This window comes from Jeotgalibacillus alimentarius (assembly GCF_000829445.1).
GTDB lineage: Bacteria > Bacillota > Bacilli > Bacillales > Jeotgalibacillaceae > Jeotgalibacillus > Jeotgalibacillus alimentarius.
In genome coordinates this window covers 228197-340286 of sequence record NZ_JXRQ01000015.1, presented here as the reverse complement: position 1 = coordinate 340286, position 112090 = coordinate 228197, and the positions used below count along the sequence as shown (strand labels likewise).

Annotated in this window: 136 protein-coding genes, 2 pseudogenes and 2 other annotated features (2 of these 140 cut by a window edge); of the genes and pseudogenes, 80 read left to right on the top strand and 58 right to left on the bottom strand. The window is 42.2% G+C overall.

Annotation, left to right across the window (positions count from 1 at the left end):
- The 4 genes and pseudogenes from KP77_RS05670 to KP77_RS05655 form a co-directional block, all read right to left on the bottom strand.
- A pseudogene (locus KP77_RS05670) lies at positions 1–472 on the bottom strand (GNAT family N-acetyltransferase) (it extends 40 nt beyond the left edge of the window).
- Between the two features lie 69 nt (positions 473–541).
- Positions 542–1315, bottom strand: a complete 774-nt coding sequence (locus KP77_RS05665) for a class I SAM-dependent methyltransferase (protein ID WP_041121710.1) — start codon at positions 1313–1315, stop codon at positions 542–544.
- A 16-nt stretch (positions 1316–1331) separates the two neighbouring features.
- Positions 1332–1865, bottom strand: a complete 534-nt coding sequence (locus KP77_RS05660; protein ID WP_041121709.1) for a GNAT family N-acetyltransferase — start codon at positions 1863–1865, stop codon at positions 1332–1334.
- 5 nt (positions 1866–1870) lie between these two features.
- Positions 1871–2317, bottom strand: coding sequence for an NUDIX hydrolase (locus KP77_RS05655; RefSeq protein ID WP_041121708.1), 447 nt, complete (start codon positions 2315–2317; stop codon positions 1871–1873).
- A gap of 168 nt (positions 2318–2485) precedes the next feature.
- On the opposite strand from KP77_RS05655, the gene KP77_RS05650 reads away from it, so the two are divergent.
- Together KP77_RS05650 and KP77_RS17810 are read left to right on the top strand one after the other, a co-directional pair.
- The gene (locus KP77_RS05650; RefSeq protein ID WP_152614676.1) at positions 2486–2854 is read left to right on the top strand and encodes a hypothetical protein; all 369 of its coding nucleotides are present in this window, start codon (positions 2486–2488) and stop codon (positions 2852–2854) included.
- Between the two features lie 24 nt (positions 2855–2878).
- A complete protein-coding gene (locus KP77_RS17810) occupies positions 2879–3397 on the top strand; it encodes a DinB family protein (RefSeq protein WP_041121706.1) in 519 nt (172 codons plus the stop codon).
- Positions 3398–3709: 312 nt separating this feature from the next.
- Here KP77_RS17810 and KP77_RS17525 read toward each other — a convergent pair whose 3' ends face one another.
- From KP77_RS17525 to KP77_RS05605, 7 genes and pseudogenes are all read right to left on the bottom strand, one after another.
- Positions 3710–4150 (bottom strand): hypothetical protein, encoded by a 441-nt coding sequence (locus tag KP77_RS17525; RefSeq protein ID WP_052473987.1) that lies wholly within the window; start codon positions 4148–4150, stop codon positions 3710–3712.
- Between the two features lie 30 nt (positions 4151–4180).
- A complete protein-coding gene (locus KP77_RS05630; RefSeq protein WP_041121704.1) occupies positions 4181–4555 on the bottom strand; it encodes a VOC family protein in 375 nt (124 codons plus the stop codon).
- Positions 4556–5002: 447 nt separating this feature from the next.
- Entirely contained in the window at positions 5003–5440 is a 438-nt protein-coding gene (locus KP77_RS05625) for a helix-turn-helix domain-containing protein (RefSeq protein ID WP_041121703.1), read from the bottom strand.
- Between the two features lie 14 nt (positions 5441–5454).
- Positions 5455–5721: a DUF6932 family protein gene (locus tag KP77_RS18625; RefSeq protein WP_052473986.1), complete on the bottom strand. Its 267-nt coding sequence runs from the start codon at positions 5719–5721 to the stop codon at positions 5455–5457.
- Positions 5722–5903: 182 nt separating this feature from the next.
- A pseudogene (locus tag KP77_RS05615) lies at positions 5904–6095 on the bottom strand (glutamine amidotransferase); the annotation flags it as partial.
- A gap of 192 nt (positions 6096–6287) precedes the next feature.
- Positions 6288–6572: a hypothetical protein gene (locus KP77_RS05610; protein WP_041121701.1), complete on the bottom strand. Its 285-nt coding sequence runs from the start codon at positions 6570–6572 to the stop codon at positions 6288–6290.
- A gap of 36 nt (positions 6573–6608) precedes the next feature.
- Positions 6609–6980, bottom strand: a complete 372-nt coding sequence (locus tag KP77_RS05605) for a hypothetical protein (RefSeq protein WP_041121700.1) — start codon at positions 6978–6980, stop codon at positions 6609–6611.
- A 337-nt stretch (positions 6981–7317) separates the two neighbouring features.
- Here KP77_RS05605 and KP77_RS05600 point away from each other — a divergent pair, with 337 nt between their 5' ends.
- Both KP77_RS05600 and KP77_RS05595 read left to right on the top strand, forming a co-directional pair.
- The gene (locus tag KP77_RS05600; RefSeq protein WP_041121699.1) at positions 7318–7656 is read left to right on the top strand and encodes a PadR family transcriptional regulator; all 339 of its coding nucleotides are present in this window, start codon (positions 7318–7320) and stop codon (positions 7654–7656) included.
- A gap of 1 nt (position 7657) precedes the next feature.
- Complete coding sequence (locus tag KP77_RS05595) at positions 7658–8182, top strand: DUF2812 domain-containing protein (protein ID WP_041121698.1); 525 nt, start codon at positions 7658–7660, stop codon at positions 8180–8182.
- A 121-nt stretch (positions 8183–8303) separates the two neighbouring features.
- Here the strand turns inward: KP77_RS05595 and KP77_RS05590 are convergent, their stop codons facing one another.
- Positions 8304–8564, bottom strand: a complete 261-nt coding sequence (locus KP77_RS05590) for a hypothetical protein (RefSeq protein ID WP_041121697.1) — start codon at positions 8562–8564, stop codon at positions 8304–8306.
- Positions 8565–8930: 366 nt separating this feature from the next.
- Between KP77_RS05590 and KP77_RS05585 the strand changes: the two genes are divergently transcribed.
- Positions 8931–10439 (top strand): BCCT family transporter, encoded by a 1509-nt coding sequence (locus tag KP77_RS05585; protein WP_041121696.1) that lies wholly within the window; start codon positions 8931–8933, stop codon positions 10437–10439.
- 388 nt (positions 10440–10827) lie between these two features.
- Here KP77_RS05585 and KP77_RS05580 read toward each other — a convergent pair whose 3' ends face one another.
- Positions 10828–11415: a hypothetical protein gene (locus KP77_RS05580; RefSeq protein ID WP_041121695.1), complete on the bottom strand. Its 588-nt coding sequence runs from the start codon at positions 11413–11415 to the stop codon at positions 10828–10830.
- Positions 11416–11690: 275 nt separating this feature from the next.
- On the opposite strand from KP77_RS05580, the gene KP77_RS05575 reads away from it, so the two are divergent.
- Entirely contained in the window at positions 11691–12245 is a 555-nt protein-coding gene (locus KP77_RS05575) for a hypothetical protein (RefSeq protein ID WP_041121694.1), read from the top strand.
- Positions 12246–12286: 41 nt separating this feature from the next.
- Here KP77_RS05575 and KP77_RS05570 read toward each other — a convergent pair whose 3' ends face one another.
- Positions 12287–13516 (bottom strand): DUF418 domain-containing protein, encoded by a 1230-nt coding sequence (locus KP77_RS05570; protein ID WP_041121693.1) that lies wholly within the window; start codon positions 13514–13516, stop codon positions 12287–12289.
- 98 nt (positions 13517–13614) lie between these two features.
- Positions 13615–14406 carry a phosphotransferase gene (locus KP77_RS05565; RefSeq protein ID WP_041121692.1) on the bottom strand — a complete coding sequence of 264 codons (792 nt, stop codon included), beginning with the start codon at positions 14404–14406 and terminating at the stop codon, positions 13615–13617.
- A gap of 160 nt (positions 14407–14566) precedes the next feature.
- On the opposite strand from KP77_RS05565, the gene nagZ reads away from it, so the two are divergent.
- Positions 14567–15850 (top strand): beta-N-acetylhexosaminidase, encoded by a 1284-nt coding sequence (gene nagZ / locus KP77_RS05560; protein ID WP_200889050.1) that lies wholly within the window; start codon positions 14567–14569, stop codon positions 15848–15850.
- Between the two features lie 396 nt (positions 15851–16246).
- On the opposite strand, the gene KP77_RS05555 is transcribed toward nagZ, so the two are convergent.
- Positions 16247–17104 carry a DegV family protein gene (locus tag KP77_RS05555; protein WP_041121691.1) on the bottom strand — a complete coding sequence of 286 codons (858 nt, stop codon included), beginning with the start codon at positions 17102–17104 and terminating at the stop codon, positions 16247–16249.
- A gap of 60 nt (positions 17105–17164) precedes the next feature.
- Positions 17165–17347: a hypothetical protein gene (locus KP77_RS05550; RefSeq protein ID WP_041121690.1), complete on the bottom strand. Its 183-nt coding sequence runs from the start codon at positions 17345–17347 to the stop codon at positions 17165–17167.
- Between the two features lie 224 nt (positions 17348–17571).
- Here KP77_RS05550 and KP77_RS05545 point away from each other — a divergent pair, with 224 nt between their 5' ends.
- A complete protein-coding gene (locus KP77_RS05545; RefSeq protein ID WP_041121895.1) occupies positions 17572–18534 on the top strand; it encodes a TRM11 family SAM-dependent methyltransferase in 963 nt (320 codons plus the stop codon).
- 88 nt (positions 18535–18622) lie between these two features.
- Here KP77_RS05545 and KP77_RS05540 read toward each other — a convergent pair whose 3' ends face one another.
- Both KP77_RS05540 and KP77_RS05535 read right to left on the bottom strand, forming a co-directional pair.
- A complete protein-coding gene (locus KP77_RS05540; RefSeq protein WP_041121689.1) occupies positions 18623–19678 on the bottom strand; it encodes a PQQ-dependent sugar dehydrogenase in 1056 nt (351 codons plus the stop codon).
- Between the two features lie 165 nt (positions 19679–19843).
- Complete coding sequence (locus KP77_RS05535; protein WP_041121688.1) at positions 19844–20902, bottom strand: bifunctional transcriptional activator/DNA repair enzyme AdaA; 1059 nt, start codon at positions 20900–20902, stop codon at positions 19844–19846.
- 239 nt (positions 20903–21141) lie between these two features.
- On the opposite strand from KP77_RS05535, the gene KP77_RS05530 reads away from it, so the two are divergent.
- The gene (locus KP77_RS05530) at positions 21142–21915 is read left to right on the top strand and encodes an alpha/beta hydrolase (protein WP_041121687.1); all 774 of its coding nucleotides are present in this window, start codon (positions 21142–21144) and stop codon (positions 21913–21915) included.
- 121 nt (positions 21916–22036) lie between these two features.
- Here KP77_RS05530 and KP77_RS18365 read toward each other — a convergent pair whose 3' ends face one another.
- Positions 22037–22177 carry a DUF6143 family protein gene (locus KP77_RS18365; protein ID WP_235420673.1) on the bottom strand — a complete coding sequence of 47 codons (141 nt, stop codon included), beginning with the start codon at positions 22175–22177 and terminating at the stop codon, positions 22037–22039.
- A 164-nt stretch (positions 22178–22341) separates the two neighbouring features.
- On the opposite strand from KP77_RS18365, the gene KP77_RS05525 reads away from it, so the two are divergent.
- The 5 genes from KP77_RS05525 to KP77_RS05505 all read left to right on the top strand — a co-directional run bounded on the left by KP77_RS05525 (position 22342) and on the right by KP77_RS05505 (position 26087).
- On the top strand, positions 22342–23106 hold the full coding sequence (locus tag KP77_RS05525; protein ID WP_041121686.1) for an SDR family NAD(P)-dependent oxidoreductase: 765 nt from the start codon (positions 22342–22344) through the stop codon (positions 23104–23106).
- A gap of 138 nt (positions 23107–23244) precedes the next feature.
- The gene (locus KP77_RS05520) at positions 23245–23592 is read left to right on the top strand and encodes a hypothetical protein (RefSeq protein ID WP_152614674.1); all 348 of its coding nucleotides are present in this window, start codon (positions 23245–23247) and stop codon (positions 23590–23592) included.
- A gap of 312 nt (positions 23593–23904) precedes the next feature.
- On the top strand, positions 23905–24339 hold the full coding sequence (locus KP77_RS05515; protein ID WP_041121684.1) for an Rrf2 family transcriptional regulator: 435 nt from the start codon (positions 23905–23907) through the stop codon (positions 24337–24339).
- A gap of 86 nt (positions 24340–24425) precedes the next feature.
- Positions 24426–25289 carry an SDR family oxidoreductase gene (locus tag KP77_RS05510; RefSeq protein ID WP_039807404.1) on the top strand — a complete coding sequence of 288 codons (864 nt, stop codon included), beginning with the start codon at positions 24426–24428 and terminating at the stop codon, positions 25287–25289.
- A gap of 81 nt (positions 25290–25370) precedes the next feature.
- Positions 25371–26087: an SDR family oxidoreductase gene (locus KP77_RS05505; protein ID WP_041121683.1), complete on the top strand. Its 717-nt coding sequence runs from the start codon at positions 25371–25373 to the stop codon at positions 26085–26087.
- Positions 26088–26254: 167 nt separating this feature from the next.
- On the opposite strand, the gene KP77_RS05500 is transcribed toward KP77_RS05505, so the two are convergent.
- Positions 26255–27016 carry an alpha/beta fold hydrolase gene (locus tag KP77_RS05500; protein WP_041121682.1) on the bottom strand — a complete coding sequence of 254 codons (762 nt, stop codon included), beginning with the start codon at positions 27014–27016 and terminating at the stop codon, positions 26255–26257.
- A 507-nt stretch (positions 27017–27523) separates the two neighbouring features.
- Here KP77_RS05500 and KP77_RS18100 point away from each other — a divergent pair.
- Positions 27524–27694, top strand: a complete 171-nt coding sequence (locus KP77_RS18100) for a hypothetical protein (RefSeq protein WP_160289506.1) — start codon at positions 27524–27526, stop codon at positions 27692–27694.
- Positions 27695–27999: 305 nt separating this feature from the next.
- On the opposite strand, the gene bioB is transcribed toward KP77_RS18100, so the two are convergent.
- Both bioB and KP77_RS05490 read right to left on the bottom strand, forming a co-directional pair.
- Positions 28000–29028, bottom strand: a complete 1029-nt coding sequence (bioB, locus tag KP77_RS05495; RefSeq protein WP_041121681.1) for a biotin synthase BioB — start codon at positions 29026–29028, stop codon at positions 28000–28002.
- Positions 29029–29040: 12 nt separating this feature from the next.
- A complete protein-coding gene (locus KP77_RS05490) occupies positions 29041–30210 on the bottom strand; it encodes an ISL3 family transposase (RefSeq protein ID WP_160289505.1) in 1170 nt (389 codons plus the stop codon).
- A 265-nt stretch (positions 30211–30475) separates the two neighbouring features.
- On the opposite strand from KP77_RS05490, the gene KP77_RS05485 reads away from it, so the two are divergent.
- The 6 genes from KP77_RS05485 to KP77_RS05460 all read left to right on the top strand — a co-directional run bounded on the left by KP77_RS05485 (position 30476) and on the right by KP77_RS05460 (position 36298).
- Positions 30476–32518 carry a S9 family peptidase gene (locus tag KP77_RS05485; RefSeq protein WP_041121680.1) on the top strand — a complete coding sequence of 681 codons (2043 nt, stop codon included), beginning with the start codon at positions 30476–30478 and terminating at the stop codon, positions 32516–32518.
- Between the two features lie 342 nt (positions 32519–32860).
- The gene (locus KP77_RS05480) at positions 32861–33673 is read left to right on the top strand and encodes a DUF1835 domain-containing protein (protein WP_041121679.1); all 813 of its coding nucleotides are present in this window, start codon (positions 32861–32863) and stop codon (positions 33671–33673) included.
- A gap of 269 nt (positions 33674–33942) precedes the next feature.
- Entirely contained in the window at positions 33943–34431 is a 489-nt protein-coding gene (locus KP77_RS05475; protein ID WP_041121678.1) for an RNA polymerase sigma factor, read from the top strand.
- Complete coding sequence (locus KP77_RS17800) at positions 34428–35009, top strand: zf-HC2 domain-containing protein (protein ID WP_084218602.1); 582 nt, start codon at positions 34428–34430, stop codon at positions 35007–35009. Before KP77_RS05475 ends, KP77_RS17800 begins: the two co-directional genes overlap by 4 nt.
- 44 nt (positions 35010–35053) lie before the next feature.
- The gene (locus tag KP77_RS05465; RefSeq protein WP_041121677.1) at positions 35054–35662 is read left to right on the top strand and encodes a DedA family protein; all 609 of its coding nucleotides are present in this window, start codon (positions 35054–35056) and stop codon (positions 35660–35662) included.
- A gap of 18 nt (positions 35663–35680) precedes the next feature.
- The gene (locus KP77_RS05460; RefSeq protein ID WP_041121676.1) at positions 35681–36298 is read left to right on the top strand and encodes a hypothetical protein; all 618 of its coding nucleotides are present in this window, start codon (positions 35681–35683) and stop codon (positions 36296–36298) included.
- Between the two features lie 41 nt (positions 36299–36339).
- Here KP77_RS05460 and KP77_RS05455 read toward each other — a convergent pair whose 3' ends face one another.
- Positions 36340–36729, bottom strand: coding sequence for a DUF2178 domain-containing protein (locus KP77_RS05455; protein WP_152614672.1), 390 nt, complete (start codon positions 36727–36729; stop codon positions 36340–36342).
- An 18-nt stretch (positions 36730–36747) separates the two neighbouring features.
- Complete coding sequence (locus KP77_RS05450; RefSeq protein WP_041121675.1) at positions 36748–36954, bottom strand: helix-turn-helix transcriptional regulator; 207 nt, start codon at positions 36952–36954, stop codon at positions 36748–36750.
- Between the two features lie 284 nt (positions 36955–37238).
- Here KP77_RS05450 and KP77_RS05445 point away from each other — a divergent pair, with 284 nt between their 5' ends.
- The 12 genes from KP77_RS05445 to KP77_RS05395 all read left to right on the top strand — a co-directional run bounded on the left by KP77_RS05445 (position 37239) and on the right by KP77_RS05395 (position 45697).
- Entirely contained in the window at positions 37239–38162 is a 924-nt protein-coding gene (locus tag KP77_RS05445) for a LytTR family transcriptional regulator DNA-binding domain-containing protein (RefSeq protein ID WP_041121674.1), read from the top strand.
- A gap of 144 nt (positions 38163–38306) precedes the next feature.
- Entirely contained in the window at positions 38307–39158 is an 852-nt protein-coding gene (locus KP77_RS05440; protein ID WP_041121673.1) for an ABC transporter ATP-binding protein, read from the top strand.
- A complete protein-coding gene (locus tag KP77_RS05435) occupies positions 39155–39862 on the top strand; it encodes an ABC transporter permease subunit (RefSeq protein ID WP_041121672.1) in 708 nt (235 codons plus the stop codon). The genes KP77_RS05440 and KP77_RS05435 overlap by 4 nt, the downstream gene beginning before the upstream one ends.
- 261 nt (positions 39863–40123) lie before the next feature.
- Positions 40124–41128 carry an ROK family protein gene (locus tag KP77_RS05430; protein ID WP_235420672.1) on the top strand — a complete coding sequence of 335 codons (1005 nt, stop codon included), beginning with the start codon at positions 40124–40126 and terminating at the stop codon, positions 41126–41128.
- Position 41129: 1 nt separating this feature from the next.
- Positions 41130–42329, top strand: coding sequence for an MFS transporter (locus KP77_RS05425; protein ID WP_041121670.1), 1200 nt, complete (start codon positions 41130–41132; stop codon positions 42327–42329).
- Between the two features lie 81 nt (positions 42330–42410).
- Positions 42411–42884 carry a glutathione peroxidase gene (locus KP77_RS05420; protein WP_041121669.1) on the top strand — a complete coding sequence of 158 codons (474 nt, stop codon included), beginning with the start codon at positions 42411–42413 and terminating at the stop codon, positions 42882–42884.
- A gap of 10 nt (positions 42885–42894) precedes the next feature.
- A complete protein-coding gene (locus KP77_RS05415) occupies positions 42895–43341 on the top strand; it encodes a MarR family winged helix-turn-helix transcriptional regulator (protein ID WP_041121668.1) in 447 nt (148 codons plus the stop codon).
- Between the two features lie 65 nt (positions 43342–43406).
- A complete protein-coding gene (locus tag KP77_RS17795) occupies positions 43407–43559 on the top strand; it encodes a DUF3934 domain-containing protein (RefSeq protein ID WP_084218600.1) in 153 nt (50 codons plus the stop codon).
- 290 nt (positions 43560–43849) lie between these two features.
- Entirely contained in the window at positions 43850–44455 is a 606-nt protein-coding gene (locus tag KP77_RS05410) for a histidine phosphatase family protein (RefSeq protein ID WP_041121667.1), read from the top strand.
- Between the two features lie 11 nt (positions 44456–44466).
- Entirely contained in the window at positions 44467–44916 is a 450-nt protein-coding gene (locus KP77_RS05405; RefSeq protein ID WP_041121666.1) for a DUF4181 domain-containing protein, read from the top strand.
- A 12-nt stretch (positions 44917–44928) separates the two neighbouring features.
- Positions 44929–45390 carry a DUF4181 domain-containing protein gene (locus tag KP77_RS05400; RefSeq protein WP_041121665.1) on the top strand — a complete coding sequence of 154 codons (462 nt, stop codon included), beginning with the start codon at positions 44929–44931 and terminating at the stop codon, positions 45388–45390.
- 22 nt (positions 45391–45412) lie between these two features.
- Positions 45413–45697: a hypothetical protein gene (locus KP77_RS05395; protein WP_041121664.1), complete on the top strand. Its 285-nt coding sequence runs from the start codon at positions 45413–45415 to the stop codon at positions 45695–45697.
- Between the two features lie 2 nt (positions 45698–45699).
- On the opposite strand, the gene KP77_RS05390 is transcribed toward KP77_RS05395, so the two are convergent.
- Together KP77_RS05390 and KP77_RS05385 are read right to left on the bottom strand one after the other, a co-directional pair.
- Positions 45700–46104, bottom strand: coding sequence for a hypothetical protein (locus tag KP77_RS05390; protein WP_041121663.1), 405 nt, complete (start codon positions 46102–46104; stop codon positions 45700–45702).
- Positions 46101–46799 (bottom strand): aspartate/glutamate racemase family protein, encoded by a 699-nt coding sequence (locus KP77_RS05385; RefSeq protein ID WP_041121662.1) that lies wholly within the window; start codon positions 46797–46799, stop codon positions 46101–46103. The genes KP77_RS05390 and KP77_RS05385 overlap by 4 nt, the downstream gene beginning before the upstream one ends.
- 231 nt (positions 46800–47030) lie before the next feature.
- On the opposite strand from KP77_RS05385, the gene KP77_RS18620 reads away from it, so the two are divergent.
- Both KP77_RS18620 and KP77_RS18570 read left to right on the top strand, forming a co-directional pair.
- Positions 47031–47318, top strand: coding sequence for a DJ-1/PfpI family protein (locus tag KP77_RS18620; protein WP_084218599.1), 288 nt, complete (start codon positions 47031–47033; stop codon positions 47316–47318).
- A 220-nt stretch (positions 47319–47538) separates the two neighbouring features.
- Positions 47539–48453 carry a methyl-accepting chemotaxis protein gene (locus tag KP77_RS18570; protein ID WP_041121661.1) on the top strand — a complete coding sequence of 305 codons (915 nt, stop codon included), beginning with the start codon at positions 47539–47541 and terminating at the stop codon, positions 48451–48453.
- A 124-nt stretch (positions 48454–48577) separates the two neighbouring features.
- Here the strand turns inward: KP77_RS18570 and KP77_RS05370 are convergent, their stop codons facing one another.
- Positions 48578–49132, bottom strand: coding sequence for a DUF4256 domain-containing protein (locus KP77_RS05370; RefSeq protein WP_041121660.1), 555 nt, complete (start codon positions 49130–49132; stop codon positions 48578–48580).
- A 156-nt stretch (positions 49133–49288) separates the two neighbouring features.
- Between KP77_RS05370 and KP77_RS05365 the strand changes: the two genes are divergently transcribed.
- From KP77_RS05365 to KP77_RS05355, 3 genes are all read left to right on the top strand, one after another.
- Positions 49289–49537, top strand: coding sequence for a hypothetical protein (locus tag KP77_RS05365; protein ID WP_041121659.1), 249 nt, complete (start codon positions 49289–49291; stop codon positions 49535–49537).
- Positions 49538–49636: 99 nt separating this feature from the next.
- Positions 49637–49875 (top strand) — a binding site (T-box leader).
- Positions 49876–49923: 48 nt separating this feature from the next.
- Entirely contained in the window at positions 49924–52998 is a 3075-nt protein-coding gene (ileS, locus tag KP77_RS05360; RefSeq protein ID WP_041121658.1) for an isoleucine--tRNA ligase, read from the top strand.
- Between the two features lie 170 nt (positions 52999–53168).
- Complete coding sequence (locus KP77_RS05355; protein ID WP_041121657.1) at positions 53169–53654, top strand: GNAT family N-acetyltransferase; 486 nt, start codon at positions 53169–53171, stop codon at positions 53652–53654.
- A 163-nt stretch (positions 53655–53817) separates the two neighbouring features.
- Here KP77_RS05355 and KP77_RS18095 read toward each other — a convergent pair whose 3' ends face one another.
- From KP77_RS18095 to KP77_RS05340, 4 genes are all read right to left on the bottom strand, one after another.
- Positions 53818–53988 (bottom strand): hypothetical protein, encoded by a 171-nt coding sequence (locus KP77_RS18095; RefSeq protein ID WP_160289504.1) that lies wholly within the window; start codon positions 53986–53988, stop codon positions 53818–53820.
- The gene (locus tag KP77_RS05350) at positions 53966–56755 is read right to left on the bottom strand and encodes an EAL domain-containing protein (protein WP_041121656.1); all 2790 of its coding nucleotides are present in this window, start codon (positions 56753–56755) and stop codon (positions 53966–53968) included. Before KP77_RS05350 ends, KP77_RS18095 begins: the two co-directional genes overlap by 23 nt.
- Positions 56756–56854: 99 nt before the next feature.
- Positions 56855–58120, bottom strand: a complete 1266-nt coding sequence (locus tag KP77_RS05345) for an MFS transporter (protein WP_084218597.1) — start codon at positions 58118–58120, stop codon at positions 56855–56857.
- A 57-nt stretch (positions 58121–58177) separates the two neighbouring features.
- Positions 58178–58416, bottom strand: a binding site (T-box leader).
- 204 nt (positions 58417–58620) lie between these two features.
- On the bottom strand, positions 58621–59997 hold the full coding sequence (locus tag KP77_RS05340; RefSeq protein WP_052473981.1) for a vWA domain-containing protein: 1377 nt from the start codon (positions 59995–59997) through the stop codon (positions 58621–58623).
- Positions 59998–60766: 769 nt separating this feature from the next.
- Here KP77_RS05340 and KP77_RS18090 point away from each other — a divergent pair.
- Positions 60767–61027: a hypothetical protein gene (locus tag KP77_RS18090; protein ID WP_160289503.1), complete on the top strand. Its 261-nt coding sequence runs from the start codon at positions 60767–60769 to the stop codon at positions 61025–61027.
- 64 nt (positions 61028–61091) lie between these two features.
- Here KP77_RS18090 and KP77_RS05330 read toward each other — a convergent pair whose 3' ends face one another.
- On the bottom strand, positions 61092–62309 hold the full coding sequence (locus tag KP77_RS05330; protein WP_041121654.1) for an MFS transporter: 1218 nt from the start codon (positions 62307–62309) through the stop codon (positions 61092–61094).
- 547 nt (positions 62310–62856) lie between these two features.
- Here KP77_RS05330 and KP77_RS05325 point away from each other — a divergent pair.
- From KP77_RS05325 to KP77_RS05310, 3 genes are all read left to right on the top strand, one after another.
- Positions 62857–64359 (top strand): S41 family peptidase, encoded by a 1503-nt coding sequence (locus tag KP77_RS05325; RefSeq protein ID WP_041121653.1) that lies wholly within the window; start codon positions 62857–62859, stop codon positions 64357–64359.
- A gap of 40 nt (positions 64360–64399) precedes the next feature.
- Entirely contained in the window at positions 64400–64627 is a 228-nt protein-coding gene (locus KP77_RS05320; RefSeq protein ID WP_041121652.1) for a hypothetical protein, read from the top strand.
- 350 nt (positions 64628–64977) lie between these two features.
- The gene (locus KP77_RS05310) at positions 64978–65511 is read left to right on the top strand and encodes an MFS transporter (protein ID WP_052473980.1); all 534 of its coding nucleotides are present in this window, start codon (positions 64978–64980) and stop codon (positions 65509–65511) included.
- A gap of 32 nt (positions 65512–65543) precedes the next feature.
- Here the strand turns inward: KP77_RS05310 and KP77_RS05305 are convergent, their stop codons facing one another.
- Entirely contained in the window at positions 65544–66743 is a 1200-nt protein-coding gene (locus tag KP77_RS05305; RefSeq protein ID WP_041121651.1) for an EAL and HDOD domain-containing protein, read from the bottom strand.
- A 209-nt stretch (positions 66744–66952) separates the two neighbouring features.
- Between KP77_RS05305 and KP77_RS05300 the strand changes: the two genes are divergently transcribed.
- From KP77_RS05300 to KP77_RS05290, 3 genes are read left to right on the top strand one after another with little or no spacing between them, the layout of a single operon-like run.
- Positions 66953–67450, top strand: coding sequence for an RNA polymerase sigma factor (locus KP77_RS05300; protein WP_041121650.1), 498 nt, complete (start codon positions 66953–66955; stop codon positions 67448–67450).
- Positions 67443–68516: an anti-sigma factor gene (locus KP77_RS05295; protein WP_052473979.1), complete on the top strand. Its 1074-nt coding sequence runs from the start codon at positions 67443–67445 to the stop codon at positions 68514–68516. Before KP77_RS05300 ends, KP77_RS05295 begins: the two co-directional genes overlap by 8 nt.
- Positions 68504–68800 (top strand): hypothetical protein, encoded by a 297-nt coding sequence (locus KP77_RS05290; RefSeq protein WP_041121649.1) that lies wholly within the window; start codon positions 68504–68506, stop codon positions 68798–68800. The genes KP77_RS05295 and KP77_RS05290 overlap by 13 nt, the downstream gene beginning before the upstream one ends.
- 64 nt (positions 68801–68864) lie before the next feature.
- Here the strand turns inward: KP77_RS05290 and KP77_RS05285 are convergent, their stop codons facing one another.
- Positions 68865–69674, bottom strand: a complete 810-nt coding sequence (locus tag KP77_RS05285) for a protein phosphatase 2C domain-containing protein (RefSeq protein WP_041121648.1) — start codon at positions 69672–69674, stop codon at positions 68865–68867.
- Positions 69667–70080, bottom strand: a complete 414-nt coding sequence (locus tag KP77_RS05280) for an HIT family protein (protein ID WP_052473978.1) — start codon at positions 70078–70080, stop codon at positions 69667–69669. Before KP77_RS05280 ends, KP77_RS05285 begins: the two co-directional genes overlap by 8 nt.
- Positions 70081–70324: 244 nt before the next feature.
- Between KP77_RS05280 and KP77_RS05275 the strand changes: the two genes are divergently transcribed.
- Complete coding sequence (locus tag KP77_RS05275) at positions 70325–70696, top strand: iron chaperone (protein WP_041121646.1); 372 nt, start codon at positions 70325–70327, stop codon at positions 70694–70696.
- Positions 70697–70799: 103 nt separating this feature from the next.
- A complete protein-coding gene (locus KP77_RS05270; protein WP_052473977.1) occupies positions 70800–71453 on the top strand; it encodes an SDR family NAD(P)-dependent oxidoreductase in 654 nt (217 codons plus the stop codon).
- 37 nt (positions 71454–71490) lie between these two features.
- Here KP77_RS05270 and KP77_RS05265 read toward each other — a convergent pair whose 3' ends face one another.
- Complete coding sequence (locus KP77_RS05265; protein WP_041121645.1) at positions 71491–72390, bottom strand: helix-turn-helix transcriptional regulator; 900 nt, start codon at positions 72388–72390, stop codon at positions 71491–71493.
- Positions 72391–72467: 77 nt separating this feature from the next.
- Here KP77_RS05265 and KP77_RS05260 point away from each other — a divergent pair, with 77 nt between their 5' ends.
- Positions 72468–72992, top strand: a complete 525-nt coding sequence (locus KP77_RS05260) for a dihydrofolate reductase family protein (RefSeq protein ID WP_084218593.1) — start codon at positions 72468–72470, stop codon at positions 72990–72992.
- A 40-nt stretch (positions 72993–73032) separates the two neighbouring features.
- Here the strand turns inward: KP77_RS05260 and KP77_RS05255 are convergent, their stop codons facing one another.
- The 8 genes from KP77_RS05255 to KP77_RS05220 form a co-directional block, all read right to left on the bottom strand.
- Positions 73033–73437, bottom strand: a complete 405-nt coding sequence (locus tag KP77_RS05255; protein ID WP_041121643.1) for a GNAT family N-acetyltransferase — start codon at positions 73435–73437, stop codon at positions 73033–73035.
- Positions 73438–73619: 182 nt separating this feature from the next.
- Positions 73620–75110: a tripartite tricarboxylate transporter permease gene (locus KP77_RS05250; RefSeq protein ID WP_041121642.1), complete on the bottom strand. Its 1491-nt coding sequence runs from the start codon at positions 75108–75110 to the stop codon at positions 73620–73622.
- 15 nt (positions 75111–75125) lie between these two features.
- Entirely contained in the window at positions 75126–75584 is a 459-nt protein-coding gene (locus KP77_RS05245) for a tripartite tricarboxylate transporter TctB family protein (RefSeq protein WP_041121641.1), read from the bottom strand.
- A gap of 69 nt (positions 75585–75653) precedes the next feature.
- The gene (locus KP77_RS05240) at positions 75654–76661 is read right to left on the bottom strand and encodes a tripartite tricarboxylate transporter substrate binding protein (protein ID WP_041121640.1); all 1008 of its coding nucleotides are present in this window, start codon (positions 76659–76661) and stop codon (positions 75654–75656) included.
- A 171-nt stretch (positions 76662–76832) separates the two neighbouring features.
- Positions 76833–77507 (bottom strand): response regulator, encoded by a 675-nt coding sequence (locus KP77_RS05235; protein WP_041121639.1) that lies wholly within the window; start codon positions 77505–77507, stop codon positions 76833–76835.
- A gap of 12 nt (positions 77508–77519) precedes the next feature.
- Entirely contained in the window at positions 77520–79130 is a 1611-nt protein-coding gene (locus KP77_RS05230; RefSeq protein WP_041121638.1) for an ATP-binding protein, read from the bottom strand.
- A 101-nt stretch (positions 79131–79231) separates the two neighbouring features.
- Positions 79232–80323: a serine hydrolase gene (locus KP77_RS05225; RefSeq protein WP_084218592.1), complete on the bottom strand. Its 1092-nt coding sequence runs from the start codon at positions 80321–80323 to the stop codon at positions 79232–79234.
- Positions 80324–80346: 23 nt separating this feature from the next.
- Complete coding sequence (locus tag KP77_RS05220) at positions 80347–81294, bottom strand: enolase-like domain-containing protein (RefSeq protein ID WP_041121636.1); 948 nt, start codon at positions 81292–81294, stop codon at positions 80347–80349.
- Positions 81295–81443: 149 nt separating this feature from the next.
- Here KP77_RS05220 and KP77_RS05215 point away from each other — a divergent pair, with 149 nt between their 5' ends.
- From KP77_RS05215 to KP77_RS05170, 10 genes are all read left to right on the top strand, one after another.
- Positions 81444–82100, top strand: coding sequence for a uridine kinase family protein (locus tag KP77_RS05215; protein ID WP_041121886.1), 657 nt, complete (start codon positions 81444–81446; stop codon positions 82098–82100).
- A gap of 170 nt (positions 82101–82270) precedes the next feature.
- On the top strand, positions 82271–82990 hold the full coding sequence (locus KP77_RS05210; RefSeq protein ID WP_041121635.1) for a hypothetical protein: 720 nt from the start codon (positions 82271–82273) through the stop codon (positions 82988–82990).
- A 9-nt stretch (positions 82991–82999) separates the two neighbouring features.
- Entirely contained in the window at positions 83000–83365 is a 366-nt protein-coding gene (locus tag KP77_RS05205) for a YybH family protein (RefSeq protein WP_041121634.1), read from the top strand.
- Between the two features lie 43 nt (positions 83366–83408).
- Positions 83409–84155 (top strand): AAA family ATPase, encoded by a 747-nt coding sequence (locus tag KP77_RS05200; RefSeq protein ID WP_041121633.1) that lies wholly within the window; start codon positions 83409–83411, stop codon positions 84153–84155.
- Positions 84152–84556: a hypothetical protein gene (locus tag KP77_RS05195; protein WP_041121632.1), complete on the top strand. Its 405-nt coding sequence runs from the start codon at positions 84152–84154 to the stop codon at positions 84554–84556. The genes KP77_RS05200 and KP77_RS05195 overlap by 4 nt, the downstream gene beginning before the upstream one ends.
- Positions 84557–84566: 10 nt before the next feature.
- Positions 84567–85079, top strand: a complete 513-nt coding sequence (locus tag KP77_RS05190; protein WP_041121631.1) for a GNAT family N-acetyltransferase — start codon at positions 84567–84569, stop codon at positions 85077–85079.
- A gap of 311 nt (positions 85080–85390) precedes the next feature.
- Positions 85391–85642, top strand: coding sequence for a hypothetical protein (locus KP77_RS05185; RefSeq protein WP_041121885.1), 252 nt, complete (start codon positions 85391–85393; stop codon positions 85640–85642).
- Positions 85643–85865: 223 nt separating this feature from the next.
- Positions 85866–86393: an RNA polymerase sigma factor gene (locus KP77_RS05180; RefSeq protein WP_041121630.1), complete on the top strand. Its 528-nt coding sequence runs from the start codon at positions 85866–85868 to the stop codon at positions 86391–86393.
- Positions 86386–87105 (top strand): hypothetical protein, encoded by a 720-nt coding sequence (locus KP77_RS05175; RefSeq protein ID WP_041121629.1) that lies wholly within the window; start codon positions 86386–86388, stop codon positions 87103–87105. The genes KP77_RS05180 and KP77_RS05175 overlap by 8 nt, the downstream gene beginning before the upstream one ends.
- A gap of 982 nt (positions 87106–88087) precedes the next feature.
- Entirely contained in the window at positions 88088–88699 is a 612-nt protein-coding gene (locus KP77_RS05170) for a YdhK family protein (protein ID WP_041121628.1), read from the top strand.
- Positions 88700–88745: 46 nt separating this feature from the next.
- On the opposite strand, the gene KP77_RS05165 is transcribed toward KP77_RS05170, so the two are convergent.
- Together KP77_RS05165 and KP77_RS05160 are read right to left on the bottom strand one after the other, a co-directional pair.
- Complete coding sequence (locus KP77_RS05165; RefSeq protein ID WP_041121627.1) at positions 88746–89420, bottom strand: response regulator transcription factor; 675 nt, start codon at positions 89418–89420, stop codon at positions 88746–88748.
- Positions 89417–90730, bottom strand: coding sequence for a sensor histidine kinase (locus KP77_RS05160; RefSeq protein WP_041121626.1), 1314 nt, complete (start codon positions 90728–90730; stop codon positions 89417–89419). The genes KP77_RS05165 and KP77_RS05160 overlap by 4 nt, the downstream gene beginning before the upstream one ends.
- 152 nt (positions 90731–90882) lie before the next feature.
- Here KP77_RS05160 and KP77_RS05155 point away from each other — a divergent pair, with 152 nt between their 5' ends.
- From KP77_RS05155 to KP77_RS05145, 3 genes are all read left to right on the top strand, one after another.
- Positions 90883–91209 (top strand): four-helix bundle copper-binding protein, encoded by a 327-nt coding sequence (locus KP77_RS05155; RefSeq protein WP_041121625.1) that lies wholly within the window; start codon positions 90883–90885, stop codon positions 91207–91209.
- Positions 91210–91337: 128 nt separating this feature from the next.
- On the top strand, positions 91338–91592 hold the full coding sequence (locus KP77_RS05150; RefSeq protein ID WP_041121624.1) for a type II toxin-antitoxin system prevent-host-death family antitoxin: 255 nt from the start codon (positions 91338–91340) through the stop codon (positions 91590–91592).
- Entirely contained in the window at positions 91589–91903 is a 315-nt protein-coding gene (locus KP77_RS05145) for a type II toxin-antitoxin system RelE/ParE family toxin (RefSeq protein WP_041121623.1), read from the top strand. Before KP77_RS05150 ends, KP77_RS05145 begins: the two co-directional genes overlap by 4 nt.
- 46 nt (positions 91904–91949) lie before the next feature.
- On the opposite strand, the gene KP77_RS05140 is transcribed toward KP77_RS05145, so the two are convergent.
- Positions 91950–93242 carry an APC family permease gene (locus KP77_RS05140; RefSeq protein ID WP_041121622.1) on the bottom strand — a complete coding sequence of 431 codons (1293 nt, stop codon included), beginning with the start codon at positions 93240–93242 and terminating at the stop codon, positions 91950–91952.
- 184 nt (positions 93243–93426) lie between these two features.
- Here KP77_RS05140 and KP77_RS05135 point away from each other — a divergent pair, with 184 nt between their 5' ends.
- Positions 93427–93987: a hypothetical protein gene (locus KP77_RS05135; protein WP_052473976.1), complete on the top strand. Its 561-nt coding sequence runs from the start codon at positions 93427–93429 to the stop codon at positions 93985–93987.
- Between the two features lie 27 nt (positions 93988–94014).
- Here KP77_RS05135 and KP77_RS05130 read toward each other — a convergent pair whose 3' ends face one another.
- From KP77_RS05130 to KP77_RS05115, 4 genes are all read right to left on the bottom strand, one after another.
- Entirely contained in the window at positions 94015–94437 is a 423-nt protein-coding gene (locus KP77_RS05130) for an NUDIX hydrolase (RefSeq protein ID WP_041121621.1), read from the bottom strand.
- A gap of 13 nt (positions 94438–94450) precedes the next feature.
- Positions 94451–95278, bottom strand: coding sequence for a metallophosphoesterase (locus KP77_RS05125; RefSeq protein WP_041121620.1), 828 nt, complete (start codon positions 95276–95278; stop codon positions 94451–94453).
- A gap of 123 nt (positions 95279–95401) precedes the next feature.
- Positions 95402–96625: a dicarboxylate/amino acid:cation symporter gene (locus KP77_RS05120; RefSeq protein ID WP_041121619.1), complete on the bottom strand. Its 1224-nt coding sequence runs from the start codon at positions 96623–96625 to the stop codon at positions 95402–95404.
- 129 nt (positions 96626–96754) lie between these two features.
- Positions 96755–97093, bottom strand: coding sequence for an NIPSNAP family protein (locus tag KP77_RS05115; protein ID WP_041121618.1), 339 nt, complete (start codon positions 97091–97093; stop codon positions 96755–96757).
- Positions 97094–97202: 109 nt separating this feature from the next.
- Here KP77_RS05115 and KP77_RS05110 point away from each other — a divergent pair, with 109 nt between their 5' ends.
- Genes KP77_RS05110 through KP77_RS05100 form a run of 3 tightly spaced genes read left to right on the top strand, consistent with a single transcriptional unit; the run spans position 97203 to position 98656 of the window.
- A complete protein-coding gene (locus KP77_RS05110; RefSeq protein WP_041121617.1) occupies positions 97203–97658 on the top strand; it encodes a GNAT family N-acetyltransferase in 456 nt (151 codons plus the stop codon).
- 8 nt (positions 97659–97666) lie between these two features.
- The gene (locus KP77_RS05105; protein WP_041121883.1) at positions 97667–98446 is read left to right on the top strand and encodes an aminoglycoside phosphotransferase APH(3'); all 780 of its coding nucleotides are present in this window, start codon (positions 97667–97669) and stop codon (positions 98444–98446) included.
- 18 nt (positions 98447–98464) lie between these two features.
- Entirely contained in the window at positions 98465–98656 is a 192-nt protein-coding gene (locus KP77_RS05100; protein ID WP_041121616.1) for a hypothetical protein, read from the top strand.
- A gap of 20 nt (positions 98657–98676) precedes the next feature.
- Here KP77_RS05100 and KP77_RS05095 read toward each other — a convergent pair whose 3' ends face one another.
- Positions 98677–98913 carry a DUF3953 domain-containing protein gene (locus tag KP77_RS05095; protein ID WP_041121615.1) on the bottom strand — a complete coding sequence of 79 codons (237 nt, stop codon included), beginning with the start codon at positions 98911–98913 and terminating at the stop codon, positions 98677–98679.
- Between the two features lie 118 nt (positions 98914–99031).
- On the opposite strand from KP77_RS05095, the gene KP77_RS05090 reads away from it, so the two are divergent.
- The 7 genes from KP77_RS05090 (at position 99032) to KP77_RS05060 (ending at position 103544) form a co-directional block, all read left to right on the top strand.
- Complete coding sequence (locus KP77_RS05090; protein ID WP_052473975.1) at positions 99032–99391, top strand: cupin domain-containing protein; 360 nt, start codon at positions 99032–99034, stop codon at positions 99389–99391.
- Positions 99392–99511: 120 nt separating this feature from the next.
- Positions 99512–99838: a hypothetical protein gene (locus tag KP77_RS05085; protein WP_041121614.1), complete on the top strand. Its 327-nt coding sequence runs from the start codon at positions 99512–99514 to the stop codon at positions 99836–99838.
- A gap of 159 nt (positions 99839–99997) precedes the next feature.
- Positions 99998–100477, top strand: a complete 480-nt coding sequence (locus tag KP77_RS05080; RefSeq protein ID WP_041121613.1) for a DUF2975 domain-containing protein — start codon at positions 99998–100000, stop codon at positions 100475–100477.
- Between the two features lie 11 nt (positions 100478–100488).
- Positions 100489–100704: a helix-turn-helix domain-containing protein gene (locus tag KP77_RS05075; protein WP_041121612.1), complete on the top strand. Its 216-nt coding sequence runs from the start codon at positions 100489–100491 to the stop codon at positions 100702–100704.
- Positions 100705–100824: 120 nt separating this feature from the next.
- Positions 100825–102081, top strand: coding sequence for an MFS transporter (locus tag KP77_RS05070; protein WP_041121611.1), 1257 nt, complete (start codon positions 100825–100827; stop codon positions 102079–102081).
- Positions 102082–102828: a hypothetical protein gene (locus KP77_RS05065; protein WP_041121610.1), complete on the top strand. Its 747-nt coding sequence runs from the start codon at positions 102082–102084 to the stop codon at positions 102826–102828.
- On the top strand, positions 102825–103544 hold the full coding sequence (locus KP77_RS05060) for a hypothetical protein (protein WP_041121609.1): 720 nt from the start codon (positions 102825–102827) through the stop codon (positions 103542–103544). Before KP77_RS05065 ends, KP77_RS05060 begins: the two co-directional genes overlap by 4 nt.
- Positions 103545–103577: 33 nt before the next feature.
- On the opposite strand, the gene KP77_RS05055 is transcribed toward KP77_RS05060, so the two are convergent.
- On the bottom strand, positions 103578–103994 hold the full coding sequence (locus KP77_RS05055) for a DUF4279 domain-containing protein (RefSeq protein ID WP_041121608.1): 417 nt from the start codon (positions 103992–103994) through the stop codon (positions 103578–103580).
- 159 nt (positions 103995–104153) lie between these two features.
- Between KP77_RS05055 and KP77_RS18615 the strand changes: the two genes are divergently transcribed.
- From KP77_RS18615 to KP77_RS05040, 4 genes are all read left to right on the top strand, one after another.
- Positions 104154–104288, top strand: coding sequence for an RAxF-45 family protein (locus KP77_RS18615; RefSeq protein ID WP_407637912.1), 135 nt, complete (start codon positions 104154–104156; stop codon positions 104286–104288).
- Between the two features lie 106 nt (positions 104289–104394).
- Positions 104395–106248: a ribosomal protection-like ABC-F family protein gene (gene abc-f, locus KP77_RS05050; RefSeq protein WP_041121607.1), complete on the top strand. Its 1854-nt coding sequence runs from the start codon at positions 104395–104397 to the stop codon at positions 106246–106248.
- Between the two features lie 77 nt (positions 106249–106325).
- Positions 106326–106679: a nuclear transport factor 2 family protein gene (locus KP77_RS05045; protein ID WP_041121606.1), complete on the top strand. Its 354-nt coding sequence runs from the start codon at positions 106326–106328 to the stop codon at positions 106677–106679.
- 108 nt (positions 106680–106787) lie between these two features.
- A complete protein-coding gene (locus tag KP77_RS05040; protein WP_041121605.1) occupies positions 106788–107339 on the top strand; it encodes a nucleoside/nucleotide kinase family protein in 552 nt (183 codons plus the stop codon).
- A 150-nt stretch (positions 107340–107489) separates the two neighbouring features.
- Here KP77_RS05040 and KP77_RS05035 read toward each other — a convergent pair whose 3' ends face one another.
- A complete protein-coding gene (locus tag KP77_RS05035; protein ID WP_152614671.1) occupies positions 107490–107711 on the bottom strand; it encodes a helix-turn-helix domain-containing protein in 222 nt (73 codons plus the stop codon).
- Between the two features lie 159 nt (positions 107712–107870).
- Between KP77_RS05035 and KP77_RS05030 the strand changes: the two genes are divergently transcribed.
- A complete protein-coding gene (locus tag KP77_RS05030; RefSeq protein ID WP_152614670.1) occupies positions 107871–108389 on the top strand; it encodes a sigma-70 family RNA polymerase sigma factor in 519 nt (172 codons plus the stop codon).
- On the top strand, positions 108379–109458 hold the full coding sequence (locus tag KP77_RS05025) for a hypothetical protein (protein WP_041121603.1): 1080 nt from the start codon (positions 108379–108381) through the stop codon (positions 109456–109458). Before KP77_RS05030 ends, KP77_RS05025 begins: the two co-directional genes overlap by 11 nt.
- A 110-nt stretch (positions 109459–109568) precedes the next feature.
- Here KP77_RS05025 and KP77_RS05020 read toward each other — a convergent pair whose 3' ends face one another.
- Both KP77_RS05020 and KP77_RS05015 read right to left on the bottom strand, forming a co-directional pair.
- The gene (locus tag KP77_RS05020; RefSeq protein ID WP_041121602.1) at positions 109569–109844 is read right to left on the bottom strand and encodes a hypothetical protein; all 276 of its coding nucleotides are present in this window, start codon (positions 109842–109844) and stop codon (positions 109569–109571) included.
- Complete coding sequence (locus KP77_RS05015) at positions 109841–110227, bottom strand: DUF5412 domain-containing protein (RefSeq protein ID WP_041121601.1); 387 nt, start codon at positions 110225–110227, stop codon at positions 109841–109843. The genes KP77_RS05020 and KP77_RS05015 overlap by 4 nt, the downstream gene beginning before the upstream one ends.
- 196 nt (positions 110228–110423) lie before the next feature.
- Between KP77_RS05015 and KP77_RS05010 the strand changes: the two genes are divergently transcribed.
- Together KP77_RS05010 and KP77_RS05005 are read left to right on the top strand one after the other, a co-directional pair.
- The gene (locus KP77_RS05010; protein ID WP_152614669.1) at positions 110424–110762 is read left to right on the top strand and encodes a hypothetical protein; all 339 of its coding nucleotides are present in this window, start codon (positions 110424–110426) and stop codon (positions 110760–110762) included.
- Positions 110763–110850: 88 nt separating this feature from the next.
- Positions 110851–111081 (top strand): hypothetical protein, encoded by a 231-nt coding sequence (locus KP77_RS05005; RefSeq protein WP_041121599.1) that lies wholly within the window; start codon positions 110851–110853, stop codon positions 111079–111081.
- A 38-nt stretch (positions 111082–111119) separates the two neighbouring features.
- On the opposite strand, the gene KP77_RS05000 is transcribed toward KP77_RS05005, so the two are convergent.
- Positions 111120–112090 carry the 3' portion of an NAD(P)H-dependent flavin oxidoreductase gene (locus KP77_RS05000; protein ID WP_041121598.1) on the bottom strand. It continues 115 nt past the right edge of the window, so 971 of the gene's 1086 nt are visible here — the last part of the coding sequence; its start codon lies beyond the right edge, outside the window; it ends in the stop codon at positions 111120–111122.

The window sequence follows — 112090 nt, the reverse complement described above, 5'->3', positions numbered from 1 at the left end:
CCAGCCGATTCTGCTAAAGCACGACTTCTATGATTATCCGATTCGCATCTAATTTCAATTCTCTTAAAGTTCAATTGATGTAACCCTAAATGGACCACACTTTCAACTGCTTCTTTCATATAGCCGTTCCCACTGAACTTCGTATGAATCCAGTATCCTGTTTCGCACTTGGGAATATCCCAATCTATCCCCTGAAGGCTGACAGCTCCGATAAACTCTTGAGTTTCCCGATGAAAAATTAAAAATCTGATGCTTTCTCTATTTAAAAACTTAATATGCGCACTTCTCAAATTAACTTCCGTGTCCTCAACAGCAGGAATCTCTTGAGCGAAAGGCAACCATTCCTTCAACTCTGTAAAGGAATCTCTTATGGCCTCATTCACTATAGGACCATCTCCAGTCTGCATTGGTGCACGAAGGGTCAGTCTTTCTGTTTGTAACTCCTTTGGCACATTAATAACAACGGATTCATGTGTTTACTCCTTTCAGTTATTAAAAATCAGAGCATTCCCTGGCAGTACGGGTCTGCCCCACACTGCCCTTACAGTTTCACCGCTCTCGTCGCAATAAAGGTTTTAATATGCTTATCCAGAATCCTTGTACCACCGAAATCATCCTCATAGAATCCGGTGATGGCAAAGCCGGCATCAATTTGACCCTGGATCTGGTCTTCTAGTGTATGAGCATATTCAATTGTCTGGTTAGATTGTATGTACGCTTCCACTTCACCTTCCTGCAGATAATCCAGCGTTGAAGAAGGAATAGCGTGCTTTACTTCAAGGTGACCTTTTCTTTCTTCTTCATCATCAAAAATCCATAAAAGCGGATTCGTAAAACCTGTAATGAGCACACCGTTTTTCTTTAACACCCGGTGCGCTTCTCTCCACACAGGTTGTATGTCTTTTACAAACAAATTAGAAACCGGGTTCACGACCATATCGAATGACTCGTCTTTAAAATCACTGAGATCTATCATATCCCCCTGCACGATCCTCAAAGAAAGCTGATCCCTCTCTGCGACCATCTGATCCTGTTCCAGCTGCTTTTTTGAAATGTCTGTGACCGTTACGTCGGCTCCCGCTGCAGCAAGAATCGGTGCCTGCTGCCCGCCACCAGAGGCCAGGCAAAGAATTTTCAAACCCTTTAATGATTCAGGAAACCATTTTCGCGGTACATTCTTTTCTGTTGTAACCGTGATTCCCCAGTCACCTTGTTTAGCTTTTTCGATCATTTGAGTGCTGACTGCTTTTGTGTATCTGGACCCTTCTTCTACTTTCTGGTCCCATGCAGAACTGTTTTGCTGTGTTGTATCCATTATGATCCTCCTGACATTAAGACTGATTGATTAAACCAAACACATAATGGTCCACATAGTGACCATACAAACATTCGCTCTTTTCAAGACATCCTTCTTTTTTAAACCCCAACCGCTCTGGAACAGCCTGGCTACTTGTATTTTCAGTTGCCACCCGGATTTCTATTCTCTTCAGGTTCAATTCGTCAAAACAATGAGAGATCACAGCCTGACAGGACTGAGTCATCAAGCCATGTCCCTGGAATGCTTCACCCAGCCAGTAGCCGATTGAAGTGGATCTGTTTGCCCAATTAATGCCGTGCAATCCGACCACGCCTGCCAGTTCTCCCTTGTACCAGATTCCGGCCTGGAAACCATTCTGACTGGAAAACTGTTTTAACGTATAGTCAATGAATCCTTTAGAATCCTCAACACTCTTTGTCTGATCTACCCATGGCAGCCACGTGCGCAGATGCGCTCTGGACGCATCAGTCAGCTTGAATAATGCTTCCGCATGCCTCGTTTCCAGTAATTTAAGTTCAATATCCTGATTGATCACATATGTAAACATTTCCTTCACCGCTCTTTTCTATCAAAATCATATTCTTTTACCGCCCAGCGCTGATGATCATGAACCAGGCAATCTACTGCCTCAGACGGCTTCATCCATTTTAATTGGTGGTCTTCATCTGATGGCTCCGCTACCCTTTTTCCCATCACTATTTTATAAAAGTGACCTTCGTTTAAGTAGTGCGTGTCCTCATTTTTAGCATAAAAGTATTGATTCGCACTGCCGATCAAACGGCTGATCGTTATTTCTAAGCCCATCTCTTCAAGCGCTTCTCTCTTCAGACATGCTTTGTGCGTTTCACTATTTTCAATTCCGCCTCCGGGTAAAAAATAGTTTCCGCTCCCCGTCTGAATCACTGCCATTTTTTCTCTGGAAGCATCGAACATAAGACCATAGACAGCTGGCCTGACAATGTAATCTTTTTCTGGTTCCTTTTCTCCGAATGTAAGCATAGTTATTTCTCAACTCTACTTACAAAAAATTAAATCTATTCTTTTATTACCTTCTACTATATTCTACACTAGAAAGACCATATAATGGATGCAAACAGGAATAATATGGTCTTCACTTTTAATCTTTACCTGAAATATTATGCTTTCGTAAATAATAAGGAGGGCTAAATGATGATGGGAAAAGGACTCGGGTTCATCGTGCTTCCTGTTTTCGCTGTACTTATGTTAATCGGTTGTTCAGGTGATCAAAGCAACGATAGTCAGATTGATTCCGACCAATACCTTGAAGCAAAAGAAACTGCCTGGGCTTTTGTGAAAGAGCAGGGCTGGGATGATACTGCTGAAGAAGACTGGAGAAGTGCTGAAGTAACCGAAGTCGTTGCCAGTCAAGGGTATACATTACTTGAAGATCATTATGTGGGAAAAGAAGTATTGAGTATTACATTTCAGGATCAAGCAAATGTTGTTGCCGGCACACCCATAATATTAGTAGATGGTGATACGTATGAAGTGATTGGGTATATACCAGGGGAGTAGAGTTATCATGAAAGGATAAGTAACTTGTTAATAAGACCAAACATAGAGGAATACGGCAAACCATTTGAGCCATATATCAATCGCGTACCTGATGGAAACCTAATCGATATATTGAAATCTAATGGACAAAAAACAGTAGCGTATTTCAAATCTCTCCCTGCTTCTGATTGGCAAAAACGATATGCGCCTGATAAGTGGAATGTCAAGGAAGTACTTGGCCATATGATTGATAATGAGATGAATATGCTCTATCGAATTTTCAGAATTACGAGAGGCTTTGAAGATTCACTGCCATTTTTTGAACGGGAGAAAGCTGTTCAGCATTTTGATTATGATTCGATTCCTGTGGAACAATTGATTGAGTATTTCAGAGATACGCGGCAGCTGATGATTACCACCAGTGATCAGGTAAAGGATGAGAACTGGCTGAACCAGGGGCGGCTGGGTGACTATGTGTTTTCAGCACGGGCACTGGCATATGTATCTGCCGGGCACGAATTGCATCATCTGCATGAACTGAAGACGAAATATTTCACATCTTAAAAACTTATACTAAAAAGCAGGTACACTCATCGCATGATTTAGCTTAGAGTGGATCTGCTTGAATTATCTTATGTGACTGGTTTAAAACTCTCAACCGGCCAGTGTTAAGGCTTTGAAACTGCATAACAATCCCCCTTTTTAGTATTAATGTCTTAGCTTCTTTGACAAATAATATTGCTGATTTCCTTCGTTCTTCTTTATTCAATCCCTGATCTATTTTCATTGTTCCCCACGAAATTAATAATCAATATCTTGATACGGCAACTTGTAGCACCTTATCATTCACTGACTACTATAGGGCACGGAGTCATTTTAATTATTCCCATACAAAAATCCTGGTACAACAAAGAATCTTTTTTGAGGTTTCAAACTAATGACCTCTTCTATTTCCTCACCATTCTGCTGCCATTTGATGATATAGCTGGCTTCAGTATTCTCTAGTGGTTGGGAAGATAAAGATGGCAGTTCAGAAATACTCGTACTGTTTTTTTGTGATTCCGTTAAAGAAAGTTCAGTCTTTGTATCGTTTAATGTGAATGAAAGTTCTTCAATTTCTGGCTGTCCTTTCCCATCCCATCTCAAGTTTCCCTGCCAGATGTCTTTATTAGATTTCATTGGGACATATTCAGCTGACCAATTGCCGTCGGTACTTTTGCTTTTTAATATGGGTGGTTGGTTATATGAATATATCATCCATCCTGCTAAACCTATAATCAATATTGAAGTAATTGCTATACTTTTTTTAAGCCTCATTTTAACAACTCACCGCCCGGGCTCATTACTCTACCAATGCGACTGAAGCTTATTACCATTCGGATCGTAGAAGTTGAAATAAGCATGTCCCTGATCCTCTTGTATGTCCTCCACCTTTACATCATGATCAATAAGATGCTGATGAAACGCTTTCAACTCAGGAACTGCAAACCCCAAGCTAAAAGCAGCCTTATGATCTACTGTAAAATGTGCAAACGTGTTATCGTCAGCAGGAACCAATGTAATCAGGAAAGGACCATCATTCATCTTAAAAATCGCAAATGGATCCTCAGTAATGGTCAATAATTCGAGGCCCAGTACTTCTTTGTACCAGCTTGCAGACTGCTCCAGATCTCTGACAGGAATTCTGACGTAATGCAGATGTTCAATGAATGATTTACTCAATGCTAATCTCTCCTTAATATAGGTAATCTCATAATCAGGTTCTTTAAAAAATCACCTCTCCAAATCATCTGAGCATGACCTGTGAGGTGATATTGTTTTATTAATGTTCTTTCTATTTTTTACGAAAGCTTTCCCCTATTGAAATTCCGCAAATATGTATCCTGTACTAACATGAAATACGAATTGTAAAATGGCAATTAACACAAGCATAACTAAACCAAACATTAATAATAGAGGTTTTTTAATTACTCCCAACATGATCCTTCCTTTATTCTAAAATCCATAGAATTATTTTCATTTTATAGAATATTTTAGTTTATTTCAAACTGTATTTATTTTTTATAAAATTGGCTTGAATCGATAAAATAGGTCAGTAGTTTTTCCATTAATTTTCACCATCTATAAAAAAAGACTCTGATCAATTAAACCTGATCAGAGCCCTTTCTTCTACGCCAGCAACAAATTCTCTGACTGAATCTCGGTTTTAGCAATCATTTTCATCGCTTCCATCACTTGTTGAAGCCTTTCCAGTGTAGCTCCATAGTATTCATTCCGCTCATCTCTTGAAACTTGTGAAGCGGATACCCCTAATCGATCCGCAAGTTCCTGTTGACTCAAGCCAAGATAGATACGATAGGCAATTAAAGATTTACCCAGGTTATAAAAGTTGATAATCGGTTCAAACTCTCCTCTTTTGATCCGTTCATAATAGATGACTTCTTCTCTCAATTGTTCATGGAAAGTGATCGCAGGTTGCAGCGCTTTATCCACCTGCTCATTTGTCAGTTCCATGTCTGCCAGCACTTTCCTTTGTTTTTGAATAAAGTCTTTATCTTCCTGAAGTTTTTCTAATGCCTTTTTGTATGCTGATTCAGTTTTAATCATACTGTCCACCACCTTTAATCTATGATTTTTACAATCCCTTTTGGAAGAAAAGAATCCCTTGTCTTTCTGAAAGCAGCAGGAAATTGCTGCTGATGTCCGTATTCATCTAAAATACCTGAAGGCTGTCCAAAATGTGGGTATAATTCAACTCGATATTTATGCCACATAGGTAATTGCTTTTTAGTAAAGCCCTGATATGACTTGCGGCTACTGCTGTCCCATGTCCAAATTTTATAAGGATCCAGTGCATTTAATTTTCTTTCCAGCTCCCCTGACGTCAATTCTGTTAACTTAACATATTTGTTAATTTATCTTACCAGATATCCCTGATAAGATGTAGCGTGATAGAAACTTGTTTTAAGCACAACATGTAGTCCTGAAAAAAGCTTTTAAGACATAAACTCCCCTGATCAGTGAATGCCAATCAGAGGAGTGTATATTTCAATTGAGCTTTTCACTTACTTCATCTACTGACCGAATTCATTAACTGAAAAAAGTATTCCGGTTTATGAGTTTTATTCAGGTTATACCATGACTGTAATGTATCTGCTGTAAATACATCTATTTTTTTCAGTACTTCCGCGGCAAATTCCAGAGGCGCTATTCCTGATGCAGTAATTAAATTCGCATCACATACTGCAGATCCCAACTCATGGAGAAAACCCCGGAGAAAATCTCCATGTCCTCGACAAATTTATGAATATTTACACCATAATTATCTATTCGGATATTCTTCTATAGAGTGCTTTAAACGCTAACTTTTTAATTATTCTTATGCAACTGACTTAAATAGTCAGAAATAGGTTCTGGACAGTGAACTATTACCAGCCTCCTCTTTTCTTGCATGTTATAAGAGCTCAATTGCTCCGTAAGGAATGAAATCTGCAATGAAGAGAATAAACGAAATCACAGTAATGCCTATTCCTATCCAAAAATATTTCCTCCAACATTGTATGACTACTCCCAGAAGGAACACTACGCCAGGGATAAGCCAGAGTGGAAAAATAATATTAGGCGTTTCAGGTCCATATTCACCAATAAAGCCAGTTGCAAACCAATAAGACACAGGGAGAATGAAAAGACCTGCTAAAGGAAGATAGACAAAACGCAGAAGTGTGATTGTTAATTTCAAAAAAATCCCCTTTTCACAAAGTAGATTAAGCATCCGTTAATTTAATAAATCGTAAACTTTTTCTACTGAATTTTTTGAAAGGCTATAAATGGTATGAGTATCATTTACATTCATAATTGTTCCTTGTTCTTCCTTTATCCAAAGGTAATAAGATTCTTCACCAATTTGAACTTGGTATTCCGGGTCAGCTATATCAACGATTCCTGGTTCTTTTTTGGCGTTATTGAATACTTTAATAAATATATTAACGTCTTTCGAGTCTGTATAAGAAGTCAATGAGTCCTCTTTGATAATCGAGAAGCTTTCCATTTCATAAACGTCAATTTTTTCAATATCTGCAGATGAGCATCCAGTAGCGAATAATATAGAAAAAACAACAAGCGAAATGAATATAGTTATCTTTTTCACCGAATTCCCCCCTTAATGAAAAAATCAATAACCTAAAGCAATATCCTCAACTTTCATTCAAACACCTCGTATGTATATTTGTTCATCCGATATCTCTATACCAATTATTTCAAATAAGCACCAGAGACACAATCTATTATTCAGAATTTTTCATTTTATATGTCCTTATCACTTTTATGAACCCTCAATGAAGATAGTCAAATGATTAGCAATCACTAACTTCAGTCTGAATTATTTTCCCGAACCACCCTTGCATTTATTATCAAATTCATTTATTATATCGTCATACGATATATCGCCACACGATATATAATTGGAATGTCAGGAGTGATCAATCATGAAAAGTACTGAGGCCTCTTCATTCTTACCTCTTACCCATACAACCTTTTATACACTGATTGCCCTTGAACACCCTTTGCATGGCTATGGCATTATGCAGAAAGTGGAGCAGGTGAGTGCAGGAGATGTCAAGATTGGGCCGGGGACGCTGTATAGTGCGCTAAATAAGCTTGAAAAACAAAAGCTGATTAAAAAAGTGGATGGAGATACAGGAGACAGAAGAAAACTTTATACGTTGACCGGACTTGGACAGGAAGTGATTAGGCTTGAATACCGGCGGCTGACTCATCTTGTACAAGTAGGTGAGGATGTTATTAAAAGACTGGAGGAGAAATAAAATGGAGAAAAAAGTCACCAGGATTTTCTGGGCCTGGCAGGATGAAGAGGAAGAAATCTGGCTGAGAAAGATGTCAAATGAAGGATGGAAGTTAAAAAGCTATAAATCGTTTCGTTATACATTCGAACAGATCACACCTGAAGATGCCATTTACCGGCTGGATTATAAATCTACTACGAATGAAGACTTGGATGAATACATCGCGATCTATGAGGATGCCGGATGGGAACACGTCGCACAATTTTCAGGCTGGCATTATTTCAGATCTGCTGAAAACAATTCAGCTGCCCCGGACATCTATTCTGATCAGGCGTCTAAGATCCAAAAATATAGCGGGTTATTAACCACACTTTATATCTCAATGGTCGCGCTGCTACTTCTCTCAATCACTGTATTTATCAATGACAGTGAATCAGTGTTTTTTACCGCTCTCAAATGGATGTATGTCATTGTGATTGCCATTATGGCCATTGCTGTTGTAAAAGTAGTTTTAAAAATAAGAAGGCTTAAGGATCAGACTTTATAAGCGTGGATTAGAAAAACTCCCTGTCCTCGACACATTTATGTGTATTTATATTAGTGTTCGGGACAGAGAGGTTTTTAGATCATAAGGTCTTAAAATGAATTGATGTTGCAAATCTGATACTCTAACCCCAATCAAGATAAGCAGCAGTATAAAGGAGGATTAAAAAAATAACCGGTATGAAAGTAATAACTAATCCAATCAATTTATTTGCTAGTGTCAATTGTAAAATCAAACCTACAACCCAAATAACCATCAGCATAAATATTCTAATGTTATTAGTGGAACCTTCTCCAATACCGCTAAGACCGTAACCAATTAAAGTGTTAATCCCTACAAATAAGCCTGTAATAACATTAATCACGATTAGCATAATTTTATTCATGATCTTGTCTCCTTCCCTACAAAATCTTCCTGATCTAATTGAAAAACTCCCTGTCCTAGACACACTTTCGAATGTTCAGAATCGTTTTCAGGACAGGGAGGAATTCAATGAACAACTACTACAAATTAATTGAAATTCATAAGTTATATAAAATCATTCATTTTACACTTTAAAATATAAAATAATATCGGACATTCAAAATCGTTCTAAGAGAATGTATATCTTATTTTGGTATATAGATATGTCCTTTGGGTATAGTTTATATAGGATTTGCAACTGGTCATTAGGGTATGTAATAGTATCATTGGTCTATAACCATGATATTGTGCCAATCATGGCTATAGAAATTTAATAAGAGGTGAATTTATGAGAAGTGTTTCAACAGTTTTTTGGTATGGATTAGGCGTGTGTCTGATTGTTGTATTATGGGGTGTACTCGCACCGGTGAATCTTCAAACAATAACAGCAGAAGTAACAGGATTTTTATCTAATTGGTTTGGATGGTATTACTTATTAATTGTTATGATCATGCTGATTTTTTGTGTGTATTTAATATTTTCACGGTTTGGAAATATTAAATTAGGGAAGTCTGATGATCAGCCTGAATTTAAGCTTTCTACATGGTTTGCGATGCTTTTTAGTGCGGGGATGGGGATGGGACTTGTGTTCTGGACTACAGCTGAACCGATCTCTCACGCTTTTACTTCAAGTCCGATTTCTGAAGAAGGCAGCAGTCAGGCAATCAAAGAAGCGCTTCAATTTTCGTTTTTCCACTGGGGTGTTCACGCATGGGCTGTCTATGCGATCGTCGCGCTTGTACTTGCTTATTTCAAGTTTCACAAAGGATATCCCGGACTGATCAGTGCCACGCTCATACCTGTCTTTGGAGAAAAAAGAATGAACGGTATGCCCGGAACGATTATTGATACGCTTGCAGTTGTAGCAACAGTTGTCGGCGTCGCTGCAACACTTGGGTTTGGATCCGCTCAAATCAATGAGGGACTGGCATTTTTATTTAATACACCAAGTAATTTTACAGTTCAATTAATCATTTTAGCGATTTCTACAGCTCTATTTATTTTCTCAGCATGGTCTGGTGTCAGTAGAGGAATCAAATATCTTAGTAACATAAACATGTTTCTTGGGTTTTTATTAATGATCATTTTATTGATTGTCGGTCCAACGTTATACATATTCAATATGTTTACAGATTCTCTTGGAGGTTATATTGCAAACTTTTTTGATATGAGCTTAAGAGTTGCACCTCTTAATGAAGAAAATCAATCCTGGATTAAAGCCTGGACGATATTCTACTGGGCCTGGTGGATTTCCTGGTCACCGTTTGTTGGTATTTTCATTGCCAGAATTTCAAAAGGCCGTACTGTGAAAGAGTTCATGCTTGGTGTTTTATTTGTACCTGCAATCGTTTGCTTTATCTTTTTCTCAGTGTTTGGTGTCTCAGCAATCAATCTGGAACAGCTTGGAATCGAAAAGATTTCGTCATTCCCAATTGAAACGGCTACATTTGCAACACTGCAGCATTATCCACTTGGCACACTCATGTCATTACTGACAATCGTGGTAATTGCAATCTTTTTCATTACATCAGCGGATTCTGCTACATTTGTACTCGGGATGTTATCTACATCCGGCTCCATGAATCCGGAAGGCCCTGTTAAGATTCTCTGGGGACTTTCACTTTCTTCAATGGCTGCTATTATTGTCTACTTTGGCGGCACACAAGGTCTGCAGAATGTATTGATTATTGCAGCGTTTCCATTTTCAGTTGTCATATTATTAATGGGATATTCCTTCTTCCGGTCCGCTAATCAGGAGGTCGGCAGAAGAAAGAAAAAGATAGATAAAAGTATGTAATAAAAACAGAATGCTCAGCTATCATGAGCATCCTGTTTTTTATAAATTGATGTTGTAAAAAATGATTTGAGCGGTTGCAATCAACCCTAAAAAAATGACGTTGAAAAACTCCCTGTCCTAGAAACACTTATGAATATTTACTACAAATCAATTAAAATTCAGGAGTCTTATAGAATCATTGGTTTTATACTTCTGAATATACATTTGTAGTGAATGTTCAAAATCGTTTTCAGGACAGGGAGAAATTTTTTTATTAGAAAACTTACCTCTCCTATACACACTTATGAATATCTACTACAAATCAATTAAAATTCAGAAGTCATATATAGGTATTCGGTTTATGCATCTAAATATACATTTAAAATCGTTTACAGGACAGGTAAGTATTTTAGTATTTCGGTACCTCCAATGATTCAACCATCTTCACCAGATCCTCCTCAGTCAAACGATTATTCTGCTCTTCATTTTCATGAATCACGTCCATGGAATAATGATATCCAGTCTCTTCATCCAGCCAGTTGATCATTTGTGAAAAACCATAATCTATGTAGGCAGCTGTTGAACCATCTGATAATGTAAGCTGTTGGACGTCAGATTCGTTCGCATATTCAACATCTATTCCACCAGGTTCGACCAGCAGATACATATGAATATTGTTTCCATAGAAGAATTGTTCAATCGCAAGCTCGTCTTCAGCCAATTGCGTTGTATCAATTGAATTGGACGCAGATTCATTCTTTTCAGCTGATTCTTTCAATTGATTGGCATCTTTTACACGAACCTCCACCTGACCATGAACTTTTTCTACTTTGAATGGCAGGTATGCAGGCACTTTGAGCTTACTCTTTACGGAATTTGGTATGGCATTCGAAAGTTCGGGTGGCATTTCTGAGAAGCTTTTTGCAGGTTGGTTCATTTGATGGTTTTCCTGTGAACCAGCCTGAATGTTATTCGCTATAAAATACCCTGCAGTCATTAAGATCACTACTGCTGCAATCGTGATGAAGTATTTTGATTTAATTGATAACCCCTCCTCTATTTGATCGGTAGTAAGTCATAACATCATATTGCTTCCATTTAACTCTTGGAGTAGGAACCCTGTATCTATATGGTACAGAAATTCTCATTTTCTTTCTATACGCACATGTTATTTTTTTCTAATTATAGTCCAGTTCTCACATGATGCTGATCAACCCTTTGAAACTAATACTTTCCAATTTCGTCAAATTCATAAAGGGAGGAGGGATTCTATTGAAAAAGCTGAGTTTAATTTCAGCCTTGATGTTTTTACTAGTGGGCTTATCCGGTTGCCAACAAAACAATCAGGTTGATTATGAAACGGAAGCTGAAGTCATCGACGGAGACTTTATCTATCGGCTTTCTACAGAAAAAGCAGCATACGGTAATGACGAACCAGTAACCATATATGCTGAATTAGAGTATACAGATGATCAGGAAGAGATTGAAATTACGCATGCAGCTTCTCCGTTCTCTTTTCCAATGGTTGAGAAGACGAGGAATTACGAAATCGAGTACTTTATGCATGAACCCTTGGTGTTTACAACACTAACGAGAGGAGAGCCGCTCCGTGAAGAATATAGTGGTGGCCAAATCACTTACAATTACAATGATGAAGAGGAATATAAAGCATTTCTGGAGCAGTTTACGGATCAGAAGTTTCCGGAGGGACATTATGTCGTGACTGGTATTGCAGATTTTAATGTCCCGGATAACGAAGGCCCGGGTGAAGATATAGAGTATAATATAAGAGCAGAGATTGAATTTAGTGTTCATGATCGCAATTGAAAAAGGCCTTATTCTATGGAATAAGGCCCCTCTATCTCTATTCACGCCGCCTTCGAATGCTTCTTTTCACCCGAATACGTCCACTTTCTCCACACGAACTCCATCGGCCCCTGTTTGTATCGCTTCAGCAGCATGTGACTCAACACAACCTGCACACTGTAGATCGCGATCGCAATCAGTACGCCCTGGCTTTTTGATACCTGACCGAATAACCCAAAGCCGTAGCCGTTAAAAATGATCACTGCGATGATTGACTGCATTAAGTAATTCGTCAATGCCATCCGGCCAACTGAGGCAAATGGCATCAGCATCTTTTCAACAGATGATTTTCTTGTAACTAAGACAATTGCAGCCACATAGAACAGCATGAGGAGTGGTCCGCCAAGAGCATTCAGGCCTTCAGCAAGCGGTATTGTTAAATAAGGCGCCCAGTCAAATACATTGTAGCCAATCGCTACAGACAGCCCTACAAGAGGCGCACCAACAAGGAGGCCAAGCCACATTACCTTTTTCCAGCGCTTAATATTGTGCTCGATCTCCGTAAACATACCTGTTTTCCCCAGATACAGGCCGATCAGAAATAACGGTAAAATTGTCGGCACTAAAAACAGCACCTGTAATAAAATCAAAACGACTTCATTTGTAAAACGGAAAGCCAGAATCTCTCCAAAGCTCCCGTTCGCCATCACTGAAGCGGCAAGATCAGCAGAGCTATTCAGGTTTTCAAGCGTCTCCATTTCACCGCTGACCATCATATTCATCCCGACACTGCTCATTAGCATCAGTGCGGTCATCATAAAAGCACCTAAAGCAAACAGTGAGATCACCCAGATCTTAATTGTTTTGGAAGACCGCTCAATAAATAACGGAAGCAAAAACCCTGTAATCGCATATGTATGTAAGATATCCCCCGACCAGATAAATATCAGATGGACAAGTCCAATCAGCAGTAGAAATACCAGACGGCGCATAAACATTTTCTTTGCCGGTAATCCCCGCTTCATCAGACGGCTGTAAAAAATATAAAACCCCAGACCAAACAGCATCGAAAACATCGGATAAAACTTTCCATCCACAAAAAACGCAGTCATGAGTGTCAGCGCAGCGTTCATTCCGCCATCCGGCAAGCTCGCCCCCTCTATCATATCCCTGACTTCTGTAAAAACAGGTGTTTTAAACGCAATCATATTCGCAATCAAAATCCCAAACAGCGCAAATCCACGTATAATATCCAGTGTGTGGATCCGTTCTTTCAGTGAAACTGAGCTCATTATGCCATCCTCCAATTTTTTCATTCTTCATCTATCTTAAATCAACGATCCTAGTTAGACAATCAGAATTTGGAAATTCCAATTCACCGGGCAGCCCCTCAGATCCATTCCTTCCCATGCTCACGAATGAATTCAATATCCCTTTGATAGTGTTCAAAATGTCCTACTTCAATCATTTTTTGAAAAGCAATATCCCCCTCAGCGGCTTTTCTTTTCATGTAATGACACAATCCTTCAAGTCGCAGCAAAACCATATCCAGATATCCTTTCTCCATGCCAGCAATCCCGTAGGATTCAAAAAACAACGCCACTCTCCGCTTTATGCGTTCTGCATCACGCATTGAGTTGTAATTCACCTGATCACCTTTTTCAGAGAAGAAATGTCTGCTTAACGGTACGCAGGTATAGAGCGTATAGGCGATGTCCCAGAGTCTTGGACCAGGCGCAGCAACGTCAAAGTCTATAATTCCAACTGGCATTTTCTCATTAAAAATGATGTTATAAATCGCAAAATCATTGTGACAGATCACTTCGATAGGATCGGGTGTCAGATCCATTGGTGTCCACCCGATCATGTCAGGAAAATCACTCACAGCATCATGATATTGACGCAGCAGCTTCGCAATTCCTGTCAACGCTTCATCTGACCACATATATGCTTTTAGCGGATAATTTCCGGCTTCTCCTTCTATAAAAGACAATACTTCTCTATTCTTTTCATCAATCCCTAAGAATTCCGGTGCGTATTCAAATCTTTTCTCACTTAGATGCTGCAATAACCTGTGAACCTGGTCGCTGCCAGGCTTTAGTTCTCTCCGGACAGTATTTCCCACGCGGGTTACGTGAGAGAGGTTGCCTCCGGTTAGTTTTTCTTCGTGCTGATCAGACATTCAGTGCTTTCCCCCTCCTATATCGACTAAAATCTCCTTCATTCGTATTATAAACTTCTTTTAACTGGGTATATGTATAGATACGATTTATTATTTTTACATTTTTCTGAAGCTGAATTCTAAAAAGAAAAGTGCTTCACAGTTATTGGGAGGAAATATCATGTTAAAGCGTCTATCAATCATGTTATTCATCGCTATACTTGCTTGGGTATCAGCTTACTTTTTTATTCATACCGACAGAGAAACTCAGGGCCAGCAGGCTGATTCATCGTCCGGGCAGATGGATGAAGACAAAGATTCAATTCCTGAGAATGCTGACGAGGCCTTAAATTCTCAGGAGGCGGCAGTCATTGAAGACATCGCTGCAATTGATCAGATGTCTCTGGATGAAAAAATCGGACAGATGATTTTCAGCGGGGTCAACGGAACACAAATGACTGATGAAACAACTGGTGTGATTAAGCAGTATCATGTTGGCGGGATTATCCTGTTTGGTAATAACGTTGATAATACAGCGCAGACCGTCAGTTTTTTGAACGGGATGAAAGAAGCAAATGCTGATAACCCCTATCCTCTTTTACTGGGTGTGGATGAAGAAGGCGGAAGTGTAACCCGAATGCCTGATGAGATCCGAAGTCTGCCAGCCAGCCTCTCAATTGGAAGGATAAATGATCCTGAGCTGTCCTACAAAGTTGGAACGATTCTCGGGCAGCAAATGAAGGCACTTGGCTTCAATCTGACCTTTGCCCCTGTACTGGATGTGAACAGCAATCCGAATAACCCTGTTATCGGCAACCGCTCATTTGGCAGCAATCCGGATATTGTCTCACAGCTTGGCATCCATACGATGAAAGGCATTGAGGATGAAGGGGTGATTTCTGTGATCAAGCATTTCCCCGGTCATGGTGACACAAGCGAAGATTCGCATCTGTCACTCCCGCTGGTCGATAAAAGCTATGATGAACTCGCATCACTTGAGCTGATTCCATTTAAAACAGCAATCTCTGAAAATGCTGATGTAACCATGGTTGCACATATCCTTCTGCCAGAGATTGATAGCGAGTACCCTGCATCTATGTCCAAAGCAGTGATCACAGATATCCTTCGTGAGGATCTGAATTTTAACGGGGTGGTCATTACTGATGACTTAACAATGGGTGCGATCACAAACAATTACAGTGTGGAGGAGGCAGCTGTTCAAACTGTAAAAGCCGGCGGTGATCTGCTGCTTGTCGCTCATAACCCTGAGCTCATTCCAACTGTAGTCAATCGGTTGAAAGCAGCTGTTGAAAACGGTGAGATTACTGAAGAGAGAATCAATGAGAGTGTCGAACGTATTATTGAACTGAAATCTGCTTATGGACTGTCAAATGAACCAATAGAGATGATTGATGTTGAACCGATTAACGATGCAGTGGAGAGTGTGAGGGAGCGGGTACCGTAATAATCCTATTGATAAAGCGATGACATTCCTGAACTGTATCTCAGTGGCTAGACACATTTAATAATTGAGGTGCAGTTCAGGTGCCTGCCTTTGTTTCTTTGGAATTAAGGGATAAAGTACTCCCTCTGTATTGAGTGATCAAAATCAATATAGATAAGTAGTTTGTTAAGAATACGCGTAATGTCATTTCTTCTTTTTATAAAAACCGGCACCCATAACAGCTATAAAAATTACAAATATGGCTACGATAATACTGATATCCATATTTTCCCCTCCAGAAAGAATTTTCCTTTGATCATAACCACGATTTATAGAGTGTTAAGTTTCACCATCTAGCCAAAAACTTGGAGTTAGTAATTATTAAAAGGGTCTATACGAAATCATTCTTGTCTTAAATTAAGTATATTTCTCCAACCCCGCAACCCCAAATCCCCCAGGTCCCGAATGAGTCGAAATCATTCCCCCAGCCTGAATCCATCTCACGTTCTGAAACCCATTCTCCTTCGCAACCTCATCCATCCGCTGCTTGATCCCTTCATCAAGACCAATTGAATAAATAAGATATAGCTGCTCCCGATCAATATCGAATTCTTTTAAGTAATCACTAAAAAGCTTCTCAGTCGCCCCGCTCATTTTCCCGCGGTATTTCTTTGTAGAGATGAGCTTTCCATCCTTTAATTCTATGCAAGGCTTGATTTTCAGCAGTGCGCCTATCAGGGAAGCCATGTTGCTGACGCGGCCTCCTGCTTTTAGGAATTCGAGGCTGCCTGGGATGAAGGCGAGTTTTGATTTTGGGACGACTGCTTCTATTTTTTCGATTAAGGTTGCTGGTTCGATGTCAGGTTCTTTTTCGAGACAGTCAGCGGCATATAAGACAACTGCTGCTAATCCTCCTGTTACGTTTAGCGCGTCGATCAGGTGGAGGTCTTCGAATTCTTCTGCAGCGATGACTGCGTTTTGAAAGGATGAGGATGCCTGTGATGTATAGCCGATATGTACGATGGTGCTGTCAGGGTACTGTTCTTTGATTGATGTGAAAAACTCCTGGTACTCGTGAATGTTCGTGGCAGTGGTGGAGGGTATTTTCTTCGTGCGGTCATAGTAGTCATAGATGTCCTTAACTGGTAAAGTGCCGTCCAGATAATCTTTTTCGTCCATAATGATGTGCATGGGAACGACTTGCAGGTTGTATTTTTCAACTAGATCCTTCGGCAGATCGGCGCCGCTTTCGGTTGATAGGATGATGTTACGCATGTGAACTCCCCCTTGGTTGTTTGTAGCGTTTACTTTATTCATACGTCATTCATACATATGTTATTGCGCTTTATTTTTACGATGATTTCCCATAAAAAGTAGAACAATAGCAATTAACCCAAATAAGAAAATAAAAAATGCAGATATTTTTAATGACCAGAGTTCTCTTCTGAATACTTCATAGCCCATAAGAGATGTAATGGTGATGAGAGCGATTAGGATTAATTTTTGTTTAATGCTCATGTGACAGCTCCTTTTAACAAACGTGTTTCCAGTATTATACTTCAACTATACAGGAGATTGTGGGATTAGTGATGTGACAAATATAATTTTATGAAAGAAAAAGAATCTCAAATGTTAGAGTAGCTGAAATACTGACCTTATCAACTTTTTCCTGGTTAATCATTCAAACAACTCCTGCTATACTGAATACATACAATAAGTGATTAAGAAAGTTGGATATTCTGTTGAATCAACGTATACAAAAAAGCCAGTACATCTACACCTATGCCTATAACAGTGAAGACGCACCGCTTTGTCATATGGAAATGCGTGCACTTTTCGACACACATACACAAGGGAAAATTCTTAAAACTGACGTCGACTTCGACCCAGGCAGAAGCCCGTTTATAAAAGAGCACATTGAGGTGCTCTTTGAAGGCAATGACCTTCAGGACCTTTACAGCCAATTACACCTGATCAATCTCCAGGATGAGACGTTTAAAGTTCTCTTTGTGAAGATCAATGACCAAACCGGTCCAGACAAAGTGGAATATGATGAAAAAAGACAAATCGAACGTGATACCGGGATGCACATTACCGGACAGCTCGACATGCGTGACCCGGACATCATATTCGGCCTGGTCCCATATGAGGGTCGCTGGTATCTCGGGATTTACAAGAAAGCCGAATCCGTCTGGCTGAAGCATGTCAAAAAACCACGTGAATACTCAACCGCTCTCAGCACCCGCACAGCGCGGGCCATTGCCAATATCGCTGTCCCGGAACCGGCAGGTAAAAAAGCGATTGATCCATGCTGCGGCATTGGCACTGTCCTGGTCGAAGCACTGTCAATGGGTATCAACATCGATGGCCGGGACATCAACCCGCTAGTCGTACAGGGCTCCCGTGAAAACATTCAACATTTTGGTCTCACAGGTAACGTCACACTCGGCGCCATCGCTGACGTTCAGGAACATTACGATGCCACAATCATCGACCTGCCTTATAACCTCTACACCAATGCAACACCCGAAGATCAGCTCGTCATTCTTAAACATGCACGTCACTTTACCAAAAAACTCGTGGTGGTTACCATCGAAAACATCGATCATATGATCACCCAGGCAGGCTTCACCGTCAAAGATCGCTGCATTGCTAAAAAAGGAAAAGCCTCTGCGTTTTCAAGAGAGATACTTGTTTGTGAATAATCAAAGGGTCAGTCACCCGGTAAGGATTATACCTTACCGAGTGACTGACCCTTTACATCGTAACTTTATAAACGAATGGACTTAAATTTCATTCTCCATTAAGCGAAACCCTATACAACTTATCATCATTCTCCTCAGGGTTTCCTCTCCCATCAGTATTATTACTAACGAAGTAAAGCGTATCTCCTTCGATGAAGAGGTTACGGATTCTGCCAAAACCCGATACGAGCGTTTGCTGTTCGTTCGTTTCAAGGTCAAATTCCAGGATAGCCGTTCCTCTTAAAGCTGCGACATATAACTTTCCTTCATAATAGCCTATACCAGACGGTGCCCAGGTCGCATCATCTCCGGAAGTAAACAGCGGTGAAATCATGTCATCCTGTTCTTCATTTCCTTCAATGACAGGCCAGCCATAGTTCTGTCCGGCTTCTATGATGTTGATTTCATCGTTTGCGCTATTTCCGTGCTCACTTGCATACATCGTGCCATCAGGTGACCAGGTCATGCCCTGGGGGTTCCGGTGGCCGTAGCTGTACACATATGAGTCTGCTATTGGGTTATCATCCGGGATAGAGCCATCAAGGTTCAGTCTCAGAATTTTACCGCCAAGTGAATCGAGTTCCTGCGCGATGTCAGCGTCAGAAGCATCTCCTGTCGCTGCGTACAGTTTATCATCCGGACCGATTTTCAGCCTGCCGCCGTGATGGACGTTACCGCTTGGAATCTGATCAAGCAGGACATCTTCTTCCTTCCAGACATCATCCTCTAACTGAAGTGTGACGATACGATTGAATCGTCCATCCTCTCCCTCATACGTATAGTAGGCAAAAGCCGTATTCGATTCCTGAAAGTCAGGGGTAAGCACAAATCCAAGCAACCCTGCTTCTGAAGCAGTTGAGATTTCTTCTTCCAGCTCTACGCTCTGCCGCTCTGTCTGCCCTTCTTCAACTTTTACAATACTGCCGGTTCTTTCAGTGACATACATCGTCTCATTCAGCTGATCAATGGACCATGGGATCTCAAGGTTTTCTGCGATGACTTCTATATCCTGTTCAGGCACAGACCCTTCTTTAACCTGATCGTTTAATGAGCAGCCTGCGATGAATAGGAGTGCAGTCAATGAGGTAATTAAGGTGTTTTTCAATTGATGTGAGTCCCCCTTTTTAGTCAATTTTGCCGAAGTTTCTCTGTCTAAACGTTTATCAATCCATACCCCTTCCACCTGCACAATAACTTACAGGACGTTTCCACCCACAACAAAAAGAAGCTAAAGCACAACCGCACTTTACCTTCTTTGAATAAATCATATTCATTTACTCTCACAGACACTTTTACTCTCCAGCTCTAACAGCCATTTCTTCCTGACAGTGCCTCCGCCATATCCGCCGGTTGAGCCGTCACTGAGGATGACCCGGTGGCAGGGAATCACGAGTGCGAGCTGATTGGCACCGTTGGCTCTTGCAACTGCGCGTACAGCAGTGGGCTGCCCGATATCGCGTGCAACATCAGTATAAGACCTTGTTTCGCCTGAAGGGATTTCCTTCAGCTTGTCCCACACCTTCAGCTGAAAAGGTGTGCCGATCAGCCTGACTGGTGTGTGAAATTCCGTCAGTTCCCCTTTAAAATAAAGGTCCAGCTCTCTTTCAATGGATTCAATGGGTCCCGTTTTACCCGGTATGATCGCTGAACGAGTTTTTCTTCTGAGTACTTCAACTTCTTTCTCAAGACCGCGTCGATCCACGAACTCCAGAAGAAATAATGCAGCTTCATCTGCAATGGCAATCATGGGCCCGACTCTCGTATCGATCCAGAATGCTTTCAGACTATGATCTTCCTGAATGGATGCAGGCGCATCTCTCATAATTTTTGAAAATGCATCTCTGAAACCGCTGCCCGATTCATAGCCTGAAGACAGCTGGGCGTCAATGACCGGCTTGCCGGATCTGATTTCCTTCATCGCAAGTCCCATTCTTCTCGCACGGGCATACTGTACAAACGTCATGCCGAAGCGTTTTTTAAATTGGCGGCGCGCTGTTGACTCATCAACTGCCAGCTCCTTGAAGTCCTGCTCCCTCCACTTTTTCTCCGGGTTTTCCTCCACAGCCTGAACCAATATCTGCACAAGCTCAGACACCTGGTTCGGATGAGAAAGCGGCGTACATCTTTTACATGGACGGAATGAAGCCAGCAGCGCCTCTTCTGCTGTATGGTAAAACTCACAGTTCTCAAACTTCGGCTTCCTCGCAGGACAAGTCGGCCGGCAAAAAATGCCTGTACTCTTAACCCCAACAAAGAATAAGCCTTCATAAGCTGAATCTTTCTCAAGTAACGCCTCATAGAATTCTTTTTTCCTGTCGTCAGTCACCATCTGAACACCTCATTCTGTTCGTATTGTTATCTCTATTATAATAAGAATCTATACGTTTGCCGCCGGAAATCAGGCATTGATTTTATTAAGCTTGTAACAGATTTACATAAGTAAGCGATGGTCGCCTTTTAATTCCTAGTTGACAGATAGGAATTAATGTTGTTAAATACCACTAATAGTAAGTGAGACGAAATTCATTTTAAAATCAGTAGAAGTTCAAATTCTGGAAGGAGCATTCGATGAAGGAAGCATACCCAGTCATCCCAGGTGCAGAAGCGTTTTACTATGAAGGCAGTGAGATTGGTATACTGCTGTGTCACGGATTTATCGGAACGCCCCAGAGCGTGAAGTACATAGGTGAAGCTTTTGCCAGAGAAGGATATACTGTCTCAGCGCCAAGGCTTACTGGCCACGGCACGCACGATCAGGATCTTGCCAACTGTTTGTTTTCTGAGTGGTATCTAACCCTTGAAAAAGCTTATCTTGAATTGAAAGAGCGATGTACAACCATTTATGTAATCGGTCAATCGATGGGCGGTACACTGACGCTGAACCTTGCAAGCCATTACAGGGATATTGACGGCGTATTACTGATCAATCCTGCGATGCATATTCCGGCGATTGCTTCCTATCAGAACCTTTCACCGGCTGAGTATATACAGGAAGGGACACCCGATATTAAAAATCCGGATGCTGCAGAAATCACTTATACAAAAGTACCTGCGCATGCTTATCATCAATTGTTCGACGGTATGGAAATGGTGAAGAAAAGACTGTCGTTCGTCCACTGCCCCATCACATGCTTCCAATCCACAACCGATCATGTCGTACCGCCTGAAAACACTGATTACATCCTTCAGGCTGTTCAGTCAGAACTGAGATCCAAGCATGTATTAACGAACTCTTATCATGTAGCTTCGATGGATTATGATAACGAAAAAATCATCAGTGAATCCCTTCAGTTCATTGAGCAGCTAACTGCTTCAATTCATTTGAAAAAGGTCAGCCTATAATGTGGCTGACCTTTTTTCAAACCAGCCGAACGCAACTTCCGCCTGGATCATTTCATTATTTTGTGAAACCAGAAAGACAATATATGATCCACCCGGCGGAAAGATAAATTGACGGATTAATCTATCCGCCCCACCTATTCTTCCCTTTACCCAGACGCATATGCTCCGTCTGTCCGACAAAGTACCTTCCCTGTATTGATTGATACAGCGGGTTAGGGATGTTCACCACTTTTTTCAGATGATTCTCATGAAACGATGACATGACATTCGTCTCCTTATGCGAAAATACTTCTTCTATTCAGCTATTCAACTGGTGAAACAGTGGTGTTCAAAAACATCATATCACCTGCACATCATTTGCTTTCTGGTTAATCTTAACAGTACGATAAGAGAAGCATCATAATACATTTCAATGGAGGGATTCAGATGAAGTATACAGTGATCACAGGCGCAAGCTCGGGAATTGGCTACGAAGCTGCACTCGCTTTTGCATCCCGCGACAAAAACCTGATTCTTGTGGCAAGACGGGAAGCTGAGCTCAATAATCTTAAAGAAAAAATTCAAAGTATGAACGCTGATCTCGACGTCATCATTAGACCAACAGACCTTTCTGAAAGCGACCAGGTTCATGCGTTATACGAGAGTCTTAAAGAATACGACATTGAAACCTTCGTGAACAACGCCGGCTTTGGAAACAGCTCGGCAGTCGCTGAACAGGATGTAAAGAAAACTGAAAAGATGCTTCGTGTAAATGCTGAAGCACTCACTACCCTATCCACCCTTTATGCACATGATTATGCTAATCAGGAAGGCACACAGCTGATCAATGTGTCATCAGATTTAGGCTACAGAATTGTCCCAAATGCAGTTACATACGCTGCGACTAAGTTTTACGTAAGCGCATTTACAGAAGGACTTGCCCAGGAGCTACAGGATAACGGAGCTGCCCTGAAAGTTAAAATACTGGCACCTTCTATGACAGAAACCGAATTCGTGAAGACTGCACGGGAGATTGATGAGTTCAGTTACAGTGACAACGTGCAGAAATTCCATACTGCGAAAGAGATGGCTGGGTTTATGTTAGAGCTTTATGATAGTGAGCAGATTCTTGGGAAGGTGAATAGTGAGAGTTATGAGTTTGAGTTGGTAGGGCCTGTGTATCAGTATACTTCGAGGAAGAAGGATAATTAAATTCGAAAACTATTTATATTCTTCGTTGCGATTTTACTGTCGACCGGTTGCTCACCAACGGAAGAATCGAACAGGATTGATCTCTCAATCGCCAATATTTCTACATCTGAATTTGAAAATGGGGAGTCTTATTTCATTGTGGTTCCTACAAGTCTCGAGGGGGCTGAGGGCGTAACCATCGAAGATGTTACGATAATGAAGGCGAATGATGAAGAAGTCACATTTGATATTGATAGAATCGCTTATGAATTTTTCGGGGCGGCTCCCGATAAAAAGAGTGGTGTCTATGCAAGAGATGATATCGGGATGACTGAGGAGATTGAAGGATTCGAGTGGACGGACGATGGCAGAATTATTTTGGAAGTTCTACTTTCTGACGTTCAAGAGAATCCGGACCGGCATATCATTATCAATTATGAACACAATGGTGAATCATTTGTACAGGTGGTTGAATCTGAGACGATCAGTGGTTTGAGAACTGAATAATTGTGAAAACACCCTCCAATTAGTGCTGTTAATCGGAGGGTGTTTTTTCTATTACCTAAAGCCAAACAGTCTAGTATTCGAACAAAAGCAATATTATCTTTCTCAACTTCCGAACAGGGATCATTTTTACAGATTCTTTTTGGTGCTCATATCAAAGTTATAAAATGATTAATATAATATTGATCAGATCCCACTGGTCCGGAAAAATACCCTGAATACTCTCAAAACTTTCCCTTTCCTTCTCTTCAAGCTAATTCTTTGACTTCCATTATCCGTTGTAACTATAATGATTACATCGAGAGGGTGACTTGTATGAAAAAATTTAGCAGCCGTTATTCCATCTCTGTACATATTTTATCGCTGGTTGCATTAAGTCCAACTTCATGTACTTCTGATTTCATTGCTGAAAGCGTCAATACGAACCCCGTCATTATTCGCCGTATTATTGGGATGTTGAAGAAAGCCGGGTTGGTGCATGTACGTGCCGGTGCAGGAGGTACTTATTTACAAAAGGAACTTGATGAGATTACTTTACTGGATGTGTATAGAGCAGTTGAAGTTGCAGATCATGAACATATTTTCAATTGTCATGATGAAACCAATCCAAGGTGTCCGGTAGGCGCAAATATTGAGTCTGTTTTTCGGACAAAGATGCTGCAGGCACAATCTGCCATGGAGCACGAATTGGATCAAGTCACACTCAAACAATTGGTGTCTGAACTTAAAGAGAAGACCGGCTCTATTTAGAGCTATTTTTTTATACTAGTTGTAACAATACTGGTTACACTAAGACCTCTTGAAATAATCTGCAAATAGAAGGGTAGGAATTTTACATGTCAATCGTTATTACTGGTGCAACAGGTCATTATGGGAACCGTGTTATTCAAGAACTATTAAAAACTATTCCTGCAAGTGAAATTATTGCGAGCGTTCGTAATGTAGAAAAAGCGAATGCGCTTGCCGAATTGGGTGTAGAAGTCCGTCATGGTGATTACATGGACTATGAGTCGATGAAATCATCGTTTGAAGGTGCTTCAAAAGTTCTTTTTGTTTCAGGACCGGATTCTGATAATACTCTTCGTATCCGTCAACATGCAAATGTTGTCCAGGCTGCACGAGATGCTGGTGTAAAACACATCGCTTACACAGGTTATGCATTTGGTGAAACATCCCAAATCGAACTTGCCTATGTCCATATGGCAACAGAGTATGCGATTCGTTCAACTGGCGTACCCTATACATTCTTACGTAATTCACTTTATTCAGATGTATTCATTGATGAAAGCTTAGCTGGATCAGTAGCAACTGGTGAGTTAGTAACAAACACAGGTGATGGCAAGCTAAATGCCGTAAGCCGTGAAGATCTTGCATTAGCTGCTGCTGCTGTATTAACGGGAGAAGGACATGAAAATAAATCATACAACCTTGTCAATCCATCACCTTGGACTTTCGATGAGCTGGCTGAAGTTGTTTCCGAGGTTTCAGGTAAACAAGTTTCACATAAAAAGGTATCTTTTGATGAAATGAAGGATTATCTTGGCAACGTTGGATTACCTGCCCCAGTAGCTGAACTAATTGCAGGTATTTACCATTCCATTGCAGCTGGGGAAACGAATAAAACTTCAAATGATTTAACAAGTCTTATCGGACAACCTACACCATTGAAAAAATTGGTTCAAGAAGCATTAAAGGCATAAATTGAAGAATAAATCAGGTCCTTTTCGGAAATAAACATCTTGTTGTCAATTAAAAATACTGATGATACAGGAGGCTATTTCATGTCATTACAAGGAAAACGCGTTGTTGTCGTCGGTGGTACTTCAGGGATCGGTCTGGCTACTGCCAAAGCATTTTTAGAAGAATCTGCTCAAGTAGTAATTGCAAGCCGTTCTTCTGCCAGGCTTGATGAGGCAAAGAATTTGCTGGGTCAGGATGTAGAAGGATACGAGCTGGATTTTCGTAACGACGAGAGTGTAGCTGACTTCTTTAAGAATGTAGGGAATTTTGATCACTTGGTAGTAACTGCTGGCGAAGGAACCATGGGACTATTTAAAGAGCTGCCGGTTGAAAATGCGAAAGAAGCATTCGACAGTAAGTTCTGGGGTCAATATGCTACGGTTCTTGCCGCCCTCCCTTACTTAAATGATGAGAGTTCCATCACGCTTACATCAGGCGTGTATGGTCAACGCCCACCTCAGGGAGCATCTACATTAGCAGCAATTAATTCTGCGGTTGATGGTTTAGTAAGAGGACTGGCTATTGAGCTATCACCAATGCGCGTAAATGTTGTATCACCAGGTATTGTAGATACACCGATATACGCAGGAATGCCGGAAGATCAACGTGAAGGCATGTTCAAAGGAATTGCTGACCAGCTTCCTGTAAAACGTATTGCACAGCCTGAAGACATCGCGCAATCTTACGTTTACTTAGCAAAAAATGGTTTTACAACTGGATCTGTTGTTGATATTGATGGTGGTGCACGATTAATTTAATTCATATGATGAGACTGGGACTAAACCAGCACAAACAGAAAAAAGCTTTAATCATCTGAAAAGATGATTAAAGTCTTTTTTCTGTTTGTATTTTAGGCGACAAGAGCTTATATTGCCCTTTTGGCGGTGAAGTTTTTTACATTCACCGCCATTAGCGCAAACCCCATTTATGTTTTGACAAATTGACTGATCATTTCATTTAACTCAGTTGCAGCTTTCGTAGGGATTTGATGCTTTGCATTAAAGAATATTAATTTATTCCTGGGTAATTTTTTATGCAGTATTCTGGCATATGAATAAAATGATTTATCTTTACTGCCATAGACCAGCAAAATAGGAAGGTCGATTTTATTCAGTTGACGGGTACAGTTATAATGGAGACTGTAGCGGAAATACTGTTCGATATTTCTTTTATTTCCTTTTCGGGCTTCTTGATCCAGCTTTAGAAACAGCTTTCGCTTATTGCAATTCCCCCATGAAATCGCGAACGCAAGCAGAGGAACGGCTCCTTTTGCTGCAAGAAAAGCTCCTAAATTAATTTTCCCCTTTAGATTGAATGTGTTTACTTCAGACATCCCACCTATGACAATGCCTCCAAGAGCCCGGTCTGAGGAATTAAGTAAATATTCCAATACGATTGAGCCGCCAGTCGAATATCCGCATATAAAGGCTTTATTTATGTTCAGATGATCTAAAAGATGTTTAATATCTTCTACAATCAGGGGATAGGTGACAGTTTTTTTTGAGTACTGACTTTCCCCATGACCTCTAATATCGAAAGTAATGACTTTAAATGATTGAGATAATTCTTCTAATTGATAGTGGAAATTAAAACTTGTAAGGACGGGTGGATGAATAAAAACAATGAGAACCCCCTCACCTTTCACTGAATAGTACAAGTTACAGCCGTTCACATCTAATATTGGCATTTTATCAACTTAAGTTCTCCATAAATTTTCTCGCTTATTTTCCCCATTATATTATTTATTAGTAAATACTTTTTGGGAAGCAACCACTTTTCGTTTAGATCCTTTAAGACAGCAGGTAAAATTTCAGCCCTTCTTAAAGAAAAAGCCGTTCAAGTTCTTCCTTTTTATCCTCTCTAATTCTAAAGGGGTTTTCGGGATTATTTCTTTTTGAAGTTTTAAACATTCCCTGTATGCCAGAAATATTGAAGTGGAGTTGCGTAGAATTGAGTCTATACTTATCAATAGCTGTCAAATGAACAGCTGGTTTAGTCATTTCACAATGAGAAAAGATGTTCTTTTTGCTGAATGCATGCCAAATAAATCATTAGATGTAATGAGGTACGAGAAAGAAACGCAATAAGCTGAACAGGCTTCCCTCAGCCCTCTTTAAAATTGTATATATTAATTTTATCTGTTAAATGATAAGTGAAGGCTTAAAAGTCAATATACTAAGAAAGGAGAATAACAATGAATAAAAAATGGCTTCTTATGCTAACAGGTGTATTTTTATCTGCTGCGTTGGTTGGATGTAACGCTGAACCAGATACTGCAGAAGAGTTTGAGGAAGAAGTAGAAGAACCTTTTGAAGATCCAGACAATGATAGTGTGGATGAAAACGATCCTAATCCAGAAAACTAATTGCGAACGCATAGAACTTTTTATAAATTCAGCACATAACTCTGTCAAGCCGCCAACTAAAATGGGCAAACTTAGCCCTGGTCTGTACATGGTAATTAATCAGGGAGAGGCCGTACCACATTTGCCCATGTTGGTACTTAAAGAACGGACAGGAATTTTTTTATTTGAGTAAGTGCCCCTCCTGTAAGCTTATATCTGTCTGACATTACTGTAAGATTAGCAAAACCTATGGTTCCCAATCCATTACTAAAGACAAAAAGCACGCAATCTTTGTTCAATTCAGTCTGAACAAAGAGCAGTTGAGATTAAGGTTGCCTTACTGACTTATCATTCTCCACTGCCAGTCCAGCTTTCATTTCTTCTACGGACTCAATTTCAAACCCTAAATCAAGCAGCATTTTATAGTCCTTATTTTCTTCTTGTCCCGTAGTTGTTAAGTAATCTCCGACGAAGATTGAATTGGCTGCATAAAGCCCTAATGGCTGTAATGAACGAAGATTAACTTCCCGCCCACCTGAAATTCGAATTTCCTTGGTTGGATTGATGAAACGAAATAACGCTAATACTTTCAAGCAATAAAGCGGAGTTAACTCTTTTACTCCTTCAAGCGGAGTGCCGTCAATCGCATGCAAAAAGTTGACCGGTATTGAATCTGCGTCCAGTACTTTTAAGCTGCGTGCCATATCAACTACATCCTGCTTCGTTTCCCTCATCCCTACAATGACTCCTGAACACGGAGAAAGCCCGGAACTTTTAGCTGTTTTCACTGTATTGACTCGATCATCGTATGTATGTGAAGTTGTAATGTTTGGATGGTTACTCTCAGAAGTATTGATATTATGATTATAGCGATCTACGCCTGCTTCTTTTAGTCGCTCCGCTTGTTCCGGCTTTAATAATCCGAGGCAGGCGCATACTTTTAGTCCATAGGATTCTTTTATTTCTTTTACTGCCTCAGACACCTGGTCAACATCACGATTAGATGGACCTCTGCCACTGGCAACAATACAGTATGTTCCGATGTTTAAGCTGTGAGCGCGCTTCGCCCCTTCAACAAGCTTATCTTTGTTTATCATGATGTACGATTCAATGGGTGCTGTTGAAATGGAAGATTGAGAGCAATAGCCACAATTTTCAGGGCACAGCCCGGACTTCGCATTAATAATCATATTAAGCTTTACTTTTTTTCCATAATAGTACTTTCTTATTTTAAAAGCGCCATGCATCAATAACAATACATCGTCATCTGGACATTCTAAGATCGAAATGGCCTCTGATGTTGTAACTTCCTCTCCATCGAGCACTCTTTCTGCAAGTTTCATCCATTTTGTCATTTTTTTGGTTCATCACCAAAAGTCGTGGGAACCTGTTTCTAAACAAATGCGATGAAACAGGTTTTGTTCATTGCGATACCCATAACCGCGGCGTTTAATCAGTTTAATTTTGTTGTTTGTTCCCTCCATAATTCCATTCGAATAAGGAGAAATAATTGTGTCTAAAAATGCTTCATATCGCTGTGTAAATGTTTTAATGATTCTGGCAACTGCACCGCAACTGTGAAAGCTAAAGCGTTGAATTAACTCATCAAATCTTCTTTTTGCCTGAATGAATTGATTGGATTTCAGGACAAAACGAACGTGTTGGAGAAAGTAGTAGAGCGTCTTTGTATGCCAGTCTTCTTCCAGCCACTCTCTGACAAAACCCTGTTCTTCCTCCGTTAAATCTTCCGGCGGAATGGATAGGCACCGATCGATAAAACGGGATTTAAAATGAGACTTGGCTTCAATCAGATATTTTCTTCTTCTGCGAAGTGCTTCGGTACAAAACTGAATCAGATGAAAACGATCTAACACATGTTCAGCTTCCGGCAATACCGTTTGAATGGCTTTCGCCATAAAGGCTGCCGTATCAGTAATGACGGTTTGCGCTTTTTGCCCGATCGCATTCAAGACTGATTCAACCGTTTCTTTATTCCGTCCTGTTTCAATATAGAGTACTTGTCCCGTATCCGCATCAAGGGCGGCAATCGCATAGTAATGCCCTTTCCGCAAGGCGAATTCATCAATACAGATTCGCTTAGCTGAGCGAATACGCGCTTTTACATCCTCTGCCGTCATAAGATAATACCAGCGCTCAAGTGTGGTATAGGCAATGTCATATTCTTTTGCCACCTGACTCAGCGGACGCCCATGGCACCGATCTACGATACTTTTTCGGAAGAAAAAAGTGCTCTTTCTCTGTAATCCCAGTTCAAAGTCATGTGTGAATGTCAATTCGCAGTCAGGACAGCGCAGTCTTAATACGTCAATCGAAAGCCAGATCACACCTGCATGAAAGGAATAACTATGGCGAACCATCCGTGGAAGCAGACCGTGACGATGGGTTGGACCATGACATTCTGGACATAAAATACTTTGTGGAGACGTCTCTACCCGCACCACATTCGGTTGAACAGTAGGAAAAACAGAAAAATGAATTGGTAAAAAATCATGAGGTTTGTTAAGATGAGTACACAAAACGAAAGCTCCTCTCGTGGTTTGTCTCGTCAACAATTACGATACAGGAGTTTTCGTTTTCTTTCTATTTATAGCTGTTAATTTGTGCTAAATATGGGCTCTTACCACAGGTTGTGGTGATGAACCAATTTCCTAACAATTTTCCTCTTTTTACCATTTTTTAGATTGAATGTTTAGAAAAGATTGTCTTTTGGATGGCTACTTGTGTTCTGTTTCGATAACATAGATGAGAGAAGCACCATTTTAAAAAGTGAGGAGAATTTTAATGAAAGCACCGATCGCAAAGCGTGTACCTTTTACGCACAGTATACATAATGATATTCGCGAAGATGATTATTACTGGATGAAAGATAAGGAGAATCCGGAAGTAGTTTCTTATCTGGAAGCTGAAAATGCATATTTCAGAGACGTCATGAAGCCGCTTGAGCAAAAGACGAATGAGATTTTTGAAGGAATGGTTGCCCGTGTGCCTGAAGCGGAAGTGAAGGTACCGGTTCAAAATGGCCCGTATTTTTATTATTCGCGGGAGCAAAAGGATAAGCAATATGCGATTTACGCCCGCAAAAAAGCATCAAGCCGTGACCTTTTAGATGAAGCGAAGGAAGAGGTCGTATTGGATCTGAATGAGCTCGCAGGAGATGGCGACTACCTGAGCGTCACGCTGCAGCGACTCAATAAGGAACAGACGAAGCTTGCCTACCTTGAGAATCGTGATGGTTCAGACCGCTATACAATCTACATCAAAGATCTTGAAACGGGTGAGTTACTTTCTGACAGAATAGAAAACGTCTATATTTACGGCAGTATGGAATGGAGTCAGTGCGGGAGATATATTTTCTATGTAACGGTTGATGATATGCAGCGCCCTTATCGTCTGTGGCGTCATGAAGTTGGGAGCGCTGAGTCAGATGAGCTGCTGTATGAAGAGCAGGAAGTGACGTTTGCGTTATTTATTTCAAAAACGAATAGCGGAAAGTATATTACGATCCACTCGAGCTCAACGATGACTGAGGAGGTCCGCCTGATCAATGCTGAGCAGCCGCTCGAGCCTGTGAAACTGGTGGATGAGCGTCGCAGAGGCATCAAGTATGATGTGGATCACTGGGGAGATGATCTGCTGATTTTGACGAATGAGGATGCGTTGAATTTCAAGCTGCTGCGCTGTTCAGAAATGAATTTTTCTGATCGTGAAGAAGTCACAGCTTATGATGAAAACCGTTACCTTCAGGCAGTATATCCGACAGAGAATAAACTCTTTGTGTTTGGCCGTGAGAAGGGTCTGACACAGATCTGGGTGCTTGAGGATAAAGAACTGAAGCAGCTTGAATGGGATGAGCCGCTATATACGCTCTCAATTGTTGGGGGACAAAGCTATGAGTCAGAAGAGCTTTTAGTTGAATATGAATCACTTATTACGCCGGACACAACTTACAGTATCCAAATCGAAACCGGTCAAAAGCAGGCGATCCATACAGCGTCTGTAAATGGTGAATATGATGCAGAACAATACAGTCAGCATCAGCTCTGGGCGTCTGCGGGAGACGGAACTAAAGTGCCGCTCATGATGATTTATAAAAAAGGTGCGCTTGATAACGGTCCTGCACCACTGATCCTGACGGGTTACGGATCTTACGGAGCGGACAACAACCCTTACTTCAGCGCTTACCGTCTGCCGCTCCTTGAAAAAGGCATCATCTTTGTCACAGCACAGGTGCGTGGCGGTGGTGAAATGGGGCGTCACTGGTATGAAGAAGGGAAGATACATCAAAAACGAAATTCATTCACTGATTTCATAGATGCAGCTCGCTTTTTAATCGATGAAGGTTATACAACAGCTGACAAAATGGCTGCGCGCGGCGGCAGTGCAGGTGGTTTGCTTGTGGGTGGTGTGTCTAATATGGCAGGAGACTTATTCAAAGTGATTGTACCCGAAGTACCGTTTGTCGACGTGCTGACAACGATGCTTGATGACACGATTCCACTAACGACACTTGAGTGGGATGAGTGGGGAAATCCGCAGAACGAGCAGGATTACACCTACATGAAATCCTATAGCCCATACGACAATGTGGAAGAAAAAGAATATCCGCATATGTATATCACAACCGGTCTGAACGACCCGAGAGTAGCTTATTGGGAGCCGGCAAAATGGGTTGCGCGTCTGCGTACAATGAAAACAGACGACAATACACTTGTATTGAAAACCAATATGGGCGCGGGTCACTTCGGTGCATCAGGCAGATTTGATCATTTGAAAGAAGCTGCGGAGTGTTATGCGTTTATTTTGGATAAGATTGGTGTTGAGTGAAGGGGGACAGACCCAGACTTCGCTTTTATAGAGTAATGCGCAGCGGGTAGCAGGGTGAAGGAATGAAGATTAAAGTTGATGGAATTCAGTTCTTTCCTGAGGGGAATATTCAAGATGATGAAGGAAAAAGCAACTGTTGACTAGAGGCTGAAGGGATTGCCTGTAAATTTGAAGGAATCATTTTCATTTTGAGGGAAATCAACCGAAGTATTGAAGGAATTGTTTCTCAGACTGATGGAAAAGCCGAACGGTTATTTCTCGCATAATATTACACTATGTAATTGTAGTTTCTGGAGTAAAGGTTTGAAAGATCTGGATTTCGTTTAGAAGGGGGCTGCTGCAATGATTCATATTATATTCGGCGATTCAGCTGAAGGTTCTCTCAGGCATGCCTTGGAGCGACCGCAAATCATTTCCTTTTGGGATATCTTTTCAGTTGGTCCTGTATGGCATTTGCATGAAGAAACAGGTCTTGAATCCAGATTTGAATGGATGAAAAAGATCACGAGCGGCTTGTATGATGATTATCGGGATTATATCAAACGATTCCGGAAATCAGTTGAGAAGGTACGGAGTATTCCAGCAGAAGAGCACATAACGATCTGGGCAGCTGAGAACGCCCATGAACAAACAGCGCTTCGTTATGTAGTGTACTTACTTAAGGGGAAGAATATTGATATAACTGTTCTGAACACAACAGCTGTCCATAAGACATTATTTGACACATCTAAAGTACAGTATATCCTACGGCATACAGGAGAGATTTCACCTGAAAAATTACTGAGAATATGTGAAGAAGGGACCAGGTATCTACTCACTGATCACGACAGAGAAAGGTTCGAGAAAGAATGGGGCACTTTGTCTGCAAGCAGACAAACACTCAGGGTCTGGCGTAACGGCGATATTCATAGTGTTCCTGAGCACCATCTGGATTTATCTTTTATTAAATATGCAAAGCTGCTTCACAGGAAAAAGGATAAGCAAGACTTCATTCCCTCAGCGAGACTGATTGGGAAGATGATTGGCGAAGTGGATCAGCATGTAGGGGATTCGTTCCTTGAGTATCGCCTGAAAGAATTGATCCTTGAAGGGGTTTTTGAGTATAAAGGAAACTTGGAGAATATGAGATTCTACAATATCCGGCTGAAAGAATAGACGACTCATAGCACGCAGGTTAACCCTCGGTACACTGCTGGAATTGAAGAGATTGTTGATCATAGTAAAGATAAAATTAAAGTACCCTTCCAGATGACAAACTACCCTACATATAATGTTTACAATAGCTTGAACAGCATAGTGAGCAGCATCCACATCGTACATAAAGATGGGGATGCTGCTCATTTTTTCATTCATTTAAAAATTATCTGTAACATTTTCCATTCTATTGCTACTAATTGACAGAAGGTGGAGAGGAGGGTCAGTGATTGGATGAGTTTCATCAGCTGTATCAAAAATATAAAACGCCCATTTACCGCTATTTATTCTACATGACGCACGATACATATATTGCAGAAGAACTTACCCAAGAAACTTTCCTGCAGGCTTTTACCTCTGTACATCGTTTTAAGGGGAAGAGTAAGGTGTCTACATGGCTTTATCAGATTGCAAAACATACATATTATAACTACTTGAAGAAGAATCCTATTACAGAAGCTGATGAAGGTCATATATTGACGGATCAACGTACGCCCGAGCAATTTTATGAACAAAAGGAGGAACGTGTTCTTTTATTACAGGCTCTGAAAAAGCTGAGTGCCCAGCAACAGGAACTGATTATCCTGAGGTTTTATAATGAGTTGAGCTTCAGAGATATTGGTGACATTTATAAACAGTCAGACACGTGGGCCAGAGTGAATGTATTCCGGGCAAAAGGAAAACTGACTCAAATGATGGAGCGGAGGGATGAAGAGTGAAAAAAGAATGCAATGTGATTCAGGATCTGTTGCCGCTATATGCGGAAAACCTGACAAGTGTAGAGACCAATCAATATATAGAAGCTCATATGGCGCATTGTCCTGAATGTGAAAAGCTGCTTGGAGATCTGAAAAAGGAGCTGCCGGGATACGATCCGGAACCGGCAGGCAGGGAGGATGACACTCTCCTGATGAGGAAAGTAAAGAGCCGGAGAGTGAAGGTGCTTACGGTTGTAATGCTGATAGGTATATTTATTGGATCAATGGCTTTATTTAGTGCAGATTTTACATTTGTGATTGCTTTTATATTATTACTGGTTTATCTGATGGCTAGTGATAAAAGCGCTTCTATAAATGCTAAAGCATATGGTATTCCAACCTTCATTCTCAGTTTGAGTTCATTGATGATTGCGCTCAGGTTATTTTGGAATGTGGCTATCTATGTAGATGAAACAGGATCAGGTCCAGCTGAGGTGTATGGTGGTAATATCTGGTTAGGTATGGCCTGGCTGCAATTATTATTATTGTTTGTATTAACGATCATGATCGTACTGACAACCTTACGGAGAAAAGCGTAGTGTTTTCATCTGTCGGAATTTAAAAAAGAAAAAGTGGGGTTACAATGGAAAACTGGCTGACTGACATAATGAGTGAGTATGGATACATAGGTGTATTGTTACTGATTGCGCTTGAAAACATTTTCCCGCCGATTCCGTCAGAAATCATTCTGACATTTGGTGGATTTATGACGGTTGAATCGACAATGACGATTCCAGGTGTCGTACTAGCTGCCACAGCAGGTTCAGTGATTGGAGCGGTTCTTCTGTACTGGGTCGGCCTTCAGCTTGATGTAGAAAGGCTGGAGAAAATCGTGAACAGGTGGGGACATGTCCTGCGCATAACAAAAAAGGATATCCACCGGGCAGACGCCTGGTTTGACCGTTATGGACCATGGACGGTTTTCTTCTGCCGGTTTGTTCCTCTAATCCGCAGTCTGATTTCCATTCCGGCGGGGATGTCCAATATGAAATTTCCGCTGTTTTTGGTACTGACTGCAATCGGAACACTGATCTGGAATATCGTCCTCGTGTCACTGGGCGCGTCACTCGGCAACTCCTGGGACGTTGTAGTGGAGTATATGGAGGTTTACTCCAGAATCATTTACGCTATCCTGCTGGTGATTGTTGTTTTTGTCGTGTTCAAGTTTGCTAAAAGGTTGAAAAAAGCTTAAAGAAAGGTGTCTATCAAAATGAAATTAGTGAAACAATCCATCCATTTAAGTTTATTACTTTTATTAATCGCAGGCTGCTCTGCCAACACAGCTGATGAAAACGAAACGGAGCAGTCGGGAAATGCTGCTGACACAGAAACGGTAGAGGAGTCAGCTTCATCAGGTGAAGCTGACCAGGAGAAAGAAGTAATTGAAACGGAAGAATCAGATGGTGATGCACAGGAAAGTGATGCGACTGTAGAGGAGGATAGACTTTCTCAGTATGCTGCCGAGCAGATTGAATACGCGCGCGTCTGGCTGCAGCTCGGGGCAAATCAGGAGATTGACGAATTAAACTTGCATCACATTCCTGCCGGGACAACGCTCAATCCAAAAGATGACACGAGTGGTGTATATCCTGAAGATGTGATCCAATTAGCTGGTTCGCGGCTCGTCGATGGATCTGTTACATACAGTGGGAATGGGGATGGCACGATTAATGTGTATAATGTTCCACTGCGATGGGATGGTGTGTACCCTGTGGGAGATGAGAATTTTTATACAGAGCTGATAGAAAATACAGAGCAAGTTTATATTGAGACAGGAGATCCTGAGGAAGTTGAGAGGTTGATTGAGCTGTTGGAGGATAAAACCTGAAAAGCGAAGGCGGGTAACAATTCCTGCCTTCACTTTTATCTCTAGTAACGCCTCGAAAGTACCACAAAAGAAATAAAAACCGTACTGATCGTCAACGCTGCCAGCAGGCTGACTGTCTGAAGTCCATCCAGCATAAAGCCGTCAATTTGAAACAGAAAGATTAGAAGTACCATATACCCTAAAATAAAAAAGTAACTGAAAAACATGCCTTTTTCTTTAATTCTCTTAGAACGCTCATCATTTTCTTTGAATTGAGGATAAAGATAAGCAAGACAGAAGCACATAATCGTTGTACCGATAAAAACTGCTTCATGTCCTGCGAGGAAATTCCCTGTTGAAATCGTTGCAAAATTGATCAGTATACTATAAGAAAGAAAAATCAATCCAAATATAATAAACGTTCTTCTCCCGGCTTTACTGCTCATCTGCATAAAAAACACCTCCCAATATCATGTTTCCTGTTCATCCTCGAGTAAAAATACTTCTTCCACATAGGTATCAAAACACCGTGCGATCTGAATAGCCAGCGGAAGTGAAGGGTTATAGCGACCTTTTTCAATCGAAATGATCGTCTGCCTTGAAACCCCAAGCATCGCTGCCATCCGTTCCTGCGAAATACCATTCTCCTGTCTCAACTCTTTAATTCGATTTTTCATAAGCTATCTTCCCCTCTGTTTTTGATTATAATGTAAAGCACCCTTTACGTAAAGGGTGCTTTACAATTAATGTGCAGAATTGTGATTAAAACTGACTTTGCATGTAGAAGCGATGTGACCTGAAAAATTACGGAGGTGACCCGAATCCTCACCCTTCGGCTGCCCCGTGACATTTTGCAATCCAATCAAACAGTAAATAATTTGTAAAAACCCGGAGGACATACCAAAAACATTGTAGAATAATGAGAGAAGCAGACGAACTTAAGACACAAAGGAGTCAAACAATGAATATTCAAATCAATGAAGTAAAAGAAGGCAGTCATACAGTCGTTCCTTCTTTTTCATTTGAAGCCGGGCTGACCGGAGTATATGCAGATATTAAACGAACTCAGGTCATCATGCACCAGATGAAACATAAAAGTTATCTTCATTGTACTAATGAAGGACTGGCACCTCGATTGACAGTGGAAGAAACATTTCGTTATCACCGTGACCTTTCCGGATATCAAGTGCCGCTTCAGGAGATGATTGCATCGTTCGGCCTTCAGCATGTACAGAAAACTAAAGTAAAGGATCTGTCAGAAAGTCACCGGAACTGCCTCTCTTTCCTTCCGACTTTTTTATATTCAGGTGACATGCTTTTGATAGAAGAGCCTTTTGACCGTCTGGATGAGGAAGGCAGGCAGGTAATGATTCAATTGATCCGCAAATTGGCAGATAAACAGAAAACGATTTTACTCCTTGGTTACAACCTTGAAGAACTGCTTTTTGTAACAGAGGATATCTACCGGATTGATCAGAGCGGATTCCATAAAATGGATTTTAACTCAGAGCCGGCTGCAGCTGCAGAACAAGAACAGCCAGTTATCAAAATTGAAAAAATCCAGACAAAACATGAAGGAAAAACAATTTTATTTAACCCGCCGGAAATTGACTATGTCGAAAGCGTAGATGGAACTGCTCAGGTCAATGTCGCCGGTAAAGGGTATAACTGTACACTGACCCTGCAGGAGCTTGAGAAACAGTTGCGCCCATACGGCTTTTACCGGTGTCACCGGTCGTATATTGTGAACCTGCAAAAGGTCAGGGAGATCATTACATGGACGAAAAATAGCTACAGTTTGAAGCTGAATGACCGAGAAAGCAGTGTCATTCCACTATCCCGTGCGAAGCTTGCCGAGTTAAAAGAACTTCTTGGCGTTTCTTAGTATTTCCCGGGGAATATTGGGAGCAGTTCATGGATTTCCTGGTACAGTTCGTCGCTATTTCTCCACAATTGAACCGGATATTAAAGCGTACTTTTGTTGATCTGACTACACTTAGGTTAGACATCAACAAGGGAGGCTGGCAAGATGACAGCAGAAATCAATGTACAGCATATTGGAAAAACATTTAAAGGCTTTACAGCATTAGAAGACGTATCTTTTTCGGTTCAAAAAGGAGAGATCTTCGGCTTTCTCGGTCCGAGTGGATCAGGGAAAACAACGCTCATTAAAATACTGACTGCTCAACTCGATCAGAATAAAGGAAAGGCCTCAGTGTTTGGCATACCGGTACATGAAATGAAGCGTGCTGAACATAAGTCGCGCTTTGGTATATTAACAGATAACAGTGGACTTTATAAAAGACTTTCAGTAGAAGAAAACCTCAGTCTTTATAAAGATTTGTATGAGCTTACTGACAATGCAATTGATGAAGCACTGGCATTTGTAAACCTGCAGGATGCGCGCAAAAAGAAGGTGTCCAAACTCTCTAAAGGGATGCTGCAGCGTGTGACACTTGCACGCGCATTGATGCATAAGCCTGAGCTGTTGTTTCTCGATGAACCAACTTCTGCGCTGGACCCGGGGAATACGCATCACATCTACAAAGGACTGCGTAAGTTAAATGAAATGGGTACAACGATTTTTCTGACGACACACGATATGACTGAGGCTGAAACATTGTGTGACAGGGTCGCATTTTTACATGAAGGAAAGATTAAAGCAATTGGTGCACCTTCAGATTTAAGACTGCGTCACAGTGACCAGTCAATGGTGGTTGAACTGACAACTGGTGAGCAGCATACACTGCCGTTAAATGAACTGACAACGGCTGATAGACTTGAAGAATGGATGAGAAATCAGCTGATCCGGCGCATCTGGTCAAATGAGCCATCACTTGGAGATATTTTTATGGAGATGACAGGGAGGAATTTACGATGAATGTTTCAGTTAAAAGAATGAGAGCGATTTTTATAAAAGATTACAAGGAGTTTTCACGAAACTATGCCGTCTCGACTATGGTATTGATGCCATTAATTCTGGCATTCTTCTACCAGAATGCGGGTGCGTCAACATTAGATATGTATTTTCTTCCAATTAATATGACGTTTGCGGTTGTTACGACTTTTATTCAGGCCTGTCTGATTGCAGAAGAAAAAGAGAGTAACACATTGCGCAGCCTCATGATGTCCCCGGCGTCGATGGCGGATATTCTGATTGGAAAAAGCACGCTGGTCTTTTCAATTACGCTTGTGATCATTGCACTGACAATCACAATCCTAGGATTCACACCGGCAAACCTTCTTATTCTGACAGTGGGATTAATGATTTCAGCGGTTTTCTATATCGGACTTGGCATTATTTGCGGACTTTTTACAAAGACAGTGATGGAAGCATCAGTTGCAGTGCTTCCTGTCATTGGCGTATTCTCAATTGGTGCCCTCGCATTGGGTCTTGCAGAAACGTATCCTGTCCTTGAGGTGCTCAAGTGGCTGCCAAGTGTTCAGCTCATTCTACTTGAGGGCTATAGTGAGGCAGGCTATACATCAGATATTGTGATAGCGCTTAGTGTGATCACTGCCTGGACAGTTGCAGTGCTGGTGGTTGCAGGGGTATTGTTTAAAAAACGCATGAAGGATGAATAAAACAAAAGCACAGAGGCAGCTTAATCAGCTTTCCTCTGTGCTTTTGTTTTCTCTCGATGTGACCATCCTCTGAAGTATGTAATGCCGAATCAATCATGATTGTCAGTCCTTCCTTCACAGTTACTGTATAACCACGTATGCTGCTTCCCCAACCGAAATCATTTTCTTCATCATCCCGTCTTTTCTATCCACAGAGAAAAATAAGTGTTATAGTACTTTAAGAACTTATTTAAATGATTTAATAAGTATAGATGAGGTGACATGATGGATCAGCACACAACAGACTTTGCACCGGCGGCTAAAACAGCTATACGAAAAAAGCTGCTTCAATCAGGCGGTGCGACGAAGGTTGAATTAAATAGAACAGTGGAGGCCAGTTTTCCGACGATCAGCAAACTGATAACTGAAATGGAAAAGGACGGAGAAATTATGTCTCTGGGTCTTGACGAATCAAGTGGTGGCAGAAGGGCGGAGCGTTATGTTTATAACGCTGACTATATGCTTGGTCTGGCTGTTTTAATGGAAGGCAATGAAACCAGATTCACAGTCTTTAATTGCGCAGGTGAGGTAAAGGATGAGGGTAGTAGTGCCAGCTTCTTAAAAGGGAATGGTATGGAGCCTTTGACTGAATTTATAGAGAAAATGTGCAATCAGCATTCTGCTATTAAAACAGTTTCAATCGGTGTGCCGGGGGCAGTTGATCAGGGTCGGGTTATTTTTATTCCTGGTTATGATCAGTTTCAAAAAATGAATGTAAAACAGGATCTGGAAACACGTTTTCCTGTTAGAGCGGTCGTGGAGAATGACATGAATGCTGCAGTACTGGGTTATCAGCATGCAGATCAAAAGCAATCTCTCGTCTATCTCTATGCCGGTCAAAATGGACCTGGGTCAGGTGTATTGGTGAATGGTGAGGTTGTCCGCGGAAGTACATATTTTGCCGGAGAAATTCAGTTTGTTCCACAGCAAAACGACCAAAATTTTGGTGAGAATCTAAGTGGCGGTCGGATCACATCAGATGGACAGATTGATGCGGTCAGCAGATTGGTGGCAGCCTTTACAGCAATGATTAATCCGCATGCAGTTATTTTTAATCAGCACGATATTGATGAAGCGTCCTTAGAGAAAATAGCGTCAGCAAGTTCACAGTTCATCCCTGCTGAACATTTGCCTGAGCTGAAAATCAGCAACTGGGAACAGGACTATTTAAATGGACTTCAAAAGCTTGGCATTGATCTTTTATTAACATTGCAGGGAGGGCAATAAAATGGCAACATTGCTTTTATTAATTATCTATCTTGCATTTATCAGTCTGGGTCTCCCTGATTCCATTCTGGGTGCGGCGTGGCCGGTGATGCAGCCTGATCTGAATGTGCCGATTGAAATGGCCGGGCTGCTTTTTATGACGATAGCAGGTGGAACGATTGTTTCAAGTCTTGTCAGTGGAAAGCTGCTTAAGCGGTTTGGTACGGGTAAAGTAGCTGCCGTCAGTACGCTTATGACAGCATTGGCGCTTAGCGGCTTTTTCTTTGCCCCGTCAATCATCTGGCTATTTGTATGTGCGGTTCCGCTTGGACTGGGCGCGGGTGCAATCGATGCCGGTCTGAATGATTATGTGGCAACTCATTACCATGCGCATCATATGAGCTGGCTGCATTCCTTCTGGGGTGTCGGGGCTACGCTCGGTCCGGTGATTATGGCTCAGTTTATGATCGGGGATCCTACCTGGAGAGAGGGGTATCTCGCGATTGCAGGCATTCAATTTATCTTAGTACTTGTTCTTTTTCTGACACTTCCTTTGTGGGGAAAGGTGAAGCCAAAACCTTTTGCTGAGAAGGAGCCGGAAATGGTGGAGAAGACCACTGAAGGTGTAGGCCCGCTTAAAATTAAGGGAGTCAAGCTTGCTCTTGCTGCATTCTTTTTCTATTGCGGAGTCGAGGCGCTGGTTGGACTCTGGGGTGCGAGCTTTCTTGTTAATATGGAGGATCTGCCGGCAGCAAAAGCGGCACAATGGGTTTCCTTTTACTATGCAGGCATCACAGCCGGCCGATTTGTCTCGGGATTTGTTACATTTAAGCTGAATAACCGGACCATGATCAGATCAGGCCAGACAATCGCACTCACAGGGGCCGTCCTGCTTGTATTACCGCTTCCAATCTATTTCTCATTGGCGGGGTTCATCCTTGTCGGACTGGGACTCGCACCGATTTTTCCATCAATGCTTCATGAAACACCTGCGCGCTTTGGTAGAGAGCATTCACAGACGATCATGGGTTATCAGATGGCTGTTGCATACACTGGCACTACATTCCTGCCACCACTTTTCGGGCTGATTGCTGCACACTCAACAATTGGTCTGTTCCCGGTAGTAGTGTTGCTGTTTATCGCTGCTATGCTTTTAAGTTCTGAATGTTTAAACAAAGTGTTACGGTCACTCCTGAATCAGCGTGAAAAAGCGACTGCCTGAGTTTTAAAATTTGCCTCCTTTTAAAAGAAGATATAAAATTAAATCGTACACGATATATATTCAATAAGGAGGCATTTTCGGATGACTGTCTATGATTATACTGTTCAAAAACCGAATCGCGAAGATGTGAAGATGGAAGCTTTTAAAGGAAAGCCAATGTTAATTGTTAACACGGCGAGTAAGTGCGGTCTTGCTCCGCAGTTCGAAGGGTTACAGAAGCTGCATGAAACTTATGGAGACAAGGGTCTTCAGGTGCTGGGCTTCCCGTGTGATCAGTTCAACAATCAGGAATTTGATGATATTGAAAAAACAACTGAGCACTGCCAGATCAATTATGGTGTGAGCTTTCCGATGTTTGCTAAAATCAAGGTGAATGGAAAAGAAACGCATCCGTTATTTGATTACCTGAAGAATCAGCAAAAAGGATTGCTGTCTAAGGAAATTAAGTGGAATTTTACAAAGTTCCTTGTTGATAAAGAAGGGAACGTTGTAAAACGATACGCACCGACAACACCTCCTGACAAGATTGAGGAGGATATTAAGTCACTACTGTAGGAGGGCCTGCATGAACGATTATCTCTCACTGGATCAGCAGCTGTGCTTTGCAGTGTATGAGACATCCAGTGAATTTAATAAGCTCTACACGAAAGCACTTGAACCGTTTAACCTGACCTACCCGCAATATTTAGTGCTGCTGGCGTTGCGGGAAAATGATGGCCTCGCACAAAAAGAGATTGGTGAAAAGGTGAGGCTGGGAACCGGTACGCTGAACCCGATGATCACTAGGATGACTGCAAATGGCTGGGTAACGAAAGAGCGGTCTACAGGCGATTCAAGAAGTGTCGTCATTTCACTGACTGAAAAAGCGAAGAATAGTAAAAGGGATATTGCGCTTGCAATCAAAGAAGCAATTGAACGATGCGGCATTCAATCGAATGAATATTTCGAGCTGATGAAGCTTCTTGGTTCAGTTCGTGATAAGATGAAGAAGAGTCGGATGGAACAGGCATAAAGCTACCCCGGCTATTCAAGTCACTAATGTAAAAAGTGGTATTCTATTCTTTGGAGTGAAAATAGATGGCAAAATCGAAAAAAAGCGGCGTGGGACAGGGAACCGGTAAAAAAGGCTGGAATCGCTGGCAGTCAAAAGCGAAAAAAGCAAAAAGCTTTAAACCTTACACAAGTAAGGGAACAAAAGGTCCTTCAGGTAACCAGGACGCAGACAAATAAGGGAAAGCCCGATCATTCAGGATAGTGGATGGTTGGGCTTTTTTATGTGGTTGAAAGGCTGGTGGTTGTATGATGTCTGCTAGTGGTCGTGTCTGGCGCGCTAATGGTCGGATACACCCGGGTTAATGGTCTTATCCGGACCTGTGAGTGTAGTGTTAGGTTTATTGGTGGTTGTATCAGAGAAACTGATGATTTATATTTTCAGGTCTCTCTACACTTGTACCCAAATTTTGCTATAATTAATGTAAATCGTTTGAATAAATAGAAAATTACCAGTTGGAGGAAGACGTATGGAGTTATTGATGATCAGGCACGGTCAGTCTGAGGCTGATCTGCTTCATGTTCATGAGGGCAGAGCGGATTTCTCTTTAACTAAAACCGGAGAGGTTCAGGCAGCCAGGATGTCCCAATATGTCACAGATAATTTTATACCTGACTTGATCATAACAAGTCCGTTAAAGCGGGCGCATCAGACTGCGATTATTTTAAGAGAATATACAGGCTGTGAGTTATTGATTGAGAACGATCTGATGGAATTCAATAACGGGGTACTTGCAGGACTGACAAGAGAAGAGGCGCTGAGGAAATATCCGATCCCTGATGGCGGTAGACCGATCCATGTACCGATTGAAGGGGGAGAGTCGGAGCTGGAGTTCAGGATGAGAGCAGAGAAAGCACTACATAAAATTTGTACTGATTATGCGCAATATAACAGGATCGCGATCGTTTCCCACGGCGGAATGATTTCCAATCTGCTGAAGTCTTTGCTTGAACTGCCAATCGTCACGCAGGCGGCATTTCCTACTGGGGACACCGGATTGCATTTAGTAGAAATAACTGCGGAGAAAAAGATAGTGAGGTTTTTAAACAGGCAGGAGCACTTAAGATATGAGTAAAGGGGAATTGGATGAATTTTTTAGAAGGAGCAAGTGGGTTAGTGATTCTAATCGCAGCGATTGTCACGATCATTGTAGCCTTTTCATTTCGTCCGATGATAACAAGAATACTCGGTGCTGATAGACAGAAGTTTTTCTCTCGTTACAACCATGTTAACAAAAACCACAAAATACTGGACTGGACGATCAGAGGAGTGGCGATCATTTTAATCATCGTTTTGGGGTGGATTCAAATATCCATGATCAGAAATGGGGGAGAAGTGAAATGGTATCTGGCGACCTATACCGTATTGTTTGCCATGTTTCCTTTAACCGAACTGTTAAGAGCCTACATGGAGTGGAAGCATGCGGATAACCGGAATAATTATAAGGTGACGTTGAGTGAAATCGGATTTCTTGCATGTTTAACTGTTGTCATTTTCAGCACAGGATTTTTTGGTGCTTTTGAATTGAATTTTTAAAGGGGGAATTAGATGAACTTTTTAAGTGGAGCAGGCGGGTTTGGAATTTTCCTGACGTTGCTAGTGGTATTTGGGGTTTTACTACTGTTTCGCCCGGTGGTGGGCAGAATGATGGGTGTAGACCCACAGAAAATTTCTTTGAAAAGGCATTACATCAATGAGACACATAAAAAAATTGAATGGGTGCTGTTTGGTGCACTTATTACTGTAATTATTACTGTCTTTATTATTCAGGTGCCCCTGATCTTTAATGATGAAGGTCTGAAGTGGTATCTGGACCCTATGCCATGGATCCTTGTTCTGCTTGTTATATCAGAGAGTATTAAAGCTTATCTTGAATGGAAGCATGAAGAAAATCGGAGGAACTATAAGTTGACACTGCTTGGGACAGGACTGGTTATCCTGCTTGCAGTTATCATTATTCCAACCGGCTTTTTCGGCGCATTTGAGCCTGGGTTTTTGAAACCATCGTAAAAAATGATAATAGGGGTGCACAATGTTAAAAGTGATAAAACTGTCAGCCGGACTGGTTGCAAGTATCGTGCTGGGATTGATATTTGGCGGGGGCATTGACCTGGATGATATCAAATTCCGTAAAAACATGAAACGCCTGAAAAAAGAACCGTGGTTCAAAAAGATAGAGCAGGACGGACTTTACTATGAAAAAATCTATCAAAATGAAGCGTTGAAGGAATATCTGTTCCAGGACGATATCGTTAACAGAATTTTAGAGGATGAAAAAGAGAAGGATCAACTCATAAAGCTGATCCAGTCTGTCTAATCTTACAAAGTAAAGAAAAAAACAAATGAAATAACTGCTCCGTTAGATAAGATAAATATTTTTGAAATGCGATTTATTGCCTGTTCTTTATATGAAAAGCGGATGATGACTGATTCAATCACCCAGAAGCAGATGACTGCACTAAAGACCGGAATCATGAAGTCAGAACCGAGAACTGCAGTTACAGCTGCAAAGCCGCCTGCCACGTAAAGAGCAAGCCGGGTTGAGGTGCAGAGATTCATCAGCCTTGCAAGGATTGACAGTGGCAAAGCTGTCAGGAGCAGTCCTGCTGCAAAATAGAAATAATAGATTATGATAGAACCATTTATCGGAAGAGGAAAAGCCAGTGTAAACACGATCGTGACGACCGTCAGCGTAATGAGTAATGCTTGAAAAGTTGTTTTCATATTGAGTCTCCTATAGCCTCTTTCACAGCTTCTATTGCATGAATTTCTGCTGTGTCAAATATTGGTACGGAAACGTCTTCCGCGTTGATAAGCAAACCAATTTCTGTGCATCCAAGCACGATCCCTTCAGCACCATCGCTGATGAGCTGCTGAATCACTGTTTTGTAATAGTCACGTGAATCAGGCTTGATTTGACCCAGGCAGAGTTCATCAAAAATAATCCGGTTGATCTGGTGTCTGGCGTCCTCATCCGGTGTCAGTACATCAATATTCTGTGATGTCAGTCGCTCTTTGTAAAAAGCCTGCTCCATTGTGTATGTAGTTCCTAACAAACCGACTTTACGAATGTTAGCCTGATGGATGTGTTTTGCTGTGGCATCTGCTATATGTAAAACAGGAATATTTACCTTTTCCTCAATGTTGTCAATGACCTTGTGCATCGTATTCGTACAAATCACAATAAAATCAGCTCCGGCATTCTCCAGTGAAACAGCTGCTTCAGCAAGTCTTTTACCTGCTGCTCCCCAGTCATCTTCTGTCTGATAACGTTCAATCTCATCAAAATCTACGCTATACAAAATGCATTTAGCTGAATGCAGACCTCCAAGCTGAGCTTTTACTTGTTCATTGATGATCCGGTAATAAGAAGCTGAGGATTCCCAGCTCATACCGCCTATGAGACCAATTGTTTTCACGTACAATCACTCCTTTGTCACTGCAAGTATACTATTTTTACTGAGTTGGAAAAAGTTCATTTAAAAAGTACTCTACATAGGATTGGATCATCAGATGGTGAAGGGGGAAGCTGGCTTACCGTGCATACCTGAGACGTCCATTCAGGAAGTTGATATTACGAAACTTGAAAGTATTGTACTGACTGGTGTTGATGATTTTAAACACCTGGTTAACCATCAGGAGCTTTTAGCATTTATCAAAAGTATCAATGCTCAGGGAAAATCATTGGAGCGATATCCAGTGCGCCTTACCTGCTTGCTCAAAGTGGGGTGTTAGGTGATAGAAAATATACGACAGGCTTAACAACGGAGCAAAGATCGTTTTTAGGAGTATTTACTGAAGCTCATTTTGTAGACGCCCCAACCGTTGTTGACGGCCAAATCGTCACAGCAAGAGGCTCGGCATTCATTGAGTTTGCTCTTGAATACGGGGAATTATTGAAATTGAATATCCAAAAAAGTTGGTATGGTCAAAGGTAGGCGAAAAACTTTAGCAGATCCGGCTCCCGCTCTAAATCTCTTACAAAAGTAAGAGGTTTTTTAGAGTCAAAAAGAATTTTTTAGAAATTAAAGGGATTTTATAGAAGTATGTTGAATTCAAATAGTTGTGACTTTAGAATTAATTTATTAGGTATTTTGATTCAATCATTTTTCCTATATATATCATTTTTGCCACCAACCTAACATCGGAGGGATCAACATGACCGGGCATTATACTGAAGAAACTGTAACAGATGATCTTGTCGTAAAAGCAATTGAAGATAATCTGGCTATTATCCGATTTGATAAGAATCGAAGGGTCGCCTATGTGAATAGTAACTTTGCAGAGACGGTCGGGTATAGCACCAGAGAACTTGAAAACATGCAGCATCGAGATCTGTGTTTTCCCGATTTTGTGAATAGCAGAGAATATGACCTGTTCTGGAAGGATCTTTTCAAAGGGAAAAATTTTCAGGATAAAATTGAACGAAAGCACAAAAACGGTGATTCAATTTGGCTCGATGCCACTTACATGCCTGTATATAACCAGGAGCAAAGTGAAGTGATCGGGGTGACTAAGATTGCAACTGATGTAACTGAGAAGTATGCAAAAACGAAAGAAATGGCAGCGCAGCTGAGGGTGGTTTCTGAAAACCTGTATGAACGGTCTCAACAGGGGATGGAGAGAAGCAAAGAGCTGCTTGAGCATATTGACGGTATTAAGTTCACATCAGAGGAAAATGCTGAGACGCTTGATGTGTTAAATAAAAAAACAAATGAAATTAATGGCGTCGTCAAAACAATTCGTGAAATCGCAAGTCAGACCAATTTACTGGCACTGAATGCAACGATTGAAGCTGCAAGAGCCGGGGAGCACGGCAGAGGGTTTGATGTCGTGGCAAAAGAGGTCAGAAAGCTGTCGGAGCGCGTAGAACAATCGATCAGCGAAGTCAAAGAGACGGTGGATTCCATCACCAATGAAGTTGACAAAATCACGTCAGGAACAGGCTCAGTGATGAAGCGTGTGAACGATAGCCATGCCCAAATCCAGACGACTGTAGAAGATTTCGAAGTAATTGGAACTTCAGCGAAAAAACTGGATGAGCAATCGAAGATGATTACGGGTACGGTTTAAGCGTGCATAGTCAAAAACAGCGTGGGAAGCTTCCCACGCTGTTTTTCAGCAGCCAGTCTTCTCTGTTCAACATCATGACTATCTCATCTGTATGTTGACATGGTTTATGTAGCAATTGAATGACTCAGACCTTAAGCAGCCCACGAAATCCTCTCGCCCCATAATAAGAGTCCGCTCCATTATGATAGACAAACACTGTGTCATATCGCCGATCACAAAACAGGGCGCCGCCTTTGCTGCGAATCGCCTCAGGTGTCAGCACCCAGCTTGATGTTTTCAGATCAAAGCTTCCGAGCTTTTGCAGGGCGCGATACTGATCTTCACTTAACAATGTAATTCCCATCCCATCAGCCATATGGATCGCACTGTCTTTAGGGGGGAATTTTTTTCTCGCTTCAAGAGCAGCATGGTCATAGCAGACACTTCGGCGGCCTTTTGGGCTTTCTTTGGCACAATCGACGAACACGAACCCATCGCTTTCATTTTCCAGCTCGACCACATCAGGCTCACCCTGGGTGGCTTCCATTTCGTTTAATGACCACAGTTTTTCAGGATGAGCCAGTAGCTTTTTCTCTACATTCTGCCAGTCAGTGTTCGGATGCCGGGACATATTTTTCTCGAATCTTGCTTTTAAAGCTGCTAATAGTTCTGCTTGCTGTTCCGCTGTTAAAAGTGCCATTTTACAACCTCCATCATTTGTTCATTTGGTTATATTATAATCGAACTTCTTTCATTTTTCAGAAGATTATCTGTAAAAGTCATCCATTCTGTGATAAGGTTGATAGAAAGTTTAAATGGAAATGATTCTCAAAGATGTATAAAGGGGTGATCGATCGTGATCAATCATAAGTACATGAACATTTCAGCGGTATTTTTTGTGTTGGGAATAGTAGTATGGCTGCCGAACCTGATTCTGGATTTCGGAACGCCTCTTACACTTCTGTCTATGGTCTTTGGGGCAATTGGCGTCATATTCGCAGGAATGGCGAGGAACTGGCTGCTTGTTGTCGCAAATGTTTTTGTGATGTTCAGCTTCTTTTTAGTGATGGGGTTTGGGTATTATTATTTTAGTTTGACTGGGTAGACGGTCCGGACGCACACACCGTCCATCACGCCCTGCACCAAATTTCCTTGACAATTCTCCATCCTTTAGCATAAGCTATCTCTAACAAAACCCAATCTTTAACATTCTATGACGAGAAAGAGTAACAGGCGTGCTGTGGCACAGAGAGCTGACGGGTGGTGCAAGTCAGTGTTCAGGCGGCTGTGAAGATCCTCTCTGAGAAGCAGTGCTGAAACGATTTAAGCGCTGCCGGGATTCCGCCGTTACAAGGAACGCGTATGATGGTACGTAGATTTGAGTGCTCAGGGGATTTCTTCTTGAGAATCAGGGTGGTAACGCGGGCTAAGCTCGTCCCTAACGGTTGTTAGGGGCGGGCTTTTTTGTATGCTGAAAAGGGAGGCAATCTAATGGAAAAGACGCAGGGACAGAAAACAGCACCAGAGCGGGAAAAGCAGGTGCAGAAATTTTGGAGAAATGAACAGATCTTCAAGCGGTCGATTGATCAGCGGGAGGGACATGAAACGTTTGTGTTTTACGAAGGGCCGCCGACTGCGAATGGCCTGCCGCATGCAGGGCATGTACTTGGACGTGTCATAAAAGATTTTGTTGCGCGCTATAAAACGATGAGTGGTTATCAGGTACTGAGAAAAGCCGGCTGGGATACGCACGGTCTGCCGGTAGAGCTTGGCGTAGAGAAGAAGCTTGGACTCTCAGGGAAGCGTGAGATTGAAGAATACGGCGTGGAAAAATTCATTGAGGAATGTAAGAAAAGTGTCTTTGATTATGAAAGACAGTGGCGGACATTTACCGATGCCATTGGCTATTGGGTGGATATGGATGAACCGTATGTAACGCTTGAAAACCGTTATATCGAAAGTGTGTGGCACATCCTTTCAACGATTCACAAGCGCGGGCTGCTTGAGCAGGGACACCGCGTTGTTCCTTACTGCCCGAGCTGCCAGACCTCACTCAGCTCACATGAAGTGGCGCAGGGTTATAAAGATGTGAAGGATCTTTCTGTTACTGCAAAGTTCAAGGTCAGGAACACAGACAACGAATATTTTCTTGGCTGGACGACAACACCATGGACACTGCCATCAAATGTGGCATTGGCTGTTAATCGTGAATTGACCTATGTGAAAGCAAGACAGGGGGAAGAAGTATATATTGTAGCGAAGAACCTGACTGATAAAGTCTTCAAAGAAGGCTATGAGGTTATCAGTGAGCACTTGGGAAGCGAATTGACAGGGTTAGCTTATGAGCCGCCGCTCAACTATTTAACGCTTCAAAAGGGACACGAAGTGATTGCAGCTGACTTTGTCACAGAGGACAGCGGTACGGGGATTGTTCACCTTGCCCCTGCACATGGTGAAGACGACTACCAGGCGATTAAAGAATCAGGGCTGGATTTTGTAAAGGTGGTAGATGAAGCAGGATGTTATACAGAGGAAGTGACCCCGTTTGCCGGTGAGAAAGCGAAGGATCAGGATGTTGCGATCATCAGACTGCTAGCAGAAAACGGACGGTTATTTGATAAGGAAAAATACGAGCACAGCTACCCGCACTGCTGGCGCTGTGATTCTGCGCTGATCTATTATGCGATGGAGGGCTGGTTTATCAAAACAACTGCGATCAAAGAGTCAATCATCGCGAATAACCAGTCAGTTGAATGGCATCCGGGACATATGAAAGACGGGCGCTTCGGGAAATTCCTTGAGGGGATGGTGGATTGGAACCTGGGGCGTAACCGTTACTGGGGGACACCGCTGAATGTATGGATTTGTGAGTCGTGCGGCCATCAGCATGCCCCGGATAGTGTGGCGGATTTGAAGGCGCATGCGAAGGGGGACACACTGGAGGATCTGGATCTTCACAAACCGTATGTGGATGAAATTCAGCTTAATTGTCCGTCTTGTGCCGGTACAATGACCCGGACGAAGGAAGTCATTGATGTCTGGTTTGACAGTGGGTCGATGCCGTTTGCCCAGTATCATTATCCATTTGAAAATAAAGATCTTTTTGATAAGCAGTTCCCGGCTGATGTGATTGCTGAAGGTGTGGATCAGACGCGCGGCTGGTTCTACAGTCTGCTGACAGTGTCATCGCTGTTTACCGGAAAAGCCCCTTATAAAAGAGTATTGTCACTCGGACATATTCTTGATGAAGACGGCAAAAAAATGTCTAAAAGTAAAGGGAATGTGATTGATCCGATGGAGCTGGTGGAGCAGTATGGTGCAGACGCGCTTCGTTGGGCTCTTTTAGCGGATAGTGCACCATGGAATAATAAGCGTTTTTCAGCAAATCTGGTCAGTCAGGCAAAATCAAAGCTGGTTGATACGCTGCATAACGTGCATGCTTTTTACAGCATGTATGCAGGAATAGACGGTTTTGATCCGGCTGTCCATGGAAAGGGAGAACGTACTCTTTTAGACAAGTGGGTACTGTCACGACTGAGCTCAGTTACAGAAGCAGTCAGCGGCCACCTTGATGACTATGACTTTACTGATGGTGCCAGGGAACTGACAGGGTTTGTTGGTGAGTTGAGTAACTGGTATATCCGCCGCTCCCGTGACCGTTTCTGGGGTGAGGGAATGAGTGAGGATAAGCTCGCTGCTTACCACACGCTCCGCACTGTAATGGTGACGTTAAGCAGGCTGCTGGCTCCGTTCACGCCATTTATCGCTGAAGAGATCCATCTTGATCTGACGGGAAAAAGCGTTCATTTAGCGGACTTCCCGGCTGCAGATCAGTCACTGCAAAACCAAAAGCTCGAAGCGGATATGGCCCGTGTACTTCAGGTAGTGGAGCTTGCCCGTCAGCTGAGAAATGCCACAAATCTCAAGACAAAGCAGCCGCTTGCAAGTGTAACGGTCATCGGATCAAAAGAAGAAACGGATCCGCTCAAGGAGTATGAAGCGATTGTCATGGACGAAATCAATGTGAAGTCTGTGAACCTGCAGCAGGAAGCGGGAGACACTGTACGCTACGAAGTGAAGCTGAACTTCCCGACTGCCGGCCCAAAGCTTGGTAAAAAGATTGGGGCAGTGCAGAAGGCATTACAGCAGCTGTCATCTGAAGAAGCAAAGAAAATAGCTGAGCAGGGGTTTGCTGAAGTTGCAGATGAAAGAGTGGAGGCAGAGGACCTTCAAATCAGACAGCAGGCAGATGAAGGGCTTGAGTTAGCATCGAATGCAGCTTATACCGTGCTGCTTGATACGGTATTAACAGAAGAGCTGAAGGCAGAGGGACTCGTCCGCGAACTGATCCGCGGTGTTCAGCAGTACCGGAAAGAGCTGAATCTGCCCGTTGATCAGCGGGTGGTACTGGTGTTTGATACAAATGAAAAAATGCGTTCAGTGGTGACTCAGTTTAGAGAACTGCTGGAGCAAAATCTGCTGGTCAGTGAGCTGAAGTTTGGGAAGAAGGAAGGTATGAAACGGTTGGAGTTTGATGGGGAAGAGATTGGGATTGCGGTTGAATGAGTGAAGCAGAGGATGCATTCCTCTGCTTCAGCTCTGAGCCGCTTTCTGCTGAGGAATGATTTGAAACATCCTGGCTGCAGCTGTCATATTCAATACAATCGCTTTATTCGAATTTGATAGTACGATTATTTTCAAAAAGGAAAAAGCGTATTTACTAAGGGAGAATTTTCATGACGAAATATCTAATCAAAGACATGACACGGACAGCAGCAGAACAAATAAATGAATGGACATATGCGGAGCCATACAGTCTTTACAGTATGTCAGGCGATCCGGATGATCTGGAGGAATTGATGGATGGAAGCTATGTTGCTGTATATGCCAATGATCAGCTGGTGGGGTACTTTTGCTACGGGAAGCATGCACAGGTTCCTGCCGGGAAAAGAGAGCTATATTATGAAGATACTGCGTATACAGACATCGGGCTTGGGCTGCGTCCGGCATTGACAGGCTCAGGCAGAGGACATGATTTTTTGACAGCAGGTTTGAAGTTCGGAAGGCAGAGATACGGGTTTGGCAAGTACCGTTTGAGCGTTGCGGGATTTAATGAAAGAGCGATCAGGCTTTATGAACAGGCAGGGTTTGAAAAGACTGGGTCTTTTGTGAATCAGGCTGGGGAAAAAAACATTCAGTTTTTTGTGATGAAACAGGTGTAGGGTGGCACGTCTGAAGTGTGGTGCAGTAGGCGTTGAGCGGCGGGATAGGATTCCCTCAATTTCGGTTTTTATTCCATCAGCCAGGACCGGAATTCCCTCAATATGAAAATGATTCCTTCAATGGAACGAACTATTCCATCAGGCAGGTTTGGGGTCTCTGTTATTACATCAGCATGGATGTTAATTCCATCAACGACGGGCGGAATTCCTTCAGTTCAGCGGATAATTCCTTCACCACGCCACCCGCCGTCTTAGCTCCCATCATCAGACATGCTGATGGGAAGCTGTTCACCCAGCTTCCCGTTTCTGCACTATCCGCCAATCCCTTTATCAAACAATTCCTGCAGTTCAGCTGCCGGAACCGGTCTGCTGAAGAAATATCCCTGCATACAATAGCAGCCTTCTTTCATCAGCATATCTATCTGTTCCTGCGTTTCCACACCTTCAGCAATTACACCATAGTCAAGCTGCTTGGCGAGGTGAATAATCGTTGAATTCAGGGCAGCAATATGGGGTATCTGCGTCATTCCATCTACAAATGAGCGGTCAATCTTGATGCAGTCGATTGGAAAGTCTTTGATATATTTGAGTGAAGAATAGCCTGTTCCAAAGTCATCGAGTGCAATTGTCAGCCCGATATCTTTCAGTTCATGAATTTTCGCTGCATCATGTGACTGGATGAGTGTGTGTTCCGTCAGTTCAATCTCAAGATATTTCGGGTCGATGCCTGCTTCATGTAAGACCGTCTGCACGGTTTGTACGACCCGGGGGTGCTGAATTTGCCGAATAGAAAAATTGACTGCCATTGTGATCAGCTTCCCCTGAGCGTGCCAGACCTTCAGCTGATTGATGGCTTCACGCAGCACCCAATTTCCAAGCTTCAGTATGACCCCGGTTTCTTCTGCCAGCGGAATGAATTTGTCAGGCGGTACTTTACCAAGTTCCGGGTGAGTCCAGCGGAGCAGTGCTTCAACCCCGGTAATTTCTTTCGTCTGGTAGTTGACCTTCGGCTGGTAATACACCTCAAGCTCATCCTTTTCCACTGCTTGATGCAGTGCGTTCAACAGGTTTGATCGTTCAACGTTTTTTTCCCTCAGTAAATGAGTGAAGTAATGATAAGTACTGCCGTATTCCTTGGCTACATACATCGCTGTGTCAGCGTTCCGGATCAGTTCCTCTTCATTCCGGGCGTCATCCGGATAGACGCTGATGCCGATACTTGCGCTGGTGAACAACTCCTGGCGCCCAATATGTATCGGGTCTGTCAGGCAGCTGAGCAGTTTCATGGCGATTTCATCAAGCTCTTCCATACGTGTAACATCTTCAACAAGAACCATAAACTCGTCCCCGCCAAGTCTCGATACCGTGATTCTTGAAGAAATAAATGACCTGAACCGGTCAGCAATCTCGTAAAGCACACGGTCACCGATTGCGTGTCCGTAGGAATCATTAATCAGCTTAAAGTGGTCCAGGTCTAAAAACAATACGCCTAAACGGCTGTCTTCTTTAATCGTTTTCAAAGCGGAATTAATTTTTTGAGTCATATAGCTTCGGTTTGGTAATTGAGTAATCACATCATAATATGCCTGATTGTGAATTTTTCTTTCCAGCTCTTTTCGTTCAGATACATCCCTGAACGTGACAACTGCTCCGCTAAAGCGGCCTTTATTTCGTATTGGTGTAGATACATATTCCACATCAAAAAGTCCGCCGTCTTTTCCTGCAAACTTTTCTTCTGAGGAATAGGTTTTTTCCCCTGTCTTAAGTGACTCGTATATGGGGGAGCTCATCTGCTGATATAGCTCAATTTCCTTTGAGTAATGAGCAACAACATCATCCTGTGGCTTACCGACAAGTTCATCGACTTCAAAGTTGAGCATCGCTGCAGCAGTAGGATTACAGAATGTTATAATACCGTCTTTATTTAAGCCGTAAATCCCTTCACCAGCTGAGTTCAGAATGGATTCATTCTTTTTACTGAGCTGACGAAGGTCATCATTCATCGTTTCAAGAATTTCGTTTTTCTCCTGTAATTCACTCGTCCGGTGCTTAATAATGTCTTCAAGATGTTCCAGGTGAATTAAGTTATCGAGCACACCGGCTGTCGCATCGGCTATGGAGGTGGCTAGCTGCTGCTCTGCATCCGTATATGCCTTAGGCGCATCAAAGCTGACAATACCAAGTGTTCCGAGGACCTCACCGCGGGAGACGAGAGGGAGCGTGTACATGGCCTTGATACCAAAATGGTTAATGGCTTCTTTATTTGTGCGCGGATCATTGACAGCGTCTATTACCATAACAGGTTCCTTTGTCCTCATGACTTCCTGAAAAACTGCGTCCTTTTCAAAGTTGATCTTTACTTCCTCATGCACCTTTTTCCAGTCATCTTCTTTCCATGTGCTCTGGGAAGAAAGCTTATGAGGAATGGCAGATTGGGTAAACATATCATTCAGATGTGCTGCCACGTTTGTATTGTTCAAAGCTTCCGCAATGTACCGAAAGCTCGTTTCAAGCGCTTCCTGAACGGTCACACATAATGACAGGTCGCTTGTAGCATCAAGCAATAGCTGTTTGTCCTTCACAAGCTTTTGTGAATGTGTAAATAATTCCGTATTGCGAATCGCAACGGCAGCCATCGTGATATACGATTCTATCGCTTCTAGTTCCTCTTTGCTTAAATGCAGTGGAGAACTGTAATCAAAAAGGAAAACCAGCCCATACATCGTATCCTCATAAAAAATTGGCAGGCCGAAAACGGACTTAATTTTAAACAACTCAATTGGAATAGGATCCGGCCGGTTATCCTGACTGGTATCCGGAATATAAATGCTCTTTTTTGTCGCGACAATTTCAGCTGCAAAGCGGTCTTTGTTCAGGTCGATGACCATTTTATCAAGCGTAATTCCATTGAAGTCATCAGGTTTCCCGACATATCCCTGGTAATGCTCCGGACCGATCGGAAGGTAGATGCCCACTGCATCACACCGCACAATCTCTTCAGAAATCGCTTTTACGACCTGCTCCAACACTGAGCGTTTGTCTAACTTCAGGTGAATCATTTTCGTGATTTCAGCTAACCTGGTATACCGGTCATGAGGCATGGTTATCCCACCTTTTCTTTTTGTCATATCGTTACTATAAGAAGTTTTTGTGACTTTCTAATGTGTAGGTAAAAAAGAATGTTTTGTTTTATTATATAGTTATTTAGTACTCTTTGTCGTAAAAATGTTAATTATTTTAAAATGTTTGGTCATTTGATCATGTCTTTTTAGCAATTCTTTACCTTTAAACAACATGAAAGATAAATATCCTGTTATTAAAACCATGACGAACACGCCACTTAAAACCGTCAATCTGATAGGGAACTGTGAGGCTGACCAGGCAAAGGCGGCCGTTACAGTGATCACAAGAAGTGCTTCTACGAAGTGAAAGAAACTGCTGATACGCCCCATATATTCAACAGGGACTCTTTTTTGGATCCGTGTCAGAAAACCTGTATTTGCAAAAGCGAGAGCTGCCCCGAGAAGACTTACCCCTGCGCATGCAACGAAAAAGTCGGTAGAAGCTGCAAAAATCAGATACCCGGCCGCTGTCATCAAAGAGCCGGTTCCAATCAGAACAGAAGTGCTCCATTTTGCTGCCCCTGCTACATTTATCGCTGCGCCTATGATCATGCCGGCCCCTGCACAGCTGACCAGCAGGCCGTATTGCGTATCCGTCAGTAAAAGGGCGTCCTTTGCAAATGCCACTTCCAGGGAATCCACCGCAGTCTGCAACACGATAAAAAGTGTAAATAGAAAATAGACGCCCCACATTTGTCTATCTGTCTGACGAAATTGCAGTGTGCTTTTCCAATCGGACATTAAGTCTGTTTTGATTGAAAATGATTTGCTCTGCATGTCAGAAGCATCAGGTCTTTCTTTGAATGAAATGACTAAGATGAACATTGCTGACACCAGCAGAGCGACGCTGTTGATAAAAATAGCTGTAACAGCACTGCCATTCATCAGCAGCAAACCGGCAATTGCCGGACCAACAAGAAATGCGCCGGAATCCAGCAGACTTCTGATGGCATTGAAGCGATGCAGTTTGTCTCCGGGTATAAGGAGCGCTGTAAAACTCATGCCAGCAGGCTGTAAAATGGAAGAACACATCTGCAGAAGGAACACGAATAAATAACTGATCCACAGTGTGTCAGAGAGTATACCGACCCCTGTAACCAGCAGACTTTGTAACAGTGTGAGCCAAAACATTAACCGTTTTTTCTGAACGCGGTCAACAAGGCTGCCGCACCAGAATGTCGTCAGAAGAGCAGCTGCGGGACGGATGATATAAAGCAAGCCGACAGCAGCGGCAGAGCCTGTTTCATTAAAAATCATCAGGTTCAGCGCAATAAAGTAAATCCATGATCCGATACTTGTGATTCCGATTGAAGATAATAAAAGAATAGCTGATTTGTTCATCATGACACCGCCTTATTTTGATTGTGCAAAATAAAAAATCTCACCCCCAGGACAAATTGTCCTGAGGGCGAGATTCCTTCGCGGTGCCACCTCAGTTTGCTGCTATGTCACCATACCAGCCTTTTCAGGTACGAAATCTATACCCAAGCCCGTTAACGGGGGCATCCGTTCTGCCATCACATAAAGATCCGGCAGAATGCTCTGAGGCTTGATTCGATGATCTTCCACCTGCTCCTTTTCAGCACCGGAGCTCTCTGTTAAGGGTTCGGATCATCTACTGTTCTCTTCGTCGCATGTAAATGTCAGATGATTATAGCACTGTTTTGTATGGAATTGCCATCATTTTTTAAAATGTGGGTATCGCGGGAGTGGATATGACCATCGCCAGGGCTGATACGACCACAAACCCGGGTGTATCCGACCATCACCGATGCAAACACGACCACCAATCTTAACAACGCGTCCATTGACGGTTGAAAGACAGTCGAAGCGAATGGGAAGAATTATTCCCCATCCGGCTTCGAATCCTCAATCATCTGATCCATGCCTTCCACACCTTCTTCTTTCATCCGCTGAAGCTCTTCATAAAAGGCGCTTCCTGTTTCACGTGCCAGATCAAAGTTTGCAGTCGCAAGATCTTTCATCGGTCCAAGCTGATCGTAAGTAATTTTGCCTTCATCCATCAGCTGAGACATCGCATTATATTCTGAATTCACCTGGGCTCTGGCATTATTCTGCCAGGCAATACTGAAATTGTTGATGTCCATCGTGGCATGCACACTTGTCCAGTTGCGGTCATTCCGTGCGCCTACACGCCACTGCTTCCACTCCTGCAAAATATCCTCTGTTCTTTCAAATTCACTGCGCAGCCCTTCTGCGTTATTGACATTCGCATAGGCGCCGCCAGCTTCTTTTGCTACGTCTTTTAATTGCTGCTGTGCTTCAGAGTCAGCATTAAATCCGATAACGTTAATAATCGGAGAGATATTACTTCCGGCAAAACTCTTTGCTGCTTCAACCGGGTTGCCGTCACACGTTTCAATTCCGTCACTGACCAGGTAGATCAAGTTCGTATTCTTCTCGCCGTCCAGTCCTTCAAAGCTTTCGGCTGCTGATTCAAGTGCTCCTGCAACCGGTGTCCAGCCGGCCGGTTCGAACTTGTCAAGCGCTTCCTGAAAAGCCGCTTCGTCGTAAGATCCGCGTTCGTATACTTCTTCAATCGCCGAACAAGACATTTCTTTATCAGCGTCATCTCCGGTTCCTTCATGTCCATAGACGCGAAGGGATACATTCGCTTCTTCAGGGGCGGAAGAGAGGAAGCTTTGAATTTCACGTTTTGCCTGCTCCATCCGTGTCTCACCGCCGGCATCAGCACCCATTGAGCCACTCGCATCTAAAATAACTTCAATATTGTAGTTTTCCTTAAATTCATAGCGGGGGTCTGCTTCCGGCATTCCTTCCATATCAAAACGGGCCATATCCAGTACACCTGACGGGTCAGGAAGCTGTACCCTTGTAATGTTATGAATGTACTGATAATACAATGCCATCTCTTCCTGAGTTGCATCCTCAGGAAGGGCTGGTACATCTCCAAACAGCTCTAGGAATTCAATCTCTTCATTGCCATTTTCTTTTTCACTTTGCAGCAATCCATTGCCCTGCTGAACAAAATCCTGTGGTTCTTCAGGCAGGGCAGGGAGGTTCATCTCTTCAAGTTCAGCTAACACACTTTCAGGTTCGGCAGCGACTTCCTCTTCCTGCTCCACCTCTTCAACCGGTTCATCTTGTGCCTGCTGGGATGTATCAGTTTCTTCCTCACCCTGACACGCTGCAAGCGCCATACTAAGCGCCAATATAGAAAGCCATGATTTCTTTTTCATCTGACTGCTCCTTTCATTCGGGAAAATTAGATTATGAAATGTTTATACGTTTAACCTGTACATACGTTTCAAATAATTGTTAAACTACTACTTTTCTAATAGGGAATGAGATGATTGTCAAACCATGGATTGCTTATGTATTACATGAGGGGAGACATTGGTCTGTGTGTGTTGTCATAAATAGATTCATTTGTACCAGGTTATTTTTTTCGTCAAGCAGGAAAAAGGTTTGGTTTGGGTGGAGAAATTATGTGGAGAGCGGTGTGTTTATGACATTCATTACAGTTTGTATGACTATAGGACCGTTTTGTGTTGAAGAAAGGAAATCTTACTTTTTTATTCCAGATAAATTAAGTAAGATTTCTTTTACATATTTTAGAGGGGTTATGTGTTTGAGACTAGAAGTATGAATAGCAAGAAGCTCATTCATTAAATTGTTATTTGGGAAGGCAGGTTATCCATGAACAAGGTGATATTCGGAATATTTCTGGTGTTTTTTAAAACTAACATCAGTTTTTTAGATATTGGAATTGATTATTCATTTACCAATCTGATCGGATATATCCTGATCTTTTTTGGCATGAAAAAGTTAGAGAGAAGATGCGAGGTTATCACAAAGGCCTATCCTGCAGTCATCTTCATGATTCTACACAGTATCATTATATTTCTGTTGAACATGACCGGAAATTCCCCTTTAGAAATCCCTATCGATTCCTATACTGTAGTCCTTGCTGCGGCAGGTCTGATCTTTGTAGTTGGAGGGATGTTTATGATCTTTGTGGTGATTTCTCAGTTGCTCATAGTATTGGAAAATGAGGCAGGGGAGCATTTTTATGTGAAAAGGCTGAATGTGGTCTGTGCAGCTATGATGACGGTTTTCGCTTTAGCAGGATTCAGCTACTTCCTGTTTCAAATGACGCCGGGAGTTGCGCAATTTTGGATGGGCATCCTCTTATTGCTGAAGGTTGCTTTCATTGTGTCATTCTATAATGAAATGATTCGTCATAGAGAAAGGGTGGCTGAACAATAAGTGTATCAGAAGCGATTGTTTATATGAAAAAAAGCACAGAGAAAATCTGTGCTTTTTTTCGTAGTTATCCTGTTGCGCTTACGCCTGCTTTTACATCGAGTGTTTTTTGCCCTAGCGTCAGCAGCAGCGCTGAACCGAGCAATAAAACACCTGCTGTGATAAATACGATTCTGACACCAGCGAGGTCTACAAGAAGTCCGGCCAGCAGCGTCGTCACAGCATAGGTGGAAAAAGATGCTGCTTCCTGTGCTGCATACACTTTTGGCAATAGGTGCTCTTTTACATTCGTCTGTACCAATGTGTTAAGTGTGATGCCTTTAAGCTGTGTAACAAACCCAAACAGTACTGATAATAACAAGGCAAGGTAGGGATTAGAAATCAGTCCAAACACTATTGTTGCAAGGGCTGCAGTGTAGGCAGTTATGATGACACACTGTTTTGCGCGGCGTTGTAACAGTTGATCCACTCTGATCGCAATCAGTCCGCCTGCAATGAGTCCTGCAAAATAGCTTGAATTGATATAACCCCACCACGGCTCACCGGCCTGCAATACTTCAGCTACATACACATAGACAATGGCTGCGATCCAGACAACACCTGCATTGACTTCAATCAATTCTACAAGTGTGACTACTCTCAAAAACGGACTCCTGAGAATTGCTTTCCAACCGGCGCGCCGATCTTTCTCGGCAGGGTTGCTCTCTTCAGTACTTATACGCAATAACCTGAACAGCATGCCTGCAAAAAGGGTTGCCGCGATATACAAACCGACAGTGATCCATATCAGTGTTTCTGCTGAACTGATCGCAATCAATATGCCCCCGAGCGGCCAGGCACTGAGCTGAATGGTTTGTGTTACCACGCCCATATAGCCATTGGACTTCACTAAATGCTCACGTTCCACAAGCCTTGGAATCAGTGCGTGGCTCGCCGGAGAAGCCCAGCCATCTAAAAAAGCGATCCCTGTAACAAACAGAAAAGTCATGAGGATTGTCTCCTGGGTAATCTGCTGATAACTCACAGCGAGAGCCAGTAACAATATAGTTTTCAATCCCTGCGAATAGGCAAGCAGCTGTGGCAGGGCGAATCTGTCCATCACGTGCGGTGCAGCGAGTGCTCCAAGAAACCGCGCACTCATATTAAAAAACGGCAGCAGTGCCATATAAAATGCTGACCCGGTCAGTAAATAAATCGTGGAAATCAGCGACACGATATAAAACACATCACCCAGATTGGCCATTGACTGACCTGTAAGTAAATAACGAAACGAATGCTTCTTCATCTTTCTGCTCCTTTTTCAAAAGGCGGACCGCCCTCTGAGAAGACAAAAAAGCGCACAAATTCACCTTTTTGCCTCCGGGGTGAACGAGTCGCCTGTATTCTCTATTCAATTTAATAAAGGTGGAAGTCGCATTCTACACTCGTCTGTTCTCCGATCATGTTTTAGTTGTCAATAGTTTACCATATAGGGTCTGGCTGTGGTGGGTTTTTAAGGAATTTGGACTTTGGGTTGGGGGGTGAGGGTGATGGAATTACCTTGTTGGCTGAAGGAATTAGCCCAGAGGCTGAGGGAAAAGTGACGGCTGTTGAAGGAATTCGAGCGGTGCAGGTGGCCGCTGATGGAATAAATTCAGGATTGATGGAATCATAATCGGGATTGAAGGGAAAGTGTCCCGGATTGATGGAATAAATCATAAGTTGAAGGAAATCCCGGCCCCGCACGGAGAATCAAGCCATATCCCATCCGTCATCACTCTTGTCCCATTTACACATACAGCCGAAACTTTCCCCGCCCTCCACCCGTATACCCACTATAAGGGGTGGGAAATATGAAAAAATTTGTATATCTATTACCGTTTTTACTATTAACAGCCTGCGTTGACGACGAAAAGGCTATTGAGACAGAGAGTGAGCCGGCTGAATTTGTGATTGAAGAGAGGGAGTATGCCGATCCTCCTGCAACGTCAGGTTATGTGCCGGATTTTACAACTACTGATATAGAGGAACTGCCTGTTGAGGTGCTCGAAGAACTGTCAGTAGAGCGGCCGATGTCTGAGACTGTTACTACAGATGAGATGCGTGAGGATATTGATACATTTTTGCGTGCGATGCGCTATGGGTACGGTCCTTATGAATTCTACGGTGGGGATGAGGCATTTCTCGCGGCTGAAAATGAATTGAATAAATGGATTGATTCGCAGGACCGGCCTGTCAGTACGCTTACATTCACAGGGAAGTTGAGCGATGCTTACTCGTTTATTAAAGATCAGCATTTTGGGATCGCTGGTACTCAGGCCTATATGAAAGAAGTGATTCCCCACAGTGTTGAAGACTGGATATTCACCAAAGAGGGGGATACATACTTTTATGAAGGGGAAGAGGTCATATCGGTTAATGGTGAAGATGCAGAAGCGTATATGAAACCATCTTTAGGAGAGAGCGGCGAGGAAATCTACCGGACTGTCAGCATGTCAGAAGACGGGGCAGGTCAGTGGACGCTTGAGACTGCTGATGATACGTATACGGCATTTTCTTTTCAAATGACGGTAAAACAGGATGAAACAGACTCGCTTTTTGACATTAGTGAAACGGATGAAGAGATTCCTGTGATTCGTTTTGGGACATTTATGTTCACTGAAGAACAGGATTTCACTTTTGAGGATATGTTCGAAGCGATTGATGTGATTGAGGATGCGCCTGCAGCGATTCTGGATCTGCGGGATAATGGCGGGGGCCTTACTGGTTTTGGTACACGCTTTGTTCATGAACTGACAGGCGCCCCGCCGTCACATAGTGAGAGTGTCTGGCTCGATACAAAGACAATCAACCTTTTAATGATGGAAAGGTTTAAAGGCCGTATAGAAGAAGGAGTGATTTATAAAACATTTTATGAGGACTATGGCCTTTTTCTACCAGACCCGAATGAGGAATTCCAGTTACCTGATGAATCTGCTGCAGGTATTGAGACGTTTGATACATTATGGGCTGGTACTGATGTGGAAATCTCAGAATCACCTTCACTTGAGACACCACTCTATATTCTGATGAATGAAAATTCAGGTTCAGCAGCTGAACTTCTCATTTCTGATTTGCTTGAATACGATCAGACAACTTTAATGGGTACTGCTACACGCGGCATGTTCACTAGTGATGCAGGCTCGCTTTTTTACCTGCCGAATTCCGGTATCAGTATTCATATGCCCGGCAGTGTTATTGTCAGTCCCTATTCATTTGAGCGCGAAGCAATCGGGATTGAACCGGATATCTGGCTGTCAGGCAGTGATGCGATGGAACGGATGGTTGAATGGGTGGAGGAGCAGCATGTAGAATAGAGCGGAGCAGGTATTGCTGCAGTGAAAGGACGAATCAAATATGAGGAAGAACATTCTACTAAGCATGGTCTGGCTGACAGGTATCTATTGCTTCATGCATATTATTTTCGATTTTAATATTAATCAAAATATAGTGATCTTCGGTGTAGATACTCATATCACGATCAGCCTGATCAGCAGAGTGATACAATTACTATTTTTTATCCTTTTGTTTATTTATTTCCAAAGGTATATAAAAAGAGCTGATACTACAGCGGAGGGTTCATAATATTTGTTCTGCCCAGTCTGTCGATTAAGTCTCTCGGAGGATTCGAGATAATCGACAGGCTTTTTTATAGTCAATAGAGAAGTATATTATATGGTGCTCCGTAAATAGATAAAGGGGGAAAAGATAGAAGGTTTGATTTGAAGATAATACTTACTAACAGAAGTGAGGAAACAATGTGGATATCATTCAAGCAGCGGCAAAAGACAGTGCTGCAATAGCATCATTATTTAATGCGTACCGTCAGTTTTACAAACAGGCACCTGACTTAGAGGGTGCATAGCAATATATATTTGAAAGGCTGTCAAAAGATGAATCAGTGATCTTTTTTGTCAGGGAAAGTGATCAGCTACTTGGCTTCACTCAGCTATACCCATGCGCAGGAGGTGGTATTTGCGAGAGAGGTTGTGGGTTTATCGGAGCTTGAATACAGTTTGCTGATCAGTATTACCGGGATTGGATCAATCGCAGGGGCGCTCGTATTATCCGTATTATCTGAAAGACTGTCTATCAGAATGATGACCATAACGGGTCTGCTGCTGATGGCAGTCGGCTATGTCATCTATGCATTCTCCTGGTCCTTTGCAAGTATTGCTGGAGGCTTCATCCTGCTTGGTTTTTTTAACTCATTTTTAAATACTGGCATGTCCACTTTCTATCAAAATAATGTTCCGGTGGAGCTGATGGGACGTGTGACGAGTGTATTTGAACTAGGGCAGAGTGCTTTTCAGGTTTTATTTGTTCTGTTGCTTGGAGCGGTTGCAGATTTCTTTTCACTGAGAGAAGCGATTGTGACAGCTGCACTGCTTATGCTGATCTTATCATGTGTTTTCTGTGCATTTCTGTGGAAGCCGGGGAGGGAAGAAGCTTTTGTGGAAGAATCATAAAAAGGCGAAGAAATAATTTTCTCCGCCTTTTTTTATTGATATACCTCATTCGCCCATTCCACTGCCTGAACATACATATCATGCAAAAGTTCTGTATCAATATTCAGCTCGCCCGCCCATTTCTCCACACATGCCCAGTCACCTTTTTCATAACAGAGCACTGCATGATAAATAGGGGCAAGTAAGCTGTCCCCATTGATCAAAGCCGCTTTGATCTCAGTGGATAAAGGTACGCTTGCTAAGACATTTTCCATATGATCATCTAGAATCGCGTCAATGGTACTGAACAGGGCCATCACTGCTGCATCAATTTTTCTTTCCTGCAGATGACTTGCCTCACATAGCTGCTCTGCAAATTTAGACCGTACAAGTGAAATTTTAAGTAATTCATCGGGTTTGTCTTCAGCAAGATCCTGCAGCATCAGAATATTGATCCATCTCTCGAAATTCTTAATTCCCATTTGCACGAGTGCACGCTTAATAGAAAAAGAAAGCTGATCTTTATTCCTGTGGCTGATAATCTTCATCAGACGATAGCTGAGTGAAGCGTCTGTTTCAATAATTTCGGTTAATTTCTGATAGGAAGGTTCGGGTGTTTTTAATTCTTTTAAGACCCGTAAATAGGTATGTTTGTACTGCCGTTTATATGTAGTCCTTGTAATGATGTTCGGCCTGCTGAAAAAGTATCCCTGAAACAGGTGAAAGCCCATTTGCTTCGCATGTTCAAATTCCTCAAGTGTTTCCACCTTTTCTGCAAGTATCGTCTTTTTTCTTAAATGAGCTTCTGCCACCTGTGAAGTGATAGCGTCCAGGGGAGTAGAGCGGATATCAAATTTTATGATGTCTGAATCATTCATTAGTTCGTATTTACTAAGGTCAGAGTCAAAGTCATCCAGTGCAATTTTATAACCCATTTTCTTCAATTCCTGTACACGCTGAATTAATGTGTCATCGAGTATAGTTCCTTCCAGAATTTCAATCACCATATGCTCCGGAGGGATCACCTCTAAAAAATCACTGAGCAGCATGTCTCTTGTAAAGTTAACAAAGACACGGGAGTAGTCACTGATTTTCCCGACACCGGTCTCGAGTAAACCCTGCAGAACTGCAGTAGTAGACAGATTGGCATCTATTCCATCATAACCCGCCGCATGCTGTGAGGAACGATACAATAATTCATAGCCATAAGTATCCAAATCGCGTTTGAATATAGGCTGTCTGGCAATAAACATAGCGATCTCTCCTAAAATCATACTATACTTATTTTTAGTATATTTTACCTAATGAACACAATGCAAGAAATAAAATTAATCTTTTAACATTTTATAATAGTCTAATAGTCATTTGTAAAACCAAATATTTGTAGAATGAAGAAAAATATTTTGTAAACTGCAACTTTATTCCATTCTGATCCGTTACTTACACGAGAGGGGGAGAGGTAGTGGATGTTCAAGAGATCTATCAGCAATATGTAAATGATGTGTACCGTTACCTTCTCTCACTATCGAAAGACCGTGAACTGGCAGAAGATTTAACGCAGGAGACATTCATTAAGGTGTTCGGGTCATTTGATTACGATCCGCCGCGTTCCATAAAGGCCTGGCTGTTCAAGGTGGCCTATCATACATTTATCGATCACCTGAGGAGAAACAAACATACGCAGTCAGCTCCTCCGGAAATCATCAATAATATGGAATCTGAAGCTTCTGCGGAAGAGTCATTTGTTCGAAAGGAAGAGACAGCAAACCTGTATCAGCATCTGGCGCTATTGAAGAAAGAACAGAAGCAGGCGATTGTGCTTTGTGATTTGAAAGGGTACTCCTTAAAAGAAGCTGCGCTCGAGATGGATATTAAGGTTAATACATTAAAGTCATATTTGTTTCGCGGCAGAGGAAAATTGAAAATGCTGATCAGGAAAGGGCGTGGACACATTGAGTGATGAATTCAAGCAAAGGCTGAAAAAATATTATGCCGGTGAGCTTTCAGATCAGGAAGCCGCAAAAGTTGAACGGGAAATTCAACAGGCAGAAGCGTATCAGGATGTAATGAATGAAACCTTTGAACATGATGAACTGCCACCCGGGAAGGTTGGAGAGATCTTAAAGAGAAGTTCGCGCAGAGCGAGGCTGACGGTTATCGGATATGTAGTGATGATTCTTCTGATGATCTATCCGGTTCTAATGATTGGGAGTTATGTCTACTATGGTTTTATCGAACGAGCTAATAATCTGATAGATGTTTCATATTCAACTGTCTATATCACTGAGCCAAATGCAAGTGTGGATGAATTCAATATTGAATATGAGTTGGGACTCTTTACGTTTGATGTCTATATGGATCTATACAAACAGGTAGGTAACGCAACTATTAAGCAGGGTGAATGGGTGGTGCCTTTCCGTTATAATCAGCCGGATTTCCCTGAGAGAAACTATACGATCGATCAGCCGCCTGAGGAAATCCCTCAGCCTGATCAGCGACTGTTATACCATCCGGATGCGGGGTTAAGTAATTCACAGAATGGGGGATGGGATACACTTGAAAACTTACCGGAGGGCACTGTGGCAGAGGTATATGTGTCCCTTGAAAGAACTGTTCCTGTAGATGAGTTAAATCGTGTGATCAATGATATCGATGCCAAGTGGCTCTGGTATGCCATTGATACGGGGCTCGATGCAGAGGCGAGTGGAGAAGACACCGGATACCTACCGCCAATCGGTTATCCTGCGCAGACAGGCAACAATTGGTCGCCTTATAACTTTCAGGCGCCAAACGATGAGCAGTTCATGGAGAGTCTGAAATTTTTAGCTGAATATGAGGAACAGGCTACCATGATTGCAAGAGCGAAGTGGCTTGAGCTGGATGAACGGATTGCCTTTCTGGAGGAGAATGGATTGAATGCGTATGGCGGTGTGGTCACGGGTCCGGCTAAGGAATTATTAAAGCTGAGGGACAACGATGATGTCAGAGCAATCAGGACAGGGGAGGTGAGGTTATGGAACTGGTAAAAAAGAAGAAGGGTGAGTCAAGACTCAGCGCTGCGGCTTTTATCATCTCTCTGATCTCACTGGCGCATTTGAATATCTTTTTACTGACTCAGGAGAGCCTCAACGGATTCAGCTTTTTCTATATGCTCCTTCCTTTCATCAGCTTGATTTTGTTTATCGCCAGTTTTTTTCAAAAAGGCTACAGCCGTACATTTGGCTGGTGGGGCGTGCTCATCTATGCGTTTATTTTCGTTTCGATTGTAGTGATCTTTTTTAGTGCGTTTACGATTTATCCGAAGCCGTAATAGGATAGGCAGAATGCACTTAAAGGCAGAAGAACCCGGACGGACGGCTGAGGTTCTTCTGCCTTTATTTGTTCGTGTCATCAGGCCGGGTGGCAGGGCGATTATTCCATACTTCCCAGGTAACGAGTGTTGTACTGTCTTTTACACTATGAGACCTGATATGGTTTAACATTCCCTCAACAGCAGCCTGATCTGCTGAATCGTTAAATGCCCGATATATATCTATTGAGTCAGCGTAAGGTTCTCCGGGGCATTCTATTAATCCATCAGTTGTAAGAAAGAGACGGTTGTTTCCTGACCTTAACTCTCTTCTGCCAGTGCTGTAGCATGGCACCAATTGATTAAATGTGTTCACTTTACCGATCCATTCAAAAAACTGTCTCTGATTCAATTGAACCTGTCCCATGTTCATCAATTCCCCGTGAAATAAGTAAAGCAGGCAATCCCCGACTGAAAACCACCAGATATATTGATGTTTCCTTACAGTGATTAAACAGGCTGTTTCCCCATTAATCGTTTGACAGGCAGAGAGAAAGCTGTCGTCAGAGAAGATAGAGATAATGGTTTTTTCTAAATTTGTAAATGTGTCCTGAGTTAATTGAGTAGTTAACATTTTAATCAACTTTTGCTTGGCATTCAGTATTTCTTTTAACACAAGGTCTGTGCTTTCAGCAGTATGATGGGCGTCAAGTAACATGACAAATTCCCAATCGCCTTCAGGGTCAGACCAGATCAGACAGCCATCTTCATTTTTAGTCTGTCCGGCATCTGAATTGCCACCGTAGAGGCCAATGGTCAGATGGTTCAGATTTCTTATAAAGGGCTGATCAATAAAGGTTGTTTCACTGCCTGACCACGTGAATTCCTCAGGCATGCTGATGAGTGTCCATATATTTTTTCAAGCGGTCGCAAAGTGATTGCACGTCACTGATGTTTCTCATGGGAGCCTCTTCCCAATCATACACTGCACTTGGCCCCCAGTATTTTTCAGGTGTACCGGGATAGCGGGGGACAATATGCATATGGAGGTGCGGGACAGCGTGACCAGTCACAAAAGAATAAATGTGTTCAGCTTTTTCAACTTCTATCAGAGCTCTGCTTACTTTTGACATCGCCACACCAAAAGCTGATGCCTCGGCCGGGTTCATATCACCAAGCCCTGGCGCATGTCTTTTGAGATCAATTACAAGGTGCCCGAGATAGACCGGATTGCCATTTCCATCTATATGACCAATCGATATAAAGTCATCCTCAAAAATAGTGCTGCCAGCCGTCTTCATTATTCCCGCATGCTTGTCGCATATAAAACAGTCTCCCATCATCAACACCTCAGCTTATTAGATTCCAATTATTATAATACAGCGGGAATCTAAATGGTACATTTTTCTAAAATGATACTTCAGATAAGATTTCGTTTAAGTAAATTTCGGCTTTATAACTGCAAATGAAGGAGATATTCATGAGGTTGAAGAAACAGGAGATAAGAGTAAGAGTTAGTGAAACGAACGATCAAGGAGGATCATAATGGAAACCTTTCAGGAATTTCTCGATACGATTGACAATGAAGAGCACAGAGCACAAACAAAAGAAGTACTGGATTGGGTGGAAGAAAAATATCCTGAGCTGGCTCAAAAAGTAGCCTGGAATCAGCCGATGTTTACGCATCACGGGACTTTTATCATTGCGTTTAGTACATCAAAAAAGCACCTTGCAGTCTCTCCTGAAAAAGCAGGCATTGATTATTTTATGGATGAAATCAAAGATAGAGGACATGATCACAGTAAAATGCTAGTGCGTTTTCCGTGGAATCAGCCGGTGGATTATGAGCTGCTTGGAAAGATGATTGAGTTTAATTTAAAGGACAAAGCGGAATGCACGACTTTCTGGCGGAAGTAATCCGAAAAACTTTCCTGAATATTGAAAATTGAATCGATTGTTTCAAGCGTGCTAGTTTAAGAACAAAGGTGTGATTCTATTTTCATCTAAAAGGAGAGGGAAGATGATGTCGGATAAAGTGATGGTCATTATTGGTGCCGGACCGGGGATTGGATTGAGCACAGCGAAAAGATTTGGAAAAGAAGGCTATACGATTGCGCTGGTCGCAAGAGATGAGGACAGGCTGCTTGAAGCAGTGGATGAGCTGGAGGAACTGGACATTGAAGCTGAATCGTTTTATGCAAATGCGTCCTCCAATGAGAGTCTGAAAGCCGCAATTAAATATGTGCATGACCTTTACGGACGGATTGATATTCTGATGTATAACGCCTATACATTCCGGCAGGGGCCCCCGACGGAACTTGACCCGGCTGATCTGCTGAATGACCTTCAGGTGGATGCTGTCGGTGCGCTTGCGAGTGTGCAGGCGGTACTTCCCTTTATGGAAGAAGGGTGCACGATTCTTCTGACAGGCGGTGTGCTTGGTGTGAAGCCGATGAAGAACTTTGCGTCTGTATCTGTTGGGAAGGCTGCGATGCGGATTCTTGCGATGACGCTTCATCAGGAGTTGAAATCAAAAGATATCTATGTCGGCACATTAACGATTAATGGATTTGTAAAGCCGGATACACACTTTTCGCCTGATAATATTGCCGAGAAGATGTATGAGATGGCAGTGGCACGGGATGGTGTGGAGTGGACGTTTGATCGGAAATGAAAAGAAACCGGAGCGGCATATACCGTCTCCGGTTATGTTATTCGTATTGATTCAAACTCTCCTGATAATGTCCTTTTACCTTTTTAATTAGTTCTTCAGGCTCCAACACTTTTACGTGAGCGCCATAAGAAAGAAGCTGTGATGCTGTATATGATAATTCTTCATAAGGAATATCTCCTTTCCATACCCCATCTGATACATCTTTGAAAAATGGATCTGCTTTTGCCCGCCGTTCTCCTTCAGCAGTAAAAGCCAGAACTGCCCGGACTGATGGTCGTTCCTCAGGCTGCCTGAGCCATTCGGATAGTGAGGGAAGCTGTTCAAGCCGTTCTTCGCCAATTGTTCCAGCATGAATTCTGTCAGCGCGATATAGTAGAATCTTTCGTTTGTATAAGGCAGGCATATACCAAGTCTGATCAAAGTACAGACCTATAGGGAACACATTTACCTTTCTTATCCCCCGTGAAGATTCATACGTCATCACTAACTCCCTCTGTTCGAGCGCCGCCTGCAAAATCACTGTGGTCCACTGGCTGTTGCCTGAAGCATATGACGCATGGAAGGCGACTTTACTTTCTACAGATCTGATTCTCTCTTTCGTTGACTCCGGCAACTCTGCAAAGTAATGTTCAGCAAGGTGGCTTCTGATTTCACCAAAGGGGAGGTCAGGAACCTGCTCAAGGTAGTGAAGCATCAAATAAAGACCTATCGCTTCGTTTTCATTTAACTGAAGAGGTGGCAGTAATCTATTCGGCAGCACTCTGTACCCACCATATCTCCCTGGTTCAGAATAGAGAGGGAAACCAATCTTCTGCAGCTTGTCGAGATCACGTTGAATGGTTCTGGTAGAAACGTTAAAACGTGTGGCCAGTTCTGAAGCAGAAAATTTCCTGTTGGGTTCAAGTATACGCATTAAAGTCAGCTGTCTTTTATTCATGATTATTTCTCCGTTCAATTACGACGTATATTGTCATAGTTCTATTATAAACTTAATGGTGAAAGGAGATGAATCACATGAGTAAAAACATTTTATACATCGCAATGAGTCTCGATGGTATGATCGCAAAATCGGATCATTCTCTTGATTGGCTGTTGAAAGCTGAAGGTGAGGGGGATAACGGCTATAATCACTTTTACAGCGGAATTTCTTCGGTGGTCATGGGGAACCGGACCTATCAGGAAGTGTTGAAAATGATGGACGAACCGCCTTATCAGGATCGACCTGTGTACGTGCTATCAAAAACGGTGAAGGAGGATGGTTATGCGACATTTACTTCAGAGCCGGTAGAAACGCTTTTGCCTGAGCTGCAGAAAAAGCACGATGGCCCGGTCTGGGTCGTTGGCGGTGGAGAGGTAATTAAGGCGTGCATGGCGTCTGAAAGTATTGATGAATATTATATCGCGGTCATTCCTGTGGTGTTGGGTGAAGGTATTCCGCTATTTCCTGAGGGGACAAAGTATACGGAATTAAAGTTCAAAGGAACCGAAATCTATAATCAGATTGTGATGCTGCATTATGTGAAAAAACAAGCGGAATGAGGATTAATCATTCCGCTTTGTTCAAAGTGTTCAAGTTTCGTTAAATGCCGGACTGCCTTGTATAGTGTCTCACAATCATTCCATTCGTTTTGTGCATTCCAAACCGTTCATAATAAGGAACCAGTTCGTCATCACAACAGAGATCAACCATGTAAAAATCTTTTAATTGTTCAAGCATCAGACGAACGAGTTCGCTGCCGACACCCTCATGTTTGTAAGCAGGCAGCACTTCTAGAAGTGGAATATAAGCAGACAGGACGCCATCACTGATTGCCGTAATGAAACCGATGACCTGTTGCTTCGCATCGTCAGTTGCAACCACGATGTGACTGCTTTTTGCTAAAAGCTCCAGATGTTTCTGTGGTGACGGTGGATCAGGCCATCCGTCAAAAAATCCTTCGAGCATATTTGGTGTAATGCCGTTTATATCATATTGAAAATTCAATTCAGTCAGCTCCTTTTTTAGTCATTGGATAGGAGAAGCTGAAAAATCAATTATAGAGTAGCAAAATCAAGACCTCCAGACGCAGGGTTATAGATACCATTCTTCATAAAATGCAATATTCCTTTATTACACTTGATAAAACAAAGAATCCGAATCGCTGTTTGATGCGATCCGGATTTTTATTAGCTTACTTTATACTTTCTCCGACCTTTTAAAAGAGGGAAAAGAATCGTTAGCAGCCCCACTGCGATAAGCGAGAGCGCAATAGGTTTATCAAGGAAAATGCCAAAACTTCCATTTGAAATGGTCAGCGTCTGTCTGAGTGACTGCTCCATCATACCACCAAGTATGAATGCCAGAATGAAAGGGGCAGCCGGGAATGAGAACATCCTCATGAAGAATCCGATGACACCGAAAGCTAACAGCAGGTAAAGATCAAAAGTATTAAAGCTGATCGCATATACACCAATTAAGCTGAAGATGATGACAAGTGAAATCAAAAGGGGGCGTGGGATTTTCAGGATCTTTGAGATATATGGAATCAGTGGCAGGTTCAAGACCAGCAGAATGATGTTCCCTACATACATACTTGCAATAATTCCCCAGAAAATCTCCGGGCGATCCTGCACTAGCAGAGGGCCTGGCTGAACCCCTAAGACGAGAAAGGCTCCGAGTAAAACAGCTGTTGTACCTGACCCTGGAATTCCAAGACTGAGTAATGGAACAAACGCGCCGCTCGTTGCAGCATTATTGGCTGTTTCAGGTGCAGCAAGACCTTTGATAGACCCCTTGCCAAATTCCTCGGGATTCTTTGCAATTTTCTTTTCCGTGATGTAAGCAATAAATGACGCAATGGTTGCACCTGCACCAGGTAACACCCCGATAATAAAGCCGAGGAATGACTGTCTGGAGACGGGTCCACTCATTTCTTTTATATCCTGCTTAGAAAGACGCAGACTGCCGATATTTTTACTCTGTCCATCATCTTTCTCATTTCTGTTCAGAACAAGCGTACACACTTCAGCAAGTGCAAACAGTCCAAGTGCAACAACAAGGAAATCGATCCCTTCTAAAAGGTTTGGATTGCCAAAAGTAAAGCGGCTTGTCCCTGTCTGTGCATCAATTCCGATTGTGACAACCATAAAGCCGAGTGTTGCTGAAATAAAAGCTTTAATGGCTGACCCATCAGCAAGACTCGCAATGGCGGTCAATCCAAGAAACATTAGTGCAAAGTATTCAGCGGGGCCGAATGAAATGGCTACTGCTGAGAGAAGCGGGGTGAAGAGCATCAGTAATACAACACTCACTGTTCCCCCTGTAAATGAAGCGATCGCTGCAATCGCAAGTGCCTTGCCGGCTTTTCCCTGCTTGGCCATTGGATAACCATCAAAGGCTGTTGCGACTGTTCCTGCTACACCTGGTGCATTTAATAAAATAGAGGAGCTTGAACCGCCAAAAATTGCACCGTAGTAGACACCTGCCATCATGACAAGGGCAATCGAAGGGTCCATTGAATAAGTGATCGGTATCATAATGGCAATCGCACTGATCGGTCCGAGCCCTGGCATCATTCCAATAAAAGTACCGACAAATACACCGATAAATACAAATAACAATCCTTCAAGACTGAAGGCTACCTGAAATCCTGACATTAGACCGGAGAATGCATCCATACTGTCACCTCTTTTCTAAAATGGAAGTATGCCCGCAGGCAGATTGATTTTGAGTAAGTAGTTAAACAGTCCGTAAATGGCCAGTGAGAATACGACAGAAGTGATCACGTTTGTAACATGGTGCTTATAATCAAGGTAAAGGGAACAGACAAAAATAAAAACGGTTGTCATGACTACAAAACCTATCATTTCGAGCAGGAAAATATAAATGAGAATCATCCCGGCAACAACGAGAAGATTTATCACATGCTGTTTGGAGATTTTTCTTTTTTCCTTATCAGCTTCTGTTTCATTTTTCTTATCTAGATAAAGCAATAATGCAAAGAACAGCAGAAGGAATCCGAGTCCTTTTGGAATAACGTCTGCATCGATCAGCGCATTGGTATAACCCGGCAGGTTAAAGCTTAAGAGCAGATATACGATTGCGATGACTGCGACTACAAGTGCCGCTTTTTGGTTTGTTTTTGCCAGCATAGCCGTTGTTCACCTCATTTCTATTTAAGGGAGATAGCAGTACACACGTCATGCTATCCCTCTGAACATTTATTCTCTCGCCAATCCAAGCTCATCCAGTAATGCCTGCATTGATTCTGCTTCTTCCTCAAGGAATGCAGCATATTCTTCGCTGTCCATGTACATTTCACCCCAGCCGTACTTTTCGCGAATCTCAATCCATGCTTCCGAATCATTCAGCTCTTTGAACTTCTCTTCATAATAAGTGACTGCTGCTTCGTCCATGCCAGGGGGCCCAAAGAAGCCTCTCCAGTTAATAAATGTTTCATCAATTCCCTGTTCAATTGCGGTAGGGAAGTCTGACAGTACTTCACCTTCCAGACGTTCCTCAGCTGTAATGCCAAGTACTTTAACTTTTCCGGCACGAACCTGCTCAATTGTTTCTGCTACACCGGTTGTGAAAACATCTACACTGCCATTCAGCACTGAAGTCAGTCCACCTGACTCTGGATCAGAGATATATTTAAGGTTAGTCACATCAACACCCGCAGCTTTTGCAATTTTAACGAATTGCATATGATCCATGCTTCCAGGTGAAGAGGTGCCGACAATACTGACACTTTGAGGGTCTTCTTTCATATCATCAAATAAATCATTCAGGTTGTCCCACTCAGCGTCTGCTTTTACAACAAATGCCCCATAATCAGCAATCACATTGGCAAGTGGAGTGAAGTCTTCATGACTGTATTCTGACTGGCCGTTCAATGGAACCAGAATGAGAGGTGGAGAGCCTACAAACATATGGTGCGGACTTTCTTCCTGACCTGCAATATACGCCCAGCCAATGGCACCGCCGCCGCCGGCTTTATTCACGACAGGCAGGCGCTGATCAATAATCTCTTCTTCTTCAAATACCTGAGACACCATTCTGGCAGTAGTATCCCAGCCGCCTCCTGGTCCTGCAGGTGCTGTGATCTCAATAGGTTGAGTAGGTGTCCAGTTGCCGTCTTCGTCCGTTGCACCGGAAGAACTGTTTCCGCATCCGGCTGCTGTAACCAATAGAAGTGAAGCAGCTGCTGTTCCGAATAGTTTTTTCATGATATTTCCCCCTTGTTTGTGATTGAATGATTGTATCCTTTGGCGTTATGTTAAATGAGAATATTCAAAATGTAACCGTTTACAATTTAACCTTCATAAAGAACTTTTAGGGGATATTGTTCATTTTGTTCACGAAAAAACACCTCCGCAATGAAGGGAGGTGTTATACATTTATGCTAAATAATATTTCCGTTCAGGTCTGCCGACGATCCCATATTCAAGTTCTGCTTTTGCTTCCCCTGATGAAATCATGTATTCAAGGTAACGTCTGGCAGTTGTTCTCGAAGCGCCCATATTCTGGCCAAGTTCTTCAGCATTTATTCCTTTGTCCAGTGTACGCATCATGTCTTTTACTTTTTGCAGCGTCAGCGGATCAATCCCTTTTGGCAACAGGGTTGGCATAGTCTCTGAAGGCCGCTGGTTCGAAAACATCTGATCAATGACCGCCTGTGTGAGTTCATGATTGGAATCAATCAGCTGCTTTCTTTTTCGTACCTTTTCAATCGCACTCTTAAAGCGTTCAAATGTAACTGGCTTCACAATATAATCAGCGGCACCGTAACGGACGGCTGGCTCCACGACTTCTTTTTCAGTAGAAGCGGTAATTAATATAACGTCAGTTCCGGGCCATCTTTCACGGATTTCCGGTAAAAGGGAAAGACCTGTCCGGTCAGGAAGGTAATTATCGAGAAGCAGGAGATCTGTTTCTTCTTGCTCAAGCAGTTCCAGTGCTTCTTTCGCGTTCAGTGCTTTGCCTGTTACTTTTATGTGGTCAAGCTTTTCTAAGAATTGTTCATGAATGGAGGCGACACGGAAGTCATCCTCTGCGATTGCAACTTTCATCAGGTTTTCCTCCCATCAGGATGTTTTTTTCTGTCTGTATGTCATGTTTTTAGGCAGGTAAACTGAGAATGTTGTACCACGACCGTGATCGGAATGTACTTCAATACTGCCGCCAAGGTTTTCAGCAGCCTGCTTTACAATCGAAAGTCCATAGCCTCTGTCAGTCTCACCTTTTGTTGAATAGCCTGTTGTAAAAACAAGGTCCAGATTCGCCTCAGGAATGCCTTCTCCGTTATCTTCAACCTCAATCACAATATCGTTTCCTAGATCCGTCAGAAAAAGGTTCACCACAGGCTCAGTTTTTCTTTCTGCAGCATCGAAGGCATTATCAACAAGATTGCTGATAATAGACGCAACTTCACTGACAGCTTTTCCTGATAATATGTGAAGACTGCTATTTTCTTCTATGTTAAAAACAATTTTCTTTTCAGAAGCTTTTCCGGCCTTACCTAACAGTAATGCCTGAATCCTTGGGTCTTCGATCTGCTCAAAAATAACTTTATTCTGAAGATCCTGGGCATCAGATTCCGCCTGAATCATCTCAATTGCTTCATCGTATTTTCCAAGCTGAAGAAGTCCTGACAGAATATAAAGCTTATTGGAAAACTCGTGTGTCTGAGCTCTTAGATCCTCTGAGTATCTCTTTACTTCAGAGAGTGTTTCGATCATTTTATTCATTTCAGTTTTGTCACGAAAAGTGGATACTACACCTGTTACTTTTCCATTTTTGATGACGGGCGTCCGGTTAATAATCACATGTCGATTACGCAAAGTAGTCTCCACATCACGTTGCGGAGAACCGCTTTCGAGCACTTCATAGACGCCTGTATTAGGGAGAATGGATTCAACTTTTTGATTCAGCACACGCTCATCAACATTAAGAAGATCCATAGCGGACTGATTCAAAATCTTAATATAGCCATCTTCATCTACAGAAATAATCGCCTCTTTAATGGAATGAAGGATTGCCTGACGCTCCTGGTAAAGGGAAGTCATCTCATCAGGCTCTAGGCCCAGCGTCATTTTTCTGATATTCCTGGCAAGCAGATAGCTTGAAAGAATGCCAAAAATGATGACAATCAGTGAGATCATCGTAATGACTGAACCACGTTCAATTGCGTTGTCAATAATAGATGAGGTGAGGTAACCAACAGACACGATGCCGACAATGTCACCTTCAGCGTTCCGGATCGGACCTTTCCCGCGGATAGACGGACCAAGTGTGCCTTCAGACTTGGAAATATAAAATTCACCGTTTTCAAGGGCGCGTGCATTATCATCCCCAACCATTAACTTCCCAAGCTTTTCTGCATCGGGGTGGGCATAGCGCTCACCTTTTGTATTCCCAATCACAATGAATGCAGTACCGGTTTCCTCACGAATCCGATTGATCAACGGCTGTAACACGGTGGAGGGTTCATCTTCTTCAAAGGCATTAATAACAGTGGGCATTGCAGATACAGTTACCGCAAGCTGCATTGCCTGGGTCCCCATCTGCCGCTCGATCTGTTTGTATTCAATTACTAGAGAGATAACGAGAAAAACGAGCATCACTAAAAGAATGCTGACAATATTCAGACTGATGATTTTCGCTGCAAGTGATAATCTTCTCCGTTTAGTTTTCATAGGTGCTCCTTAAGAAAGCGCTTTTTTCTATTCTAAATGGGATCCAGTATTTTTGGAAGGTTATCAGTAAATAAAAAACCCCTGCCTGTTTGGCAGAGGTTTTAACGCAGAGATTCAGTCAGATCACGCCGAAATGACTCATCTCTTAATATTGCTTTCTGAAAATCATTCATTGATTTTGAGAGTCTCATCTGATCAAGCAGCACAAGGTTATCTGCAAAGAACGAGATTTCAGTCCGGTTTCCTTCCAGGTCAGTTGCATACAGTGAAAAAGTCAGCACGTGCGGCGTTGAACCGCCTTTTTGTCCGGCGTGCTTAAGCCATTCCTGGTTATGAGGACTTTCCATAAGCGGTTCAAGCAGTGGATCAAGATGGCTGTGAACGCCTGTTGAAAAGAACGTTTTGCTGTTCAACTTTTCCATAAATGCGGTATACGTTTTGGCATTAGAGCGTGTCAGATGATCAGACCAGTTTCTCTGCGCAGGAGCGTTCAGGGTTTTCAATACCTGCTGCTTTTCGGCGTCTGTCAGAGGCAGTTTGAGCCACCGGTTCATTATCATGACAGTCATATTTCGATATTCTTCTTTTGACAGTTCACGTACTTCAGCATTTGCACCTTCATGCGTCAGGTTCTGTTCTGTCATAAGCGTATAAGGTACCGCAAGCGCTGATACAAAAGGAAAGATTGGCTCATGATCCATGAGCCCGATTTCTTCCAAGCTTTCATTGATCCTGTCCAGTCCAAGTCTGTGTATCAGGTAATCTGTATTGGCATTGGAACTGTAATGCATCATACCTTCTGCCACCTGAGCCAGGGTGACAGGGTCCTGATGATTAATTTCCTTCAGCCATGCTGCATGTGCACCGCCATCTGTTCTTTTAAAATAAAACGGCTCAAGTTCACCCAAGGTTACCTTTTCATCTGGGTCAAGCGTACCCGAAGCAGCTTGTTTTGCGTACTCGACAGCAATAACCAGCTTTGCCGTACTCGCAAGCGGCAGCATGAGATTTTCCTGATGCGCAGCAATCACGTCGCCATTACGCTGCACTTTAAGCGAAGTAGATTCAGGATGTTGCCTGATCAATTCAATAAATCCATTGGGCTTTATTTTTCTTGTTTTATAAGCAAAGAAGGATATTCCTCCTCCAATTAGTAGTGCAATTAGTAAAGAGCCAATCAAAATCCAGTTCACGATCGTCACTCCCGGTTACAAAATCATCTATGTTCTATACATTGCTGATAGCGATCCCATACTTCTTCCTGCTGGTGCAGAATCTGACCGCGTTCTTTTTGCAGGTTGCCGACTGCACGCGCAACTTTATATTTCGTGTCTTCCACTTTACTGATTGATTCGTTGATGCGGCTGTGAATCGTCCACTCGGAGAAAATGTCATCAAGAAAATAATCGGCAAATGTGATAAATGACCCTCGCTCTACATTCATCGTTTCAGCAGACCCTTCTTTCACATCCTTCAGTTCCGATTCGAATTTGCGCAGGTTCCGCTGGGCACGATGAAGGGCATCCTGTGACTGGTCAAGGTCACTGTGCTTCATTGCGGTTACAATCATACCGCCTCCAAGAAATGTATCCCAGGTGGACATCCCGTGTGCAGATCTCAGTTTTGACAGTGCAGTTTCTAAAGCAGATTCTGCACTGCGACCCGCGTAAATCGCTTCATCAATTTCAGTGAGCAATGCACCCAGGTCTGCATAATGATCTAAATGAAGGTTAATTTCCTGTGCCGTTTCTCCATCATTCTGTTTAATCCAGCGTTCCTTTTCTTTGAGAAAGCTCTCCCAGTCATCTTCAACGGTTGTATAAGCAGATAGGGCATGTTCAAGTTCTGTTTTATCGCCTTTCAGATCTTTCAGCATCTTTTCATGTTCATTCAGTTTCAGTTCAGCCTTTGCCGCTTCGTCATACTCTTTTTCACGAAGCTCCTCATGTGTACCTTTCCATTTTCGTACGACGTTCACCAAAGAGAAGCGGTCCATTTTATGCAGATCAAGCTGCTCTTCTGACAGGCTTTGTTCAAGCTCCTTCTTTTTCTGTTCATGCTCAACAAGCTGTGAGCGTACATTCACTAACCGTTTTTCAAGCTTTCGTTTTTCATCCAGTTTTTTTCGTAAATCCAGCTGTTTTCTCTCAAGTGTCTTTTCCACGTGAACCCCTCCAATGTTTTGTAACTATGCATACGGATGAACCGGCCTGGAAGTTCCGGGGAATTTTAAAAAATTGGATGCTTGAGTACCATTCTTTTCTTGTAAAAGGTATGATGAAGTTTCCTGAAAATAGTAAAGGGGGCGGGAAGATGGATCGGTTCATAGAAGACTTATTGGTATTAATTCATCAGAAAGATAAAAGATTCCTGATTGGTGTATCCGGACACGGTGCAGCAGGAAAAACGACATTTACACAAAAGTTTGCCGGGCGGATTGGGTCTGACAGGGTGAATGTCCTGAATACAGATCCTTATATTACGGACTCTGCAGTCAGAAAGAACACAATGATTACATATGACTGGAATGGTAAGGAGCATACGTTCAAAATGACAGCCTGTCATCCTGCTGCACATCATATCCCGTCACTTGAAAGAGATATGAAGATGCTGAAAAAAGGGATGGATTTATATACCCTTGATACCGGCTGGCTGCCCAGTGAACTGCTTTCAGCGAATAAGAAAGTGACGATTGCAGAAGGCATGAGCGTTGCTTTTTTGGATCAGTCGTTATTTGATCTGAGTATTTATTTTTATACAGACGGGGAGACGGAGTTTTTAAGAAGATCCGGCCGTGATATTAAAGAGCGTGGTATGGAGCTTGCATATTTGAAACAGTCACATGATGAGCGGCGGGTGCAATATGAAATATTTATGCATGCGCACAGTGAATTGTTTGATGTTGTGGTGAATACGTCTGGGGATGGGTTTGTGGTTGAAAAGAATGAGGGGTTTGACAGTGAGGATTGAAGGAGTGTAATGAGATGGAATGTGACTGCTGCCGGACCAGTCTAATATTTCCACTCCCATCAATGTATTTCATTTAATCACATAGATATAAAGGGAATATAGGATTTTTTGTAGAAGTGTGCGGATAGAGATGAAATCGGAGGAAGACTACATCACAAGGAGACCCTATCATGAGCAAAGTTGACTTATTATCAGTGACACATGATCCGCAGGCTAAGTTGTTACCCTATTTGAAAAAGCATGAAAACGTTCTGACCAGCCTTTACAATGAATGCTGGATCACAGTAAGCGATGAATCATCTGAAGCGCTGATTCATTATTTAATTCAGGATAGTCCTTTTAATGCTGTGGTGATTCCAAAAAGTGGTGCAGCCAACGCCAGGAGAGAGGTCGTGTCATTCGGGCTGGAGTCAGCGTGTTCACATTACCATTATTGTGATCTGGACCGGCTCTTGACGTGGATGAACCATTACCCGGAAGAGCTTGAGTTACTTGTTAAAAAAATTCCCGGTCAGGATTATACAGTGATTGGCCGGACAGAACGTGCGATGGCTACTCATCCTGAAAGCTGGATTGAAACGGAGAAGATTACAAATAAAATCTGTTCACTCGCACTGGAACAGGAAATAGATATTACAGCGGGATCATGTGCCTTTTCTAAAAACATCGCCAGATTGCTCGCTGAACATTCAGAAGCGAAAATGACAGACGCGGAATGGATGATGATCGCGAAAAATAAAGCAGGTGCTCATATTAGTGCTACTCAGGTAAATGGTCTTGAATATCATGAGTCAATTAACGCTCCGAACAAATCTGAAGAGGAAGCGGAAATATGGTTTACCCGGTTAAAGCTGAGCACGATCATCAGTGAGACGATTTTAAAAAAGTGAGGGGATAGCATGAACGCTCAGGACACGCTTCAAGCTTACATAGAAGCAACAAACACGCATGACTTTGAAAACGTAAGGCAGGTACTGCATGATGACGCATTGTTCTGGTTTACCAATCAGACCTGCAGGACACATAGCGAAATTCAGGCGTATTTTGAAAGTACGTGGGCAGTGATTAAAGAAGAGGCCTACTCTGCCATTGATATCAGATGGCTGCATGCTGATGACACTTCCGCTTCCTGTGTGTACGTCTATCAATACGAAGGTTACTATGAAGGGCAGCTGGTGTCAGGAAGCGGCCGTGCAACAAATGTTTTTAAGAAGACAGACGCCGGATGGAAGCTCATTCACGAGCACCTGAGCAAATTGACGTAACATTTCCCTGTCCGAACCGTACCTATACAAAGAGGTGAAGAGAATGTTTCTGAAGAAAGTCACGTTAAAACGGGAAGAAGTCAAAGATCCACGGGAGTACCCTTTTCATATTCCTGCGATCAAATCATTCAGCCAAATGGATTTCAACAGGAAAGTCACGTTTTTCGTAGGTGAAAACGGTTCGGGAAAATCAACGCTTTTAGAAGCTATTGCTGACCAGTGCGGGTTCAATCCTGCTGGTGGCGGCAGAAATAATACATATAACCTTCATGCCTCAGAGTCGGCGCTTGGACCTTATCTCAGGTTGTCGTGGATGCCTAAAGTGACAAATGGATTTTTTCTGCGCGCGGAATCGTTCTATCAGTTTGCAACTCATTTAGATGAATTGGATCAGGATGATCTGGAGGGACTTACCTATCAGTCCTATGGTGGAAAGTCTCTTCATGAGCAGTCCCATGGAGAATCATTCTTGTCACTGTTTGCAAACCGTTTTCAGCAAAAAGCGATCTACCTGCTTGATGAGCCTGAGGCCGCGCTATCTCCCCAGCGCCAGCTTGCTCTGTTAAAAATCATGCATGACCTTGAAAAACAGGGAAACTGTCAGTTCATCATTGCGACTCATTCACCCATTCTGCTCGGATACCCGGATGCTGATATATTAAGCTTTGATGAAGGAAAGATTCAGTCTGTGGCATACGAAATGACCGATCATTACCAGATCACAAGTTACTTTTTACAGCACAGGGAACGGATGCTTGAGCAGTTGTTTGCGGAGGAGGATGAGGAATGAAGAAATGGTTTTTGATCGTAGCAATGATGATACTCACCGGTTGTGCATATATAGGTAAACAATCGGATGTTTTTGTTTTTACAGGCGAATCGGAAAATTGGCGTGTGAACTATATATCTGCGGAGGCAGAAGAAGACAGAGTAGAAAACGATTACTGGGTTTATTATATCGGAGACGAAAATCCAGGGAAGGTTTCATACAGCATCGACTTAGGTTCAGGTGCAACGTCTGCAGGATCTGCTGATCTGAGTCACACTGATGTAATCAGAGCCGGCGGGGGCTGCAGTGACTGTGAGACACTGAAAGAAGATGATGTTCTGCAGTTTGAAGTGGAGTGGGACGGACAGCAGGAGTCTTTTGAGGTGACTTATGACGAAGAAGCGAGAGGCGTTATGGAATAGGGGTGAAAACATGGATCATAAAGTAATCATCAGGCGCGTAACTACAGCTGATGCAGAGCAGTTAAGAGATCATGCCAGAAAAGTACTGATTGAGAATGCTGATAGGATGGGAACTTCACTGAATGAATTTAATGTAACGATTGAAGAAGAAATAGAATGGATCCGATCACATGAAAAACAGGGTGTAATATTTGCAGCAGAAATTGATGGAATGATTATTGGAATGATTAAGTTCCGGTTATCTTCACTTGAAAAATTCAGTCATCAGGGGTTGTTCGGTATGAGCATTCAGGAAGCCTATACGAATCAGGGGATCGGACGTAGATTGCTTGAACAGTTGTTTGACTGGGCAAAACAGGACGACAGAGTGGAGAAAATTTCACTTGAGGTATTTGCGGATAATGATCGAGCGATTCATTTATATAAAAAGATGGGGTTTGTTGAGGAAGGACGTAAGGTGCGGCATGTGAAGCTTGGACCGGATCGTTATGTAGATGAGCTTTTGATGGGGAAATTTCTTTGAAATAGGCCTAGCAAAAACCAGGAGTGAATGCTAACGGGTTCTGTTGACGAGTACTTTTTGTTAATTTGTAGTGCAAAATGTGTGTTTAATTGAATGAAAAAAGCACCTCGAATTGGGGTGCTTTTTGTTATGGTTTTAAAGGTTTTATTAATTTGACTACCGATATAAAAATTTTACAAGGTAATGGAAATATTTATGTTATAGTAAAAGAAGAGAATGTGAAGATTTACACTTAAACTAACGGGGCAGGATTGTTTAACAAACGATATAAAAAAATGATAGGATACATAATGGTTTGGGGTGAAATAAATATGAAAAGCAAATTAGGTGTATTTTCAACAATATTATTTTTAATTGCGTTAGTATCTTACATTGCTGTTTTGTTCGGTAATGATAGTTTCCTATTAGTCGGGGTGATTTTATCTGTATTAGGGTTTATATTGGGGTTATTCTCTGAAAAAGGTGTGTATAGAAAGATTGGTTTAATTGGAAACGGTATCATCTTATTTGTTACAATCGTTATTCCTTTTATAGTTACGACTTTCTTTTGGAACAGACCTTAATCCTTTCTAATTAAAGTTTGTGAAGTAAGGTACTTAAAGTAACAGGTGCGTTAGTTTAAAAAGCCAATAATAACGACGAAAAGGACTTCCAAATATATGGAAGTCCTTTCATAATAGTAAAAAACAATATTAGACTTTAACAAAGCCTTTTGAAAAATAAAAAAATTTAAGCCAAATGAAGAGTATGTTTGTCTAATAGGTGTAAGACAAAAAAATAAAGAGGGTGAGTACAGTTAACAGATTAGTTAAAAAGGCTCAAAAAGGTGATGATAAAGCCTTTTTAAAAATTTTCCAAAAATATGAAGAGGATATTTATCGAATGGCTTATTTATATGTCAAAAATGAAAGTGATGCTTTAGAGGTGGTTCAAGAGGTGGCATATCGTTCATTTAAAAAGATAGATACATTAAAAAATCCAGAATATTTCAAGACGTGGTTAATAAAAATTGCTATTACTTGTTCCATTGATTTAGTTAGAAAAAATAAAAAGGTGGTCCAACTTAAACCAGAGCATGAAGAGTTTCTTGGTTCGGAGGATGAAGATATTTCTCTTTCCATTACCCTTCAAGAATTATTAGATCAGTTAAGTGAAGATGAAAAAAGTATTGTCATTTTAAGGTTTTATGAGGGTTATTCATTTAAAGAAATAGCAGAATTGTTAAACATGCCTTTAGGAACGACAAAATCGTTGCTATATCGGGCGTTGGATAAACTTCGAAAAAATTTTAAGGAGGCTGATATTTATGAATAATATAAAACAGGAATTAGAAAGCATTAAGATCCCAACAGAATTACACGAAAGTTCAAAACTTGGTGTAAGAAAAGCTAAGTTGGAGCAACCAAAAAGACGATTTAAAAATCCATTAGTTGCAGCAGCAATGATTTCTGTTTTAGCGTTTGGTTCGTTATTATCTCCTTCCGTTCAAGCGACAATTGAAGAACTATTTAGTTTCAATCAAGTTGAGGAAAGTTCTCAATCATATATTGGTTGGACTTGGGGTGGAACAGCAGGAGACGATTCTACTACTTATTCATCTGTCGATAAAATAGAAAGTCAATTTAGTTTGAACATTCCTTTCCCTGAAAAATTGTTAGTAGCTGAAGAGAATGCAAAGTCAAAAGAATATACAGTGAATACAGAGGACGGTAAGTTTGTATCATATAATTACGTTCTTCGAACGAAAGATGGGATGTTTAGAGTGTCGGCTACAAATGTTTCAAAAGAAAAACCTGAATTTTTAGCTGATACAGCGAGAGAAACGGCAATAGAAAAAAAGGTTTCGATCAATGGTGTATCTGGTACATTAATTGGAATTTATGATATGAATGGTTATCATGTTTACATTGAACAAGAGGATTGGAAAATTGTTGTTTCTGGATTTGCAGATTCCTTAGATGGGGGAAGTGCTGCACCTGAAATAACAGAAGAAGAAATTATAAATATAGCTGAAAGCATTAATTAAGCAGGGTTATCCCTGCTTAATTCAACTAACGGTAGCTTTAGTTAAAAAAGTCTAATAAATATACATCAAAAAACGCTCAGAAATCTGAGCGTTTTTATTTGCTATATACTATCAGTGTTGAAATATATACGATCACTATGGGGTTTTCACTATCACTAACAATTTTGTGTAGGAAACTCCCTGTTTCTAACAAATATTTGCACCTCAATTTGTCATACAAAATGTACCCCAAATTGTAGGATCACAATGACTATTGTTCCTTTACAAATTCATCTACAAATTATAATATAGATACACTTATAAAACCATATATATCAACAAAAAGAGACCTGCAAATTAGGATACAATTTGCAGGTCATTTTTATATACATTTTGGTTGAAAGTACTTGTCAACAGAACCCGTTAAGTGAATGCTCCTGGTTTTTTGGTGCGTTTACCAATAAAAAACAATGACAGCAACCAATGCTGTAATATAGTAACCGGCATTTGCATATCGTTTCATTTTTTTAGACAGTGTATCCTGTTCAAGTTTCTTAATATACATAAAGACTGCCAGCATGAGGAGCATAATGATTAAATCTGATAATACGTAGCCATCCTGTGACCTGAGAATAAGAGAATGAAAATGATCGCAGTTGCTATATTGGCCCCGATCACGATCAGTGGTGAGGTCTTTTCATTCAATGGAATCACTCCCTGAGATGAGACTTGTTGCTCTTATTGTAGTGGACGTGGTGGGGGAAGTAAAAAAGCGGGTTCGGTGGATGGGCTGGTGAAGGAATTAGTCTTAACATTGATGGAATCATTCGGTCGTTGTGCCAAGCCCGGCCTTCCGCCTCTAACAAACCTCTGTCATAATCATCTTCACCCTCCAACATTAATAACATTCAGTGACAACAAGCAAAAACTGTTTTTCTGCAAAAGTTCTGCACATTCTTTGGGTAGATTAAATAAGAATCATACATTTGGAGGGATAAAACAGATGAGAAACAAACTAATGATGGGAACGATCGCACTTACGCTTAGTGCTGGACTGGCAGCTTGTGGCGGCAACGAAATGGATGACAACATGAATGAGGACATGGAAGAAAACATGGATGAACAAATGGAAGATATGGAAGAAAACATGGATGAACAAATGGACGGTATGGATCACTCAGGCATGGACATGTCTGGCTCGGGCGAAGTGCCTGAAGGGTTGGAAGAAGCAGAAAATCCAGCTTTTGAAGCAGGCGATACAGCGATTATTACTGAAGCGCACATGGAGGGGATGGAAGGAGCAGAGGCAACGATCGTAGGTGCATACGACACAGTAGCTTACAGCATTTCCTATGATCCTGCCAATGGAGGAGAACGCGTTGAAGACCACAAGTGGATCATTCACGAAGAGATTACAGAAGCTTCAGAGGAACCGTATACTGAAGGTGATGAAGTACAGGTTGAGGCTGAACATATGGAAGGAATGAACGGTGCCACAGCTACGATTGATTCAGCGGAAGAAACAACAGTCTATATGATTGATTTCACGCTGGAATCAGGTGAAGAAGTAACGAATCATAAGTGGGTAACAGAAGAAGAATTATCTGCAGAATAAGTAAAAGCTGAGGGAGTATATAATCTCCTTCAGCTTTTTTCGTCTATCAGTTGACCCACTTATACCCGACGCCCCAGACGGTCTGCAGGTGGTTATCTAAAGGGAAGCCTGTTTTTCGCAGCTTGTCCCTGAGGTTTCTCACATGGGAATCAACTGTCCGGCCATCAGTCCAGGCTTCATATCCCCAGATGATTGTTACGAGTTGTTCTCTTGAATAGGCGCGCCCCGGATTTTTCAAAAACTGACCAAGGATCGAGAATTCCTTTGGTGTCACTTTTATTCGTTTCCCGTCAAAGGAAAGCTCGTGAGAAAATTCATCCCATATGAGTCCCTCGCATTCTATTCTTCTGGCAAAATCATCTGATGTTCTTCTGAAGACTGCATGAATTCTGGCCACTAGTTCATCCTCATCAAACGGTTTTATAATATAATCGTCTGCCCCGGCTTGCAGGCCTTTCACAATATCTTCTTTTTCATGAAGTGCTGTCAGCAAAATGATTGGCACATCTGAGAATCTGCGTACCATTCTGCACGTTTCAAACCCATCCATTACTGGCATCATCACATCTAAAATGATTAAATCAGGTTCTTCATTTCTTACAAGTGCCACAACTTCTTCTCCGCTGCGCAATTTTATACATTCATAGCCGAGTGGCTTCAAATAAAGTTCCAATAAATCAAGCATTCGCTTTTCATCATCTACAAGTGCGATTTTTTTCATGAGGCAACTCCTTTCAAATCAATGATGATGCTTAAGCCGGAAGACGTATTTTCAGCTGTGATCTTTCCGTTGTGAGCTTCAACGATTTCTTTTGCAATAGTCAGACCCAGTCCCGTGCCACCGGTTTCTCTATTCCTTGATGTGTCAACTCTGTAAAGACGGTCAAATAGGAATGGAAGGGCTTCTTCACTGACGCCTGGCCCTTCATCAATAACCACTATGCGGTCTTGATTGACAGTGATTTGAACTGTTTGCCCTTCAGGTGTGTATTTCAACGCATTGTCCATCAGATTAATGATGACTTGCTCGAATCGATTACGGTCAATCTTTTTCGTAAAAGTATGGGGTGTAGTGAACAGCAGTGTGATTTGTTTTTCATCAAACACAAACTGCAGCCGGTCAATGATCCCTTTTATAAATGCTGTCATTTCCGTTCGTTCCGGTTCGATTGTAAAGCTGTGTTCTTCCATTCTTGCAAGTTCGAATAGATCTTCAATCAGCTTATGGAGGCGCTCTGATTCTTCATAAATAATTTCACCATATGCAGATTCTTCTTTTTTTAACAGGCCTGCGTACCCTTTGATATAGGTGATAGGTGTTCTTAATTCATGGGCAATGGAGGTTAAAAATGCTTTGCGTGATTTCTGTATCTGATGCAGATCACCGGATATTTTTGTAATAGCCAGTGCAAGCTCCCCTATCTCATCATTCCGTTTTGTTTCGGGAACAGTAATCACAGCACCTTCACTTAACTTGCCGGCGGCCTGTCTGATCGAGAGCAGCGGTCTGGTAATGAGGTGACTCAGGAAATAAAGGCTCAAAACTAAAAAAATACCAGTCAGCAATGCTGCAATCAGAAAATGGCGGTTTAAGTCGCTGATCAGTGACTGTATTTGTTCTGTCGGTTCAAGCATGATCACACTGCCACCGCCATCGATCAGACTGATACTTGCAAGAAAGGGTTCGTTCCGCCAATCATCTTCTGCAATTCCTTCATTCGCGTTCAGCCAGTCTTGGGATACATGTTCGTCTGCCTGGTTGGAAGCTCCTGCAACCTGACCGCTTTCATCAAGAATAACGACTTCAGTTATCGCTTTTTCTTCCATCATCACAACATGCTCGATCGTCCGCTGGTCAATATTCTCAGACAACACATCACGATGACTATCACCGCGCTGATGCAGACTTTTAAGTTCATTTTGCACCTGCTGCTCTACAAGCAGGTTATGCATCACGAATAATGACACCACCAGAATAATGGCAATGCCTGTTAGATAAAAAAGACTGATCTTTAAAGATAACTTACTCACGTCCGCACCTCATCTCATATAACGAGTATAAGACCATTTTGTGCAGAAAATATGCAGAAATCCAGGTTTTTTAATGAATATGATTAAATTTGTTTGGCAGAAATTTGATCGGGAAAGACAATAATAGAACTTACATAAAGGAGGAGTTTCAAATGAACCAGCAATATCAGGATTGTCTTGAGGCTTGCAAGAAGTGTCTGGAAGCCTGTAACCATTGTTTTGATGCCTGCCTGAGTGAAGAAGATGTGAAGATGATGGCGGATTGTATCCGCTCGGACCGTGAGTGTGCAGATGTGTGTGCACTTGCTATCACTGCCATGCAGTCAAATAGCCCACATGTACGTGAGATTTGTGGACTGTGCGCAGAGATTTGTGAATCGTGTGCAGATGAATGCGCCAAGCATGACCACGATCACTGTCAGCAATGTGCAGAAGCGTGCCGTAAATGTGCGGAGGAATGCCGTAAGATGGCGGTGTAATATAAAGAATAGAAAGCCGGTGCATGTATATTGCACCGGCTTTTTACTATGCGCAATAAATGAAGTAATATATTAAGTAATATCTTATGTAGGATTGTGATATAATTTTTCAAAAGGAGGAAGTCAGTATGCCTAACATTAAACCAGTTTCAGACTTAAGAAATTACAACGAGGTATTGAAAGATATAAGTGAAGGGGCTCCGGTTTTTTTAACTAAAAATGGACGGGGGAGATTTGCAATTGTAGATATTAATGAATATGAAAAAAGTCAGGCTACCATTAAACTTTTAACTGAATTGTTAAAGGCGGAAAAGTCAGTGGAGAAAAATAACAGTTGGTTATCGGATGAGGAGATTAAAAAAGAACTGGGGCTGAACGAATGAGAAACATTAAAATCAGCCCCATTGCTAAAAATGACTTATTAGAAATTAAGAATTACATTATTTCTGAGTTTGACCACCCCGAAGCTGCTCAAAAACTCCTGTCAGATATCATTCAATGCTACGAAACGTTAAAGTCATATCACTTAGCGGGGATGGAACTCGCCTTAAAAATTTCTATACCAACAGATTATCGATATTTAATATGCAATGATTATCTGGTCTTCTATAAGTATGACCATCACTTTATATTCATTTATCGTATTATTGCCTCAAAAAGAGATTTCATCAGAATTCTGTTTGAGAAAGAATGACTGATAAAATCAACAAATCTTTACAGCACTTTCCTCAAATTCAATTCTATTCTGCTGATTTCAAAAAGAACTTCTCCCCAACAAAAGTAAACACTGTAATCCCCACAGCAACAGCTACAATCAGCCAATCCTGCTGCAACTTCACCCAGACAAAAGCCATCAGCACAATTGCATCTATGATCAGTGCGCCTGTGACAATACTGCGGTTTGCTTCAACTTTTCCTTTCAGCTTTTTCAACACGCCCCAATGAATAATCATATCCATAATGAGATAAAGAATGACGCCAATCGCTGCGATCCTGCTTAAATCAAATAAGATCGTCAGGGCCATTGCAAACACAATGGTGTATACAAGCGTATGTTTTTGAATATCACCCGGCATGCCAAAGTGTCTGTGAGGAATCAGTTTCATATCAGTCAGCATGGCAAGCATTCTTGATACGGCAAAGACGCTGGCGATAATTCCTGAAACAGTCGCAAGGATGGCGATGATGACTGTAAACCAGACGCCTGCGTTTCCAAAAGCAGGTCTTGCTGCTTCAGCTAACGCATAATCTTTTGCTTCAATGATTTCAGTAATTGACAGGCTCCCTGAAACAGCCCATGCCAGTAGCACATAGACAGATAGGCTGATAGCAATTGAAATCATAATCGCCCGGCCTACATTTTTCTTCGGTTCTTTAATTTCAGAACCGCTGTTTGTAATCGTTGTAAATCCTTTGAATGCAAGAATCGTCAGTGCAATGGCTGCGATGTAGCTTGCAGGAGAAAGGTCAGGCGGATTGCCTCCTGGTTCGGCTGCTTCAAAAGAGAAGCCTGCTGCCCACAACCCTGCAATTGCAAAGATAGCCAGACCTACGATTTTTAACAGTGACATGATGGAAGTGAAAGTCTGGATAAACGAATTACCTGCAATGTTAATGAGAAAGGCAGTGGTAAGTAATCCTACACCCAGCGCTGGTACAAGCCAGCTGGAGGAATCTGTACCAAACAACTGGAGCGTATATGTACCAAAGGTTCTTGCAACCAGACTCTGATTAATTACCATGGATAATGCCATTAATAAGGCTGCCCCGGCAGTAACAGTGGTTTCTCCGTACGCTTTCACGAGAAACATGCCGATTCCGCCTGCAGAAGGGTATTCATTACTCATTTTGATATAGGAATAAGCACTGAATGCCGTTGCGATCCCTCCTGCGATAAACATCAGTGGAAACCAGGCCCCTGATAGTGCAGCAACTTGACCAAGTAAGGCAAAAATACCGGCGCTGATCATCACACCGGTTCCAAGGCCAACTGCTCCGGTTAATGTAATACTATTTTTCTTATAATCACTCATGCGATCAACTCCTTTGTGTTGCCTATACCCCTAAAGTTTGCAGAATAGATGCAGAGTGCAGAGAAATTAAAATGTTTTTTCAGAAGGAATCTGGACATATCCGGTATGGGCACAAGATATATTCCTTAAATAGGAAACCGATTGATATTTCATCCGTATACATCTATTAAAGGAGTCGGTTCAATTGTTCTATATCGTTCTTGGCGGGATGGCTTTTGTGATCATTATCCTCCTGTTACTTATCAGCAAATTTCAACCTTATTCAGAGTTCATGAATGATTTTAAAGAAGGGTCATTTAAAAAGCTTATTACCATTCTCTCAACAGCAATGGTTCTGGCACTATCGTATGGCATTTACTACGAAGTGACCTATCAGCCGCCTTTTCTGGATGTTCAGTTGGGAGGTCAGCAGTATACGATCTTTGGTGATATCGGGGATATGGGTTATTACACCAGTAATTTAATTTATCAGGGCAAAGAAACTGAATTACATATTGTCTCCTGGGAGGAAGAGGATCTGAATGGAGCGGAAATCATTGTTCAGTATCCGTCAGGAAAAGAAGAGATATGGACAGCTGATTTAACCTCATTAGCATCAGCTTCCATATCAGGATTGCGTGACCGGTATGAAATAAAAGGTATATATCGCGCTTCACGTTACACATTTAAGGAAAAAGGGATTGTTGAACTGAGCATGATGGACGGGAAAAAAGAAATAGAAGAACTGAAGATAAAAGTGAGGTGACCTCACAAAGCTTAGAGTTCTGTGTCTTCAGTTCACATCCCCTTGAAATACATAAGGAGCGGACGACTTCGCTAACTGTTCTAAGCCGTCTCTGTAATAAGGCACCCAGCGATCAGCTTCACTTAAAGTCATCCATTTCACATCAGCTATGGTTTCAGTGTCCTGAATAGCGATTTCCCCGCCTGCTATGCTTGCGGAAAAAGTGATGAAAATGGCATGGTGCTGTTCTTTCGTCATGAACGCTTCATTGACTGTCAGGATCCGGCCGAGCTCAACTTTCAGGCCGGTTTCTTCCTCAGCTTCACGGACTGCTGCGTCATGCAGTGTTTCACCGGGCTCAACAGACCCGCCAGGCAGTGACCAGTTATCGTATTTCTTATTGTGAACCATTAATACTTTTTCGTTCGTTTCGTCAAAAATGAGTGAATATACAACATCGATTCTTTTCATTTTCATCCTCCTGTCAATTATTTTTTAGTATGATTTCCACTACTTCAGGCCGGTTAAAGATCCGGAATGGAATGATGCTGTTGCCAAGACCGCGGCTGACAAGCAGGGTGGATCCATCCATTTCATAAATACCTGAAGTGTACTCAGGGAACAACCCCTGATCTGGTGCAACGACACCGCCAAGAAACGGAATTCTGAACTGTCCTCCGTGAGCATGGCCTGAGAGGATCAGGTCAGATCCGTATTCACGGTAAAGTGAGAATAACTCAGGTCTGTGAGCCAGCAGAATTGTAAATTGTTCAGTATCCGCCTCACTGAATGCCTGCTTCAGATTTTCTTCAGCTGCTGTAGCATCAGAAATAACTGGGTCTTCAACACCTGCTAATAAGAAGGAATCTTCTTCGTATGTAATCGTTACTGTCTCATTCGTCAGCACCTTCACACCAGCCGCAATCAGCTTTTCTCTTAAGTCATCATACTTGCCGGACCGCTCCTCGTGATTACCTGATACATAATAAACCGGGGCAAGCTGCACCATTTCTTCAGCAAGCGTCAAGGCAGGTTCTTCATTGTACCGCCTGGAATCAATGATGTCACCGGAAATGACAATGATATCCGGTTTGGCCTGCTTCACTACATCAACCAGCTTCTCCTGATTTTCTCCAAAAGACTTGTTATGAAGATCTGACAGTTGAATGATCTTAAAGTCATCAAAGCTTTCTTGCAACTTTTCAGAAGTGATTGTGTAGGAACTCATGGTGAGCGCGTTATTCTGGTAATTAAAAAAGACAACCAATATCGGTACAGTCAGCAAGATAATCAGCCATTTTTTGTTTTTCATTTGGCCCTCCTGATTAAGAGTTACATAGTGAAGTATACGAAAAACAGCTGAATAAGTTTCAAAATGAGAGATAGGCTTAGAGGATATAAAAAAGCTGCCCAACGTATAGGGCAGCTTCCTGCATCAAGCAGCTTTCTTCTTTTCCTCTGTCTTATTAATCACGCTGGAGCCTACAAGGTCACCTGTGACATTCAGCATCGTTGCACCCATTCCGACCAGTACATCAATCGCTGCAAGCAGTGCGACAGCTTCCATCGGCAGACCGATCTGGGCAAATACTGTAGCGATCATGACGATGCCGGCACCCGGTACACCTGCTGTTCCGATTGAAGCAAGCGTTCCGACAAGTACGACCATCAGCATTTCAGTAATGCTGAGCGGCTCACCAATTACGTTAGCAGCAAACACTGCAGAGACGGCAATCCGGATCGCAGCACCATCCATATTGATCGTTGCACCAAGCGGCAGGCTGAAGCCATATAAACTTTTAGACAGCCCAAGATTCTTAGCAGCATTCAGTGTTAGTGGCAGTGTACCTGAACTGCTCTGCGTGGCAAATGCAGTCAGCATCGGTGTTCTGGCTTCCTTAAAGAACGCAGCAGGGCTGATTTTAAACAGTAACAAGACTAAAATATAGAGGGAGATCTGTACAGCGATTCCCACATACAGCACCATGACAACGTTCCAAAGCTCAAGCAGGATTCCTGTACCCTGCGTTCCGACTGTGTTCGCAACGATAGCAAATACACCAATTGGGACATGTTGCAGCACACCGCGCACAACGAACATCGTTGCTTCGTTCATTCCATTCGCAACATTGTATACCTGCTCACCAAGTAACTGTGTCTCTTCTTTAGAGCGAAGATAGGAAATCGCAATACCGAAGACAATCGCTGTAAATATAATGCCGAGCAGATTGAATTCTGAGAATGCTGTCACGATATTCGATGGCACAATACTGAGCAGCACACTGACGATGCCCGGGTTTTCCGGCGCTTCAAATGTTTCACTTGTGTCCAGCACCATGCCTGTACCGGGTGAAAACAGCGAAGCTACAGTCAGTCCGACAACAATTGCAAGTGCTGACGTTCCCGCATAATAAAGAAATACCTTCCCGCCCATGCGGCCAAGTGAATTCAGCTTTGTCTGGTTCACACCTACAATTAATGTGAACAAGATCAACGGCAGAATTAAGAAGTTCAACAGATTCATCAGCAGATCGCCAAGTGGTGTCAGCACAGATGCGTCTTCTCCGAAAATAAATCCGACCGATGCACCAATGATCAGGGCAATCGTTACTTTTAAGATGAGCGAAGCATCCAAATACCCTTTCCAGATCTTTTTCAATGGAATCCCTCCTGTAATTAATTTATATTTTAACACCTTAAAGTCTCATTAATCAGGTCGGGATTAAAGGTAATATAATAGAAAGGGATTGTCAAAGGAGTTGCCTGATGAAATTTCATCAAAGCCGAATCATCCCACTGTATCCTCCAGCGCTTCATTTTTCGCCTCAAGAATATACTCGCTGAATACTCGATCTCTTCCACCTTGTTTCTTATACCATTCCTGAATCCGTGCTACATGCTCACTGTCACCTTTAATTCTGGTTTCGATTTCCACATAATCTTCGTAGCTGTCATACTCCCAGATCGCAAACACTTCAGTCGTCCCATCCTTCTGATCGCGCATCCACCGTCCGATAAGGCGTGTGCCATGCTTCAGCTGATTAGGCAGGTTGGTCTGGTTAAAATGGTCATTAAACGTTTCGATAAATGAATTTTTGACGATATAATGCTTTCTTCTGTAAAACAAATGTGTTCACTCCAATTTTTAGAAATAGACTCTATGATTCTTTCTGTTAAAAACAAGGAGATTCCTGCATGAATAGAGAATAAGATGAATTGAAACAGGGGGGATGACAATGTATCAGTATTTTAATGGTCTGGTGATCAGGGAAGGAACGAGAGGGATACCGGCATCTGAGGTGGAAAAGCTGTTTCAGGAAGCAGGATGGGCCCGCAGGATTCCAGACTGGCAAAAGGAGAAATATACGCTGATGTTCGAACATTCGACGTGGGCATTTACAGTATGGGATGAAGAGAAAATGGTTGGGATGATCAGAGTCATCTCAGATCAGGTAATGGCAGCTAATATTATGGATCTGGTTGTGTCGGGTGATTATCGCGGCAGGGGACTGGCCAGAAAATTAGTAGAGCTCTGTGTGCAAAAACTGCCCCACGGCGACTGGTTTGCTCATACCTCAGCGGATAACTTTCCGTTTTATCAAAAGTGCGGCTTTGAAGTGAAGGACCTGTCTCAAAATGGGACATGTGCTTATTATGGATATATGAAAGCAAGGGAAGAGGGACATCGTTGACAAGGGGATTGAAATTTAACTTAGATAAAGAATTACTTGATAAGCTTGAGGTCATTACAGGCAGCATTCATCGTGCTGACATGATTGATGAGCAAGGGTGGACATCAGCCGTCCATAAAATCTCAGCAGCAAACGGGAATTACATATTAAAGAGTTCATTTAAAGAAAAATACCGTGAATGGCTGAAGACAGAAGCAGAGGTGCTGAAAAAACTTAAAAGTCAGCAGGAGATTCCTGTGCCGGAGTATATGCATTACATAGAAGAAACGGGACGAAACCATTTGCTAATGAGTTATGAAGAGGGGGTGACGCTGACAAAAGCGTTAAGGGAAGCTGCCAGTCAGGATGAGAAAAAACAGCTGATGAAAAGCTTCGGTCAGCTGCTGTGCAGGCTTCATGAAACAGAGACCGCTCATTTAGAACATACTGGTGATTGGCTTGAAGACCAATTAAAAAGGGCTGATCGTTATCTGAAGGCAGGAGAGTGTGACGGTGACAGGGAACTGCTTGAAAAACTGAAGGCGAATCGACTTGCTGAAGTAAAACAGACGGTTATTCATGGAGATTGTACAACAGACAATGTCATGGTCAGGGACGGAGAAGTGAGACTGTTTATTGATGTAGCCGGAATGACAGTTGGAGATCCCCGCTATGATGTGGCGCTCGCGATTAGAAAAGTAATGGCTGACAGCGAACTGACGGAGGCTTTTTATGAAGGGTACGGGCTATTTCGTCTGAGTTCGAGAGAGTTTAATTATTTTGAGAACGGGTTGTATGAGTTTTTTTGATTGAAAGGGGCGAGAGTAATGGGTGTCTTTTTTGTAATTTTAGGCTTTGCAATCTTTGTTTTTGGATCTGTTACACCTATTAGTGACTTCATCACAATTCCTTTATTTACAGTAGTGACAGGGTTTGGACTGTGGTTGACTTATCGGGAAAAAAGACGGCAGATAATTGAAGCAAGAACATCAAAAAAGCAAAACACATGGCTGGCATAGCATGGGTTTTGCTTTTTATTTTATAGTCTGAGTATTTCCTGAAATGCAGATATACTGATCAGAATAGAAGCGCCAAAGCTTATATAACCAATCCATTTCTTATCTTTTTGAATTTCTTCAATTCCCATCAACAGAATCATCATGGCAAGAGACAGCATCATCCAGCCCAGAAATATATTGCTGTCTGTGATAAAACCGTGCATGGCAAATGCAAAAGTCAGCAATGCCGAGCCGATACTCAGGATTTTTAGCGTCATGTATTCAACCCCGTTCACTCTTTTTTATCTGTATTAATTATACCACATAAAAAATTCCATTTTCAGTCCTGTCTTTCTGACTGATAACTTCTATACTTGTTAAACAGGGGTGAGAAGTATGAGAATTTTTAAAGTACAAAAAGAAGAAGCGAAACATGTCACTCATTTTGGTTCCAAGTTTTTGCTCAATCCGGTTATATCATCTGATGGAGAAATCAAAACCTCATTGATAACGTTAGAAGCACACGGCATAATTGGGTTTCACCAGACTGCTGTACCACAGCTGATGATGGTGTTAAGTGGTGAAGGAAAAGTCTGCGGGGAAAATAGAGTGTATAAGCCAGTGCAAAAAGGTCATGTAGTCTACTGGGGAAAAGGAGAGTGGCATGAAACTCTTTCAGAAACAGGTATGACTGCGTTAGTTGTTGAAGGACCAGCATTAAAAGAAAATGATATTCACACAAATTTCAGCAACTGACCACTTTTTGAAAAGGATATACATGTATTAAAAAATAAGCTCTTTATTACTTTGAAACCTTTTCTTCTCACATCAGTCTAACTGCTAAAAACTCAATGGTTTAGCTGAAGGAGGATATATATGTACTGGGAGACCTTGCCTATATGGTTTTGGGGGATATACTATAGTTTTTTAACAATCATTTTCATCACAGCGGTAGTCAGATTAGCAAGAAAGAAGAAATTTATAATAGAAATATTGGTTCTATTCTTTGTGTTTGCTATCCCAATCGTCGGCTTTCTATTCAGTTTTGACTCCAACAGGCCGATTGAGCAGAATGAATTTGAATTCTTTCTGGCACAATTGCAGACAGGAGCTGCCTGGACGATTTTTTCAGTTGCAGGGTATTGTATGCTGCTGGGCTGGTGGATAAAGGTATTAACTGAAAAGCGCAGAAGTATGGTTTGAGCAATTATTGTATTTAAGCGTTCTGATGAGCCTATTCTTAAGGAAAGGTTCATCAGAACTATTTTTATTTAATAAACAGTAAAAATTTATTGTTTTTCAATATATAACATGCTAGAATTTCATTAACAATCGAGTATTGAAATGTGAGAGGTGTCTGATATGAGTAAAAGTTCAACGATGTTTTTGAAATTTGTTTTAGTCGTGCTTGCTCTGGCTGCACTTGCAGTTTGTGTGTTTTTACTGCCGGCACTTTGGAGAGGCGTGGCAGGGGATGAGATGTTTGCTGACTGGGTACGTGGTATTATTATAGGGATGTATGTATCAGGGATTCCTTTTTACTTCGCACTGTATCAGTCATTCAAGCTGTTGAATCTGATTGACCGGAACAATGCTTTTTCAGATAAAGCTGTTGTCGCATTACGAATGATTAAGTTCGCTGCGCTTGCAGTCAGCGGGATCTATACAGCAACGATGCCTTTCTTCTTTATGATTGGGGAATATGATGATGCGCCAGGTGTGATTGTTATTGGAATGGCGATCATTTTTGCATCTTTCGTAGTTGCTGTATTCGCATACGTTCTTCAAAAATTATTAAAAAATGCAATCGATATTAAAATCGAAAATGATTTAACGGTCTGAGGTGAATATAGATGGCGATCGTGATTCATATTGATGTCATGCTGGCAAAGCGGAAGATGAGTGTGACAGAGCTGACTGAAAAAGTCGGCATTACCATGGCAAACCTTTCTATTTTGAAAAATGGAAAAGCAAAAGCGATCCGCTTTTCGACACTGGAAGCGATTTGTAAAGCGCTGGACTGCCAGCCTGGAGATATCATTGAGTATGTACCGGATGAAAACACCTGATGGAAAAGCTGAGACTGCAATGGCAGTGTCAGCTTTTTTGATTGGTTTGATAAAAAAAAGAAGTTGATTCATACTGTTAATCATTAGGTGATTGAAAGCATACATGTTAAGGAGAAGCGTATGAAAGCAATGTTAATTAATAGACATTTTGCAAAAATGTGGTATTCAAATGCCGCTTTCATTCTGGGCGACAGATTCAGGGAGATTGTGATTCCGTTAATCGTATTGGGACTTTCAGGTTCCCCGCTCATTACAGCGCTTGTTGTGATGTCTCAGCAGCTCGGTGCACTATTATTTGCTGTGCCGGTTGGCGTCTGGGTAGAAAAAAGAAATAAATCTTTGATTGCGGCTGCTGCAAACTTTTTATATGCGATTGGTCTATTGCTTCTCGCTTTTTTCATCCTTTTTGAAAGCAGTGTATTGATCGCTTTCACTTTATTTGTGATGGGACTGCTTGCACTGATCAGCCGGACGGCATTTAACACGATGATTCCGGCTGTTGCCGGACGTAAAAACCTGATGCCTGCCCATACGAGTCTTGAGGCTGCAGATGCAGTGACAACGTTAGCGGGACCGGCAATCGGAGGGCTGCTATATACATACACAGGGTCGTTTGCCACGCTGGTTATTTGTGCCTGCCTGTCATTTGCTTCGTCACTTTTTCTGTTCAGACTGAAGGGTGAGCTACCCATTGAAACAGCAGCAGAACCACCGGAGTTAAAAAATCCCTTACATAAAAACAGGTTCTTCAAAGAAGCATCTGTAGGCTTTTCTTATCTTTTTTCAAGCGTGCCGCAGCGCATTCATGCAATCATAATTTCTGTATTAAGCTTTTCAACAGTCTATATCATGCTGCTTGTAGTAATACATGGCGAGACCGTGATGAAGTTATCTGCAGCTCACATTGGCTTGTTATTATCAGCTGCAGGAGTCGGAAATGTAATTGGCGTATTGATATTAAAATACTTCGAGCAGACAAATTGGATTCTGCTGTTAAGTGTTCTGTTAGGACTATCAGGAATTGGTGTCATAGTCGTATTTCTTTCAAGTTCATTCTGGGCGGCGTTTATGGGTGTGCTGATATTTGATGGTGCCTTATCCATGGCGTTTGTCATACAGGGAGCGGCTCATCAGGGCATTACGCCGGATGAAGTACTGACGAGGATTCGCAGTGCCACTTATGTGATTGGCGGATTGTCTGGTCTTGCAGGAACATTTTTAGCAGGATTTATCCCTGAATTGTCAAGTACCGCAGTGGCATTGGGGATGGGTTCAGCAGTCCTTTTACTGCCTGCAATCTATATGAGTTTCTTTAAAAAACAGGGAACTGCTGTAGAGAACCTGGAGCCCATCAATATCGGCGGAGGAGAAAAATAAATGAATGTGAACTTGAATATCGATTGGAATATAATCAGTATCATCAGTACCATAATCGCCTGGGTTGTGCTGGTGGTTTTGGTGATCAGAACGTATCGGAAGCAGGACGAAGAAGAGAGGCCGAAGCTGTTAAAAATTTTGCTGGTTGTACTGATTGGCTTATTTTCTTTCTCAATCAATATACCGGTTTTTGGTGAGCTTGTATCATTTGCAGTGCTGCCGCTTGGTGTATGGCTGCTCATTGCTTTTACAAATAAAAACGACCGCTGGCATGTCTACCGTAAGTATGCGTGGATCGGCTTTTTTGCTAATTACCTGTTTTTAGCTGCCACACTTACAGGGCTGCTCATATCTTCTGTGATCTATCCTGAAGATGAGATTGACACTTACCTTCATGATGTGACGGAAGCATCCTTTATAAAGGTTCATCCTTCTGCACCAGAGGCTGAGTTCAATCTTGCACAGTTTGAAAAAGATATCAGCTCCTTTGAAAGTTCATATGCAGATGTGATTGGGTGGTATGACAGTGTGACGGAACAGGAACAAGTCTTAGAGCCTGATCAAACAAGTCAAATTGAAGAGAGGTTTCCTTTTCTCATTACAGGTATTGAATCAAAAGAAGGGAATAGCATTCATGTCTTTGTGGAGTCTGACGGGAAAGGAATATTAATCACTACTAGCGAGCAGCAGTTTTATTTCCGGTCAGATACAGCTTCTTTTCTTGAGAAAAGAGTGAATGAAGAATGAGTGGTAAACAAAAAGGATTAATCGTCTTTGTGCTCATCATTATACTGGCAGCAATTGTTTTTGTGAATCAGCGAATGTCAGCGCCCGATGGTTTTCTCTCGGAGGAAGAGGTCCTTTCAGCGTTATCTTTAACCGGACCGGAAAAAGAGATTCAGGATATCCTCCAGATTGATGAACAAACCTACTTTGTTCCATTCATTGCAAATGAAAATACTTATGGCTCAAGTGTTTTCAAATGGATCGGTGGTGAATGGGAAAAATCAGGTGAGGCTGAATCAACTGGACCACTGCTGGTAAAGGGGGATGCGAGACCTTATATAGTCTGGCATGTGGATCCGGAAGACGATGTAACGGAGTGGGCGCTCTATTTCATTCGAACGCGTAATTACTCTGTATCTCATTTAGATAATGGCAATGAACAATCATTTTATAGCCCACATATCCAGCTAAGTGAATTAATTGAAACAGGTGAAAATAATTATGGTTATGCACCGGTTCCGGTAGTAATGCAGAAGCTTTCAGACGTTATGCAAAACACTCCGGAAGCATCTGAATATATGTCTCTGATCATGAAATTACCGCTGCAATGGCAGGCATTAAATGGACAGGGAGAAGTAACAGATCTTGAAAAAACAAGAGGAAACGGTGGGGGCGGCAGTTATAATGGAGAATATGTTTTTATATTGCCTGGTCTGTACGAAGAAGAGCTTGAATAGAAAAAGGCACTGCTTAAGCGGCAGTGCCTTTTCTTACGTTTGATGTGCACAGGGATATAAATCGATATCAATTTCAGCATGAACGTCCGCTGCGAACTGCACAACATCAGCAGGGAAGAGGAGCGCAGGTGCCTGGCCGTTAAACATTTCGCTGACGACCACAATGCGGCAGGTGGCATCATACGCTGTGCGTAATTGATTGATCAGGGCAGTTTTTTCACGCAGCGGGTCAATGACTTTTTTGTAACTTTCGTCCATGAATAGATCCTCCTGATAACCGCTGCTGATGCTCCAGGAACCGCGCTTTCTGTAGTGATAAAAACTATCTTCAATCAAATCCCCTTTATGGTAACTTTCTGAAGGCGTCATACCCAGCTGTTTTGTGACAGCTTCCGTGTCCAGGTCTGGTGCAGTGATTTCAAAGTAAATCATTGTTTTTGTTTTATCCAATTTAATCCTCCTAGATATGCCTTAATAGTTACTTCACGGTGTTAACCTTATATTCCTTTTTATGATGGAAATTTTTATAATCTAATAAAAATCTCTATTCAAATCAGCTTTGAATTGTGCTACAATTACGACAACTAATCTGATCGGAGGTGAAAGGGAATGAATCAATCTGCTGGAATGGTATGTGAAAAGCGAATCAGCTGTCTGTATTTTTCACGTGCGCTAATTTTTGATTTTGCCAAATACGGGAGAAGTCTGTCCATTTTTAGTAAAAATCAAAAATACACCAGCTGATGAACCATTCTTTTTCGCTAAGCGCGGAAAGACTGTCTGTTGATCAGGCAGTCTTTTTTGTGTCTAAAAAGATGTTCCCACAGCTGATAACCTGGAGGAACGGAATATGTTATTAAAAGCAGAGAATATCGCCAAAATGATGGGCGGTAATACGATATTTGAACATATGACAATTGAAGTGAAGGATTCGGAAATCATCGGGCTTGTCGGACCGAATGGGTGCGGAAAAACAACGCTGCTCAAGCTGTTGACTGAAAAAGAACTAGTGGATACAGGAAGAATCATTAAGAAAAAGGGTCTTACACTCGGGTATCTTCACCAGATCCCATCCTTTCCTGAAGGCTGGACAGGAAACGATGTTCTGCTGACGGCTTTTGAAGAAGTGATGGCGGTTGAAATGAAAATGAAGGTAATGGAAAAGGAGATGGCGGCTGCTTCACCGGAGACACTCGACCGCTTACTGAGTCAGTATGGTGATTTGCAGGAGCAGTTTGCACTGCTTGAAGGCTATGAGCGTGATGCGAAAGTTCAGGCTGTCATTAATGGGCTTCAGCTCACCAGGCTTGTCGCGATGCCATTTAAAAACCTGAGCGGTGGTGAGCAGACAAAGATCATGCTTGGAACCATCCTGCTGACAAATCCTGATCTCCTTGTGCTTGATGAACCGACGAATCACTTGGATATGGACGCGATTGAGTGGCTTGAAACGTTTATCAAATCACATAAAGGCGCTGTTCTTATGGTGTCGCACGACCGTCATTTTCTTAATCAGACAGCGACCCGCATTGTGGAAATTGAGGACGGCGAGCCTTACAGCTATAAAGGGAATTACGATGCGTTTGTTAAAGCAAAAGAAGAGCGGATTATGCAGGAATTTCACCAGTATGAAGAGCAGCAGAAGAAGATTAAAAAGATGAAGGAAGCGATCCGCAGGCTGAGACAATGGGCGAATGAAGCGAACCCGCCTAATGAAAAGCTTTTTAAGAAAGCGAAAAGCATGGAAAAGGCGCTTGAGCGGATGGAGCGTGTGAAAAAGCCTGTGACTGTTAAAAAGATGTCACTGACGCTGGACGCAGCCGACCGGAGCGGGAAAGATGCAGTCACTTATGAAGCGGTTGGAAAGCGGTATGATCAATGGCTTTTCAGGGATGTGAATCTGTCAGTCAGATGGCAGGATCATATAGGGATTGTAGGCGGAAACGGTGCCGGGAAATCCACGTTAATTAAAATGATCACAGGAGATATACAGCCTGACGAAGGTGTCTGCCGCATTGGCAGTAATGTGAAAGTCGGTTATTTGTCTCAGTTATTTTCATACAGCGACCCTGGTATGCGCGTTATTGATGTATTCAGGGAGCATGTCTCAATGACTGAAGGAGATGCCCGTCATGTGCTGGCAAGATTTTTATTCTATGGATACGACGTCTTTAAAAAAGTGGAGAACTTAAGCGGTGGAGAGCGGATGCGCCTGCGTCTGGCGCAGCTTATGCATGATGAGATTAATCTGCTGGTGCTAGATGAGCCGACAAACCATCTGGATATCGAATCGCGCGAAGTACTTGAAGAAACACTGCAGCAGTTTGAAGGTACGATCATTGCTGTATCTCATGACCGCTACTTCCTGAACGCAATCTTTGACCGGACGGCCTGGATTGAAAATGGGAAGCTCACGGTATATGAAGGTGCTTATGACTGGGCAAGAGGAAAGCGGCCGCAGCCTGTTGTGGAAAAGAAAAAAGAAAAGCCTATTTCAGCAGCAAAACCTGTTGTAAGAGAACAGCAAACACCTGATACCGAAGCGCAGATTGCAGTGCTTGAAAAACAAATTGAAGCTATGGATCTTGAAATCGAGTCAGTTGGTGAGGCCTGGGAGGCTTATGAAAGGCTTAATAACGAAAGGCTAAATCTGCAAACTGAGCTTGATCAGCTGTATGAGGAATGGTTGATGCAGGAATCGTAACAATAGATAGCATATGAGCGCACTGTCATTTACAATTAATTGAAATGGCGGTGCGTTTTATGATTGGAGGAAGAGAAATGGATCATTTGAAAGAAACCATATTGTTTCATGAAAAAGAGCTGCTGGACAATACAAAGCGGTTATCACTTGAGGATCTTGATCGTCTTATTCATGACGAGTTCATTGAATTTGGTAAATCAGGCGGCAGGTTCATGAAAGCAGATCTGATGACTGAAGGCGGGGCAGGAACGATTCATGTGGAGATCCTTGATTACGATATCCGGTTGCTGTCAGAAGACACTGTTCAAGCTCTCTTTCAGACCTGTTATCAAGTGACTGGAGAGGTTGCTAACCGCTGTTCGATCTGGAAGAAAGAGAAGGCAGGCTGGCAGATGATTTTTCATCAGGGGACAGTGGCTGCTTCGAGTTGAACCGGGGTGAAATATGGTGGTGAGCGCGGTCTGAAGGAGTGACTTCAAAATTGAAGAAATGATCGCCGCAGCCCACAAACAAGACGAATCGATAAAGGAGAATCAATCATGACAATCGTTATCTCAATTGCAGCAGTATCCGGAGGAGGGAAAACCACCCTCACAAATGGTCTGTTGCAATCTTTATCGGACTCAGCTGCCTTATATTTTGACGAAATAGATTTCCAAAAAGCGCCTGATAATTTGACGGCGTGGGTTGATGCTGGAGGAGATCTGAACGAGTGGGGCATGGAACCGCTGATTGAAAAAATAGAAAAAGAATTGAATCAGGCAGGTGCTCCGGCATATCTCATCCTTGATTACCCTTTCAGTTACCTGCAGGAAGAAGTAGCGCAAACCATCCATCATTCATTCTATCTTGATACACCGCTTGATATTGCAATGGCAAGGAGAGTATTGAGAGATCAGGAGTATCGTGATATTGGGAGTGTGATGAAGGAATTGCAGCATTACCTGAGAGACAGTCGCCGCGCATATCTGCATATGGAGCAGACTGTAAAGCTGAATGCTGATTATGTACTTGATGGAACTAAAAATCCTGATGATCTTGTTGCTGAAGTCATGACCTGCCTCAAAAATAAAAGCCAGTCTCAATCATGAGACCGGCCTATCAAATAGGGGATAAAATCAGTTTGTCCGATATCCAGCATTTTATACATAGCAATTTATTTCGCTTTTCATTATGTCGTACAATTTTTTGGAGTCTGATTTTAGAAAGCGAAAAACGAGTTATCCAATTTGATAGCTCGTTTAACTATTCATTACTCTAATTAAATCATACTGATAATACCGTCTGTTTCGCTGTCTGTCATCTCCAAAAATCATATTTAAATCGGTGAGCTGACGAATGGCTTTTCTGACTATTGAAGGTGGGAGGCCTATGATCTTTTTCAGCTGTTCTGCATTGGTGATCGGTTGCTCGAAGATTGCTTCCCACACTTTGACCGTTGCTGGCTGGCTGATTTTCTTCAATCCCTCCTGGTATAAAACCTCTGCCTCATCAAGTTTTTTGAATTGACTCAAATTGAGCGTGTAAAATGGCTGACAAAAACGATATATGATCATTATCAATATATTTGAAACCTCACCCACCCCAGCTTTGTCCAACCTATATAGAAAGGAGGTGCCGGCTTGAAGAATGATGAGAAAGACCGTCTGCTCCGGAACGCCATGGAGGAGCATGGTGACTATTTGAAAAGGCTGATCTATACATATGTTAAAGATGTTCAAAAGGCAGAAGATATTCTGCAGGATACATTCGTGAAGTTTTATACACGTTTTGACCAGTTTGAAAAAAGGTCATCTGTTAAGACATACCTTTACAGAATCGCAGTGAATGAATCTCAGAACTACTTGAGAAGCTGGTCTTTTCGTAAAGTCGAATTTGCTGACAGGCTGCGCACCTTTAAGCAGGGGACGTCAGCAGAAGATCAATATATTACAAACGAAGGGAACCGCACACTTGGTGAACTGGTTAAGGAGCTGCCGGTGAAATACAGGGAGGTAATCTGGCTGTATTATTATGATGAACTGACGGTGAACGAAATCTCAGAGATACTGGCGTGTTCACCAAATACGGTGAAGACAAGGCTTTCAAGAGGAAGAAAACTGGCGAAGATCTCGATTGAGGAGGGTGATTATGAGTATTAAACACGAACTTGAAAAGTCACTGCCTGAGTCACTTCATTTCACTTCAGCTGAAAAAGAAGCTGTATTTGAGCGTATTCATAAACGGAAAAAACGTCGGTTTCAGGTGCTTCCGGCTTTAGCTGGTGTTATGGTGCTGATCATGATTGCTGTGTTGATTGTTCCTGAACTGACGTCCAACCGCACAGCTCAGGATGTAACAATTGAAAAGCTGGTTGTGCCTGACACGCCATACCCTTCATTGATCAATGCCATCTATGTGGATGAAACATCAGAGCTGATTTTTTCTGAAGAAACCGGATTATATTCTTATAGTGAGTCTTCAGGGAAAGAGCAGCTGGTATCTTTGCCGGGCATACCTTATAATGTTGCAGCTACAGAAGATTGGCTTGTATGGTCTGAACCTGTAGAAGGTGGCGCAGTACTCAACGTGATGAATAGAAGCAACCAACAGGTAATTACAGTAGAGGGAAGGGGCTTTGCTAATCTGTCCATCGAAGAGGATACACTTGTCTATCTAAACGGAGGAGAAGGGGTTTACGTGATGGATCTGAATAATCAGGAATCGGAATTTCTGCATAAGAGTACAGGCGGCAGTAGAAGCGAATCCGCATTACAGGGAAATCAGGTTGTGATCCCCGAAGAAAATGATGGTGTGACGAAGCTTTTCATCTACGACATCCAGACAATGGAGCGGGTAAATGAAATCGAACTGCCATTTGAAATCGTAGAATACGTCCAATGGAGTGGCGAATTCATCTATAGTCAGGGGCGCAATGTAGATGAAATGCCTGTGTTGCTTCAGGCGAATAGTCAAACGGGGGAGGTCCAGGAGATTCAGACACCTGAATTTGATGAATTTGCTGCTTACGGGGATCGTATTGCTTTACGGGTGCCAGAAGGCGAGAGTAATACAGTGATGTTATATGAGGTTGATGAATTAAAAGTCCGGCCATTGAATACGCTGGATCATATTGAAGAGCGGCTGACGAAACCTAGATTTACTGAAGAAGGAACACTTGTATTGAATAGTGAAGGCCCTGATTTTGCCATGTATATATTGGAGCCTTGACCTGATCCGCTCCGGCTTTGCCTGGAGCGGATTTTTATGTTTATCAAGCAGGTATCATTACATGTTGATATGAACCATGCGAAAAAACTTCATGAATATCAGGAGGAATTTCACGAGCCTTCATCTAGCCCTTCCCAATCATATATATCCCCATCTGTATCCATCCAGATTCTATATTCACTTTCATCTTTTTCAATCACCAGTGAATATTCCTGAAACCACTCACCCCATCCGCCGATCAGGGCAATCGATATGATTTGTATATCTTGCTCCTGTGCTGCTACAGCTGTTTTAATGTCATGATATTTTATCTGAATGAACTCATAAACAACAACAGTCATGACAATGCCAACAAGCAGCAGACTTCGAATGTATGTTACGATCACCCATCACCCTCCTTCCGATAATCATACCTCTCACCCGGCACATCCAGTTCAATGCCGTTAATCATAACCGTGTCCTCATCTTGCCAAGTAATTTCCGCAGCGTCTTTACGGTATTGCCAGTATATATTTTTAGTCTTTCCGCTATTGTTCGTCACCAGTTCACCCCTTACCGCATATGCAGTTGTGGCTCCGCCGTTCGTGCGATAAGCCTTTACCGTATACGTGCCATCAGGAGAGGTTTCTTCCGTTATAAACTCTCCCTGAGGCAGCCGGTCCATATCGTAAAACAGCCAGTAAATAAGAAATGCGAATCCTCCCACTAGCACAAGCATACCTGTTAATAAGCCCAGCATTACTTTTTTAAATGTAGTAAGTTTTTTCATCGCGAAACCTCCGCTTATCAATTAATTTTATTTATAATTCAATAATAATTTATTGATTATCAATAAACAACCCTCTATAATGAATTTATTGGAAAAGGGGGATCTTATGATGAGGAAAATATTTTTCATATTGTGTGCTGTAGTATTTTTGTCCGCATGTTCATGCAGCAGTGGTGCGGAAACAAAAAGTAATGGAATGACACTACATTTTGAAAATCAGACTGATATTGAAGTGTATGGAATTGAACTTCATCTGGGAGATACTTCTTCCACAGTGGTGAATGCTGATGGCTCAGCGATAGCAAAGGGGGATAACCTGGTGATTGAGATTTTAAGAGAAGACTTTACGTCTGCCGGACATACATCATTTGATCTTTATCTGTTGGGTGATCAAAATGGCAAAAATCGAATGCCTGTTGATCAATCCGTGAACATAGATTTCATTCCGGGTCAGGAATGGCACTTCAAAGTGACAGGTGGAAAAGAAAGATCAGCAGCACTCCATATGGAAAGATCGATAGGAAGAACTGACTGATTTTATCATATTTCCAATCCATCCCACATATTATAGTCATGTTATGGTAAAATATTGGTAATTTAAAGTTGGGTAAAGGAGGGAAACGATGAAAAAGCTGATTGCAGGTATTGTGACAGGCATGATTATGTCGATCATTATTATTGATTATAAAGGGCTGGCCTATCAGTTCGCCGGCATTGGAGAAACCAAGCCGACAAGCCTGGCAGAACTTGATGCGTCTTACGCCCTCAACGTACTGTTGATTACAAGTGTTTGTGTCGTTCTTGTCTACCTGCTTACCTATTACATAAGAAAAAAACAGGCAGCGCCAAACTAAAAAGACGCGTTGAATGCGTCTTTTTGAACCCGCAATATTCAGCTTTGCCCCCGAAGAGGAAAGTGTCTGATTAACATATCAGCTTCTTTACTGACCCGCTCAACCATCTTCCTCACTGTTTCACTTCTCGCAAGTGTTGGACTTTGTCCGGACCACAATGACATATACTCACTATTTTCCTGTTTTGCTGCAGCCTGCCGGATCGGTTTTGTCAGGCCGTTTGTAATGGGGAAGACAGGCATGTTAGCATCACGCATTTCTTCAGTAAATGTGTTTTGCAGGCCGCGTGCCCATTTACCTGAAAATGCCCGTGTCATGATCACCTCGTCTTCATGTGAAGTGAGGATATTTTCTTTATGTAATGGATTCGCACCGCTTTCTTTGGTAGTAAGAAATGCTGTCCCCATCTGCACACTCTGCGCGCCGAGCATGAAGGCAGCAGCCATTCCCCGTCCGTCCATTATGCCTCCTGCAGCAATGACCGGAATATTGACGGCATCAGCTGTCTGCGGAACAAGTGACATCAGTCCAATCATGCTCTCTTCCTGATTATTCAGAAAATTCCCCCGATGTCCGCCGGCTTCACTTCCCTGAACAGTGACAAGATCCATTCCTGCTTTTTCTGCAGCAATGGCTTCTTTCACAGTAGTTGCCGTGCCAATCAATACCGTTCCGTTTGACTTAAGGCGGCTCACAACTTCATCAGAAGGCAGACCGAATGTAAAAGAACAGACCCGTACATTCAACGAAATGATCACATCTATTTGCTGGTCAAACGTTTGTTTTAATGTGTCATACGTTTTAATAGCCGGCATATCTGTTTCAAGCCCCAACTCCTCACTAAACGGCTGTAATCGCTCAGCCGCCTTACTGATCTCCGCTTCATTAACCGTAAAGGGGTGTGGAACAAAAAGGTTCACACCAAACTGGGTTGTTTCTGCTTGAATCTCCAGTATTTGATCATGCAGCTGCTGTGCTGTTAAATACCCTGCACCAATCATGCCTAGAC

Coding starts and splice junctions, on each gene's coding strand:
- KP77_RS05665 (WP_041121710.1), bottom strand. CDS start 1,315: ATGGATACAACACAGCAAAACAGTTCTGCATGGGACCAGAAAGTAGAA.
- KP77_RS05660 (WP_041121709.1), bottom strand. CDS start 1,865: ATGTTTACATATGTGATCAATCAGGATATTGAACTTAAATTACTGGAA.
- KP77_RS05655 (WP_041121708.1), bottom strand. CDS start 2,317: ATGCTTACATTCGGAGAAAAGGAACCAGAAAAAGATTACATTGTCAGG.
- KP77_RS05650 (WP_152614676.1), top strand. CDS start 2,486: ATGATGATGGGAAAAGGACTCGGGTTCATCGTGCTTCCTGTTTTCGCT.
- KP77_RS17525 (WP_052473987.1), bottom strand. CDS start 4,150: ATGAGGCTTAAAAAAAGTATAGCAATTACTTCAATATTGATTATAGGT.
- KP77_RS05625 (WP_041121703.1), bottom strand. CDS start 5,440: ATGATTAAAACTGAATCAGCATACAAAAAGGCATTAGAAAAACTTCAG.
- KP77_RS05600 (WP_041121699.1), top strand. CDS start 7,318: ATGAAAAGTACTGAGGCCTCTTCATTCTTACCTCTTACCCATACAACC.
- KP77_RS05595 (WP_041121698.1), top strand. CDS start 7,658: ATGGAGAAAAAAGTCACCAGGATTTTCTGGGCCTGGCAGGATGAAGAG.
- KP77_RS05590 (WP_041121697.1), bottom strand. CDS start 8,564: ATGAATAAAATTATGCTAATCGTGATTAATGTTATTACAGGCTTATTT.
- KP77_RS05585 (WP_041121696.1), top strand. CDS start 8,931: ATGAGAAGTGTTTCAACAGTTTTTTGGTATGGATTAGGCGTGTGTCTG.
- KP77_RS05580 (WP_041121695.1), bottom strand. CDS start 11,415: ATGACTGCAGGGTATTTTATAGCGAATAACATTCAGGCTGGTTCACAG.
- KP77_RS05570 (WP_041121693.1), bottom strand. CDS start 13,516: ATGAGCTCAGTTTCACTGAAAGAACGGATCCACACACTGGATATTATA.
- KP77_RS05565 (WP_041121692.1), bottom strand. CDS start 14,406: ATGTCTGATCAGCACGAAGAAAAACTAACCGGAGGCAACCTCTCTCAC.
- nagZ (WP_200889050.1), top strand. CDS start 14,567: ATGTTAAAGCGTCTATCAATCATGTTATTCATCGCTATACTTGCTTGG.
- KP77_RS05555 (WP_041121691.1), bottom strand. CDS start 17,104: ATGCGTAACATCATCCTATCAACCGAAAGCGGCGCCGATCTGCCGAAG.
- KP77_RS05550 (WP_041121690.1), bottom strand. CDS start 17,347: ATGAGCATTAAACAAAAATTAATCCTAATCGCTCTCATCACCATTACA.
- KP77_RS05535 (WP_041121688.1), bottom strand. CDS start 20,902: ATGGTGACTGACGACAGGAAAAAAGAATTCTATGAGGCGTTACTTGAG.
- KP77_RS05530 (WP_041121687.1), top strand. CDS start 21,142: ATGAAGGAAGCATACCCAGTCATCCCAGGTGCAGAAGCGTTTTACTAT.
- KP77_RS18365 (WP_235420673.1), bottom strand. CDS start 22,177: ATGTCATCGTTTCATGAGAATCATCTGAAAAAAGTGGTGAACATCCCT.
- KP77_RS05525 (WP_041121686.1), top strand. CDS start 22,342: ATGAAGTATACAGTGATCACAGGCGCAAGCTCGGGAATTGGCTACGAA.
- KP77_RS05515 (WP_041121684.1), top strand. CDS start 23,905: ATGAAAAAATTTAGCAGCCGTTATTCCATCTCTGTACATATTTTATCG.
- KP77_RS05510 (WP_039807404.1), top strand. CDS start 24,426: ATGTCAATCGTTATTACTGGTGCAACAGGTCATTATGGGAACCGTGTT.
- KP77_RS05505 (WP_041121683.1), top strand. CDS start 25,371: ATGTCATTACAAGGAAAACGCGTTGTTGTCGTCGGTGGTACTTCAGGG.
- KP77_RS05500 (WP_041121682.1), bottom strand. CDS start 27,016: ATGCCAATATTAGATGTGAACGGCTGTAACTTGTACTATTCAGTGAAA.
- KP77_RS18100 (WP_160289506.1), top strand. CDS start 27,524: ATGAATAAAAAATGGCTTCTTATGCTAACAGGTGTATTTTTATCTGCT.
- bioB (WP_041121681.1), bottom strand. CDS start 29,028: ATGACAAAATGGATGAAACTTGCAGAAAGAGTGCTCGATGGAGAGGAA.
- KP77_RS05485 (WP_041121680.1), top strand. CDS start 30,476: ATGAAAGCACCGATCGCAAAGCGTGTACCTTTTACGCACAGTATACAT.
- KP77_RS05480 (WP_041121679.1), top strand. CDS start 32,861: ATGATTCATATTATATTCGGCGATTCAGCTGAAGGTTCTCTCAGGCAT.
- KP77_RS05465 (WP_041121677.1), top strand. CDS start 35,054: ATGGAAAACTGGCTGACTGACATAATGAGTGAGTATGGATACATAGGT.
- KP77_RS05460 (WP_041121676.1), top strand. CDS start 35,681: ATGAAATTAGTGAAACAATCCATCCATTTAAGTTTATTACTTTTATTA.
- KP77_RS05455 (WP_152614672.1), bottom strand. CDS start 36,729: ATGCAGATGAGCAGTAAAGCCGGGAGAAGAACGTTTATTATATTTGGA.
- KP77_RS05450 (WP_041121675.1), bottom strand. CDS start 36,954: ATGAAAAATCGAATTAAAGAGTTGAGACAGGAGAATGGTATTTCGCAG.
- KP77_RS05445 (WP_041121674.1), top strand. CDS start 37,239: ATGAATATTCAAATCAATGAAGTAAAAGAAGGCAGTCATACAGTCGTT.
- KP77_RS05440 (WP_041121673.1), top strand. CDS start 38,307: ATGACAGCAGAAATCAATGTACAGCATATTGGAAAAACATTTAAAGGC.
- KP77_RS05435 (WP_041121672.1), top strand. CDS start 39,155: ATGAATGTTTCAGTTAAAAGAATGAGAGCGATTTTTATAAAAGATTAC.
- KP77_RS05430 (WP_235420672.1), top strand. CDS start 40,124: ATGATGGATCAGCACACAACAGACTTTGCACCGGCGGCTAAAACAGCT.
- KP77_RS05425 (WP_041121670.1), top strand. CDS start 41,130: ATGGCAACATTGCTTTTATTAATTATCTATCTTGCATTTATCAGTCTG.
- KP77_RS05420 (WP_041121669.1), top strand. CDS start 42,411: ATGACTGTCTATGATTATACTGTTCAAAAACCGAATCGCGAAGATGTG.
- KP77_RS05415 (WP_041121668.1), top strand. CDS start 42,895: ATGAACGATTATCTCTCACTGGATCAGCAGCTGTGCTTTGCAGTGTAT.
- KP77_RS17795 (WP_084218600.1), top strand. CDS start 43,407: ATGGCAAAATCGAAAAAAAGCGGCGTGGGACAGGGAACCGGTAAAAAA.
- KP77_RS05410 (WP_041121667.1), top strand. CDS start 43,850: ATGGAGTTATTGATGATCAGGCACGGTCAGTCTGAGGCTGATCTGCTT.
- KP77_RS05405 (WP_041121666.1), top strand. CDS start 44,467: ATGAATTTTTTAGAAGGAGCAAGTGGGTTAGTGATTCTAATCGCAGCG.
- KP77_RS05400 (WP_041121665.1), top strand. CDS start 44,929: ATGAACTTTTTAAGTGGAGCAGGCGGGTTTGGAATTTTCCTGACGTTG.
- KP77_RS05395 (WP_041121664.1), top strand. CDS start 45,413: ATGTTAAAAGTGATAAAACTGTCAGCCGGACTGGTTGCAAGTATCGTG.
- KP77_RS05390 (WP_041121663.1), bottom strand. CDS start 46,104: ATGAAAACAACTTTTCAAGCATTACTCATTACGCTGACGGTCGTCACG.
- KP77_RS18570 (WP_041121661.1), top strand. CDS start 47,539: ATGACCGGGCATTATACTGAAGAAACTGTAACAGATGATCTTGTCGTA.
- KP77_RS05370 (WP_041121660.1), bottom strand. CDS start 49,132: ATGGCACTTTTAACAGCGGAACAGCAAGCAGAACTATTAGCAGCTTTA.
- ileS (WP_041121658.1), top strand. CDS start 49,924: ATGGAAAAGACGCAGGGACAGAAAACAGCACCAGAGCGGGAAAAGCAG.
- KP77_RS05355 (WP_041121657.1), top strand. CDS start 53,169: ATGACGAAATATCTAATCAAAGACATGACACGGACAGCAGCAGAACAA.
- KP77_RS05350 (WP_041121656.1), bottom strand. CDS start 56,755: ATGCCTCATGACCGGTATACCAGGTTAGCTGAAATCACGAAAATGATT.
- KP77_RS05345 (WP_084218597.1), bottom strand. CDS start 58,120: ATGATGAACAAATCAGCTATTCTTTTATTATCTTCAATCGGAATCACA.
- KP77_RS05340 (WP_052473981.1), bottom strand. CDS start 59,997: ATGAAAAAGAAATCATGGCTTTCTATATTGGCGCTTAGTATGGCGCTT.
- KP77_RS18090 (WP_160289503.1), top strand. CDS start 60,767: ATGATCTTTGTGGTGATTTCTCAGTTGCTCATAGTATTGGAAAATGAG.
- KP77_RS05330 (WP_041121654.1), bottom strand. CDS start 62,309: ATGAAGAAGCATTCGTTTCGTTATTTACTTACAGGTCAGTCAATGGCC.
- KP77_RS05325 (WP_041121653.1), top strand. CDS start 62,857: ATGAAAAAATTTGTATATCTATTACCGTTTTTACTATTAACAGCCTGC.
- KP77_RS05320 (WP_041121652.1), top strand. CDS start 64,400: ATGAGGAAGAACATTCTACTAAGCATGGTCTGGCTGACAGGTATCTAT.
- KP77_RS05305 (WP_041121651.1), bottom strand. CDS start 66,743: ATGTTTATTGCCAGACAGCCTATATTCAAACGCGATTTGGATACTTAT.
- KP77_RS05290 (WP_041121649.1), top strand. CDS start 68,504: ATGGAACTGGTAAAAAAGAAGAAGGGTGAGTCAAGACTCAGCGCTGCG.
- KP77_RS05285 (WP_041121648.1), bottom strand. CDS start 69,674: ATGCCTGAGGAATTCACGTGGTCAGGCAGTGAAACAACCTTTATTGAT.
- KP77_RS05280 (WP_052473978.1), bottom strand. CDS start 70,080: ATGAAGACGGCTGGCAGCACTATTTTTGAGGATGACTTTATATCGATT.
- KP77_RS05275 (WP_041121646.1), top strand. CDS start 70,325: ATGGAAACCTTTCAGGAATTTCTCGATACGATTGACAATGAAGAGCAC.
- KP77_RS05270 (WP_052473977.1), top strand. CDS start 70,800: ATGATGTCGGATAAAGTGATGGTCATTATTGGTGCCGGACCGGGGATT.
- KP77_RS05265 (WP_041121645.1), bottom strand. CDS start 72,390: ATGAATAAAAGACAGCTGACTTTAATGCGTATACTTGAACCCAACAGG.
- KP77_RS05260 (WP_084218593.1), top strand. CDS start 72,468: ATGAGTAAAAACATTTTATACATCGCAATGAGTCTCGATGGTATGATC.
- KP77_RS05250 (WP_041121642.1), bottom strand. CDS start 75,110: ATGGATGCATTCTCCGGTCTAATGTCAGGATTTCAGGTAGCCTTCAGT.
- KP77_RS05245 (WP_041121641.1), bottom strand. CDS start 75,584: ATGCTGGCAAAAACAAACCAAAAAGCGGCACTTGTAGTCGCAGTCATC.
- KP77_RS05240 (WP_041121640.1), bottom strand. CDS start 76,661: ATGAAAAAACTATTCGGAACAGCAGCTGCTTCACTTCTATTGGTTACA.
- KP77_RS05230 (WP_041121638.1), bottom strand. CDS start 79,130: ATGAAAACTAAACGGAGAAGATTATCACTTGCAGCGAAAATCATCAGT.
- KP77_RS05215 (WP_041121886.1), top strand. CDS start 81,444: ATGGATCGGTTCATAGAAGACTTATTGGTATTAATTCATCAGAAAGAT.
- KP77_RS05210 (WP_041121635.1), top strand. CDS start 82,271: ATGAGCAAAGTTGACTTATTATCAGTGACACATGATCCGCAGGCTAAG.
- KP77_RS05205 (WP_041121634.1), top strand. CDS start 83,000: ATGAACGCTCAGGACACGCTTCAAGCTTACATAGAAGCAACAAACACG.
- KP77_RS05200 (WP_041121633.1), top strand. CDS start 83,409: ATGTTTCTGAAGAAAGTCACGTTAAAACGGGAAGAAGTCAAAGATCCA.
- KP77_RS05195 (WP_041121632.1), top strand. CDS start 84,152: ATGAAGAAATGGTTTTTGATCGTAGCAATGATGATACTCACCGGTTGT.
- KP77_RS05190 (WP_041121631.1), top strand. CDS start 84,567: ATGGATCATAAAGTAATCATCAGGCGCGTAACTACAGCTGATGCAGAG.
- KP77_RS05185 (WP_041121885.1), top strand. CDS start 85,391: ATGAAAAGCAAATTAGGTGTATTTTCAACAATATTATTTTTAATTGCG.
- KP77_RS05175 (WP_041121629.1), top strand. CDS start 86,386: ATGAATAATATAAAACAGGAATTAGAAAGCATTAAGATCCCAACAGAA.
- KP77_RS05170 (WP_041121628.1), top strand. CDS start 88,088: ATGAGAAACAAACTAATGATGGGAACGATCGCACTTACGCTTAGTGCT.
- KP77_RS05165 (WP_041121627.1), bottom strand. CDS start 89,420: ATGAAAAAAATCGCACTTGTAGATGATGAAAAGCGAATGCTTGATTTA.
- KP77_RS05155 (WP_041121625.1), top strand. CDS start 90,883: ATGAACCAGCAATATCAGGATTGTCTTGAGGCTTGCAAGAAGTGTCTG.
- KP77_RS05150 (WP_041121624.1), top strand. CDS start 91,338: ATGCCTAACATTAAACCAGTTTCAGACTTAAGAAATTACAACGAGGTA.
- KP77_RS05145 (WP_041121623.1), top strand. CDS start 91,589: ATGAGAAACATTAAAATCAGCCCCATTGCTAAAAATGACTTATTAGAA.
- KP77_RS05140 (WP_041121622.1), bottom strand. CDS start 93,242: ATGAGTGATTATAAGAAAAATAGTATTACATTAACCGGAGCAGTTGGC.
- KP77_RS05130 (WP_041121621.1), bottom strand. CDS start 94,437: ATGAAAAGAATCGATGTTGTATATTCACTCATTTTTGACGAAACGAAC.
- KP77_RS05125 (WP_041121620.1), bottom strand. CDS start 95,278: ATGAAAAACAAAAAATGGCTGATTATCTTGCTGACTGTACCGATATTG.
- KP77_RS05110 (WP_041121617.1), top strand. CDS start 97,203: ATGTATCAGTATTTTAATGGTCTGGTGATCAGGGAAGGAACGAGAGGG.
- KP77_RS05100 (WP_041121616.1), top strand. CDS start 98,465: ATGGGTGTCTTTTTTGTAATTTTAGGCTTTGCAATCTTTGTTTTTGGA.
- KP77_RS05095 (WP_041121615.1), bottom strand. CDS start 98,913: ATGACGCTAAAAATCCTGAGTATCGGCTCGGCATTGCTGACTTTTGCA.
- KP77_RS05090 (WP_052473975.1), top strand. CDS start 99,032: ATGAGAATTTTTAAAGTACAAAAAGAAGAAGCGAAACATGTCACTCAT.
- KP77_RS05085 (WP_041121614.1), top strand. CDS start 99,512: ATGTACTGGGAGACCTTGCCTATATGGTTTTGGGGGATATACTATAGT.
- KP77_RS05080 (WP_041121613.1), top strand. CDS start 99,998: ATGAGTAAAAGTTCAACGATGTTTTTGAAATTTGTTTTAGTCGTGCTT.
- KP77_RS05075 (WP_041121612.1), top strand. CDS start 100,489: ATGGCGATCGTGATTCATATTGATGTCATGCTGGCAAAGCGGAAGATG.
- KP77_RS05070 (WP_041121611.1), top strand. CDS start 100,825: ATGAAAGCAATGTTAATTAATAGACATTTTGCAAAAATGTGGTATTCA.
- KP77_RS05065 (WP_041121610.1), top strand. CDS start 102,082: ATGAATGTGAACTTGAATATCGATTGGAATATAATCAGTATCATCAGT.
- KP77_RS05060 (WP_041121609.1), top strand. CDS start 102,825: ATGAGTGGTAAACAAAAAGGATTAATCGTCTTTGTGCTCATCATTATA.
- KP77_RS18615 (WP_407637912.1), top strand. CDS start 104,154: ATGAATCAATCTGCTGGAATGGTATGTGAAAAGCGAATCAGCTGTCTG.
- abc-f (WP_041121607.1), top strand. CDS start 104,395: ATGTTATTAAAAGCAGAGAATATCGCCAAAATGATGGGCGGTAATACG.
- KP77_RS05045 (WP_041121606.1), top strand. CDS start 106,326: ATGGATCATTTGAAAGAAACCATATTGTTTCATGAAAAAGAGCTGCTG.
- KP77_RS05040 (WP_041121605.1), top strand. CDS start 106,788: ATGACAATCGTTATCTCAATTGCAGCAGTATCCGGAGGAGGGAAAACC.
- KP77_RS05025 (WP_041121603.1), top strand. CDS start 108,379: ATGAGTATTAAACACGAACTTGAAAAGTCACTGCCTGAGTCACTTCAT.
- KP77_RS05015 (WP_041121601.1), bottom strand. CDS start 110,227: ATGAAAAAACTTACTACATTTAAAAAAGTAATGCTGGGCTTATTAACA.
- KP77_RS05010 (WP_152614669.1), top strand. CDS start 110,424: ATGACACTACATTTTGAAAATCAGACTGATATTGAAGTGTATGGAATT.
- KP77_RS05005 (WP_041121599.1), top strand. CDS start 110,851: ATGAAAAAGCTGATTGCAGGTATTGTGACAGGCATGATTATGTCGATC.